General features: G+C 63.9%; 86 protein-coding genes and 1 riboswitch. Of the genes, 50 read left to right on the forward strand and 36 right to left on the reverse strand.

Annotation, left to right across the window (positions count from 1 at the left end):
* The 4 genes from gcvH to BLQ10_RS18895 form a co-directional block, all read right to left on the reverse strand.
* On the reverse strand, positions 1–347 hold a 347-nt coding region (gene gcvH / locus BLQ10_RS18880), incomplete at its 3' end, for a glycine cleavage system protein GcvH (RefSeq protein ID WP_091564552.1).
* Between the two features lie 124 nt (positions 348–471).
* Positions 472–1,620: a glycine cleavage system aminomethyltransferase GcvT gene (gcvT, locus tag BLQ10_RS18885; protein WP_091564553.1), complete on the reverse strand. Its 1,149-nt coding sequence runs from the start codon at positions 1,618–1,620 to the stop codon at positions 472–474.
* Positions 1,621–1,631: 11 nt separating this feature from the next.
* Positions 1,632–4,502 (reverse strand): aminomethyl-transferring glycine dehydrogenase, encoded by a 2,871-nt coding sequence (gene gcvP, locus BLQ10_RS18890; protein ID WP_091564626.1) that lies wholly within the window; start codon positions 4,500–4,502, stop codon positions 1,632–1,634.
* 148 nt (positions 4,503–4,650) lie between these two features.
* A riboswitch (glycine riboswitch) is annotated at positions 4,651–4,749 on the reverse strand.
* Positions 4,750–4,883: 134 nt separating this feature from the next.
* Entirely contained in the window at positions 4,884–6,377 is a 1,494-nt protein-coding gene (locus tag BLQ10_RS18895; protein WP_091564554.1) for a PucR family transcriptional regulator, read from the reverse strand.
* Positions 6,378–6,600: 223 nt separating this feature from the next.
* On the opposite strand from BLQ10_RS18895, the gene speB reads away from it, so the two are divergent.
* The 6 genes from speB to BLQ10_RS18925 all read left to right on the forward strand — a co-directional run bounded on the left by speB (position 6,601) and on the right by BLQ10_RS18925 (position 13,352).
* Complete coding sequence (speB, locus tag BLQ10_RS18900) at positions 6,601–7,605, forward strand: agmatinase (RefSeq protein WP_091564555.1); 1,005 nt, start codon at positions 6,601–6,603, stop codon at positions 7,603–7,605.
* The gene (locus BLQ10_RS18905; RefSeq protein ID WP_091564556.1) at positions 7,602–9,074 is read left to right on the forward strand and encodes a purine-cytosine permease family protein; all 1,473 of its coding nucleotides are present in this window, start codon (positions 7,602–7,604) and stop codon (positions 9,072–9,074) included. Before speB ends, BLQ10_RS18905 begins: the two co-directional genes overlap by 4 nt.
* A gap of 59 nt (positions 9,075–9,133) precedes the next feature.
* A complete protein-coding gene (locus tag BLQ10_RS18910; protein WP_254785664.1) occupies positions 9,134–10,648 on the forward strand; it encodes an aldehyde dehydrogenase family protein in 1,515 nt (504 codons plus the stop codon).
* A 28-nt stretch (positions 10,649–10,676) separates the two neighbouring features.
* Positions 10,677–11,972: a D-arabinono-1,4-lactone oxidase gene (locus BLQ10_RS18915; protein ID WP_091564558.1), complete on the forward strand. Its 1,296-nt coding sequence runs from the start codon at positions 10,677–10,679 to the stop codon at positions 11,970–11,972.
* A gap of 101 nt (positions 11,973–12,073) precedes the next feature.
* Entirely contained in the window at positions 12,074–12,832 is a 759-nt protein-coding gene (locus BLQ10_RS18920; protein WP_091564559.1) for an SDR family NAD(P)-dependent oxidoreductase, read from the forward strand.
* A 139-nt stretch (positions 12,833–12,971) separates the two neighbouring features.
* Positions 12,972–13,352: a VOC family protein gene (locus BLQ10_RS18925; RefSeq protein WP_175558696.1), complete on the forward strand. Its 381-nt coding sequence runs from the start codon at positions 12,972–12,974 to the stop codon at positions 13,350–13,352.
* Between the two features lie 173 nt (positions 13,353–13,525).
* On the opposite strand, the gene BLQ10_RS18930 is transcribed toward BLQ10_RS18925, so the two are convergent.
* Positions 13,526–13,873, reverse strand: coding sequence for a nuclear transport factor 2 family protein (locus BLQ10_RS18930; RefSeq protein WP_091564561.1), 348 nt, complete (start codon positions 13,871–13,873; stop codon positions 13,526–13,528).
* A gap of 326 nt (positions 13,874–14,199) precedes the next feature.
* Between BLQ10_RS18930 and BLQ10_RS18935 the strand changes: the two genes are divergently transcribed.
* Both BLQ10_RS18935 and BLQ10_RS18940 read left to right on the forward strand, forming a co-directional pair.
* Positions 14,200–14,742: a PadR family transcriptional regulator gene (locus tag BLQ10_RS18935; protein WP_091564562.1), complete on the forward strand. Its 543-nt coding sequence runs from the start codon at positions 14,200–14,202 to the stop codon at positions 14,740–14,742.
* A 5-nt stretch (positions 14,743–14,747) separates the two neighbouring features.
* Positions 14,748–16,460 carry an ABC1 kinase family protein gene (locus tag BLQ10_RS18940; RefSeq protein ID WP_091564563.1) on the forward strand — a complete coding sequence of 571 codons (1,713 nt, stop codon included), beginning with the start codon at positions 14,748–14,750 and terminating at the stop codon, positions 16,458–16,460.
* A gap of 221 nt (positions 16,461–16,681) precedes the next feature.
* Here the strand turns inward: BLQ10_RS18940 and BLQ10_RS22860 are convergent, their stop codons facing one another.
* Positions 16,682–17,476 (reverse strand): phospholipase D-like domain-containing protein, encoded by a 795-nt coding sequence (locus BLQ10_RS22860; RefSeq protein ID WP_254785673.1) that lies wholly within the window; start codon positions 17,474–17,476, stop codon positions 16,682–16,684.
* Between the two features lie 141 nt (positions 17,477–17,617).
* On the opposite strand from BLQ10_RS22860, the gene BLQ10_RS23160 reads away from it, so the two are divergent.
* A complete protein-coding gene (locus BLQ10_RS23160; RefSeq protein WP_368086528.1) occupies positions 17,618–17,932 on the forward strand; it encodes a hypothetical protein in 315 nt (104 codons plus the stop codon).
* A gap of 694 nt (positions 17,933–18,626) precedes the next feature.
* Positions 18,627–19,412 carry an isocitrate lyase/PEP mutase family protein gene (locus BLQ10_RS18950; RefSeq protein WP_217635838.1) on the forward strand — a complete coding sequence of 262 codons (786 nt, stop codon included), beginning with the start codon at positions 18,627–18,629 and terminating at the stop codon, positions 19,410–19,412.
* Between the two features lie 128 nt (positions 19,413–19,540).
* Here the strand turns inward: BLQ10_RS18950 and BLQ10_RS18955 are convergent, their stop codons facing one another.
* The 3 genes from BLQ10_RS18955 to BLQ10_RS18965 form a co-directional block, all read right to left on the reverse strand.
* On the reverse strand, positions 19,541–21,154 hold the full coding sequence (locus BLQ10_RS18955; protein WP_091564566.1) for a S53 family peptidase: 1,614 nt from the start codon (positions 21,152–21,154) through the stop codon (positions 19,541–19,543).
* Between the two features lie 248 nt (positions 21,155–21,402).
* Positions 21,403–22,410 (reverse strand): DUF2278 family protein, encoded by a 1,008-nt coding sequence (locus BLQ10_RS18960; protein WP_091564567.1) that lies wholly within the window; start codon positions 22,408–22,410, stop codon positions 21,403–21,405.
* 790 nt (positions 22,411–23,200) lie between these two features.
* A complete protein-coding gene (locus tag BLQ10_RS18965; protein ID WP_091564568.1) occupies positions 23,201–24,529 on the reverse strand; it encodes a glycosyltransferase family 2 protein in 1,329 nt (442 codons plus the stop codon).
* A gap of 267 nt (positions 24,530–24,796) precedes the next feature.
* Here BLQ10_RS18965 and BLQ10_RS18970 point away from each other — a divergent pair, with 267 nt between their 5' ends.
* The gene (locus BLQ10_RS18970) at positions 24,797–25,642 is read left to right on the forward strand and encodes an amidohydrolase family protein (protein WP_254785665.1); all 846 of its coding nucleotides are present in this window, start codon (positions 24,797–24,799) and stop codon (positions 25,640–25,642) included.
* Between the two features lie 95 nt (positions 25,643–25,737).
* On the opposite strand, the gene BLQ10_RS18975 is transcribed toward BLQ10_RS18970, so the two are convergent.
* Together BLQ10_RS18975 and BLQ10_RS18980 are read right to left on the reverse strand one after the other, a co-directional pair.
* On the reverse strand, positions 25,738–26,421 hold the full coding sequence (locus tag BLQ10_RS18975) for a hypothetical protein (RefSeq protein WP_091564569.1): 684 nt from the start codon (positions 26,419–26,421) through the stop codon (positions 25,738–25,740).
* Positions 26,422–26,591: 170 nt separating this feature from the next.
* Positions 26,592–27,647: a DNA polymerase IV gene (locus BLQ10_RS18980; protein WP_091564570.1), complete on the reverse strand. Its 1,056-nt coding sequence runs from the start codon at positions 27,645–27,647 to the stop codon at positions 26,592–26,594.
* 567 nt (positions 27,648–28,214) lie between these two features.
* Between BLQ10_RS18980 and BLQ10_RS18985 the strand changes: the two genes are divergently transcribed.
* Positions 28,215–28,685, forward strand: a complete 471-nt coding sequence (locus tag BLQ10_RS18985; protein WP_091564571.1) for a DUF6325 family protein — start codon at positions 28,215–28,217, stop codon at positions 28,683–28,685.
* A 1-nt stretch (position 28,686) separates the two neighbouring features.
* The gene (locus tag BLQ10_RS22490; RefSeq protein WP_175558697.1) at positions 28,687–28,845 is read left to right on the forward strand and encodes a hypothetical protein; all 159 of its coding nucleotides are present in this window, start codon (positions 28,687–28,689) and stop codon (positions 28,843–28,845) included.
* Between the two features lie 259 nt (positions 28,846–29,104).
* Here the strand turns inward: BLQ10_RS22490 and BLQ10_RS18990 are convergent, their stop codons facing one another.
* Positions 29,105–29,314: a hypothetical protein gene (locus tag BLQ10_RS18990; protein WP_091564572.1), complete on the reverse strand. Its 210-nt coding sequence runs from the start codon at positions 29,312–29,314 to the stop codon at positions 29,105–29,107.
* Positions 29,315–30,160: 846 nt separating this feature from the next.
* Positions 30,161–31,045 (reverse strand): NmrA/HSCARG family protein, encoded by an 885-nt coding sequence (locus BLQ10_RS18995; protein ID WP_091564573.1) that lies wholly within the window; start codon positions 31,043–31,045, stop codon positions 30,161–30,163.
* A 158-nt stretch (positions 31,046–31,203) separates the two neighbouring features.
* Here BLQ10_RS18995 and BLQ10_RS19000 point away from each other — a divergent pair, with 158 nt between their 5' ends.
* Positions 31,204–31,590, forward strand: coding sequence for a MarR family winged helix-turn-helix transcriptional regulator (locus BLQ10_RS19000; RefSeq protein WP_175558698.1), 387 nt, complete (start codon positions 31,204–31,206; stop codon positions 31,588–31,590).
* Positions 31,591–32,068: 478 nt separating this feature from the next.
* Here the strand turns inward: BLQ10_RS19000 and BLQ10_RS19005 are convergent, their stop codons facing one another.
* The gene (locus BLQ10_RS19005; RefSeq protein WP_254785666.1) at positions 32,069–34,000 is read right to left on the reverse strand and encodes a glycoside hydrolase family 15 protein; all 1,932 of its coding nucleotides are present in this window, start codon (positions 33,998–34,000) and stop codon (positions 32,069–32,071) included.
* Positions 34,001–34,303: 303 nt separating this feature from the next.
* Between BLQ10_RS19005 and BLQ10_RS19010 the strand changes: the two genes are divergently transcribed.
* Entirely contained in the window at positions 34,304–35,152 is an 849-nt protein-coding gene (locus BLQ10_RS19010; RefSeq protein WP_091564576.1) for an alpha/beta fold hydrolase, read from the forward strand.
* A 70-nt stretch (positions 35,153–35,222) separates the two neighbouring features.
* Here BLQ10_RS19010 and BLQ10_RS19015 read toward each other — a convergent pair whose 3' ends face one another.
* A complete protein-coding gene (locus tag BLQ10_RS19015) occupies positions 35,223–35,864 on the reverse strand; it encodes a lactate utilization protein (protein ID WP_091564577.1) in 642 nt (213 codons plus the stop codon).
* Between the two features lie 67 nt (positions 35,865–35,931).
* On the opposite strand from BLQ10_RS19015, the gene BLQ10_RS19020 reads away from it, so the two are divergent.
* On the forward strand, positions 35,932–36,435 hold the full coding sequence (locus tag BLQ10_RS19020; RefSeq protein WP_091564627.1) for a MarR family winged helix-turn-helix transcriptional regulator: 504 nt from the start codon (positions 35,932–35,934) through the stop codon (positions 36,433–36,435).
* On the opposite strand, the gene BLQ10_RS19025 is transcribed toward BLQ10_RS19020, so the two are convergent.
* Entirely contained in the window at positions 36,372–37,493 is a 1,122-nt protein-coding gene (locus tag BLQ10_RS19025) for a low temperature requirement protein A (RefSeq protein ID WP_091564578.1), read from the reverse strand. The genes BLQ10_RS19020 and BLQ10_RS19025 overlap by 64 nt on opposite strands.
* Before the next feature lie 42 nt (positions 37,494–37,535).
* On the opposite strand from BLQ10_RS19025, the gene BLQ10_RS19030 reads away from it, so the two are divergent.
* Entirely contained in the window at positions 37,536–37,775 is a 240-nt protein-coding gene (locus tag BLQ10_RS19030) for a hypothetical protein (protein ID WP_091564579.1), read from the forward strand.
* Positions 37,776–37,883: 108 nt separating this feature from the next.
* On the opposite strand, the gene BLQ10_RS19035 is transcribed toward BLQ10_RS19030, so the two are convergent.
* From BLQ10_RS19035 to BLQ10_RS19045, 3 genes are all read right to left on the reverse strand, one after another.
* Entirely contained in the window at positions 37,884–38,231 is a 348-nt protein-coding gene (locus BLQ10_RS19035) for a UBP-type zinc finger domain-containing protein (RefSeq protein WP_091564628.1), read from the reverse strand.
* Between the two features lie 224 nt (positions 38,232–38,455).
* Entirely contained in the window at positions 38,456–40,060 is a 1,605-nt protein-coding gene (locus BLQ10_RS19040; protein ID WP_254785674.1) for an FAD-dependent oxidoreductase, read from the reverse strand.
* Positions 40,061–40,921: 861 nt separating this feature from the next.
* Positions 40,922–41,953, reverse strand: coding sequence for an NADPH:quinone reductase (locus BLQ10_RS19045; protein ID WP_091564581.1), 1,032 nt, complete (start codon positions 41,951–41,953; stop codon positions 40,922–40,924).
* 670 nt (positions 41,954–42,623) lie between these two features.
* Between BLQ10_RS19045 and BLQ10_RS19050 the strand changes: the two genes are divergently transcribed.
* Positions 42,624–43,322, forward strand: a complete 699-nt coding sequence (locus BLQ10_RS19050) for an alpha/beta hydrolase (protein ID WP_091564582.1) — start codon at positions 42,624–42,626, stop codon at positions 43,320–43,322.
* Between the two features lie 56 nt (positions 43,323–43,378).
* Positions 43,379–43,882 (forward strand): MFS transporter, encoded by a 504-nt coding sequence (locus tag BLQ10_RS19055; protein WP_091564583.1) that lies wholly within the window; start codon positions 43,379–43,381, stop codon positions 43,880–43,882.
* Here the strand turns inward: BLQ10_RS19055 and BLQ10_RS19060 are convergent.
* Positions 43,851–44,240, reverse strand: a complete 390-nt coding sequence (locus tag BLQ10_RS19060) for a MerR family transcriptional regulator (protein WP_091564584.1) — start codon at positions 44,238–44,240, stop codon at positions 43,851–43,853. The two genes, BLQ10_RS19055 and BLQ10_RS19060, sit on opposite strands and share 32 nt — an antisense overlap.
* Before the next feature lie 75 nt (positions 44,241–44,315).
* On the opposite strand from BLQ10_RS19060, the gene BLQ10_RS19065 reads away from it, so the two are divergent.
* Complete coding sequence (locus tag BLQ10_RS19065) at positions 44,316–45,506, forward strand: MFS transporter (RefSeq protein ID WP_091564585.1); 1,191 nt, start codon at positions 44,316–44,318, stop codon at positions 45,504–45,506.
* A gap of 265 nt (positions 45,507–45,771) precedes the next feature.
* Here BLQ10_RS19065 and BLQ10_RS19070 read toward each other — a convergent pair whose 3' ends face one another.
* The 3 genes from BLQ10_RS19070 to BLQ10_RS19075 form a co-directional block, all read right to left on the reverse strand.
* Positions 45,772–46,554, reverse strand: a complete 783-nt coding sequence (locus tag BLQ10_RS19070; protein ID WP_254785668.1) for an ATP-binding protein — start codon at positions 46,552–46,554, stop codon at positions 45,772–45,774.
* Complete coding sequence (locus tag BLQ10_RS22870) at positions 46,470–46,931, reverse strand: ATP-binding protein (protein ID WP_254785669.1); 462 nt, start codon at positions 46,929–46,931, stop codon at positions 46,470–46,472. Before BLQ10_RS22870 ends, BLQ10_RS19070 begins: the two co-directional genes overlap by 85 nt.
* 174 nt (positions 46,932–47,105) lie before the next feature.
* Complete coding sequence (locus BLQ10_RS19075) at positions 47,106–47,318, reverse strand: SRPBCC family protein (protein WP_139164292.1); 213 nt, start codon at positions 47,316–47,318, stop codon at positions 47,106–47,108.
* Positions 47,319–47,412: 94 nt separating this feature from the next.
* On the opposite strand from BLQ10_RS19075, the gene BLQ10_RS19080 reads away from it, so the two are divergent.
* The gene (locus BLQ10_RS19080; protein ID WP_091564587.1) at positions 47,413–48,060 is read left to right on the forward strand and encodes a hypothetical protein; all 648 of its coding nucleotides are present in this window, start codon (positions 47,413–47,415) and stop codon (positions 48,058–48,060) included.
* A gap of 419 nt (positions 48,061–48,479) precedes the next feature.
* Here the strand turns inward: BLQ10_RS19080 and BLQ10_RS19085 are convergent, their stop codons facing one another.
* Complete coding sequence (locus tag BLQ10_RS19085; protein ID WP_091564588.1) at positions 48,480–49,214, reverse strand: GAF and ANTAR domain-containing protein; 735 nt, start codon at positions 49,212–49,214, stop codon at positions 48,480–48,482.
* A 175-nt stretch (positions 49,215–49,389) separates the two neighbouring features.
* On the opposite strand from BLQ10_RS19085, the gene BLQ10_RS19090 reads away from it, so the two are divergent.
* From BLQ10_RS19090 to BLQ10_RS19130, 9 genes are all read left to right on the forward strand, one after another.
* Positions 49,390–50,367 (forward strand): helix-turn-helix transcriptional regulator, encoded by a 978-nt coding sequence (locus BLQ10_RS19090; RefSeq protein ID WP_368086529.1) that lies wholly within the window; start codon positions 49,390–49,392, stop codon positions 50,365–50,367.
* Complete coding sequence (locus BLQ10_RS19095; protein WP_091564590.1) at positions 50,360–51,241, forward strand: SDR family oxidoreductase; 882 nt, start codon at positions 50,360–50,362, stop codon at positions 51,239–51,241. The genes BLQ10_RS19090 and BLQ10_RS19095 overlap by 8 nt, the downstream gene beginning before the upstream one ends.
* A gap of 143 nt (positions 51,242–51,384) precedes the next feature.
* A complete protein-coding gene (locus BLQ10_RS19100) occupies positions 51,385–52,146 on the forward strand; it encodes an SDR family NAD(P)-dependent oxidoreductase (RefSeq protein ID WP_091564591.1) in 762 nt (253 codons plus the stop codon).
* Between the two features lie 25 nt (positions 52,147–52,171).
* Positions 52,172–53,152, forward strand: coding sequence for an aldo/keto reductase (locus BLQ10_RS19105; protein ID WP_091564592.1), 981 nt, complete (start codon positions 52,172–52,174; stop codon positions 53,150–53,152).
* Positions 53,153–53,168: 16 nt separating this feature from the next.
* The gene (locus tag BLQ10_RS19110; RefSeq protein ID WP_091564593.1) at positions 53,169–53,390 is read left to right on the forward strand and encodes an aldo/keto reductase; all 222 of its coding nucleotides are present in this window, start codon (positions 53,169–53,171) and stop codon (positions 53,388–53,390) included.
* A 157-nt stretch (positions 53,391–53,547) separates the two neighbouring features.
* Positions 53,548–54,429 carry a helix-turn-helix transcriptional regulator gene (locus tag BLQ10_RS19115; RefSeq protein ID WP_091564594.1) on the forward strand — a complete coding sequence of 294 codons (882 nt, stop codon included), beginning with the start codon at positions 53,548–53,550 and terminating at the stop codon, positions 54,427–54,429.
* A 1-nt stretch (position 54,430) separates the two neighbouring features.
* Entirely contained in the window at positions 54,431–54,892 is a 462-nt protein-coding gene (locus tag BLQ10_RS19120; RefSeq protein ID WP_091564595.1) for a (R)-mandelonitrile lyase, read from the forward strand.
* A complete protein-coding gene (locus BLQ10_RS19125) occupies positions 54,889–55,719 on the forward strand; it encodes an oxidoreductase (protein WP_091564596.1) in 831 nt (276 codons plus the stop codon). The genes BLQ10_RS19120 and BLQ10_RS19125 overlap by 4 nt, the downstream gene beginning before the upstream one ends.
* Before the next feature lie 17 nt (positions 55,720–55,736).
* Positions 55,737–55,925 carry a carboxymuconolactone decarboxylase family protein gene (locus BLQ10_RS19130; RefSeq protein ID WP_368086530.1) on the forward strand — a complete coding sequence of 63 codons (189 nt, stop codon included), beginning with the start codon at positions 55,737–55,739 and terminating at the stop codon, positions 55,923–55,925.
* Between the two features lie 238 nt (positions 55,926–56,163).
* On the opposite strand, the gene BLQ10_RS19135 is transcribed toward BLQ10_RS19130, so the two are convergent.
* Entirely contained in the window at positions 56,164–56,646 is a 483-nt protein-coding gene (locus BLQ10_RS19135; RefSeq protein WP_091564597.1) for a winged helix-turn-helix transcriptional regulator, read from the reverse strand.
* Between the two features lie 127 nt (positions 56,647–56,773).
* On the opposite strand from BLQ10_RS19135, the gene BLQ10_RS19140 reads away from it, so the two are divergent.
* The 3 genes from BLQ10_RS19140 (at position 56,774) to BLQ10_RS19150 (ending at position 59,097) form a co-directional block, all read left to right on the forward strand.
* Positions 56,774–57,490: an SDR family oxidoreductase gene (locus BLQ10_RS19140; protein ID WP_091564598.1), complete on the forward strand. Its 717-nt coding sequence runs from the start codon at positions 56,774–56,776 to the stop codon at positions 57,488–57,490.
* Positions 57,491–57,538: 48 nt separating this feature from the next.
* Positions 57,539–58,063, forward strand: a complete 525-nt coding sequence (locus BLQ10_RS19145) for a PaaI family thioesterase (protein WP_091564599.1) — start codon at positions 57,539–57,541, stop codon at positions 58,061–58,063.
* Positions 58,064–58,137: 74 nt separating this feature from the next.
* Positions 58,138–59,097 carry an SLAC1 family transporter gene (locus BLQ10_RS19150; protein WP_254785675.1) on the forward strand — a complete coding sequence of 320 codons (960 nt, stop codon included), beginning with the start codon at positions 58,138–58,140 and terminating at the stop codon, positions 59,095–59,097.
* Between the two features lie 390 nt (positions 59,098–59,487).
* Here the strand turns inward: BLQ10_RS19150 and BLQ10_RS19155 are convergent, their stop codons facing one another.
* The 5 genes from BLQ10_RS19155 to BLQ10_RS19175 all read right to left on the reverse strand — a co-directional run bounded on the left by BLQ10_RS19155 (position 59,488) and on the right by BLQ10_RS19175 (position 65,304).
* Positions 59,488–59,637: a hypothetical protein gene (locus BLQ10_RS19155; protein ID WP_368086531.1), complete on the reverse strand. Its 150-nt coding sequence runs from the start codon at positions 59,635–59,637 to the stop codon at positions 59,488–59,490.
* 485 nt (positions 59,638–60,122) lie between these two features.
* The gene (locus BLQ10_RS19160) at positions 60,123–60,884 is read right to left on the reverse strand and encodes an SDR family oxidoreductase (RefSeq protein ID WP_091564601.1); all 762 of its coding nucleotides are present in this window, start codon (positions 60,882–60,884) and stop codon (positions 60,123–60,125) included.
* Positions 60,885–61,008: 124 nt separating this feature from the next.
* Positions 61,009–61,923 carry an amidohydrolase family protein gene (locus BLQ10_RS19165; protein WP_302847341.1) on the reverse strand — a complete coding sequence of 305 codons (915 nt, stop codon included), beginning with the start codon at positions 61,921–61,923 and terminating at the stop codon, positions 61,009–61,011.
* Positions 61,920–63,908, reverse strand: coding sequence for an acetoacetate--CoA ligase (locus BLQ10_RS19170; RefSeq protein WP_091564603.1), 1,989 nt, complete (start codon positions 63,906–63,908; stop codon positions 61,920–61,922). The genes BLQ10_RS19165 and BLQ10_RS19170 overlap by 4 nt, the downstream gene beginning before the upstream one ends.
* A gap of 43 nt (positions 63,909–63,951) precedes the next feature.
* The gene (locus BLQ10_RS19175; protein WP_091564604.1) at positions 63,952–65,304 is read right to left on the reverse strand and encodes an MFS transporter; all 1,353 of its coding nucleotides are present in this window, start codon (positions 65,302–65,304) and stop codon (positions 63,952–63,954) included.
* A 208-nt stretch (positions 65,305–65,512) separates the two neighbouring features.
* Here BLQ10_RS19175 and BLQ10_RS19180 point away from each other — a divergent pair, with 208 nt between their 5' ends.
* The 10 genes from BLQ10_RS19180 to BLQ10_RS19235 all read left to right on the forward strand — a co-directional run bounded on the left by BLQ10_RS19180 (position 65,513) and on the right by BLQ10_RS19235 (position 78,380).
* Complete coding sequence (locus BLQ10_RS19180; protein ID WP_091564605.1) at positions 65,513–66,292, forward strand: IclR family transcriptional regulator; 780 nt, start codon at positions 65,513–65,515, stop codon at positions 66,290–66,292.
* A 131-nt stretch (positions 66,293–66,423) separates the two neighbouring features.
* Positions 66,424–66,969: an acetyl-CoA carboxylase biotin carboxyl carrier protein gene (gene accB, locus BLQ10_RS19185; protein ID WP_091564606.1), complete on the forward strand. Its 546-nt coding sequence runs from the start codon at positions 66,424–66,426 to the stop codon at positions 66,967–66,969.
* Complete coding sequence (locus tag BLQ10_RS19190) at positions 66,966–68,318, forward strand: acetyl-CoA carboxylase biotin carboxylase subunit (protein WP_091564607.1); 1,353 nt, start codon at positions 66,966–66,968, stop codon at positions 68,316–68,318. The genes accB and BLQ10_RS19190 overlap by 4 nt, the downstream gene beginning before the upstream one ends.
* Positions 68,315–69,805: a pyruvate/oxaloacetate carboxyltransferase gene (locus tag BLQ10_RS19195; protein ID WP_091564608.1), complete on the forward strand. Its 1,491-nt coding sequence runs from the start codon at positions 68,315–68,317 to the stop codon at positions 69,803–69,805. Before BLQ10_RS19190 ends, BLQ10_RS19195 begins: the two co-directional genes overlap by 4 nt.
* On the forward strand, positions 69,802–70,659 hold the full coding sequence (locus tag BLQ10_RS19200; protein WP_091564609.1) for an HAD-IIA family hydrolase: 858 nt from the start codon (positions 69,802–69,804) through the stop codon (positions 70,657–70,659). Before BLQ10_RS19195 ends, BLQ10_RS19200 begins: the two co-directional genes overlap by 4 nt.
* The gene (locus BLQ10_RS19205) at positions 70,656–72,536 is read left to right on the forward strand and encodes a PEP-utilizing enzyme (protein WP_091564610.1); all 1,881 of its coding nucleotides are present in this window, start codon (positions 70,656–70,658) and stop codon (positions 72,534–72,536) included. Before BLQ10_RS19200 ends, BLQ10_RS19205 begins: the two co-directional genes overlap by 4 nt.
* A 10-nt stretch (positions 72,537–72,546) precedes the next feature.
* The gene (locus BLQ10_RS19210; protein ID WP_091564611.1) at positions 72,547–73,632 is read left to right on the forward strand and encodes a PEP/pyruvate-binding domain-containing protein; all 1,086 of its coding nucleotides are present in this window, start codon (positions 72,547–72,549) and stop codon (positions 73,630–73,632) included.
* Between the two features lie 476 nt (positions 73,633–74,108).
* Complete coding sequence (locus BLQ10_RS19215) at positions 74,109–74,495, forward strand: VOC family protein (RefSeq protein WP_091564612.1); 387 nt, start codon at positions 74,109–74,111, stop codon at positions 74,493–74,495.
* 1,929 nt (positions 74,496–76,424) lie between these two features.
* Positions 76,425–76,862 (forward strand): hypothetical protein, encoded by a 438-nt coding sequence (locus tag BLQ10_RS19230; protein WP_091564615.1) that lies wholly within the window; start codon positions 76,425–76,427, stop codon positions 76,860–76,862.
* A gap of 774 nt (positions 76,863–77,636) precedes the next feature.
* Complete coding sequence (locus tag BLQ10_RS19235) at positions 77,637–78,380, forward strand: GAF and ANTAR domain-containing protein (RefSeq protein ID WP_091564616.1); 744 nt, start codon at positions 77,637–77,639, stop codon at positions 78,378–78,380.
* Positions 78,381–78,685: 305 nt separating this feature from the next.
* Here the strand turns inward: BLQ10_RS19235 and BLQ10_RS19240 are convergent, their stop codons facing one another.
* The 4 genes from BLQ10_RS19240 to BLQ10_RS19260 form a co-directional block, all read right to left on the reverse strand.
* Entirely contained in the window at positions 78,686–78,877 is a 192-nt protein-coding gene (locus tag BLQ10_RS19240) for a hypothetical protein (protein ID WP_091564617.1), read from the reverse strand.
* 114 nt (positions 78,878–78,991) lie between these two features.
* Positions 78,992–80,029: a DUF2795 domain-containing protein gene (locus tag BLQ10_RS19250; RefSeq protein ID WP_254785670.1), complete on the reverse strand. Its 1,038-nt coding sequence runs from the start codon at positions 80,027–80,029 to the stop codon at positions 78,992–78,994.
* 1,050 nt (positions 80,030–81,079) lie between these two features.
* On the reverse strand, positions 81,080–81,319 hold the full coding sequence (locus BLQ10_RS22995; protein WP_091564618.1) for a ParA family protein: 240 nt from the start codon (positions 81,317–81,319) through the stop codon (positions 81,080–81,082).
* 65 nt (positions 81,320–81,384) lie between these two features.
* Entirely contained in the window at positions 81,385–81,687 is a 303-nt protein-coding gene (locus BLQ10_RS19260) for a helix-turn-helix domain-containing protein (RefSeq protein ID WP_091564619.1), read from the reverse strand.
* Between the two features lie 43 nt (positions 81,688–81,730).
* On the opposite strand from BLQ10_RS19260, the gene map reads away from it, so the two are divergent.
* Positions 81,731–82,513, forward strand: coding sequence for a type I methionyl aminopeptidase (map, locus tag BLQ10_RS19265; protein ID WP_091564620.1), 783 nt, complete (start codon positions 81,731–81,733; stop codon positions 82,511–82,513).
* A gap of 716 nt (positions 82,514–83,229) precedes the next feature.
* Here map and BLQ10_RS19270 read toward each other — a convergent pair.
* Positions 83,230–83,523: a putative quinol monooxygenase gene (locus BLQ10_RS19270; protein WP_091564621.1), complete on the reverse strand. Its 294-nt coding sequence runs from the start codon at positions 83,521–83,523 to the stop codon at positions 83,230–83,232.
* A gap of 55 nt (positions 83,524–83,578) precedes the next feature.
* Positions 83,579–84,577 (reverse strand): LacI family DNA-binding transcriptional regulator, encoded by a 999-nt coding sequence (locus BLQ10_RS19275; protein ID WP_091564630.1) that lies wholly within the window; start codon positions 84,575–84,577, stop codon positions 83,579–83,581.
* Positions 84,578–84,742: 165 nt separating this feature from the next.
* Between BLQ10_RS19275 and BLQ10_RS19280 the strand changes: the two genes are divergently transcribed.
* The 6 genes from BLQ10_RS19280 to BLQ10_RS19305 all read left to right on the forward strand — a co-directional run.
* Positions 84,743–85,861 carry a substrate-binding domain-containing protein gene (locus BLQ10_RS19280; RefSeq protein WP_091564622.1) on the forward strand — a complete coding sequence of 373 codons (1,119 nt, stop codon included), beginning with the start codon at positions 84,743–84,745 and terminating at the stop codon, positions 85,859–85,861.
* Between the two features lie 112 nt (positions 85,862–85,973).
* The gene (locus BLQ10_RS19285) at positions 85,974–87,020 is read left to right on the forward strand and encodes an ABC transporter permease (RefSeq protein ID WP_090583040.1); all 1,047 of its coding nucleotides are present in this window, start codon (positions 85,974–85,976) and stop codon (positions 87,018–87,020) included.
* Complete coding sequence (locus BLQ10_RS19290; protein ID WP_091564623.1) at positions 87,017–87,811, forward strand: ATP-binding cassette domain-containing protein; 795 nt, start codon at positions 87,017–87,019, stop codon at positions 87,809–87,811. The genes BLQ10_RS19285 and BLQ10_RS19290 overlap by 4 nt, the downstream gene beginning before the upstream one ends.
* A gap of 101 nt (positions 87,812–87,912) precedes the next feature.
* Positions 87,913–88,872, forward strand: a complete 960-nt coding sequence (locus tag BLQ10_RS19295) for a carbohydrate kinase family protein (RefSeq protein ID WP_091564624.1) — start codon at positions 87,913–87,915, stop codon at positions 88,870–88,872.
* A gap of 470 nt (positions 88,873–89,342) precedes the next feature.
* Positions 89,343–90,071: a FadR/GntR family transcriptional regulator gene (locus tag BLQ10_RS19300; RefSeq protein ID WP_091564625.1), complete on the forward strand. Its 729-nt coding sequence runs from the start codon at positions 89,343–89,345 to the stop codon at positions 90,069–90,071.
* A gap of 167 nt (positions 90,072–90,238) precedes the next feature.
* Positions 90,239–90,939 (forward strand): lyase family protein (locus tag BLQ10_RS19305; protein ID WP_254785672.1); only part of this gene is annotated, 701 nt, incomplete at its 3' end.

Raw genomic sequence — 90,939 nt, forward strand, 5'->3', positions numbered from 1 at the left:
GCCGAGAGCAGCGGGCCCTCGGACTCCGCGGCGACCTTGAACAGCCAGCCGGCCCCGTACGGGTCGGAGTTGATCAGCGCGGGATCGGAGACAACAGCGTCGTTGATCTCGGTCACCTCACCCGTGACCGGCGAGTACAGATCAGAGACCGACTTGGTCGACTCAACCTCACCGCACGTCTCCCCCGCGGTCACCCTCGAGCCAACCTCGGGCAGATCCACGTAGACGATATCGCCCAGGGCGTCCGCAGCAACCGCGGAAATCCCGATTCCCACGGGCCCAGCCCCATCCGAGGCAACCCATTCGTGCTCGGCCGAATACTTCAGTTCAGCAACTACTTTGCTCATGTTTCGCAATCCTTAGACTTTTGTGTTTGGTTTCGAAAGGCTCAATCACCGACAGTGAGCTCCCGAGAGGGGCCCGCCGGGACCGGAGCCGGGTACGCCGAGGCACCCGTTCTACAAGCGGGACTTACTTGTCCCGCTTGTAGAACGGAAGGGCGACAACTTCGAAGGGCTCCGGCTTGCCGCGGAGGTCGACGTCGACGAGGGTGCCGGGTTCGGCGTGCTCGACGTCGACATAGGCCAGCGCGACGGGATAGCCCAGGGTGGGGCTTGGCTGGCCCGAGGTCACTTCGCCGATGAGCCTGCCGCTCTTCAGGACGGAGTAGTGGGCTCGGGCGGCCCGGCGTCCCAGCCCCTTGAGGCCCACGAGTTTTTGGCCGACGGTGGTTCCGACCCCGGCAGCCTTGATCGCCGCCAGTGCGTCCTTGCCCACGAGGTCGCTTTCCTTGGCGAGCGAGACAACCGGGCCCAGGCCGGCGGCGTAGGCGTTGACGTAACGGGAGAGCTCGTTTCCGTAGAGCGGCATTCCGGCTTCGAGGCGCAGGGAATCCCGGGCAGCGAGGCCGGCGGGGATGAGGCCGTGGCCGGCACCGGTTTCCAGCAATGCCTCCCACAGTCCTGCCGCATCCACGTTCGGGATGTAGATCTCGAAGCCGTCCTCACCGGTATAGCCGGTGCGGGCAATCAGCAGGTCCTGGGCAGTGCCGTTGACGGTGAGCCCTACCTCGAGAGCGGCGTAGTACTTCAGTTCGGTGACCAGCGCGTGCTGCTCGGCCGGGACGAGGGTCAGCAGTATGGCCTCTGCGTGGGGGCCCTGAACGGCGATCAGCGAGGTCTCGGCGGAGGCGTCCTCCACGACGACGTCGAACCCGCCTTCTTGGGCAGAACCAGCCCGTTCGACCAGAGCCGCGGCTACCACCCTGGCGTTGCCCGCGTTGGGGACCACCAGGTACTTGTCCTCAGCGCGGCGGTACGAAATGAGGTCGTCGATGATGCCGCCGTCGGTGTTGCAGATCAGCGAGTACTTCGCCCTGCCGACGGCGACCGCCGACAGTTTCCCCACAAGTGCGTAGTCCAGGAAAGCGGCCGCGTCCGGGCCACTGACCCAGACCTCGCCCATGTGGGACAGGTCGAACAGGCCGGCGGCGTTACGTACCGCGTGGTGCTCAGCGAGTTCGGAGTCGTACTTAAGGGGCATCTGCCAGCCGCCGAAGTCCGTGAAGGAAGCGCCGGCCTTTTTGTGCTGCTCGTAGAGAGCGGTGTACTTTTCGGTCATTGGGTCAGTCCTTAGTCCTCGAACGTTTCGAGGGGTGGGCAGGAGCACACGAGGTTGCGGTCTCCGGCTGCGCCGTCGATCCGTCCGACCGGCGGGAAGTACTTGTCCTGCTTCAGCGAGGACACCGGGAAGACGGCCTGCTCTCGCGGATACTCACGGTGCCATTCAGAACTCACGACGGCGGCAGCCGTGTGCGGCGCGTTGCGCAGCGGCGAGTTCTCCACTGTGAAATCACCGTTGGCGACCTGTTCGATCTCTGCCCGGATGGTGATCATCGCTTCGATGAAGCGGTCGATTTCCACGAGGTCCTCGGACTCCGTCGGTTCCACCATCAAGGTGCCCGCCACCGGGAACGCCAGCGTGGGGGCATGGAAACCGAAGTCGATCAGGCGCTTGGCCACATCCTCTGCGGTGATACCGGTCTTGGCCGTCAGTTCGCGCAGGTCCAGGATGCACTCGTGGGCCACGAGCCCACCCACCCCGGTGTAGAGGACGGGAAAGTGCTCATCCAGGCGGGAGGCGATGTAGTTCGCAGCCAGCAGCGCGGACTTGGTTGCTTCGGTCAGGCCCTGGCCACCCATGAGCTTCACGTACGCCCAGGAAATCGGCAGGACGCCGGCCGAGCCGTAGCGCGACGCGGAGATTGCAACACCGGTCCCCGACGAAGAATCGTGAGCGGCCGTGTTGGCATCGCCGGGCATGAACGGTGCCAGGTGGGCCTTGGCCGCGACCGGGCCGACGCCAGGTCCGCCGCCGCCATGCGGGATGCAGAAGGTCTTGTGCAGGTTCAGGTGGGACACATCCCCGCCGAACTTGCCCGGTTGGGCCAGGCCCACGAGCGCATTCAGGTTGGCGCCATCGACATATACCTGGCCGCCGGCCTCGTGGATGGCATCGCAAACCTCGCGGACATCGGCGTCATACACGCCGTGCGTGGACGGATACGTGATCATGATCGCCGAGAGGACGTCCTTGTTGGCCTCGATCTTGGCCTTGAGGTCATTGTCATCGATCGTGCCGTCCGCAGCCGTGGCCACAACCACAACCTTCATGCCGGCCAGCACAGCCGACGCAGCGTTCGTACCGTGGGCCGAAGCCGGAATGAGGCACACGTTGCGATGGAAGTCGCCGCGGGAACGGTGGTAGCCGCGGATCGCCAGCAGGCCTGCCAGCTCACCCTGGGAACCGGCGTTGGGCTGAATGGACACCTGGTCATAACCCGTGATCTCGGTAAGGTCAGCTTCCAGCCCTTCAATCAATTCGCGCCAGCCTGCCGTTTGGGAGTCCGGAGCGAACGGGTGGATCGAGGCGAACTCGGGCCAGGAAATGGCTTCCATCTCGGCGGTGGCGTTCAGCTTCATGGTGCACGAACCCAGCGGGATCATCGTCCGGTCAAGCGCGAGGTCACGGTCGGACAGCTTGCGGATATAGCGCAGCAGCTGCGTCTCGGAACGATGCGTGTTGAACACGGGGTGCTGGAGGAAATCGGACGTCCGGACAACCGCGGCGGGCAGTTCGAACCCGGCCACGGCGCCCACCGGGCCGGCACCAAAGGCGACGGCCACCGCCGAGAGGACCTCCGGCGTCGTCGTCTCATCGACGGAGACTCCGACGGTGTCGGCGTCGATGACGCGCAGGTTTATGCCGCGTGCCTCGGCGGCGGCGATGACATTGCGGGCCTTGCCGGGGACGCGGACGGTGAGGGTGTCGAAGAAGGACTCGGAAACGAGCTCGCGGCCGGCCGTCTTGAGCGCGGTGGCAAGGGTACGGGCGCAGCCATGGACCGTTTCGGCTATCGCCTTGAGGCCCTCGGGGCCGTGGTAGACCGCGTACATCGAGGAGACGATGGCCAGCAGTGCCTGGGCCGTGCAGATGTTGGAGGTCGCCTTTTCGCGGCGGATGTGCTGCTCGCGGGTCTGCAGGGCCAGCCGGTAGGCCTGGCGGCCGGTCGTGTCTTTCGAGACGCCGACGATGCGGCCGGGAAGCGTGCGCTCCATGCCTTCGCGCACGGCCATGTAGGCCGCGTGGGGGCCGCCGAAGAACAGCGGCACGCCCAAGCGCTGGGCGGATCCGACGGCGATGTCGGCGCCCTGCTCGCCCGGAGGCGTGATGAGGGTCAGCGCCAACAGGTCGGCGGCCACGGTGACGAGCGCACCGCGTTCCTTGGCTTCGGCGATGACGGCGGAGTGGTCGAACACGCGGCCGGAGACGCCGGGCTGCTGCAGGACGACGCCGTTGATGACGCCGCCGGGCAGGCCCGTGGACAGGTCCGCGATCTCGACCTCGAAGCCAAGTGCCTCGGCGCGGCCCTTCACGATGGCAATAGTCTGCGGCAGGCAATCGGCGTCCAGCACAGTCTTCCCCGCAGCGGCGCCTGCTTTCTGTCCTGCGGACTTGTTGGCGCGGCGCATCAGCAGCACGGCCTCGGCAACTGCGGTGGCTTCGTCAAGCAGGGAGGCGTTAGCCACGGGGAGTGCGGTGAGGTCCTGGACCATGGTCTGGAAGTTCAGGAGTGCTTCGAGGCGGCCCTGGGAGATTTCGGGCTGGTACGGGGTGTACGCGGTGTACCAGGCCGGGGCTTCGAGGATGTTGCGGCGGATCACGGCCGGCGTGTGGGTGCCGTAGTAGCCCTGGCCGATCATCTGGACGGCAGTCTTGTTTTTGGAGGCGAGCCGGCGAAGCTCGGCCAGGACCTCGACCTCGCTAAGCGCGTTGCCCAGGCTGAGCGCAGTCTCCTGGCGGATGGATTCGGGGACGGCGACATCCACCAGTCCATCGACAGAGTCGTAGCCGATAGCCTTGAGCATGGTGTCAACATCGGCCTGGCGCCGGGCGCCGATATGCCGGTCCGCGAAGGCGGTGGGGGTTGATTGAACAGTCAAGAGGAACTCCATGATTCAGGCGCCCTGTGAGCGCCGCGATGATGTGGGTTCCTCCCCGCTCTGTATTGGACCTGAGAGATTCCGCAGACGTGGTTGCCCGCTTGCACCGTCGGTGAGCCCGGTTATCCGGGCTGCTTTCCAGAGTTGCCTCGCCGCGGCGGTACATGGGCCTGAGAGATTCCTGGGGAGGATTTGCTCCTACGGCGCCTGACTGGATGTACCGGCAGGACTCTCCCGCCGCAGATCAAAAGCGTTTGCGCCACTCGGAAGTGACGCGATTCACACAGTAGCCGGTTCCCCTGCCCCACGCAAGAGGACGACGTCTGCCCCTTCATGGAGCGAACCGGGCGGCCGCGGCGCCCGGTTCGCCGGATTCGCGGCCTACTTATGCATCGCCTCATGGATTTGAAGCGCAAACCAAAGCTGAGCCAAAGTGGACGTTTCGGTCATGTCCAGACCCGTCAATTCGCTGATTTTTCGGATTCTGTAGATGACGGTTTGCCGGTGGGCGAAGAGCGCCGCCGCGGTCTTTTGCCACGATCTCTGCGTATCGAGATAGGTCCTTAACGTCACGAGGAGATCGCCTTCCTGGCTCTGTTCGTAAGCGAAGATCGGACCCAGCAGCCGCTCTACCAACGCGGTCCCTTCCTCGAAGCTCGTGAGCCCCAGCCACGAGGCGCCCTCGGCGTAGCGGGCCAGATTCAGGGCGTTGCCCTTGGCCGAGCCGAGTGCCCACAGCGACTCCTGCAACGCACGCTGGATCCCGGGCGCAGACGTCGGCGAGCTGATGCCGATCCGGACGTCGGGACCCGCGCAGTGGATCAAAATATCGTCCGTTACCGCAGCGGACACCGCCACATGAAGTGTGTTGAAGCGCCGCAGGCAAGCGGCCGGAAAACCGTGGCGCCACAGTTCGACGTGGACGTTCCCCAGCCGCTCGCCGTGGTCGGCCGATATCGACACCACCAAGAAATCCTCGGCCGGAACATCAAAAGCCGTGAGCCGACTCTCCAGTTCCGCCGTTCCCAGGCGACCGTCGACCGCTTGCAGCAGGAATTCGCTCGCCAGACGGTGCTCGCTTTCCAGGGACAGGACCTTTCGTGAAAGTTCCAGCCCCAGCACCGTTGCCGCATGCAGGAGCACGACGGCGTCCGGGACGGGGTCGTTGTTGGGCAGCACCACCAGGAGCGCATTGGCGTGCGTGGGGATATCCATCATCAACACGTGCCTGCCGTGAAGCCGATGCCACTGGAACTTCTTCCCGGCCAAGGAGATTCGCCCCGTCAGCTGGGCCAATTCCGCCTGCAGGAAATCCGGCAGCGGCTGGCCGTCCGGATGCCACGGATGAAGGCAACGCCGGTCCACGACGAACAGATCTGCATCGAGCTCAGCCCCGAGGCCCAGAAGAAGGCCTTGCAAGGGGTCCTCGGAAGTTCCAGCAGTGCGGAGCAGGTCGTAAATGCGGGCGGTCTGGCGCAGGCGCCGCGATTCCTCCAACAGGGAAGATTCAGCCACAGTTCTGGCGATGGCGATGAAGGGCAGCGGGTAGGGCACGTTGATCAGCGGCAGCGGCAGCCGTTCACAAGCAGCCAGGAACTCCGGCATCAGCTCCGGCGCGTGCATCTGCGCTCCGATGGCCAGCGCACCGGCGCCCGCATCCACCAGCGCCTCGGCGAGCGCAACCTGCCCAGCAGCTTCGGCCGGGATGGACAGGCCATTGGTCATCATCAGCTCGCCGCCGGTGACCCATTCCCACAGTCTCGGCAAATCAGAGGTGTGGGCCCACGTGATCCGGTTGTGGTTACCTGCGGATCCGGCCAGAAGGGTGAGTCCCAGCTGGGGTTCCGCCAAGAGCTCGGCCACTGTAATTGCCATGGAATTGCGCTCCCAGCTCCTTGGTTTCCGACCATCTAGACACCCTTAGACATATGTATAAGAGCCTCGGCCATTTGTAGTCAATCTACCGCTATACGCCGTGATGCGCGTCACTAAGAATTGAATTACTTACTTCCCGCTCTACGGCGAGCGACCAGCGCCTCCCCCACCGAAACGCCGCCGGCGTCACCGCACGGCAGCCCAGCAATCGAAGGATCTCCGCATGACAACGCACAAGCCCATCGGCCCCGTCGACGCAACAAAAGTCCCCCGGTATGCAGGCCTCGGCACGTTCGCCAGGCTTCCCCAAATCGACCGCGTTCCGGACTACGACATTGCGATCGTCGGCGTACCGTTCGACGGCGGAACCTCCTTCCGGCCCGGCGCCCGATTCGGACCTGCCGCAGTCCGCGAAGCCTCCCGGCTTCTGCGTCCCGGATACCACCCCGAACTGGATGTTGAACCTGTCTATGAAGCGCAGGTTGTGGACGCCGGCGACATCGCCTGCACCCCTTACGACATCACGCGGGCAGTCCGCGAAATCGAAGAGCAGGCACTGCCCCTGATCAGTGAGGACAAGAGGCTCATCTCGATCGGCGGCGACCACACCATCGCCCTCCCGATGCTGCGGGCTTTGAACAAGGTCCACGGACCCGTGGCTTTGCTGCACTTCGACGCCCACCTGGACACGTGGGACACCTACTTCGATCAGCCGGTCACCCACGGAACCATCTTCCGTCGAGCATTCGAGGAAGGCCTCCTGGTCGAAGACAAGTCCATGCACGTCGGCATCCGCGGGCCTGTCTATGATCGCAACGACTTCCTCCGCGACCACGAATTCGGTTTCCAGATCATCCGCTGCTCGGACCTTGACGTCATCGGCGTCCCGGCAGCCATCGCGCAGGTCAAGGAGCGGCTCGGCGACACCCCGGTCTACGTCTCCATCGACATCGACGTCCTGGACCCGGCATACGCGCCCGGCACTGGTACCCCCGAAATGGGCGGGCTCCACTCCCGCGAACTCCTGGCACTGCTCCGCGGACTCAACGGCATCAACATTGTGGGCGCCGACGTCGTCGAGGTCGCCCCGGCCTACGACCACGCAGACATCACCACAGTCGCCGCGGCCACCCTCGTCTTCGACCTGCTCGCACTGATGGTCAACCGCAGCAAGGCCTCCACCAACCCCGTCCGTGAACTGCAAGCAGCCTCCTGGAGCGCATCATGAGCACTCGAACCACTCCCGTCGCCGCGGGCGAGGTGCCCCGGCTCGAAGACAAGACCATCCAACCCATCCCCGCCGACGAACGCCACGGCAAAGCCCGGGACCTTTTCACCATCTGGTTCGGTTCCAACATCATGATCATGACCATCGTGACCGGCGGACTCGCGACAACGGTGTTCGGGCTCAGCTTTGTGCCCGCCATCGTCGGAATCATCATTGGGAATCTTGTCGGTGGCATCTTCATGGCCCTGCATTCGGCCCAAGGTCCGCAGCTGGGCGTGGCGCAGATGATTCAGACCCGCGGCCAGTTCGGTTCGTACGGGGCGCTGCTGATCGTTGTGATCGTGGTGGTCATGTACGTCGGGTTTTTCGCTGCGAACCTCGTCTTTGGCGGCGAAGCGCTGGCCGCAGTCAACCCAGGCATCAGCGTTGACGCAGGCATCATTGTCATTGGCGTCGTGAGCGTCGTTGCCACCATCTTCGGCTACCGGCTCATCCACGCCTATGCACGCTTCTTGAGCGTCGTGGCCGGTCTGGCGCTGGTGCTGGCCTTCGTCTGGGTCCTGGCCGTCGACGGATTGCCGGCCAGCTTCCTAGACCAGGGAAACTTCAACTGGGTGGGCTTCATGGCCACCATCTCCGTCTCCGCCCTCTGGCAGCTCGCCTATGCTCCCTACGTCTCGGACTACTCCCGCTACATGCCTCAGGGCACCGGCTCGGCACCGGCGTTCTGGGCATCCTACTCAGGCTGCGTCTTGGGAACACTCTTCCCGATGGTCTTGGGTGCCTTGGTGGGAACGCTCGCCCTGTCACTGATCAACGATGGCAGCAACGTCGAAATAGTCGGGAGCCTGGGAGCACTGCTCCAGCCATGGACCATGGCAGTCATCGGAATCTTCTGCCTTGGCGTTGCAGCGTCGAACGCCATGAACCTCTACTGCGGAGTCCTGTGCACCCTCACCATTGGGCAGACGTTCAGGCCGACTTGGTTGCCCCATGCCAAGACCCGGACCATAGCGGCGATCCTCCTCTTCACCGTCGCCCTCCTGATCGCGCTGTTCGCCCGCGACAATTTCATCTTCTTCTACACGAACTTCCTGTCCTTCCTGATGTACGTCCTGGTTCCTTGGACAGCCATCAACCTGGTGGACTACTACCTCCTGCGGCACGGCGACTACAGGGTTGAAGACTTCTTCAAGCGCGACGGCGGGGTGTACGGAAGGTTCAACTGGGTGGCGATCGGAGCCTATGTTGCCGGCGCCCTGGTCCAGGTGCCGTTCTCGGCAACAGCGATGTTCACAGGTCCTATTGCCGCAGCGATGAATGGCGTGGACCTCTCCTGGATTGCTGGCCTGGTGGTCGTTGCACCCCTGTACTACTTTGCGGCGCGGATGTTCCGGAGGAAGTCTGAAGCGGCCGCCTTCCAGTCGCCCGCATTCGCAGCTGATCTGATTGAAGCCCCCCGGGCCTAACGCCCTCCCCTCACAAACTCCGTCGCCGAGACCGGCGCAGAAAGCAAAGGCTAACTATCATGGCACTCACACACCTCGAGCAGTTCACAGTCCGACGCTCCTCCGCGGAACAAAGCTGCGCCAGCGTTTTGCCTCCCGTTTTGCCTCCGACGGGGCACTTCATCGGCGGAACGTTTGTTCCCGGTTCCTCGACTCGCCTCATCGACGTCGTAGACCCCACCACGGAGCAGGTCATCGCGTCCGTGCAGGCCGGCACGGCCGCGGATGTGGACATTGCGGTTGAGGCGGCAGTGGCGGCCCAGAAGTCCTGGGGCGCCACCACACCGAAGGAACGGTCCGAGGTGCTCTCCCTGATCGCCAACATCATTGAAGCCAACCGTGAAGCTTTCGAAATCATCGAGTCCGCCAACACCGGCAAACCGCGAACCGTCGCGGAAGACGATGTCTCCAGCACCATAGACACGTTCCGATTCATGGCGGGCGCTTCCCGCACACTGACGTCCATGGCAGGTGGCGACTACGCCACCGGACACACCTCGGTCATCCTCAGGGAACCCGTCGGCGTCGTCGGCGTCATCACCCCGTGGAACTACCCGCTGCTGATGGCTGCTTGGAAAATCGCGCCCATCCTGGCTGCCGGAAACAGCATCGTCCTCAAGCCTTCGGAACAGACTCCGCTGTCGACGCTGAAGCTGGCAGAACTGGTAGCCGGACGCATCCCAGATGGAATTCTCAACGTCGTGACGGGGCAGGGCCGAACCGTTGGGCAGCGGCTCGCCGAACACCCTGATGTCGCCCTCGTTGCGTTGACGGGGAGCGTCGTCAGCGGACAGGCAGTGGCGGAGACGGCGGGCAGATCCGTCAAGCGCGTCCATCTCGAACTCGGCGGCAAGGCCCCTGTTGTTGTCTTCCCCGACGCCGACCTCCGCGCGGCCGCCGCCGGCGTGCGAAACGCCGGCTTCTGGAATGCCGGCCAGGACTGTGGCGCTGCCTGCCGCGTTCTCGTCCACGAATCCGTGGCTGAGGAGTTCACTGAGCACCTGGTACGTGAAGTCGGCACGCTCGTCGTCGGCGCTCCAGGCGCAGGAGACGACGTCGAAATCGGTCCCATGATTTCGCGCCCGCACTTCGAACGCGTGAAGGAATCGCTCGCGGAGGCCAAGGCTGCCGGTCTTCAGGTGGCCATCGGCGGCTCCGCTCTGGAAGGCCCCGGCTACTTCATCGAACCCACAGTGATCAGCAACGTACCGGCCGGGGCGCACATTGCCACCCACGAAATCTTTGGTCCCGTCGTCACCGTCGAGTCCTTCGGTTCCACGGAAGAGGCCATTACGCGGGCCAATGAGAGCCCTTACGGCCTTTCTGCCTCGGTATGGACGCGGGATTCGAGCCTCTCGCTCAGCGTTCCGAAACAACTCGACTTCGGCACCGTCTGGGTCAATTCACACCTGGTGTTGGCTTGCGAGGTTCCGTGGGGCGGATTCAAGGGATCCGGCTACGGCCGCGACCTCTCGCTGTATGCCCTGGACGATTACTCCCGGACCAAGCACGTCATGATCAACCACGGCGCATGAGCGTTAAGACCAGCATCGGAGCTCGGCAATGACCACCACGAATCATCCCCACACCGCATCGTCGGCGCGCGCCGCAACCCCGTCCGCACCCTTCGGGACAGACGTAACCTGGACCAATTGGGGCGGAAACCAGAGCGCCACGCCGGCCTTCACCGTCCGGCCGCGGACTGAACAGGACGCGCTCGACGCCGTCCGGTTCGCCATCCGCGAAGGCCTGCCCGTACGCGCAGTCGGCTCGGGGCATTCGTCCTCGCCGCTTGTCCAGACGGGCGGCGTCCTCATGGACATGTCCGCACTCTCGGCCATCACCGGAACCGACCTCTTGGGGCGCCGCGCGCGGGCCCTGGCCGGCACCACCATCAACGCCTTTGGCGATCCGCTGTGGGAGCAGGGGCTGGCACTGGCCAACCAGGGCGACATCGACAAGCAGCAGATCGCCGGGGCGCTCTCGACCAGCACCCACGGGTCCGGAAAGAACCTGGGCAGCTTCTCATCAGCCCTGCGTTGGGTCAGGCTGATCAACGGCTACGGCGAAATCGTCGAAATCGGTGAAGGGCAGCTCCGCGAACTCAAGGCTGCCCAGGTCGCTTTGGGGACGCTTGGAATTTTCCTGGAGGTCGAACTGGCGGTCGAGGACCGCTATTACCTGCAGGAGGAGATCACGTATCCCTCGTGGGCTGAGACCGCGGCAACGTGGCAGGCCGACGTCGACGCGAACAGGCACTACTCGTTCCTCTGGTGCCCGGACGACGATTCATGCGAGCTCCTGGACCTGCCCGGTTCGCCGGGCCAGAGCATGGCAAACCGCAGCTACACCAAGCGGTACAACATCGCCCAGATCCAGGACGAGCGTGAAATTTCCCGCACGGAGGGCGCCCGGCTGGACCGGGCGTACCGCATCTACCCGGGCGGATTCACCACACCGTTCCATGAACTCGAGTACTTTGTTCCCAGCGAGCACGGCCTGGAGGCCGTCGAGGCTGTCCAGGACCTGATCCGTACCAAGCATTCCGACCAGAAGTACCCCGTTGAGGTTCGCTGGGTGAAAGCCGACGAAGGGTACATGTCCCAGTTCCAAGGCCGCGACACCACCGTCATTACCCTGACCACCGAACCGGGAACCGACTACTGGCCCTTCTTCCGGGATGCAGATGCCGTACTGCAGGAATTCGCGCCACGTGCACACTGGGGCAAGATCCACTTCATGACGAGGAACCGCTTGGAGCGTCTCTACCCGGAGCTTGACACCTTCATCCAGGTACGCCGGGAATTCGACCCCCGCGGAATATTCCTGAACGACCACACTCGTGCGCTCGTTGGCTAAATCAGCCATCTAGGCTAAATCGGCAATTTCCGGCATGTGCCCCCGAGTCGTGACCGGGGGCATACTGCCCGCCCTGCCACAACCAATGGGGAAGAGAAGACATGAGCCATTTTCAGGACAAGGCCTACCTTGTCACCGGCGCCAGCTCCGGCATCGGTCTCGCGACCGCCCGGGCCCTTCTGGCGCAAGGGGCAAAGGTTGCGGCAGTCGGGCTCCCGGACCGTCTGCTTGATGACGCAAAACGCCAACTGTCGGGCGCTGTGGTCTTCCTCGAAGCCGACGTGTCTGAGTCCAAGCAGGTCGATAGCGCCTTCGCCCGGGCGGAAGCCGAACTCGGCCCCCTGAGCGGGGCCTTCAACGCCGCCGGAATCTCCAGTGTTGCGCCTATCGCCGAAACGTCCGACGAGCTTTGGCAGAGACTGATCCGGGTGAATCTGTCCGGCACTTTCCACTTCGCCAGGGCCGCGGCGCGAACGCTCTCATCCAACGGCGGCGGATCGCTCGTCTGCACTGCCAGCGAACTATCCCTCGTCGGCCAGGCCGGCTACACCGCATACACCGCGACCAAGGGCGGCGTCCTGTCGATGGTGCGATCCTTGGCCGCCGAGCTCGCCCCGGCCAGTGTCCGGGTCAACGCACTATCGCCAGGCACGACAGATACTCCCATGCTTGCGGCCGAGTTCGCGAACGAAGAAGAACGCGCCCGAGACGAAGCGTCCGTACCGCTTGGCCGGTTCGCCCTGGCTGAGGAGATTGCGGCCGCGGCGCTGTGGCTACTGGGCCCTGAATCCTCATATGTCACGGGAACAAACCTTGTTGTCGACGGTGGTCGAACGGCGACCTTCCCGCTTAGCCATTGAACCTCCCATCCAACACGCGTACTGAAAGGCAACATCCCGGCCGCCTCATTGATCGGCGGCTCCCGCCGGCACGACAATGAGTGAGCGGAACGAGGCTGCGGGGAGCGGTTTGGGCCGGGATCGGCGCTATAGTGCCCACATGATAAAGGGCGGAAACGCGACGATCTACGTGAGCGATATGGACCGCTCGGTGCAGTTCTATACCGAGATCCTGGGCCTGCGCCTGGCCTTCCGTGCGGGCAATCATTGGGCCGGCATCGACGCGGGCGGCGGGCTGCAGCTCGGATTGCACCCCGCTGGCCCGCGCAGCCCCGTTCCGGGCACTCCCGGCGCAATCACCGTGGGATTCGGCGTCGACGAGCCGATCGAAAAGGTGGTCTCTACGCTGGAGAGTCACGGAGTGCTCTTCCACGGGTCCATAATCGATGACGGCCCCGTCAAGCTGGCCTTCTTCACAGACCCGGACGGCAACGAGCTCTACCTGGCTGAGGAACGCGCAGAAGCCCGAAACGATTTGTAGCGTTCCTGCTGGGCGAAAGCTCGAGGATCGCGACAGAGACGCTGTAGAAACGCTCACCGCCCGGGAACAATACACTTAGGCTGCCCCGCGCAGGTCCGGTCGTCATGATCGAAGGCGACCCGGCGGCTTGGCTTGCACGCCGCTGGGTCCCCTGTCGCTCACTCATACGGCGGTCATGCCCAGATGTATTCCTCGGCGATCGCTCCGTCCTTCCACTTGGCGACGGTCACCATGCGGCCGCCGCCTTCGAACTCGCCGATCACGCAGGTCCACTCGCCGGAGCCGAAGGCGATCGGGTGGGAGGTGATCTGCGGCGGTGTGCCACCGGCAGATTCGACGTAGGCCTTCATGGCGTCGATGTGTTCCTGGACGCCATGGGTGGGTTCCTGGCCCTTCCAGTCCACCAGGACGTCGTCGGTGTGGTGATGGGCGAAGACCCCGTTCCAGTCGGCGTTATTCCAACCGGTGAAGTCGAGATCATCCATGCCTTTGAGATTCGCTGCCACCTGGTCATCAGTCATGAGCTGCTTCTTTCCTAGAGCTGCTGGAGATGGTTGGTTGTGTGCTGCCCGTCCGCGACTGCCTGTTGATAAGGGGCTGTAGTCCCCGCGTCCGGATGCCCCGAGATTATCCGCGGGACGCGAAAAGCAAAAGGCTTCCGAGCCGCGGTATCCCAGGCCGCCACAAACCCAGGCATGACACATCAGGTGGTGTCGGATTCTCCGTGGACGGCATTGCCGGGAACTTCGTGCGTGGCCCCCACTCCGTCGGCTTCTCGCACTGCTGGTTTTGGCGTATATCGGGATGTATCGTTGACCATCGTTCGCGATTCACCAAGGAGAGCAGCATGCGTAATTCATACCCGGCGGCCGGATTTGGCGGCCCCAGCTTCGACGGCATGTGGCAGGCCGTTGAAGAGTTGCGTTCAAGGTTTGAGAAGCGCTCGGGCACCCGCGCGGGGCGAGGCGAGGTGCGGTCGGCGGTGCTGGCCCTGCTCGCCGAGCGGCCGATGCACGGCTATCAGATCATCCGTGAAATCGAGGAGCGCAGCAAGGGCAGCTGGAAGCCGAGTGCCGGCTCCGTCTATCCCACGCTGCAACTGCTGGCCGATGAGGGATTCATCCGTGCCGAGGAGTCCAACGGCCGCAAGATCTACTCGCTGACCGAAGCAGGCCGAGAGGATGTAGCGCGCGCCGATGCGTCAGCGCCATGGGAGTCAACCGGCCCGGCATCCGGCACCGGATTTGCGGCACTGCCCAAAGCCGGCGTCGAGCTCGCGCAGGCCGCGTCCCAGGTGGGTCGCACCGGCTCGCCGGAGCAGGTGCAGCAGGCCGTGGCGGTGCTCGACGAGGCACGTCGTCGGCTGTATTCGATCCTCGCCCAGGACTGACGGCGGTGACGTCGGTTCGTCGGGACCGAGCAGATCCGGTACCCGGCGCCGGGGACACCCGTGTCCGTTACCGTCGTATCCTGCGCTTCGCCGCGTGGCATCTCGCGGTGACGTGGTGGTTTGAGCTGCTCCTCCCCCGCGTCGGGCTAGGCAGAATTGCCGATCGCACTCGGGCGAAGAGGATGCGGAGCTTCGCGCAGCACTTCCACGCGCTAGCGGTGGACCTGGGCGGTCTGATGATCAAGGTTGGTCAGTTCCTTTCGTCCAGGCTCGACGTACTTCCGCCCGAGATCACCAGGGAGCTTGAGGGACTGCAGGACGAGGTGCCCCCCGTCCCGTTCCCCGCAATCCGTGCACTTGCCGAGGCGGAGCTGGGCGCCCCGCTGGACCAGGTTTTCGCCTCGGTCGAGGAGACCCCAATTGCCGCCGCCTCCCTCGGGCAGGCGCACCGGGCACAACTCCTTCACACCGATGCCGCCGACACCGGGCTCGATAACGTGATCGTGAAGGTGCAGCGCCCGGGCATCCACGCGATTGTCGACGTCGACCTGGCTGCGCTACGCAAAGTGGGCGGCTGGCTAAGCCACGTGCGCCTCGTGTCCGATCGTGCCGACGTGCCCGCACTGGTTGAGGAGTTTGCGCAAACCAGTCTCGAGGAGATCGACTACCTGCATGAGGCAGCGAATGCAGAGCGCTTTGCCGCTGACTTCGCCGACGACGACAGGATGACTGTGCCCGACGTCGCATGGGAGCGGACCAGCCGCCGCGTGCTCACCCTCGAAGATGTCACGGCGATCAAGATCACGGATTCCGAGGCGCTTCTTGCGGCGGGCATCGATCCGGCGCAGGTTGCCACGGTTTTCGCGTCGGTCATGTTCGACCAGTTGTTCACGAACGGCTTTTTCCACGCCGATCCGCATCCCGGCAATATCTTTGTCACTCCGGTTACCGATTCGTCCGCAGAGCGCCCATGGAAGCTGACGTTCATCGACTTCGGCATGATGGGCGAGGTTCCGCCAACCACTCGCAACGGCCTGCGGAAGCTGCTGATCGCGGCCGCCTCGCGTGACGGTAAGGGCTTGGTGAGCGCGATCAGCGACGTGGGCGTGCTGGTACCGTCGGCCGAGACGGCCGAGCTTGAACGGGCGATGACTCACCTCTTCGCCCGGTTTGGCGGGATGGGCTTCGCCGAGCTTCGGGAGGTGGACCCGCGGGAGTTCCGTGATTTCGCGGCAGAGTTCGGCGACCTAGTTCGCTCTTTGCCATTCCAGCTCCCGGAGAACTTCCTGCTCATCATCCGTGCGATGTCACTGACCTCGGGTGTGTGCAGCTCGCTGAACGCCCGGTTCAACCTGTGGGACTCGGTCGAACCCTATGCAGGGCAGCTGCTGCGCGACGAGCGCGGCAACATCGTGCAGGACGTGGCTCAGCAGGCGCTCGACGCCGCCGGGGTCGCCCTGCGCCTACCGAAACGCCTGGATGGGCTTGTCACTCGAATCGAGGACGGGTCACTGGCCGTGACCAACCCGCGCCTCGAACGGCAGATAGCACGGCTTAACCGCACGGCAAAGCGATCGGCCTCGGCACTGATATTCGGCGCCCTGCTCATCGCAGGTTCCGTCGTCCGAGCGGACGACACGGTGCTCGGCACCGTGCTGATGATCGCCTCAGGGGTACCGCTGCTGCACGGGCTGTGGGTGGGGCGCCGCCGCCCCTGAATGAACTGGTGAGCCGAGACTCAGCTGTCGGCCCAGCGCCCATAGCCCGTTCCAGTTGCAGGACTAAGGTTCGTTGTCCGGTCAGTCCGGGCATGGTTCCTGCCCCAGTCTTCAGTGATCCGAAGCGCGGTCTCCGGCATATTTATGGAAGCGTGCCTGGCGCTATCTATCGCGACGCACGCAAAGGAAAGTGCGGCCCTCTCTACACCACCGTTGCCTGCCTAGAACTGGGTGGTGCCGCGCAGCCTGTGTGGGCGGCCGTCTGGGTCCACGACGAGGCGGCTGATCGGAACCGCCCAGCGGCGCTGGAGGACCGACACGGGTTCTGGACTGTGGTGGCGAACATGTCCGGTGGGTCGGGGCGAGCGGCGGCCAGTTTCGTGCCAGCGGTCGAGAGCGTCGGCGGTGGTGTTCCAAAGTTCGAGCCCGGTCGCCGGGTCGTGGAGTCGGGAATCGTTCTGGTCCAGGCCCAGGTGTTCGGCCCAGAGTTGGAGGCGGAGCCCGCGTGCCAACAGTCGGGGAGCGTCGTAGCCGGTGTCTGTGCCGGGAGGCTCCCGGTCGGCGGCCGTCATGTCGAGTACGGCGCAGGTGAGCTCGCTGTCGGTGGTCCATGATCGGCGGTTGAAGTTGTCTGAGCCGCAGGTGAACCAGGTGTCGTCGATGATGCAGATTTTGGCGTGGACGTAGATCGGTGTTCCGGTGCTGTTTTCCAGGTCGAACACGCCGACCCTGTCGGGCGCGACCCGGCGCAGCATTCTGATGGCGCGCAGTTGCCCGATCCGGCTAGGCGGCCCTGCGAGGGGGCCATCGGAGTCGGGGTAGCGGGGCACGACGGCGATCACGTTCAATTCGGGGTTCCGTTCGAGAGCCTCCGCGATTCCGGCTGCGACCTCTGTCGACCACAAGTACTGGTCCTCGATGTAGATCAGGGAGCGGGCGCGAGCGAAGGCTTTCGCGTAGGCGCGGGCAACGCTGCGCTCTCCGGCAGGTGCGTACGGGAACGGGGGACGTTTCACACCGTAAGTGCAGAGCAGCTGCACGGCGTGAGGTCCCGCCGGTGGTGGTGGCGGTGCAGTGGCCGGGAGCGGCTTGGGGTGCCGGGGCATACGGGCGAGACGCTGCAGCAGCATCCGGTAAGGGGTGCGTCGGTCCAGGGGATGTGGGTCATTCCACCGTTCAGCGAACACTGCGAGCACATCTCCCACCACGGGGCCACGCAGTTCGAGGGCTGCATCGTGCCACGGGGGTCGTTTCCCGTACCGGGAATCCATGGTCACCGCTTGCGGGTCTCCGGCGTGATCGGCATCGTCTCGACGGCTGTGGCAAAGGTCGATCCCGCCAACGAACGCGACGTCCCGCGAGGGGTTGTCACGATGGCGGATGACGAAGAATTTTTGGTGATGGGAGCCGAACAAGCGTACTCGCTGATCCAGCAGCACCTCTCCGCCGGCTTCGTTGATCTGACGACCTAGGAGCTCGTTGGATCGGCCGCTCATCGGGGCTGACACGCGCTCGCCGTGGGATCTCCAAACAAGGCCCCGCACGTCCACTCCCGCGCGAGCCAACCCCGCGAGCAGATCGCCGATCGACGGTCCGTCCGCCAGCAGCCGCTCGTCGGCATCGCCACGCCAGTCGGTGAACCACACACTGTCTCCCGCATGCAGAGACATAAGCTCCTCATGCAGTCGGGCGAAGTAGGTGGCTCCATGAATCAGGGGCCGCACGAGGTTGCCCTCCGACCAGGACGGCGACCCGGCACTACCCGCTTGCTCACCTGTGGCCAGATTCCCCCGCTCAGCGCGACTCAGGAACCACGTACCAGCATCACTGTCCACTCGACGCACTCTACGGGGCGCCGTGAAGAAGTAGCAATGCAAGAAGCACCGTCCGACAACGGAAATCAAGAGACACTGCAGAAACGCACCACGGCACCGGCTTCTCCAGATTGCACGGAAGTCATGTCGCTCCCGCCCGGACCCACAAAGAAGAGGTAACACGGCCACCAAAAGCCTAAGAAGGAGGGGCCCGATGCACGAACGACCAACGGAAAAGGAAACTCCCCCGGCTCGGCTCCTTCGGTCCCCCATACCTCCCTTGCGGTACCCGGCCGCGTTTGTAGACTGATCGGGGATCTATCTATTCGGTTGGCAGGGGATGGGCACGAGAATGGCGACTTTTCGGGAACTCCACCACACTATCGAGCCACTCCTGTTGCCCAATGCGTGGGACATCGGATCCGCCTTGGCATTTGCGGCAGCGGGATTCCCGGCCGTCGGCACCACCAGCTTTGGCATTGCGGCAAGTGCCGGGCTGCCGGACGGGGTTCGGTACAGCAAGACGGTAACCGCCGCACTCGTGGCGCAGCTGTGCCGCCTGCCTGTCCACATCACCGCGGACGTCGAGGACGGTTACTCCGATGACCCCGCCGAGGTTGCAGAACATGTGGCGCAACTAGCTAACCTCGGCGTGGCCGGGGTCAACTTGGAGGACAGCACGGCCGGGCACCTGGTCGATCCATCCGCCTTTGCCGACAAGGTTGCCGCCGTCAAGCGACGCAGCCCGGCTGTGTTCATCAACGCGCGGGTAGACAACATATGGCTCGGCGAACAGGCCACTGTGGATGCCGTCCTGCTCCGTGCCGGTGTCTACGCCGACGCCGGGGCGGACGGGATCTTTGTCCCCGGACTTGTGGTTCCGGACGACATCCAGACCATCACCGCTGGCATTGGGCTGCCGATCAACGTGCTGGCACATCCCTCGCTGACTGTTGCCGAGCTGGGTGAGCTGGGGGTCCGGCGGGTGAGTTCCGGTTCCTTGCCGTACCGCGCAGCAGTTGACGCGGCGGTGAACGTGGCGAGCGCCCTGCGTGACGGCAAGCAAGTGCCCGCCGCCACCCCGTACCGGGAGATGCAGTCGCGTCTCGTGTCATTCAGCCAACGTTCCTCGGGTTGACCGCCGGTGCGAACCCCGCTAGGAGACGGGCTGTATGCCGGTCTCGGCTCAGCTGCTCAGCTGCTCAGCCGTCAGCGGACACCAGGCCGACCAACTGCTGATTATTTCCGGATAGCCGTCACGGTGCTTTAATGGCTAACCCCCTTGAGCTGATTCAGCAGGATTCTGCCATTCGGGGTGCCCAATCCTGTGCAGGGATCCCAACCTGGACCTGCAAAGAAGGTTCCGTTATCGCCGCTCCTTATGTCCCTGAACCCGGGCGCGGGTTTTCCGCCAGATGTTGAATTGTAAATCTGAGGCTGCAGGAGCCCGAACCGGCGGTTTGCTGCCTGCGCCAGCCTGACTACCAAGGCGGCCCAGAGGGGGGCGACGGCGCTGGTGCCTCCGAATACCGAGTCGGTGCCGTCTACGCGGACCTTGTATCCTGTTTGCGGGTCAGCCACGCCGCTGACATCCGGCACGCCTCTGCCGTTGCGAGGAGCATGCTTTTTGTCTCCTTTGACGTGTGAGAGCGCCGTCCGTTGCCAAGGCGGAATTGAGAATTTGTCGCTGTAGCCACCGCCAGTGGCCGAATGGGGATTTTCATTCCACACGGTTTCCGATTTGATAATTCCGGTGGCGGTGTCAGCCTCAAGCCGTGTTCCACCGCAGGCCAGCGCGTGTGGACTTGAAGCGGGAAAATCGGCGTGGTCTCTGCCGTCGGTGACGCCGTCCTTGCTGCCGTTGTCGCCGGCGGCTGCGGTGACGGTTGCGCCTAAGGCGGCGGCATCAGCCAACGCTTGGTCGAGGGCTTTGCGGGCCTGCGCGGTCCAGTTGTCCTCACTCTGCCCCCAGCTGATGCTGATCGCAGTGGGTGTCGGATCGGCATGGGCCGCGCTGCTGAGGGCGTCCACGAATCCGGCGTCGCTGTTGGGTGCGAAGTAGACGACGATATTCGCCTTCGGGGCTAGGGCCCCAGCGACCTCGACATCCAGCAGCACTTCACCGTCATCGCCGGTCGGATCGTGCTCTGGCTGATTGGATCCGCCATCGACTCCCACGGCAGTTACTGACGGGGAGTCAATGCCGAGTCCTTGGAAGTATGTGTCCAAATCTTCGCTTTCATAACCGCCGCCGAGTTCAAGGATCGCAAGGGTATGCCCTGTGCCGTCCGTCTCCGCAGGGAAGTCGTAGATTTTTCCAAGCTCCAGGGGCGTGTAGCTGATAGGGCCGGTTGCGGCCGGTCTGAAATGAGCACGGGCCTGGGGGCGGTCGTCTAGGCCCAGGACTGCGGTGACAACCCCGTCCAAGGTTTGGGGAATACTCAGTCCACCCGTCCGGTGACGGTGGACCACCATTTTGCCGTTGGGCGCTTCGCTGGTCACCTGATCAAGGGATGTTCCAAAGATCCTGCTTAACAGACGCACCGTACCGGAGACCCGCACGCGCCGTGAGGCAGCGTCGGATTCGACGACCCGTGCTCCCAATTCCGTCAGAGTTTGAGTCACGAGATCGATATCGTTCTGGGATGCCCCGTGCCGTGCGACGAACTGCTTTCGAGCCATCGGCTTGCTCAGTGAGGCCGCCGGGATCTGTTCCTGTCGGCGCAGAATAAGTGTTATCTCGATGACCTGATCTGGGTCGAGGGCTGCCCGGGTCCCTTCAACGTTCGGAGCTGGTGCCCGCTCGCTTCCGAGCAACGGTGTCAGGTGCAGGGAATCTACCTTGCGCGTCCGGTCCGAACTCCTGCTGGCATCAGCCATTTTTGTCTCCGTTTCCTTGAACAGCGGGGCAGGTCAGCTAAGGGATCTGACGAGCTGGAACAACTCTGGTTCATTGGTGTCTGCAGGCCCGCCTACGGCCGTCCCGCTTTGCGGTTGTGTGAATCAAATGTTCGCCATGGCGTGCTATCGACAGTGAACAGCTCGTGACGTTACTCCAGCGTTACTGGGTGAGTTCGCTGATTCCGCGAACCAGCATCTAGCCGGAGCCCGGGCTACGTCGGCCCCGGTCAGAAGACGACGGTCCACCCCTCCCGCCCCGCTTGCTCCCCGGTATATGAAACGCCGTCGACCTTCAGCCCCTGCGCATCCAGCAGCGTGATGGCGCCCCCGTTGTTGCCCAACTGGACGCCGCCGCCCAGCGGCACGCGAAGCGTCCCACCCGCGCCCAGGGATGTGGAAGGTACCGGGCAAGTGTTGATCAGCCGGTCCGCAAGCCGCCATCCGGCCAAGTCGATAGGATCCGGGGAGGCGTTGATCAGCAGCACGGATTCGGCCTCCGGTGCCGGGCCTGCGGGGTTGACCAGTGCGGCCAGGATTCGCATTGCCGCTGCACCGGGTTGGGGCCGTGGCGGGGTGTTGGGAATGGTGTGGCCGGTGGCGTCGTCGGTGTGCCACGCCTGGCTTTGGAAGGCGAGGAAGATGCCGACCCAGCGGGATTCTGCCGGGAAGTGCATCAGCATCCCGCCGTCCTGCCACACGCCGTCATCCCTGGTGAAGGCGCCGCTGTTGCCTTGGTTCATGTGGATGTCGTGGACGCCGTTGCCGGGGACGAAGCCGAAGACCTTGTCCGGGATGCCTGGCTCCGGTCCAAAGCGCTGACCGAAAACGTAGAGCAAAGCCTGGTCGTTGGCAATTGCCCGTTGGACGTAGTGGTCCAGCAGGTCCGCCAGATCGTTGTCCGGACCTATTACGTCCGGCGGAAGGAGGCGCAGTGCCGCCGGGTCGAAGAGGTTGCCCCGGATGAAGTCAAGGTTGGGGCCGCCCGGGCCGACGGGCAGCGGGGTCCAGCCGGCAGCGGCGCCGGGCAGCAGCCCCAGGATATGGTGGGCAAAGTCGTCATTCGCCAGGTAGAGCAGCTCGGACGGTGCCTGCTGGGACTTCACGTTCACCGCCGCCCGGTAGTCGGTGCCCCGGGCGTCGCGGAGGTGGATCTGGTAGTGCGGTGTATCGGCCGCTCCCTCGCGCCGGCTGCCGACCGCACGGGCGGCGAGGACACCGTATTGCTGCAATGGCATTGCTTCCTCCAAACGCTCCAGACAGCCATAGCGGCGCGGCGGGCCGCGGTATGCCGGTTCGAGTCAACCGTGTCCGGCGTTACTGCGCCGTTACGGCTCGTAGGCGCACTACCGCGCCGACGAAGAACGCGAGGCTAGGAACGCCGGCCATGTTCGTGGAAAACGGGAGCAGTACGGCCAGTGTCCCTTGGCCAAAATTGCAGCCGACGTTAGACATCCCCATAAGGGCTCCTTGGTCACGCTGGAAGCACACAACGTCCGCCACCACTACTCCCGGGCGCCTGACCCGCTCAACCACTGTGCCCGAGGTGGGACTCGAACGGGATTCCGGGCCTTGAAAGTCCGTCACTCCCCCAAAAACACAGGGAATCCGTCTCAGTCCGGCACCTGTACGAACCGATCCGACGGCCAGGGTGTGCACATTGTGCACACCCTCATGCTTGACCACGTTGATGCACCGTCCAGACGCTCGCCGCAGCCTTCGGACCCGGCAACCCCTACCTGCTGCGCCCCCAGGTGCGGGAGAACTTCGGGTGCACCCTTGAAAAACTCCAGGACATGGTCCCCGTGCCGCTCACAGCAGCCCCGGCCTCTTAGACCGAACAACGCCTCACCGGGCTTGATCGATCAGGCAGGGTTACGAACCAGCCGCCTTCAAGGTGTACTTGTGCGAAGACTGACCGTGGGATCGAAAGCCGTGTGATGACAATCATGAGCCCCTTAAGTTCAGCCACAGGCCAGCGATCCCAACCACCCAAGCCCCGCACCCAGGGGTGAAAGTCCTTTTGTACTAATTAACGCTAAACCTCTCCCAATCCTTTGCAACTTCCTTAGAGAACGCAACTGCACCCGATCTATTTGCAGTGAGAAATTGAGGATTCCTTTTTTCATCGTGCTTAAAATCGAACTTAATAGATACAAGTCCGTTCTTGTCTTTGTTTAATCCGAAGATCTGAGCAACATTCCCTTTGGATTTCCGCGGAACGCCGTCTCTATCCGAGCAGACAAAACTCGCCTTTCCACTTTGAATGAATGATATGAAACATTCAGAGCTATCATAATTAGCAGTAATCCTGATGGGGATAAAGCTAGCGTTATCCAGCACCGCTTCATCTACGGCTCTAACCATATCCTCACGAACTGAATAGGCCATGATGTCGCCATGAGAGTTGGTGACATTTTTATTTATGAACTCTCGGTCATCAATGTTAACTACAAATCCAGCCTCTAAACATTTTGACATTTTATTTTCATCAAAAACATGCATCTTTAAATATGCATCGTGAAGTGATTCTTCACCGCTCTTTGCATAACGATCCGTGAGGTACTTGATTCTAATCTTAGACGCCTCATCCAGGAACGGGGTGTTGTAAACCTTACCTGCGCGGTTAATCATCTTTTGCACAAACAGTGGTCTTGTCATTGCCTCAAAATGCAATACGAACATTGAGTTCATCACGAATCCGTGAGAGAAATTTTCATTCATGGGGACCGGCAAATGACATGACGGTCTAAAAATATCCTCGGATGTTCTGATAAAACTTTTTCCGGTGACATGGCCAAAGAACCCAGACTTATGCTTCAAACCTTCATCTGGATAAATCTCATTCCAGAAATCATAATCGATCTTTCTTCTTGATTTGAAGTATCTGGTGTCGAATGTATTAATTAGCGACTCTGGTTCTTTGTTTAGATAAACAGCCTCTAGAGGCCGAATTAAAGCAGAAAATACGTTGCCTGGAATGTATGACAGCTCTTCTTCAATGTTACTCATCGGGAAAAGCAACTCATCAATATCAACGTTCAACAACCATTCTGTTTCGCAGATGGATGATGCGTGAAGCAAATTATGATACTGCCTATATTCGACATAATCAGGACGCTCACCCTTTTTATATCTTAGTGGATGGAAATGCTCTCTGAATTTCCAGAAATTATCATCGCATAAGAGAAAAACAACTCTATCATCATTTACTTTGTTATATATATCTTGATCATCTGGGGAGTCTAGAAATATATACATCTTCGAAACGCCAAGATTGATGTAATGGTGAATGAATCTTTCTATTAATTCATCAGGCGCTTTTACTGTGGTAACCAATGACCACGTAGAGGACATAATTCTTCCTAAACTATTCTGTGAAAATATAACTGATTGTGTTTATAGGCATTTTGTGCCATAAGTCTATAGCGAAAACCTGCCCCGCGGGGACGTCAAGGTCATTGACGGCCGCGGCCAGACCCTGATGTCGGGCCTTTGCGACGCCCACACCCACTTCACCTTGAACAACGGGGACCTCAACGGCCTGAAAACCACGCAGGTGGAAGAACACCTGCTTCACACCGTGCAGTCCGCCAAAACGTACATCGACTACGGCTACACCATGTGCTTCGGCGCCGCCAGCGCCAAGAAGCGCCTCGACGTCGTGGTCCGCAACGCCATCAACGCCGGCGACATCCCCGGCCCCCGTATCTGGCCAACGCCCAGGAAACCGCCACCACCGCCGGCGCACTCGTCCGCGGCATCGCCCAGATCGCCGACGGCGTCCAGGAAATGCGCAAGGTCGACCGCGAAACCATCGGACTCGGCGTGGACCAGATCAAACTCCGCATCTCCGGGGAGGAAATCACCGGCTCCAAGGCAGCCACCGACACCTACATCACGGAAGAAGAACTTCAGGTCGCCGTCGACGAGGCCCATCGCCGCCACGTCCGCGTCTGCACCCGCGCCCACAGCCGCGACTCCGTCATCATCTCCCTGAAGACCGGAGTGGACATGATCTACCACGCCTCCTACATCGCCGACGAAAGCATGGACATGCTCGAAGCCGCTGAAAAGGCTGGCTACGCCCGTGAACACGAAATCGCCTGCAAAGCCATCCAGGAGATGCGCCGCCGCGGCATCGCGAACCTTCCCGGCGGAGACTACGGCTTCGCCTGGACACCCCGCGGCACCTACGCCCGCGACCTGGACCACTTCGTCAGGCTCTTCGGCTACACCGGAATGGAAGCCATCATCGCCGCCACCGCCCTCGGCGGGGAACTCTTCGAAAAGCCCAACGAACCCGGCAAGGTCCTGCCCGGCTTCTACGCCGACTTCATCATGGTCGACGGCAACCCGCTCGAAGACATGACCGTCCTGCAGGACATCACCAAGATCACCGCCGTGATGACTGCGTCAATGATGAATCGAGCCAGGTTCATGTTCATAGTTGACGCCTTGAGTTTGTGAGCGATTTACAGCAATTCAGGGGGGACCGTTTTAGTAGTTGTTTCGCACTGACGGTTCCCCAGATGGATCGGCTTGCGGGCACCGGGGCGTGGTCGCTATCCCCGGGTTGTGAACTGGACCTGGACGCGCTTGAGCTCGGCGCGTGGAAGCACGGCGGCCACGACGCCACCGCCTGCTAGTTCCGCGCCGATGCCGTATACGAACGGGTCCGTATTGACCTCCGCGCCGGGCACTTCGACTCCATTGACGAGGACAGTGACCTGACCATTGACCATCACGTCGGTCACTGTGGTTGCGGGTTGGTCCCAGGGGTTGCCGCTCAGTCCGAGCTCGTGCCGGTACTGGTTCAGGATGTAGTTGACGTGGTCGACCAGCACGCTGCGGACCGAATAACGCTCGGATGAGTCACGGTGCCAGGTGGTTCGCACGGCCTCCCACAGCTGCGGGTAGCGCATTCGCTCCACCTGCTCGACCAGCCACGCAGGTCGCGGCCATGGCGGAACATCCTCGATCGCCCTCCGCGACTGCTCGTCGAGGTCCGCAAGGTTCATCGGGTCGGAGCGGTCAGTCGGGTTTCGCCAGAGTGTATAGGTGACGCTCGCCGTCATTTCACTGTATCCACGAGCGTCCTGACCGTATCCCAGACCGACGGTATCCGTGTCCTCCAGCGAGGGCTGGGGCACGAGTCCCATCACCGGGATGGGCATGAGTTTCAGGCGCTCAACCTGCTCGACACGGGGATCTGGCGCGTCCTCGGGGAGAATTCCAGTCATCCTCATGCCTCGATTATGAGCCAAATACGTGATCGGGAGCCTATATCTGTAGAAGAGACGGCCGAACGCCACCGGTCCGGTAGCGGTTGGCTGACCGGTCGGAGCGTTCTCGTCGCCCAGACCGGTCTCGAAGTCGTACCCGCCCGGTCGCGCTGGTAACGAAGGCAGCGACGCCGTCACCAGCCGCCGCGCGTTGGCGTATGTCCCTTTCGGGCATCGTCGGGCATTGCCATTTCGGCCCGCAGGCCCAGGAGTCGGATGGGACGGCCCGCTTCGATTCCGGCTGCGAGGTCCAAGGCCCGCGCGAGGATTTCGTTCCGGTCGAATGTCTCGGGAATCTTCCTCGCGTGGGTCTTGGTGAAGAACGGAGCGTACCGGACCTTGAGGGTCAGCCCAACCACGGGCCGTCCTTCGGCCACAACATCTTCAAGGACACGCGCTGTCAGCTCCCTCACGGCGTCGTCCACCTGGGCAGGTTCGGCCAGGTCGCGCTGGAAGGTGGTCTCCCGGCTATGCCCGCGGGCAACCCACGGGGTGTCGTCCACAACGCTGGCGCCGTCCCCGCGTCCGAGCTCCGCGTACCAAGGACCCATCCTGGGGCCGAACTCCGGGACCAGGTCTTGGGGGTCGGATGCGGCGAGCTCGGCGACTGTGTTGATGCCGAGTTTGGCCAGCCGGCCCGACACTTTGGTTCCGACGCCCCACAGGTCCTTGGTGGGCCGACTGCCCATGACGTCGAGCCAGTTCCCGGAAGTGAGACGGAAGACGCCGGCCGGCTTGCCGAAACCGGTGGCGACCTTGGCTCGGACCAGGGTGTCGCCGATGCCCACGCTGCAATGCAGCTGTGTTCGCTCCAGGACAGCGGCCTGCACCTGCCGGGCGTAGGCTTCCGGATCCTCTGTCTCAATGCCTACAAAGGCTTCATCCCAACCCAGCACCTGCACGGTGGCGCCGGGCTGCGCCCGAAGGATAGCCATCACCGTCTCAGACGCCGCGAGGTAAGCCTCCTGATCGACGGGCAGGATCACAGCGTCGGGCACTTTCCGGGCCGCAATGCGCAAGGGCATTCCGGAACCCACTCCGAACGCCCTGGCTTCGTAGGATGCGGTCGCCACCACAGCTCGTTCCGTGGGGTCGCCCCGACCGCCCACAATGATCGGCTTGCCCGCAAGCTCCGGGCGCCGGAGCACTTCGACCGCCGCGATGAACTGGTCGAGATCGACGTGCAGCACCCACCGGATTCCGCTCACGCCACCAGTCTGCCCTAAACATCCCCGGCAAGCATCGGCACTCCACCGAGCTTGGCGGCGCAGCCTGCGGCCTCCTGACCTTGCCGGGGCCAAAATCGTTCCGCTCAGGGTTCCTCAAGCGGAACGCCGGGCAATGGCCTCGCTGTCTTGGAGCGCTAAGGAATTTGGTGAGCGATGGTGTGGGCGAGTCGGTGGACTTGCTCTTAGGATCCGTCAGTTCGGCCTGCGTTGCACAAAAACGGAACCCTCTACCAGGCAAAGACTCCCCAGGCCGGTTGACGAAAAGCATAGGGACACCCCCCGCACATCTTCTTCGATGAGGACGAAGATAACTACCAGCGCGTCGACAACGCGTGGGCCGTTGACTGCGGCCGGGCAACACCGTGTTCGCAGCAGCACCAACCGCAAGACTTAGTGCACGACACTCGTGTGGCCGGTGCGTTAGGTCATCCTGCGCGGGTGAGGCGCCACGCCGCACCGGGGGCACAGGATGGGACTGCGGCGGTCCGTCGGATTGCCTGTACCCAATGAGAAGCGGAGGTCATCAGTATGGCTGAGACACTGGATGAACTAGGGCCGGTGGACTGGCTCGTCGTGGAGTTCCCCGGGCCCGACTTCGGTAAGGGCCAAATCGCCCCGTTCCTGGAAGACCTGGTCAAGCGTGACCTCATCAGGGTGCTCGACATGGTCTTCCTGAGGAAGACCGAGGATGGCACGCTCGAGACGGCCGAAATCTCCGACCTCGACCCGAGCGAGCTCGGCGAGGTGCGCATGGCCGAGGCCGACCTGGCCATGGTGCTCTCCGAGCAGGACGTCTTTGACCTGGCCGAGACGATCAAGCCCGGCCACTCCGCAGCGGTGCTCGTCTGGGAGAACCAGTGGGCGGCCCCGTTCGGCGCGGCCGTCCGCAAGGCCGGCGGCCAGCTCGTGGCCAGCGGCCGGATCCCGACCCAGGCCGTCATCGCCGCCTTCGAGGCCGACGCCGAAGCCCAGCCCGAAGAAGCAAAGGAAGGAGCCTGACATGCCACTGGCAGCACGACGCAGGCGCAGAACCGCCGCCGCCGTCGGCGGGGCCGTTGTCGTCGCCCACGGGATAAACCGACGCGGCGACCGGCGTGATGACCGGCGGGACGACCGCGGCGACGACCGCGACGACCGCCGCGACGACCGCCGCGACTAACACAGCCGGCTCCCGGTTCCTCAGGGGTGCGCATGACCCTTCTGGGTAGTCATGCGCACCCCTGAGCATGACAACCTGATTCAAGACGATGACGGCTGGCCCGGGCCCGCTTGTAGCGTGAACGTTCGTGGCGGCAAATAGTCCGCGGACACGGGCCATAGAACACAACAAGCCGGGACTGCCCCGCCGGTTGCTGGACTGGGTTCGTCGTGCACAGCGACCCATACACGTGGGGGCAGCTAGGCTGGTTCGTTCGGTCTTACTGCTGCGCCATCAGTCGGGCTATATCGGCGTCGTTGTGGCGGATCAGCTCGCCCGACACCTCGACTGTGACGGAGTGGATCGTGCCCGTGAACTTGAACGGCGGCTGATAGCTGTTGGTTGCCGGCGCGCCAAAGTCGTAACCGCAGCTGGGGCCCTCGAGCTCGAAGAGTAGCGGCGTGGTGTACGGGAAGTCTGCGTTTCCCACGAGTCTGCCGTCGATGTAGAGCTGGGCACGACCGGGTGTTCCTTTGCCCGCCTTGAGGTCAGGCTGACCAGTGGGCTCGAACTCGTAGCGAACGGCATGCCGTCCCGGAAGCAGCGGTTCGGAACTGCCATGGTCCGGTCGTGGCTGTCCGCTTCGGCGGTCGCGAACGCCTCAAGTCCACTGTCGACGCCGGCCACGGCAGGGAAGACGTCGCTGCAGTATATGAGACCGGGCGGTAGGCACCGGAGAAGGATTCCGACCTTGTTCTGACGCCCGGTCGGGGCACACCCAACCGGACGATCAATAACACTCCCCCACACCTCGGCCATGGGAGTCCTCATCTCAAATTGGGCAAGAGAAGAGTGTAAGCACGCAAAGAAGGATCGGGAAAGGCCCGGAAGACGGCCGGTGTTGAGAGTCGTCTGCGGCAGTCTTTCCCCTGAGGTTGGATAGTTTCGTACCGTGCCTGGTCCGGGTCGCTGGTTGCGGGCGTTCTAATCATGTCGTTTTCCTCCGGTTCATCCGGTATGCAAGGGCACGGCCCCGCGCATCGATCGACCGGCGGACAAGACAGTGAAGAGCACCTTTGGCGCAGGCTCTCCTTAGGTCACTCCGGCGGCAAGGCGAAGCGCCTCACCGGGTACTCCCTGGGGACTGACAGATCCGGGGAAAGACAACAGTCGTCGATCGAAGTGAGAGTCAACAACCCGGCACCCGGCGCCAGCATCCTGTCGCGTCCATCACTGTGCGAGTCAAGGACCCCCGGGAATACCGGTATGGACAGTCTCACTGTCCGAATGCACCACCGTCCCCGACGGTGGACGTCCCGTCTTTCCCTGTAGCTGGTCACGCGCCCGGGTGCCAGTTTGAGGAGGCCAGCCAGGCGTGGAGGTCGAGGGCGTCGGGTACGAGTGCGCGGGTCGCCTCGAAGTCGGCCTGGTAGGCGGGCGTTTCGGCGAACCAGCGGAACATTTCGGCCATGTCGCCGAAAGAGGCGATTGCCTCGAGCGGCAGGGCCTCGTACCGCGCGGGAAGGCCCGCGTGCGCGCCGATGGCCTTCGCGATCTGCGAGCCGGTGAGCGTGTCACCGGCGATCTCCACACTGCTGCCCTCGACCGCGGTTCCGCCGAGCAGGATGGCCGCAGCGGCCCGGCCGATGTCGCGCACGGCGACCATCTGCAGCGGGATGTTGTCGGGAAGCGCCATCCGGACGACCACCTGGCCGTTCTCGACGCTCGTCATGAATCCGGACAGGTTATCCATGAAGAGAACGGGACGGAGGAAGGTGTGATGGATGCCCAGAGTTTCGATGTGCTCTTCGACGCGGCGTTTGCTCTCGAAGTGCGGAACGCCCGATTTGCGCTCGGCGCCACCGACGGAGCTGAACACGAGGTGCGGGACACCCGCGCGAGCCGCGGCGTCGGCGCTCGCGATCCCGGTCGCCGCCTCCTGCTCGGTGCCGCCCGGGAACGGGGTGGTCATCGCGAACGCGGCATCCACCCCGTCAAACAGAACGCCGAGCGACGCCGGGTCGGTAAGGTCGCCGACCGTCAGCTCGACTCCCCGATCCGCCAGCGCCCGCGCGGCCGGTTTGTCTGGATCACGAACGAGGGCACGCACCCGCGCACCCTGCGTCAGGAGCGCGTCGATGACGGAGCCGCCCTGATTACCCGTCCCGCCGACGACTGCGATCAAAGGTGCGCCAGTGGATGGTGTAAAACTTGTCGACATGATGTTTTCCTCTGGACTCGTCGGACAACAATGAGAACGGAAGCCGGCTAATGAATATTCCGAAGGCGCCCACAAACGGAAGGCCCGCCGACTTCACTGCGGAGGTCGACGGGGTTATTGGCCCACTGATTCCGACCCTCGCGCGTGCGCATCGGGCGATGTCGCAGGAACTGCTCCGGGGCACGGGCCTTAGCGCCGGCCAGGAGTTGCTGGTCATGCGTCTCTTTGATCGGCCTGCGCAGTCGCAGGCCAGCCTCACCCGATGGTTGGGTGTAGAGCCGCCGACGACGGCGAAGATGCTCGCCCGCATGGAGAAAGCAGGCTTCGTGGAGCGAGCACGGTCCGTAACTGATCGCCGTCTCATCCTGGTCACACTGACCTCGGCGGGACGGGCCCTTCATCGACGCGTCTCAACGATCTGGGAAGACCCCGAACGGGTCACGACGGCTGACCTCACGGATGCCGAGATACAGGAACTGGAGCGCCTCCTGCGCCGGCTGATTGCGAACCTCCTCACCGACCACGAGGCACCCACTGGCCGCTAGCCATCCGACCGAAGACGAGTGCCCCAATTCCTGAATGCGAGATGAAGCCCTGAGCTAGGGCAGAGGGCGGTATCCACGAATCTGACGGCAGTTCGTCGCGATGCACTTTGACGCGGATCAAGTTAGACGCCCGACTCGAGGTGCTGCGGACACGGATCGCACGTTGTGCGCCGAGAGCGGACTGCCCGCGCGAGTCGACCCTTCCGGGCCCATTGAGCTGCTCAGGCTTCGGGGGCTGAATCGATGGTGCTGGTGGTTGATAGTGACCATGTTCGTTCCGCAATCAGGCTTAGAGCCATCACTGAATGCTTCGTGGACGGGGCCGGAGTGAGCCGCGGCCACACGGGCACCCGCTGAGTAGGACTATTCGCTACGGCTGCAGGGAGATCGTGCGCGCCGCCGGGGAGCAGTGCGGACGCCTCTGCCAAGATGACGTCCCACGTTATGTGGTTCCCGGTCGGCGCAATGCCCAGAGCTATCAGGTGTGGCGGTGTGCCGGGGCGAACTGCGCCGTGCGGTTGGTTTCTTCGGCGCGGATGAGGTGCACGAGCGCGTTGATGAGGGCCAGGTGGGTGAACGCCTGTGGGAAGTTGCCGAGGTGACGGCCGCTCACCGGATCGAGCTCCTCAGCGTAGAGGCCCAAGGGACTGGCGAGGGACAGCAGACGTTCGCACAGTGCCTTGGCGCGGACCAGTTCTCCGATCTCGACAAGGGCTGAGACGAGCCAGAACGAGCAGGTCGTGAAGGTCCCCTCCTCGCCGGTGAGTCCGTCCTCGGTCTGCTCGGGGCGGTAGCGCAAGACGAGCCCGTCCCGGGTGAGTTCATCGGCGATGGCCAGTACGGTGGCGCGCACGCGTGGGTCATTGGCGGGCAGGAACCGGACGAGTGGGACAAGGAGAAGCGAGGCATCGAGGTTCGTCGTGCCGTACGACTGGACGAACACAGCGCGGTCGTCAACACCGTTGCGGCAGATGTCCTCATGGATCTCCTCGGCGATGGTTTCCCACTTCCGGGCGTAATCAGCCTGACCGTGCAGGCGGGCCAGCCTGGCGCCCCGGTCCAGGGCGACCCAGCACATGAGCTTTGAGGAGGTGAAGTGCTTCGGTTCGCCTCGGACCTCCCAGATGCCGTGGTCGGGGTCCCGCCAGTGGGCGGCGGCCTGCTCGACCTGGCGGAGCAGGACGGGCCAGAGCGGTTCGGGGAGCTGGTCACGGGATTTGGCGTGGAGGTAGACGGAGTCCAGCATGGTGCCCCAGACGTCGAGCTGCCGCTGGTGGGCGGCAGCGTTGCCGATCCGGACGGGGCGGGCGCCGTCGTAGCCGTCGAGCCCATCGACTGTAACCTCGGGAAGGTCCCTTTCGCCGTCGATGCCGTACATGATCTGCAGGTCGTCCTCGGCTGCGACGTCGCGGATGAAGGCAAAGAAGTCGTCGGCTTCCCGGTCCAGGCCGAGGGTGTAGAGGGCCCATAGCGCGAACGTCGAATCGCGCACCCACGTATACCGGTAGTCCCAGTTCCGCTCTCCCCCGGGCGTCTCGGGCAGCGACGTGGTGGGCGCCGCGAGCAGAGCTCCGGTCGGCGCGTAGGTGAGGCCCTTCAACGTCAGCGCGCTGCGCTGCAGCGCCTCCCGCCACGGGTGGTCGGGGAACTCGCCCCCGGTGATCCATTGCCTCCAGAACTCGGTGGTCTGCCACTGCTTGCGCGTGGCTTCCTCCCAAGTCCGCGGTGGAGGCAGCGATCCCCAGGAGAACGCGATGAAAGCCTGCTCGCCCTCGGTCATCCGGCTGCGGATGACCACGATGGAGTCCTCGATGCCCAGACGGCGGTCGGTAGTCAGACGCAGCACCGGATCCCCTTCCTCGCCGCTGACGGTCACCACCTCACCGTATCCGGGACCGGAGAACTCCCACCGCGCCCGGCGCCGGCCGTAACCGAAGACGGGCTCGCACAGCACGGACAGCTCAACTGCACCGTTGACGCACCGGACGGTGCGCAGCAGGCAATGCTCAGCCTCGTAGTTCATCGGCGGGCGCCGGTATCGGCCGGCCCGCTCTTCCGTGTGGTGCCACGGACCCATCACGAGGGCATCTCTCACGATCAGCCATCCCGTCCTGGTCTGCCAGGTGGTCTCCAGGATCAAGCTGCCGGGGAGATAGCGGCGCGCGGTGGGCTCCCGGACGCCGTATGGCGCCACCTTGAAGCCACCCGCGGCGCGGTCGAGCATTGTGGAGAACACGCTCGGTGAGTCAGGACGCGGCAGGCACATCCACTCCACCTGCCCGCTCGACGCGATCAAGCAGTTGGCCTCACAGTCGGACAAAAACCCATAGTCGGCTATCGGCGGGTACGGGCTCGTGCCTGCCCCAGGCCGCCGCCTCCCCTGAGCCCCTGATCCGGCGTCGATCCTCACTACCCCAGTATGCTCGCCCAGACTGGAAGCGGGAACGGGCTCCCCTGCCCACAGCAACTGCTGCCCTGCGCTGGTTCACCGTCAGTCCCGTCCCTCAAGGATGTCCGCGGCCACCTCTTCCCGGACCTTTCCCGTGAGGCAGCGTGTCCGGCCACGCGGACCCTTCGGCATGAGTCAACTCGAAGCCTTGACACTACTGGAGCGATGGGTCTAGAACTACTGGAGCGGTCGCTCCAGACAGCGTGGCGGGACAGAACAGGTGGGCGATCCGGCCGATAGCGGTTCAACGAAGAGAGTCCTCAGATGGGTGCCGGGGCGGTGTCGACGATCAGCACGTACTTCCGGGTCTGTGACGGGGTGCGGGTGAGGTTCGCGGACAACAAGGCAGACTCGGACATCACCATGCTGCTGCTGGCGCCGTGGCCGGAAAGCCTTTGGGCCTTCCGCCGCATCTGGAACCGCGTCACGGCAGTCGGGCGGGTGGTCGCCATCGATATGCCGGGATTCGGCCACTCAGACGGGCGCCCGGACTTGATCGCCCCGGACGGCTCCGGAGCGTTCCTGGCCCGTCTGATCGATGAATGGGGCCTGGGAGTTGCGCACGTCGTGGGCCCGGACGTTGGCACGGCCGCGGCACTTTTCCTTGCCGCGGAGGCTCCGGAACGGGTCACGAGCCTGACCATCGGCGGCGGCGCGGTCCGCTTTCCGATCGACGCGGGCGGCGCGCTCAAGGAGATCATCGAAGCGCCGACTCTGGATGACGTGCGCGCTCTCGACGCCAGAACGAATATCGGCTACGCGGTCGAGCCGGTCGCCCCGCGCGTCAGCGAGCCGGAGGTCCACGAGGACTACGTCAGCGCCTACGACCTCGGGCGCTTCGCAGAGTCGGCGCGGTTTGTGCGGACCTACCCCGAGCAGAACCCGGTGCTGCACGATCTGCTGCCGTCGATCACCACGCCGACCCAGATCGTGGCGGGCCGCCGCGATGACCTCGTGCCGTGGTCGAACAGCGAGTACCTAGACGATCTGCTCCCCAACAGCGAGATGCGTCCTCTCGACGCCGGCCACTTCGCGTGGGAAGAAGCAGCGGAGGAATACGGCCGACTGGTCGCTGACTGGGTCAGCGGCGGGTATCGACGCGTCGCGGACTAGGCGGCCGACCGCACCGCAGTTCCTCACCCTGACCGTTACCGATCATTACCCAGCGTCTGCTCTGGCACGACTAGAACCCCAGGGCCTCATCGCAGAGGACGACGGTGATGCGGCCGGGGACCCACTCACGATTGATGATGAGAACTTTGTTCACGCCGCTGTGCACGCCGTACGCCGCCTGGGCCCGCGCGTCCTCCAGCGGGAAGGCGTATTCATCGACGCGGCGCAGTGCGTCCTCAAGGCCGGGAACGATTTTCTGCGTCCCAACCACGAGGATGACCTTCCCGGCGCCCGATGCATACGGGCCGATTTGGCTGCCGCTCGCGGACGCTACAACCAGCGACCCGGTCTCGGTGATGGCGTGGACACTGCCGAGCATGACCTCGGGCGACGCGCTGAGGCGGCGGATCTCGTCGGCCTGCGTCGCGCGGTCCATGCTGTGGAGCCGGGGCCGGAGCGGCTCGTATCGGCCGGACCTCTCTATCGCCTCGGTGATGCCCGCCGCCTCGAGCGAGGCCGATGCGCCTTGATGTACTTGCGACCCCGCCGGGATGAGATCCAGGACCACGCGTTTGGCTTCTGCGCCGTTAGGGGCCCGAAGGACGGTGATCCCGTTCGCTTCCAGCGCGGCTGCAGTTCGCGCCACGCGGTCCTCCTCGGCCGGGGCTGAAAATTCACGACTCAGTGTCCTGTTGGGCTGTTCTTCACTCATGAGACGGTCCTCATCGCCGCTCTGATGTACTTGCGATCGCAAATACCTGTGGAGTTAACTGGTGAACATGGACGAAAATTCCCCATCGATCGCCGTGGCTGCTCTCTTCGACCGGCTTGTCGAAGAGTCGCTTCCCGGGCAGCGCGGAGAGAAGGCATGGCGCACGTTGTTGCATGCCCACGCCACGCTCATGCGCCGGCTCGACACCGACCTCAGGGAGGACACCGGCCTGCGCCTCGGCGACTTCGACGTCCTGGCTCAGCTGGCCGGGGCAGGCGGCGAGCTACGGATGACTGACCTCGCTGCCCGCACGCTCATCTCGCGCTCGGGATTGACGCGCCGCGTCGCGAGACTGGTTGATGAGGGCCTGGTACGCCGGGCGAACGTCGCCGGGGACGGGCGCGGCGTGGTTGTCGCGTTGACCGACGCCGGTATCGCGGCTCTGGCGGAAACGGTACCGGTCCATCTTCGCGGTGTGTCCAAACTGTTTGTCGAGCGGCTCGACGATCAGGAACTCGCCGTTCTCGAGACCGCCCTTGGAAAAGTCATCGTCGACTGCACGTTCGGCTGAGGATACGGCCCGGGGTCAGCAGTGCGTAGCAGGAACGAGTAAATGGTCACGAGGATCAGCTCGAAAACGAACACCGGGAGGGCGACGGTGGACACCGTCGCGGTGGCGTCGATGTGGCTCTCACCGGAGATGTAGACCGCCGCGACGTGCAGGCCGGCGCCGGTGCCGACCACGGCGGCGAACACGACGATATGCCCGTAGCTCCAGCCGAACGCGCGACGGCGATGATGTACCAGCACCCGTCCGGCCGGAATAGTGAAGTACAGCCACCACATCGCGAAGGCGAGTGCAGTGCCGCCGAAGGCGACGAGCACGACCTCGACCGACCAACCCGACCGGTCGACGACAGCCGAGATCGCGAGAACAGCGCCGAAGATCACCTCACCGAGTGTGATGGTCACGAGCAGCGAATACCGTTCGGCGATGTGGTGCGGATGCCACGGGGTGCCGCCGTCCTTGCGCTCGGCGAGGAGCGGGCCCGCCAACTCGACCCCGCTGAGAGCTGCGATGACCCACGACGTCGTCCCGATCGGGAGCGAGGCGAAGATCAGTACCACCCACCCGACCTGCGCCACCGAGACAAAGGCCGCGTAGGTCAGGCAGGCCCGTCGATGCTCAGGATCATGCCGCGCCGCGCGCAACCAGAGCGCGACCGCTGCAACCCGCATGATCACGTACCCGCTCACCATGATCGCGTTGTCGACATGACGGCCCTCGTCAATTGAGCGGAAGAAGGGAGGCATCCCGAGAGCGATCACGAGCACCCCGATCATCTCGATCAATGTCGCGATACGGAAGAACACGTCATCGTTGTCGTATGCGGAGGCCAGCCACGCGTAGTTCACCCACGCCCAGCTGATCGCGAAAACCCCAAGGCCGAACCCAGTGGCCGCCGCCGACCAGCGCCCTTGCTCGAGGAGCAGCGCCGTCTGCGTCGAGACCGCGCTGAATCCCACCACGAAGGTGAGGTCGAAGAGCAGCTCAAGAGGAGTCGAGGACCGGTGTTGCTCGGCCGGATCGCGGCCCGACATGCGTGCGAGCCGATGGGCAGGACTCATGCACGAACGCTACTCCGACGATGCACTGCCGGGGAGATTCTCGTGCCGATTGCGGCCCGCCGGTCAGGCTTCACGATCACCTTGCGGCAGCCACGCACGGTACTGCTGGACTTGTTGGGGGTGGCACTGTATTACAGACAATCATCGGGCTGGTTAGCGAAGAAGACTGTCCCTCTGGTCGGGGATGCCGAGCTGAAGGTCTATCCCGGCGCACATCACGGGATCGCCGGACCGTACCAGCAAGCGTTCGATAGGGACCTGCTCGACTTCATCAGCAGCTGAACCGGTCAGCCGGAATGTCTCTCGTGCCAGCAGGGGTGGCTCGATATTAATGGTGGCCCCCGCCCCGGAATCCACCCGGACCCGGACGCCGGGCGGCCCGGTCCGGTGTCAGCGCAACTGTTCCTCCCAGTCGCTGGGCACCCGCGAGGCCGGTCCAGGGACCGTCTGGTCGTCCGGATGATGTGCCGGGGGCGCGAGTTCCGGACCGTCAAAATAGGTGGAGCTGCGGTAGTCCCAGAACCAATTCTCGCCCGGCTCGAAGCTGCGGATGACCCGGTGCCCCGTCGAGCGGGCATGGGCGGTAGCGTGCTGGGAGGGCGAATTGTCGCAGCAGCCGATGTGACCGCACTGGGCACACCGCCGCAGGTGAAGCCACCAGCCGCCGCCGGCTTCACATTCAACGCAGCCGGTCCCGCTGGGCGGCACCGAAACATCTATACCGGGACTATCGCCCATGGCCGCCTCCTCGCTCGGGTCCGCGTGGAACAAGGCCAACTTTACGCCGGCCGGCCCGCCCCTGGGAGGGCGGCGGTCCTACGGGTCATGGGCCGGCGGACGCCGCAACCTGTCGGGATTCGTCTCGAGCGCGGCGCGGTCCAAGCGGTCGCTGGCGACAGCCGAAGTCTGGACGGGTTGACTTGCCACGGGTCCGTCTGCCGATTCTCGGTTTGGTTCATGAGCTAAACGTGGAATCCGATTGAGGCATGGACTGATTGGACGGCGCTCGCTCCCTCTCCGACCGCTGCGGCGACGCGCTTCATGGAGCCCTTGCGGACGTCGCCCGCGGCGAACACCCCAGGGATGCTGGTTTCGAAGGGGAGTGGCCGTCGCCCGAGAGAGGACCAGCTTCCACCGAGTTCCGACGGGTCCAGGTCCGAGTCGGTAAGGATAAAACCTTCACTGTCGAGCGCGAGGCCGTTCAGCCACGTGGTTGCCGGAACTGCGCCAATGAAGCAGAAGAGTCCTGCGCACTCGATAAGAGTGCGGATTCCCGATTCCCGTTCCGTTATCTCAACCGCAGCGAGATGGGTTTGGCCCTGGAGGCCCGACACTTCAGTCGCGGTGTGGATGGCGACCAGCGGTTCTGCGGCCAGCCGGTCTACGAGGTAGCGGGACATGTCAGCTGCGAGATCAGCACCGCGGACGACGAGGTTGACGGCGTTTCCGCGCGACGCGAGATACAGCGCAGCCTGACCGGCCGAATTCGCGCCGCCGACAACTGTGACCGGCTTACCGGCGCACCATTTGGCTTCGAGCTCAGTTGCAGCGTAGTAGATTCCGGCGCCTTGGAACTTCTCCCAGTGCGGCAGGGGAAGAGACCTGTACCGGGCGCCCGTGCAGATGATCACGGCGCGGCTTTCGAGGCTGGTGCCGTCGGTCAGCGCGAGACGGATTACCCCGGTGTCGACGTCGAGTTCTGTGACCCCGCACGGTGCCGATAGCTGAGCGCCGAACTTGAGTGCCTGCACGATCGCTTTCCCTGTCAGGTCCGTCCCGCTTATGCCGGTGGGGAAACCGAGATAGTTCTCGATTCGCGAACTTGCCGCAGCTTGTCCGCCAGGACCGACCATGTCGAACAACACAGTTGCGAGCCCCTCAGAGGCGCCGTAGACCGCAGCGGCAAGTCCCGCCGGGCCCGCCCCAATCACTGCCAGATCCACCTTTTGGTTGGCCGCTCGACGGTATGAGAGTCCGAGTTCACGGGCCATGATCTCTGCAGTCGCGCGGCGCATCACCTTGCCGGGAGTAATGACGACCGGGAGGTCCCCGGTCTCGACCTGCACGGCCAGCATGAGCGCCTGCCCGGCAATGGAATCAGCCTCAATATAGAGATGGGTAAGTCGTAATCGCGCAGCGAATGTCCGCAGTTCCAGTGAAGCTGCGGAGAGACGGCTCCCCACGATCTCGACGACTCGGGCAGCTGAGTTGTTGCGAAGGAGTTCTCTCCGAGCGAGAAAGGCGCGCAACAGAATGTCGGAAAGCTCGGCGTCCTCAGCCATCAGCCGGCGAAACTGCGCCGGTGGAATCCTATGAATTCTTCCCGCTTGCACCACCAGCCCCGTCAGGTACACGGCTTGACCGGTGAGCAAGCTCAACTCACCGATGAAACGGCCCGGCCCATGCCTGACCACGACCTCCTCGGGTGCATCGTGGGTGGCGGCCCGGATCAGATCTACCGCTCCCCGCTCAATGACGATGAGATCGTATGTTTCGTCGCCTGCCCGGAACACGATGTCGCCGACGGCAACGTCTTGCACGACGGCGTAACTCCGGAGGCGTCTGATCTGCTCGGCGGAAAGGACCGGGAAGGCGACACCTGAGTTCGCGTCGAAGGGGTTTTCTTTGGGCATCGGAATCCATTCTCAGTGATGGGACTCGGCCGATTCCCGCGGACCGGAGAGCGACCGCTAACGCTGGTGGCGGAGGCTCGACGTCGAGAACGGTTAGCAGGTCGCCGAGCTTGATGCCGAGAGATGCTCCGACTTTCGTAATATCAGAGTTGTCAAAGCTTGCCAACGCCGGACAGGCCGGTCGATCGAAAAGGCTGCTTTGCCGCTCTCGATCTCATAGATCTCCACGCGAAACGGCACATATTGCAACCGTCAAAGACATGGCGGAGGTTGGTGCCTCCGCCAGCCCGTCGACTATGAGAACCATCGCCGGCTACGCGGTCCAGGGGGGCATGACCTGACAGCCCAGCCTCAATTGCTTTTGTCTGGCTACTCCTCCAACACCCTGCATATGGACAAGGGACTCACCAAACGCGCGAGCCGGCGAAGCCCTGGGATGTCCAGAAGAGCCAATTTGGTTGGTGGACATGTTCGGATCCAGGCGCCGGTTCTCCTTCGTGACCACGATCAAGGAGCTCCGGGCCGTGCTTTCCGGCGCTCTGGGGCCCATCCTAGCCGCGACCGTCATCGTGGCGACAGGTCCAGGGTGGGTTCCGGTGGCTGGCATCCTGATGAGCTATGCCGCGCTGGGCTGGGCCGCCGGTTCTTCGCTTCGGAAATCTGGGCCGGGACCTCAACTCGGAGGCCGAGGCCTTCTGTACCGGGCTACCGGTGCGGAGTCCGGACTACTCGACCCGTTCAGTCCTGCGGCTGCACGGCGCGATGATCCCCGCGAGGCTCCCGAAGCCTTATGGGCTAGCCCGCTGACACATCGATCAGCACCTTGCCGACGATGCTCTCTTCCACCGCCGCGTGGGCCGCAGCCGTGTCAGCCAGGTCAAAGCGATGCAGCGGCAGGCCTGCGGCCTCTCCCACCGGAAGGGCGCCGTCGGCTATGGCCGCATTGATGTCCTCGGCGGCGGCTTGCACCGCCGCCATGCCAACGGTGTAGAGCAGCACGAACTGGTAGCGGACGTTGAGGTTGAAATGCCTGCGCACGTCCAGGCTCACCTGATCGCCGCCGTTGTTGGCGTAGACCGCGACGGAGCCGCGGTTGCGGATCACTGCCAGGTCGAGTTCCGCGTTCTGCGCTGGTGCCACCTCCACGATCTGGTCGACGCCGTTGGGAGCGATCCGGCGGATCTCCGCGACCGCGTGGGTTTCCCGGTAATTGATGACGTGATCGGCGCCGGCGGCCGTGACCAGCGCAGCCTTCGCCGGTCCGCTCACGGTCGTGATCACAACGGCGCCGGCCCACTTTGCGAGCTGGATCGCCGCATGGCCCACGGCGCCGGCCCCTCCAGCGACGAGAACTACTTTGCCGTCCAAGGTTCCCGGGTGCAGCCGCCGCGGGCCGTCCTCGGCGATGGTCAGGGCCCTGTGAGCGGTGATCGCGGGAACGCCCAGGCTTGCGCCGAGGTCGAACGCGGCGTTCTCCGGCAGCGGAAAGACCCGCTCGGCCGGCAAGACGGCGAACTCCTGCGCTGTCCCGCCGTCGGCGCGCTGGTAGGCGGCCAAGGCCAGCCAGACCCTGTCACCGACGTGGAGATGCTCGACACCGGGTCCGACGGCGTCCACGACTCCGGCACCGTCTTGGTTCGGCACGACCTCCACGAAGGGCAAGGGCTCGCCCGGCTTGGCGCCGCGGCGCGACTTCCAGTCGGTGGGGTTCACCGCGGAAACGATGATCCGCACGCGCGCCTCCCCGCGCCCCGGGTCGCGGAGCTCGCGGTCGACGAGCTCGAGAACAGACGGATCGCCGGTGGCACGGTACACGATTGCTTTCATACTCAGACCTAACGCCGGCCCGGACCGAAAATTCCCGCCGGGTGCCGGACCAGATGCGGGCAACGGTCCTTCCAGGTCATGTCGTCAGCAGGACCGCGCAGCATGAATAGGGTACAAGACCACCACGGCCGCCAGCACAAGCTAGAAAGGAGGCCAATGAACGAACATCCCAGCAGGCGGAGGGCCCATTAGCCAGGGCACCTGACCCCGCCTCCCACTCAACTTCACAGGCCATCGCGGCGCCCAGGCACCAGCCACGGAGCGAAGTCAGAGGGACCCACCCGGGGTCAATGTACACACGTTCAAGCAAAACCCCCTCTGACGAGGGGGGATGCTGTGCCGAGGTGGGACTCGAACCGGGCTCCAGCCCTCGCGAATCCGCCGCTCCCCCGAAAACATACCGAATCCGGCCCGATCCGGCCCACCTACGACCCGGTCCAAAGCCGGAAGTGTGGACAATGTACACACGCCAAATTGGCCAGCTCAAGGCATTTCAGCCACCAGCTGCACCCACGTTGTGAACTGCTCCCCCGAAAGTCAGAACTGAATTCTCAGTCCAACTTTCGGGGAGCAGTTCACTTCGGGTGTTGCCCGGCCCTTGGACCCTAGCGACCCCGCCCGGGCCGGGCTAGCATCCGGTTGTTACTCCCTTTCGAATCAGGAGAATCTCATGTCCGAAGAATCAATAAAGAACGTCGTGCTTGTGCACGGCGGCTTCGTCGACGGATCAGGCTGGCAGGGCGTGTACGACCTGCTGAACGCGGAGGGCTTCAGCGTCAAGGTCGTTCAGAACCCGACCGTCTCCCTTGCAGACGACGTCGCCGCCACGAGAATGTCGATCGCCGGCTGCGAGGGCTCCGTCGTGCTTGTCGGCCACTCCTATGGCGGCGTCGTCGTCACGGAAGCCGGCACTGACGAGAAAGTCGCTGCCCTCGTCTATATCGCCGGGTTCGTACCCGATACGGGTGAATCCGTGAATACCCTCATCGCCGATCCGCCGCCGGGCGCGCCGGTCCCGCCGATCCTTCCGCCCCAGGACGGCTTCCTCTTCCTGGACCGCGAAAAGTTCGCCGCCTCATTCGCAGCGGACGTGCCGCCGGGGCAGGCGGCCTTCATGGCCGACTCGCAGGTCCCCTGGGGCGTCGACGCCCTCCAGGGCGCAGTCACCAAGCCGGCCTGGCGGGACTTGCCCAGCTGGTACCTGCTCACCACAGAGGACCGGATGATCCCCCCTGCAGCGCAGCAGGCAATGTCGACACGAGCGGGCTCGTCAGTCACCGAGGTTGCCGCAAGCCACTCCGTGTACGTCTCCCAGCCGCAAGCCGTGGCCTCACTGATCAAGGAAGCAGCGGCGGGAACGCGCGGCTAGTACTCCCCGAGTACCGCCTTCCTCGCCCGTGCCTACCATCAGGTGGTTGCGAGCGTTTGGTCCACTCGCCGTGCCTCCACAGACTGCCCACGTGCCTCTTGAGCGGCCGCATCTGGCTTCTGGTGCTGGCCACGGCAGCCTTCACGGGCGGGGTGATGGCGGCGTTCAGCTACATCTCGCCCCTGCTCACCGAGCGCACCGGCCTGCCCTCATGGGCGGTCCCGGTCGTACTGGTCGGCTTCGGTATCGGATCGTTGATCGGCACGAACCTCGGTGGACGCCTCGGCGACCGCCACCCGGTGCGCACCTTCATCGGAGCCGCGCTAGTCGGAACGATCGTTCTCGCCCTGCTCATCCCCCTGTCCGGAAACGCCGCTGCCACCGTCGTTCTCGTCGTGGTTCTCGGAGTCGCCGGCATGGGCGTCCCACCCGTGGCAACGTCACTGGCGATGCGATTCGCGAGCAATGCCCCCACCCTGGCCGCCGCCTCGTCCCTCAGTCGAGCGGAACCCCGAGGCCCGACTGTGCTTAAGCAGCGCTGGCACCGGTTGACGTCGTGATCGTGGTGCTGACGACGTCGATGTAGCTGTTGATGGCGTCGCGGTTGCGGGTGAGGCAGTCGATGCGTTGATTCATCCGGTCGCGCTGCTCTTCCAGGACGGCCAGCAGTTCCGGGGTGGCGTCGCCGGGGTGGATCGTGGGCGTCTTGTCCACGCAGGGCAGGATCTGCTTGATGATCTTGGTCGGAAGCCCGCTGTTGATCAATCCCCGGATCTGATTCACACGGTTGATCAGGTACTCGTCGTATTCGCGGTAACCGTTGGGCAGACGGCGGGGAATGATCAGTTCCTGTTCTTCGTAGTAGCGCAATGACCGCGCGGGCGTGTCTGTCAGCTTCGCGAGCTCTCCGATACGCACGGGTCACGCCTTTCTTCACGGGATCTGAACTTGGATTTGACCTTCACACTAGTGTCAACCATTCACAGTAAGGTTATGACACAAACACAACACTACGCTCCGGGCAGAGCTAAACGCTCCGGCAGCCTTCCCCTGGCTGGCCTCCTCGCCCTCGCAGCCGCCGGCTTCATCACCATCATGCTCGAGACGCTGCCTGCCGGGATCCTTCCGGCCATGAGTGGTGACCTGCTGGTGTCGGAATCGGCCACCGGCCAGACCGTAACCGTCTTTGCCATCGGATCGATTGCAGGAGCCATACCCCTGATCAGCGCAACTATGGGGTGGCAACGCCGGAAACTGCTGCTCCTGGCCATCACCGGGTACGCGGTGACCAGCATCGTCACCGCAAGCTCAGACAACTTCACGCTGACGCTCGTCATACGATTCATCGCCGGCGTATTCGCCGGCGTCTTGTGGGGCATCCTGGCCTCATACGCCCGCCGCATGGTCACGCCCCAGCATCACGGCAAGGCCATCACCATCGCCCTGGCCGGCACCCCGGTCGCACTCGCCATCGGCACACCTGCCGGAACGCTTCTCGCTGGTCTGATCGGTTGGCGGTTCACGTTCGGCGTCATGGCACTTGCCGCGGTCCTTTTGATTGTCTGGATACTGGTGGCCGTGCCGGACTTCGCCGGACAGGCCAAAGGCGAACGCACTTCCGTCGGCAGGGTCTTCTCAGTGCCCGGTGTTCTGCCCGTCGTGCTCGTCACGCTCCTGTACGTGATGGCACACAACGTCCTCTACACCTACATTGCGTCCTTCCTGGCACCCGTGGGCCTTGCCAACAGCGTCAGCGCCGTGCTGCTCGCCTTCGGCGTCGCCTCCCTCATCAGCATCTGGATCACCGGCATCCTCATCGACCGGCACCTGCGCCTCCTCATGATCGCCAGCGCCGCGCTCTTCGCACTGGCAGTACTCGCCCTGGGACTCCTGGCAGCCCTGCCCGTCGCAGTCTTCATCAGCGCCTGGCTGTGGGGCCTCGCCTTCGGCGGAGCAGCCAGCGTGCTCCAGACCGCCGCCGCGGACGCTGCCGGACCCGCCGTCGACCTCGTTCAGTCCGTCATGGTCACCGGCTGGAACATCGGCATCGCCGGCGGCGGAATCATCGGTGGGCTCCTGCTCACCGGCCTCGGGGCCTCTTCGCTGGCCTGGGCAACTGTCGCACTCCTCATAGCAGCACTCATCCTCGTCGTCACCGCGCGCAAGCACGCCTTCCCCGCCTAAGCGCAGTTGTCCGCCAGCAAGACCCGGAACAGCGCCCCAGGGTCGCCCGGGCGTAGGTAAAACGACCGTCTTACTCCAGGATCGCGCAGTCGGCGACATGCACTTCTGGTGGCCATCAGCCAGAACAGCGGACTGAAAGGGAAGGAACTGCCGGGGTCGGCCCAGTGTCACAGCTTCTGCTGTGCGCCACTTCGCACCTTCTTACAAACGAAGGATCCCGAGGGCTCTTTGAATCGAGAACCGGCGCGTGCGACAGCCCGTCTGGTTACTCTTCGAACTGGCGGCTGATGAATCCTGACATGCCAGGCACTGTAAATCGGACGGCGCCATGATCCGGGGCGTAGATGAGGCCTTTAGAGATGAGGCTGGATCGGGCGACCGTCAGCTGACTCGCTGCCCGGTTCAGCCGCGAGGCCACCCGGGCAGTGGATGACGCTTCGTCGTGGCCGTCGGCCATCGCGCGGAGATACTGGCGTTCCGCGGGTGTCGCCCGCTGCCAACGGGCCCTGAAGAAGCCTGCGTCGAGTTGTTCCGTGCCTATTTCGATGGCCAGTCGGGCGTCGTCTAGGTTGACTGTTTTGCTGGAGGCTACGTCCCAAACGGCCTTGCCGTAGGCCTGTAGGAAGAAGGGACACCCATCTGCTGCCGTCACGAGCGCCCGAAGGGCATCTGTGTCCACGTGCGCGCCCCGCTGGTTCATCGGGAGGCTGATGGCGTCAGCTGCCGACCCGTGGTCCAGGGCACCGATGGTGCGGTAGTCAAAGAGGCGTTCTGAGTATGACCTCGTGGCGCTCAGCTTTCCCGGGAGGTTGGGCAAGCCCGCCCCGATGATGAAGAACGGCCAGCCTTTCTGGCCGGCCATGTGCTGGACCGAAATCCGTGCATCCAGCAACTCGTCGTCCAGGTCCTGCATTTCGTCGATGAAGATCCCGAAACCACTGCGGGATTTGGCCATGGCCGTTGCTATGTCTTCAACGAGCTCTTCGAGGTCGATATCGAGGTTCCCGGAGTCCGCCCGGCCCTCCGTGGTACCGAGTGTGGCTGACACTCGGTACCACGGAGGGTCACATTGAAGGAACCGATACTGCCCAGAACACCCTTGACGTAATCCCAGCCGGACCTGGTCCGCAACCTCCGTGCGCCCGCTTCGATCGCCCGGGCCAGTTTTTGCCGTGTTGCCTTCCGGCCGTCCGGAGAGGGCTGGGCTTCTATCTGCACAACGAACCAGTCATGCCGCTCAGCCTGGGCAGCGAAGTTATTCAGCAGAACGGTCTTTCCCACGCCTCGGAGCCCGGACAGGAGCATTCCCCGTTCGGCGGCCTGGCGTTTGCTCCTGACAATCAGGCGGTCAAACGCTTCTATCTCTGCTTCGCGTCCCTCCAGCGCGGGAGGCTTGAGTCCTGATCCGGGGGCGAAGGGGTTCATGTCGGACCAGAGAAGTCTATAGAAGAATATGAGGCGATATAAGAATTGCTTTATATCAGGGGATATTTTTTTATGGCCTCAAAAAGGCAGACAATCGGCATAGACACGCGGGGCCCCGGTCCCGGGAAGGCGGGCGCTGATTCCGGCCACGCTGATCATCCCGGGTTGAGCGTGTCAGCCGAGGATTTCGGCGCGTTTCTTGACGGCATTGACGTAATCGATGAGGTCCTGCCGGGTGTCGGGTGTGGCCTTCCAGAGCAGTCCGCGCAATGGGCCTCTGACCTCTTCTTTCACGCGCAGGTGCGTCATACCGCCCTGGTGGTCGAGCGTGAATGTGCCGACGCCGGTGAACAGACCCAGCGGCAGTCCCCCGGTCAAGATCATCACCTCGCTGACCTACTCAGCCGCCACGCCGGCTTTGACTCTGCAGACGTCCGGCCTCGATTGCTGGCGAGGCCGGAGATGGCGTTGAATGTTGCCTATGGTCGACTGGGTTCTACTCGCCAACCTCGGCACCGCTCTCGGTACGACGGTGCTGGCCGTCGCGACGTTCATCTCCACTAGGTCAGCCAACCGGTCGGCGCGGCTGGCCGAGCGCGCACTGCTGAACGGTTTGCGCCCCATCCTGCTGCCTTCCAACTGGTCGGATGCCCCGCAGAAGGTGCGGTTTATGGAAGGCAAGTGGATGGTCGTGCAGGGTGGCCACGCCGCCCTCGAGATCGCCGACAACACCGTGTACCTGGTGATGTCTGTGCGCAACGCCGGCACAGGGGTGGCGATCCTGCACGGCTGGCATCTGCCACCGGACGCCAGGGCTCCGCTGGTACCAGTCGAGGAGTTCCACCGGCTGACACGCGACATCTACGTGCCGTCCAACGACGCCGGTTTCTGCCAGGTCGCCATCCGGGACCCGAAATCGGCCGACTACCGTAATGCCACGGAGGGAGCCGCCGGCGAAGGCTTCGCCGTCGACGTGCTCTATGGAGACGCCGAAGGCTCGCAGCGCGTCGTCTCGCGGTTCTACATCACACCAGGACCCGCAGGCCTTGGCCACGACGAGGACGACACCGGCTGGCTGCTGATGGTCTCGCGCCACTGGAACCTCGATTTGCCGGCGCCGCGCGGCTGAGCCCGGGTGGAGTCGCCGGGCGCGGGCTTTGTCATGCCTGCATCAGACCACATCTGAATCGTGGCTCTCACAAACGAAGGATTTCAAGAATGCATCGAATCGAGAACCCCGTGACCGGTCGCTCTCTAATGCGATGGGCGTGTGCCGCCGCAGAAAATCGGCTCAACAAAATTGTCACTTTCAGAAGTCGTCTGCACCAGTCCATGCGGAAGAGAGGGGCGAGTGCAGACGGGTACTGACATTGGAATGTCAGAAGTGCCGTGCACTGTCGTGCGCGGTCATGAGACAGGACAGGCCGGGCTCAGTTCAAACATCTCCATCCGTGCCAGAAACGGTCATCTGCACGAGGGGACAGCCGAAGACCCACGGGACTAGGAAGCCGATACAGCGCTTCGCGGCGTGTTGTCGGCCGACTGTCCTTACGCGTCGAAGTGGGTTCGGATGTTGCCAGCGGACAACTGTTCTACCAGTTCGGTGGCCACGTCACGCAGTTTGCGGTTGCGGTTACTGGAGACCTTGGTGAGGATCTCCATCGCTTCAGCCTGCGAGCACCTGTTCTGCGCCATGATTACCCCGCACGCCAGGTTGATGGCAGTCCGGCTCTCCATGGCTGCCTCCAGATCCTCCGCCCGGTTCTGTGCGGTGTCGATGCGGACTGAGAGATGCAGTGTGTTGTGGGCAGCGGCGGCAAAGCCTACGGCCTTGTCGTAGACGTTTGGGGTGAAGGCGCCGGGCTTTGATGCAAAGAAGTTCAATGCGGCGCTGGCTGCGCCGCTGATTTCCAGGGGCACCCCTAACGAGCTGTATACGCCCGATTCTGCGAATTTCCGGTTCAACTCCGGCCACCGCACATCCGACGAGACGTCGTCGATCACCACCGGGGACATCTGCCGGAGCGCTGCAATGCAGGGGCCGTCACCGATGGCCTGCTCCATCTGATCGAGCTCCACGGCGCGTTGACTGCTGCCTGCGGCAGTAGTGGGCCTACGCCTCACTTTGATGGTGACCGCACATTCGACGTTGTCGTCGGCGGCTTCAGAAACCGCGGCCGCGGCGAGCTTCGAGAGCCCGGAAAGAAACTCAGATGCATTTTCTGCGCCCACCAGAATGCTCTGGAGCTGGTCTACAGGTTCGTTTTCCGATGTACGCGACATCGACCCATCTTACTTTCCTACCTGTCCTAACAGCACGACCAAGCGGAGGGTCACTCCTGAATTCAAGGCCCTCTTTGAATCCTTCGTTTATGAGGAACCACTCCTGCACCCATCTCAGGTGGGGGTGTTTGATAGACACTGCCGGCGCGGGCACAGCCTGCGTAGCGTGGTGGATGTGGAAAGAAAAGAAGAAATCCGTGACTTCCTGATCTCGCGACGGGCGAAGATCGCCCCGGAGCAGGCCGGCCTTCCTAACTATGGCGAGCTGCGGCGTGTGCCGGGCCTGCGCCGTGAGGAAGTGGCCCAGCTCGCCGGGGTAAGCACGGACTACTACACGCGGCTGGAACGCGGCAGCATCCGCGGCGTCTCGGACTCAGTGCTCGACGCTGTGGCTTCGGCCCTTCAGCTGGATGAGGCGGAGCGGACGCATTTAATGGACTTGGCGAGGACGGCCAACACGCCGTCCCGACGCGCAGTGCGCCGGCCACCACAGCAGCGGGTCCGTCCCGGAGTATTGCGTTTGCTGGACGGGATGACCGGAGCGGTCGCCATGGTGCAGAACGGACGTTCGGACGTGTTGGCCGCCAACCTCTTGGGCCGTGCGCTGTATGGTCCAGTATTCGAGTCCGCAGCAGTTCCTGGTCCGGAGGCTCCGGGCCGGCTGCCTAACCAGGCACGCTACCTTTTCCTCAGTCCGGGTGCCGGGGACTTCTACCCCGAGTGGCCCGCGATCGCCGCCACCACGGTCGCCATGCTGCGCTTGGAATCCGGCCGGAATTCCCACGACCGGGCACTGAACGAGCTGATCGGTGAACTCACCACCCGCAGCAGTTTGTTCGCCGGATTGTGGGCCGGGCACGACGTACGGATCCACACCACCGGGACCAAACGTTTCCATCATCCGGTCGCCGGGGACTTGTCCCTGCAGTTCGAAACGCTGGATCTCCCCGGCGACGAAGGACAGACCCTGTTCACCTTCACCGCGGAGCCCGGCTCCGCATCCGAAAACGCGCTGGCATTCCTCGCCAGCTGGGCGGCACCGCCTCCTGACATAACCACTGCCGGCGGTCCCGCCGGCGGATCCATAACCCCCGTGCGCTCCCACGCGCAGCCAGAGCGCAAACCAGGAAAGACAGGACAAACAAATGACTGAACAGCAAACCACCACCGAACAGAATGAAACCCCGGCCGGCAAGAAGGTCTGGTTCATCACCGGAGCGGGCCGCGGCATGGGAACCGACATCGCCAAGGCAGCCCTCGCCGCCGGCCACGCGGTGGTCGCTACCGGCCGGAACCCGGAAAGAGTCTCACAGGCCATCGGCCCGTCCAAGGACCTGCTGGCCGTGAAACTCGACGTCACCGACCCCGCCGACGCTACGGCCGCGATCGTCGCCGCCGTTGAGCGGTTCGGCCGGATCGACGTCCTGGTGAACAACGCCGGTAACTTCTACGCCGGGTTCTTCGAGGAAATCTCACCGGAGGACTTCCGGACACAGATCGAAACCACCATGTTCGGTCCCATGAACGTCACCCGCGCCGCCCTGCCGGTCCTGCGCGCACAGCGCTCCGGCCTGCTCGTCACGATCTCCTCCACCGCCGGGATCGCCGGCGGAGAATTCCTGACCGCCTACGCCGCCTCGAAGTTCGGCGTGGAGGGCTGGGCGGAGTCCCTGGCCCCCGAGGTCGCCCCATTCGGCATCCGCACCATGATCGTGGAACCGGGATTCTTCCGCACCGAACTGCTCACCCCGGAATCCACCCAGTACGCCGAATCCACCATCGAGGACTACGCCGAAAGGAACGAACAGACCGTCGCCGCCTGGCAAAGCATGAACGGCCTGCAGGGCGGAGACCCGGCCAGACTCGCCAACGCCCTGATCGAACTGGCCGAGCTGGACGAACCGCCGCTGCGCTTCGCTGCCGGAGCCGACGCCGTCGGACTCTTCGACACCCGGGCCAAGGCACTCCAGGCCCAGGCCGACGCGCACCGCGAACTCTCCAGCAACCTCGCCCACGACGACGCCTAACCCTCCCTGGCGACGCCGGCCGCGTCCCTAAACCCAGGGCGCCGGCCGGCCGACCAATTCAAGCAACCCCCACAAAATTCCGTTGGACGCACGTGGCCAGCGCCTGCCCAAAACCGTCCCCACCACTTCAAGGAGAACAACCCATGACAGCTAAACTGACCGGCACCGTCGCCCTAGTTACCGGCGCGAGCAGCGGCATCGGCGACGCCACTGCCCGCCGCCTCGCCGAGCAGGGGGCATCCGTCGCCGTCGTCGCCCGCCGCCGGGAACGCCTCGACAAACTCGTTGCCGAGATCGAGGCCGCCGGCGCCACCGCCCACGCCGTCGTGGCCGACATCACCGACCGCGCCCAAGCCGAACAGGCCGTAGCGGAGGTCGTCGACCGTTTCGGCCGCCTGGACATCCTGGTCAACAACGCCGGCCTCATGCTCCTCGGCCCGATTGTTGGCGCCGATGTTGAGGAATGGGAGCGGATGATCGCCGTCAACCAGAACGGCCTGCTCTACATGACCAACGCGGCACTGCCGCACCTGCTCAAGGCCGCGAAGGACGGACCGCGGGAAGTGGCCGACATCGTGAACATCTCCTCAATCGCCGGACGGCAGGCGTGGGCCAACTACGGCGTCTACAACATGACCAAGTTCGGGGTGAACGGATTCACCGAGGCCCTGCGCCAGGAGGTCACCAAGAAGCACGTCCGTGTCGGCGTGCTCGAGCCCGGCGCGGTCGACACTGAGCTCGTCTCGCACAACAACGAAACGATCCGGGACGAGCTCGCCGCCTCGGACGCCATCCCCGAGCCGCTGCAGCCCGGAGACATCGCCGACAGCATCGCCTTCATGGTGACCCGTCCCCGCCGATCCTCCATCGCCGAGCTGTGGGCCATGCCCACATCCCAGGCCTGAGAACCACCCCGAAAGGAAGCACAGCATGAAGAACGCATGCCTCGGAGACCTGGAAGTCTCCCGCATCGGACTCGGTGCCATGACCATGGCCGGCACCTACACCAGCGAGGGCGCCCTGGATAACGCGGAGTCGATCCGCACGATCCACCGTGCGCTCGAGCTCGGGGTCACCCATATCGACACCGCGGAGATCTACGGGCCGTTCCTGAGCGAGGAGATCGTCGGCCAGGCCATCAAGGGCCGCCGCGACCAGGTCAAGATCGCCACGAAGTTCGGCCTGGTCTCCCATTCCGGCGGCGGCCCCGGGGTGGTCGACAGCAGCGCGGCGAACGTGAGGTCCGCCGTCGAGGGCTCCCTCAAGCGCCTCGGCACCGACCACATCGACCTGTACTACCAGCACCGGATTGACCGGGACACCCCGATCGAGGAGACCGCCGGTGCGGTCGCGGATCTGATCGCCGAGGGCAAGGTGCTGCACTTCGGGCTGTCCGAGGCCTCCCCGGAGACCATCCGCCGGGCACACGCCGTGCAGCCGGTCTCGGCACTGCAGACCGAGTACTCGCTGTGGACCCGCGACGTGGAGGCGGAGATCCTGCCGCTGCTGCGCGAACTCGGCATCGGCTTCGTCCCGTACTCACCGCTCGGACACGGCCTGCTGACCGGCCAGATCCGCTCCGTCGACGACTTCGCCGACGACGACTGGCGCAAGACCAACCCGCGGTTCACGGGCGAGAACTTCCGCCGCAACCTCGCGATCGTCGACGAGGTGAAGGCCATCGGCGCCGAGATCGGCGCGACCCCCGCACAGACTGCCCTCGCGTGGCTGCTGACCCAAGGGAACGACATCGCCCCGATTCCCGGCACCCGCCGGGTCGCCCGGGTCGAGGAGAACACCGCGGGCGACGGCGTCACCCTCACCGGCGACCAGCTCGAGCGGCTGAACACGCTCCGGGCCGCCGCAGGGGAACGCCACGACGAGGCCAACATGGCCTCGATCGACCGCTGATCAGAAGGAACAGGACATGGAATACACAAGACTCGGGTCGTCGGGCCTGAAGGTCAGCCGCATTGCCCTCGGCACGATGGGCTTCGGAGACGGGACAGTGCCGTTCTGGAGCTGGGCTCTGCCGTGGGAGGACGCGAAGGGTTTCTTCGCGCAGGCGCTCGACCTGGGAATCAACTTCTGGGTCCCGGCCGCAGTTGACGTGAGCGATTTCCTCCCTTGCGAGCTGAAGGCTGCCTAATTGGCCTGCCCGTCCTCCGCGGCTGGAGAATTCTGCGCGGCGGCGCGTCAGGTTCTGGTTCAGTTCATCGGGCATTGCGCGAGGCAGCCACCAACGGGCTTAGCCACTAACTGATGGTTCCTGTTTCTTCGGCAGGGCGAGCTTTTAGAGTGGGGGCATGGGTATACGGGAAGAAGCGGGTGAGTTCCTTCGCACCCGGCGGGCGCGTCTGACGCCGGAACAGCTGGGCATCATTAGCGGAGGCCGCCGCCGCGTGCCGGGCCTGCGTCGTGAGGAAGTCGCGATGCTTGCGGGCACGAGCAGCGAATACTACGCGCGGATGGAACGCGGCGATCTCGCGGGCGTTTCGGCCGAGGTCCTTGATGCGGTTGGTCGCGTTCTGCGGTTGGACGAGGCGGAGATGCAGCATCTGCATGATCTGGCGCGGATAACAGGTCCGGCGCCGGTCCGCCGCCGGGCACTTCCGGCACCGAGCCAGGTGCGGCCCTCGCTGCAGGCATTCCTGGATGCGATGACGGGCGCGCCTGCGTGGGTGATGAACGCGCAACGGGACATCCTGGCAACGAACACGCTCGGCCGCGCGTTGATGGCGCCGCTGCTGGATGACCCGGCGAACGGGGGCAACAACGCGCGGTTCATTTTCCTCAGCCCGGCCTCGCGCACCTTCTATCCGGATTGGGAAAGCGCGGCCGACAGCACCGTGGCCTCCCTGCGCACCGCGGCGGGCCGGAACCCGCACGATAAGGGGCTCACGAATCTGATCGGTGAGCTTGTCACGCGCAGCGACACCTTTCGGATCCGCTGGTCCGCCCACAATGTTCGCCTGCACCGGACCGGGGTGAAGCGGATCGTGCACCCCGACGTGGGTGAACTCGACTTCGTTTACGAGGGGGTCGAAATCCCGGATCACCCCGGCTGGATGATTTTCGCCTACACGGCCTCGACCGGCTCGCCGACCGAGGAACGGCTCCGCCTCCTGGGCAGCCTCGCCGCCGGCAGCACACCCACCCCGACGCCGACGTCGACCCGCGAAAGCTGACATGGAGATTGAACCCCGGGCAGCGACCACGAAAGGGCCTTCGGATCGCTTCACCGGCGACGTATGGGTGGACCCGGTCGCCGGACCGCGCCCGGAGCCTTCCCGGCTGACGGCTGGAATCGTGCGGTTCGCGCCCGGAGCGCGGAGCGCCTGGCATGTGCACGCGCGCGGACAGACGCTGCGCGTCACCGACGGCGTCGCGATCGTGCAGACACGCGGCGGAGACACGGTCGCCGTGCATCCCGGGCAGACCGTCTACACACCCCCGGGCGAGTGGCACTGGCACGGCGCAACCGTCGAGAACTTTATGTCCCACCTTGCCCTCTCCGAACTGCTCCCCGAGAAGGACGGCGCGACCGTCACCTGGGGTGAACACGTCACGGACGAAGAATACCGGCGCGCGCAGATGCTCACGCTCCAGCAGAATGACGAAACGATCGATCAGGAAGAGGAAGCCCTATGACCACCTGGCTCATTACCGGATGCTCCACCGGCCTCGGCCGCGCCCTCGCGACCGCGGTGCTCGAGCACGGCCATAACGCCGTCGTCACCGCCCGCGACACGGCGAAAGTGCAGGACCTCGCGGACCGCTACCCGGACACCGCCCTCGCCCTCGCGCTAGACGTCACCGACGACGCACAGGTCACCGCTGCCGTCGCCGCAGCGGAACGGCGTTTTGGCGCCGTCGACGTGCTTGTCAACAACGCCGGCTACGGCTACCGTGCCGCCGTCGAGGAGGGCGAGGACGACGCCGTGCGCCGGCTGTTCGACACGCACGTATTCGGCACCGTCCGCACCATCAAAGCCGTGCTGCCAGGAATGCGCGCCCGTCGCTCCGGCACAGTCATCAACCTCTCCTCAATCGGCGCGCGCATCTCCCCGGAAGGCTCCGGCTACTACTCCGCCGTGAAGGCCGCGATCGAAGCACTCACACTCTCGCTGCGCAAAGAGATCGCACCCCTGGGCATCCGTGCGATCACCGTCGAACCCGGCGCGTTCCGCACCGACTTCGCCGGCCGCTCGCTCACCCAGGCCGCCGAACCGATCGCCGACTACGCCGACACCGCCGGTAAGCGCCGCAAGGAACACGACACCGTGCACGGCACCCAGAACGGCGACCCCGCGAAGGCCGCGGCCGCGCTCATCAAAGTCGTCGAATCCGAGGACACCCCCTACCTGTTGCTGCTCGGAAACGACGCCTCGAACGGATTCCGTGCTGCGCTCGACGCGCTGCGCGCGGACGCTGACAAATGGGAGCCGGTCAGCCGCAGCACCGACTTCGACGCCTGAACCGAAAGGAAAACACCATGACCGAACAGAGCCCCGCCCAGCGGGCCATCGGCGACTTCGCCCCGAAACTCGTCGACCTCACCGAGGACGTGCTCTTCGGCGACGTCTGGGAACGACCCGAACTCTCCAAACGCGACCGCAGCCTCGTCACCGTCACGAGCCTGATCACGTCCTCAAGCTTCGAGCAACTCCCCAGGACGGACTGACTTCCAGCCAGATCAACGCCGAATTTGTCCAACCGGAAGCAGAAGACCTGTACGGGAAGATCGGCTACAGACAAATACCGGCCGATCCGCCCTACGACACCGCGATACCGTCGTCAGTCTGCTTCAAGAAGGACCTTGAGGGTGGAGTCCAGGGAATCAGGCCTGCGAAAGCCGTCCGCAACGGTGGCCAGAGGACGACGGCGGATGTACCGCCGTCGTCCTCTGCCCGGCTTTGTCGTTACTGGTCGGACGCCGGGTCCGTACCGGCCGTGGACACAAGCGGTCCCAGCATCAAACTTCCTGGCGTGAACTCCTCACCGCATTCCGCACACGACACCACCGGGTTCAGGTCGGCCCCGCAACTGTGACGGTAAGAGGCACGGGGTGTCTCGTCGCGCATCCATGTGCTGCTCCACGCTGCGAGCGAAATGAGAATGGGCGCGACTTCGGCCCCGGAAGTTGTGAGGTGGTACTCGTAGCGCGGGGGACGCTCGGAGTACTGGACGCGCTCGATCACGCCACGGCTTTCGAGCGTGCGCAGTCGGCCCGTCAGGATGTCGCGGGACGCGCCAGTATTACGGGCGATCTGATCGAACCGGTGAACGCCCAAGGACATCTCGCGAAGCGCCAGCAGCGCCCACCGCTCCCCCAACACGTCGAGCCCCGCCGCGATGAAACACGCCCTCGGCGCGCTAACTGACGTCTCGGTCGGCTGATTCATCGTTCACCTGCTTTCGCTACTCTCCCTAAGTATACAGGTTAGTTGGAAAATCCAACCGACTCGGCTAACCTGAGACTCTGAGACCGCGACAACCGCGTCACGGCCCTATCCGACATCAGGAGAATCCATGCCACAGCTATCTGGCGCCGTCGTCCTCGTTACCGGCGCGAACGGAGGCCTGGGCCGCGAGTTCGTGGAACAGGCCCTCGCCCGGGGTGCTGAGAAGGTGTATGCGACAGCCCGCCGCCCGCAAGAGTGGAACGACTCCCGGATCGTCCCCCTCGCCCTCGACATCACCAACCCTGACTCGATCCGGGCCGCTGTTACCCAGGCCCAGGACGTCACGGTCCTGATCAACAACGCCGGCATGAGCGTCGAATCGGACACTTTCTTGGCGCTCTCCGACGAGGAGATCCGCGACGTTATGGAGACCAACTTCTTCGGACCGGTCGCCCTGACCAGGGCATTCGCGCCGGTGCTCGCCGCCAGCGAAACGTCAGCGGTCCTCAACATCCACTCGGTGCTCAGCTGGATCGCACTCACCGGCGCCTACAGCGCATCAAAGGCCGCGCTGTGGTCAGCGACCAACTCCTTCCGCGTGGAACTGGCCCCCCAAGGCACGCAGGTCACGGGTGTTCACGTCGGCTACATAGACACAGCCATGGCTAAGGGCGTGAATGCCCCGAAGACCTCCCCCGAGGAAGTCGCACGGAAGTCGTTCGCCGGCCTCGAGCAGGGTGAGTACGAGGTCATCGTGGACGACATCAGCGCCGGCGTGAAGCTCGGACTGTCTGGTTCGATCTCGGATCTGTACCCTGCCCTGGCAGCCAACGCCCCGTCATGACGCCGCCAAACCCTGAAGACCTGCAGAGAACCTGAACAGGAAATCCCCATGTCAACCAACACCTCGGCGGAACGCTCGGAAACCTTCACGTGGATGGATCCGGCAATCGCGCTCGAACAGCTGCGACGACTGTCGGGTCTGGACTACTTTTCCGGCCTCCGCGAAGGCAGCATTTCGCCGCCCCCGATCGCTTCCCTGATGAATTTCGATCTCGTCGATGCGAAATACGGGCACGTCGAGTTCCAGTGCGAGCCGACAGAAGCCCACTACAACCCGCTCGGAATGGTGCACGGCGGTCTGGCCTGCACACTCCTGGACACGGTGCTCGGCTGCGCAGCACACACCACCTTGGAAGCAGGGATCGGCTACACCTCCATCGATCTGGCGGTCAAGTACTTGCGGCCCATCACGCTCCAGAAGGGCCCACTTCGCGCAGAGGGGTCAGTCGTGAAATCCGGCTCCCGGGTGATATTCACCGAAGGCCGCCTCAGCACCGCCAGCGGAGAACTCCTTGCCACCGCCACGAGCACGCTGCTCATCTTCACCCACCAACCAAACGGACTGACGAGATGACTGATACCGGCACCATAGCGGCGCCGACGCCGACCGCTCAGGATCGCGCCTTGTCTCCGGCCGCCCCTTCGGGAATGCCGGCTTTGAGCCGCTTCGGCATTCCCCTGGGGCTTGCCGGTCTCGGGGGCGGCTGGTCTGCCGCGAGGAGCTCACTAGGATCCCCGATGTGGCCGGAGGAAATCCTCTACGGAGCAGCCAGCTCACTGTGGCTGGTCCTGACCGCCCTCTACGTGTTCCGGGGCCTTCGCCGAAAAGGAGCATTCCGGGCCGACCTGCGACACGACGTGGCAGGGCCCTTCGCGTCCTTCATCCCGTTAGTGGGGATCCTGCTCTCGTCCCACTACAGCCAGTACCTGCCGCCATGGGGCGCCTGGCTGTGCATGGCTTTCATTGCCGCCCTTGCCATCGTCGCTGCCCAGCTCCTCGCCCACTGGGTCACCGGCGGGATATCCATGCGATCCATCCATCCCGGCTACCTGCTGCCCGTCGTGGCCGGATCCTTCGTTGCCAGCATCGGATTCTCAAGCATCCATGCCCATGACGCGGCCATGGCCGCGTTTGGCATCGGCGCGTTCTTCTGGCTGGTCATAGGAACCGTCGTCACCATCCGGCTGATGACCGGCGGCGAACTGCCACCGGCCGCCAAAACCGGACTGTCCGCATACCTGGCTGCACCCGCAACCGCCAACATCGCCTGGATGATGTCACATCCAGGCCCCGTGGGGACAGTCCAACTCTGCCTAACAGGCGTGCTGCTGATCATGGTCCTCATGCAAGTCATGCTCCTCCCCGAGTACCGCAAGCTTCCCTTCACGCAAATGTTCTGGGTATTCACCTTTCCTGTCGGTGCAACCACGAACTATGCCATCCGCTGGCTTGCAACAACCGACCTCCCCGGCCGGGAAATCTACGCCTGGACGACTCTCGGCCTCGCAACAGCCTTCACCCTGGCCATTGCCGCCCGCACCGCCCCAACAGCCATCGCCCCAAGAGTAGCGAGACTCACCGCACCACAGAGCACAGAAGTGCGCTGAAGCTGCCGCCGCCTGCAACAAGCTCCTTTTGAAGCAGGGAATGTGGTGCCAGCCGGCCGCGCCAGCGGACGCCCTTGACCGCCGTCGTTTTCTGCCACCCAATCCACGAAAGCTGGATCGCGTCCAGCACATCATCGCGATCTACACGCTCGTTGAGCAGACCGCGACCATAGTCACCGCCCCAGTCCGTCCAGGGCACCAGTGAAGCGGGACGGACCGCGGTACCTCTGGGGTGGACAGATCGGCCAACATCCAGGGTGCCCTGTCGACCGCGGCGCCAGGGAGGCCGCTTACTGACGGGGTGACATTGCGGTCTGGCGACAAACGGCCGGCCGCGCACGTGGGAGCGAAGCCGTGGCTCGGGACGCGCTTCTGGCGCGCTTTGGCCTGTCACGGCGTCGGCCTGATAGCGGTGTCCGGGCTGTACGAAGTGACTTGCGAGCCGGCACCGCTGTCGAGCACTTTGGAGTGGGTGGTCGACGCGTCGAGAACGACGTGCTGGGAAGCGACGTCGCTGACCACGTGGTTGAGCGCGACCACGTTGGCGTCCCGCCGGCGGTCAGGATCTGGGTCGGCTGGGCGCCGGCGGGGGCGATATTGGCGGGGTGCCAAACCAATTGGGCAGCGGGAGATGACACTAGGAGCACGGCGCAGTGGGTGTCAACGCCAAAATTCGGAACTGAAGTGTTTGGCAGTGCCGACGCGCCTCACCTCTGCCCGGATCACCGGGCTTCCGTCCCCGAGCGGTCCCGACGCCGGGCCGCAAAGCTCCGGGCCAGGGACTCCTCGCCCGCATGAGTCTCCGCGCTTGTGACCCTTGACACCCTCCAGACCCATTTCTCCCCGGACCTCCGGCAGCAGCGGGGACAGGCCGGTGACGGCGTGCCGCAGGGTGATGGCCAGGAGCACGTGCCCACGATGAGCACGACGCGGCCGCGCCAGAGGCTGCCCGCCGGCGGAGTGACTTTAACGGGGAATGCGTTTCCCGGCGGCTGGGGCCTGTGCGGCAATGTATCGGGTGATCATCAGACTGCGGCCTTGGAGTCGGCATCGATGGGGAACATCTGGCCAGAGATGGTTCGGGCGTGCGGGCCGGCGAGGAACAGGATCAAGGCTGCGATGTCGTCCGGGTTGATGAATTTCTTCACGGACTGGTTGGCCATCGCGGAGTCGATTTCCTCCTGCACGGTGCGGCCGGACACGGACGCGCGGCCCTCGAAGACGCTCATGATGCGGGGGCCGTCCACGGCGCCCGGGTGGATGGTGTTCGAGGTGATGCCAAAGGGACCCAGTTCCATTGCGAGCGTCTTGGCGAAGCCGACCAGGCCCCACTTGGTGGTGGAGTAAGCAACACGGTTCGGGTAGCCGAACCGGCCGGCCAGGGAAGACATGGTCACGATGGATGCGGCGTCGGATTCCTTAAGCAGCGGGATAGCCCTCTGCGTGACGTTGAAGGTCCCCAGAAGGTTCACGCCGACGACGGCGGCGAAAGCGCCGGCGTCGTATTCTTCCACCGGGGCGGTGGGGCCGGCGATGCCGGCGTTGTTGACCAGCACATCCAGACCGCCAAGCTCCTTCTTGACGTCCTCGAACAGGGGGGCGACGGCGTCGGGGTTGCTGACGTCCGTCACTGATCCGGTGATGTCCGGATTACCGGCGCTGGCTGCGGCCACCGCCTCGGCGTTGATGTCGGCGATGTGAACCCTGGCGCCGGCGGCTACAAAGGCCTTGGCGGTGGCCAGTCCGATCCCGCTGGCTCCGGCCGTGATGAGTACGCGTTGTGACATTGTCTTCTCCATGTGTTCAGGCGGAGGGACAGAGGCGGTGGGCTGTTGCCCGCTCGTCGGTGTTCCCAAATTTAGGCATTTTTCACTCGAGCCATGAGCATGTGCTGTGCGCTCAGGCCCGTCATCATTCCGTGGCGGTCCCTGTGGCGTTCTGCAGCCCGAGGAGCCGGAGCGCGTTTTCGCGCATGATCAGCGGACGGACTTCCGGTTTGATGGCCAGTTTCTCAAAGTCGGCGATCCAGCGGTCCGGCGGAATCATGGGGTAGTCGGAGCCGAAAAGGACCTTGGTCCGCAGGAGTGAGTTCGCGTACTGCACTAGCTGCGGCGGGAAGTACTTCGGGGACCAGCCGGAGAGGTCGATGTAGACGTTGGTGTGGCGCGCCGCGACCGCCAGTGCCTCCTCCTGCCAGGGAAACGACGGGTGGGCCATGATGATCTTCAAATCCGGGAAGTCCACCGCCACGTCATCGAGCACGATCGGGTTGGAGTATTTCAGCCTGATCCCGCCCGAGCCCGGCATGCCCGAACCGATTCCGCTCTGCCCCGTATGGAAGAGCGCTGGAACGCCCAGTTTCTGAATCGCCTCGTATAGGGGGTAAGCCATGGGATCGTTCGGGAAGAATCCCTGCAGGTTGGGGTGGAACTTGAACCCCTTGACACCAAATTCCTCCACTAGGATTTTCGCTTCCCGCACGCCCTCCTCGCCGCGGGCAGGGTTGATGCTGGCAAAGGGAATGAGCACATCCGAATGCCCTGCGGCTTGGCGGGCAATCTCGCGGTTGGAGAGGGGCGGATGCCCGGTCTGGGATTCATGGTCCACCGTGAAGACGACGGCGGCCATGTTGCGTTCGCGGTAGTGCGCGGCCACGCTGTCGACGTTCAACGGTTCGTGCGAGGTTCCGAAGTGCTTGCGGGCAGCTTCGCGAAAGTCCTCCGGCATGTCGGTGTGGCCGTGGCCGTCGGCTTCAATATGGACGTGCATGTCGATGGCTACGATGTCGGCAATATTCATGGTGTTCACGTTTCTGGTAGTAGTCATGCGGCGAACGCCTGCTTGATGAGCCGCACTGTCTCGCCAACATCTTCCGGTTTGACGAGAACACCCGGGTCCATGGCCTCGCCCAGCACGGCGCCCTGGATGACCCGTTTGAGCGGGATTTCCAATCGCTTTCCTGAGGGGTTGCGGGGAATGCTGGGAACGAAGACGACGTCGTCGGGGACGTGGCGGGGTGACAGTTCCGTGCGGAGCGCCCGGCGGACCGCCGCCTCCAGCTGTGCAGTATCTGCACCTTCCTGGGCTTCAACAAGCAGCGCCAGGCGGCCCATTCCCCCTGTCGGGTCCTCAAAATGCAGCACCATGCTGTCGTTGACCTGTGGCAGGCCATCGAGAACGGCGTAGAACTCGGCCGTGCCCAGGCGTACGCCGCCCCGGTTCAGGGTGGCGTCCGACCGGCCCGAAATGACCCAGGTCCCGCGTTCGGTCTCGATGAGCCAGTCACCGTGCCGCCAGACACCCGGATACGCGCTGAAGTAGCTGTCGGTGTAACGCTTGTTGTCCGTGTCGCCCCAGAAGAAGACAGGCATGGAGGGCATGGGCTTCGTGGCTACGAGCTCGCCGGCTATGCCGTGCAGCGGGTGTCCGTCCCGGTCCCAGGACTCCACCGACACGCCCAGGGGCCGGCAGGACATTTCGCCTGCATAGACTCCGGTCAGCGGGCTGGCGCCTAGGAATGCGGCACAGATATCTGTGCCCCCGGAGGTGGGGGCAAGCACCAAGTCCGGGCTGACGTCGTCGTACACCCAGGCCGCGACGTCGGCCGCGAGCGGCGAGCCGGAGCACTGGATCTCGCGGAGCCGGCTGAGGTCCCAGGTGGCACCCGGCGTAAGTCCGGCGTGGGCGCAGGCGGCGAGGTAGGCAGAACCCGTGCCCAGGTAGGTGGCTTCGGTCTCGGCCAGTACCGCCCATTGGGACCATTCGCCGTCGAGCGTTGGCCAGTTGGGGTCCCCGTCCATGAGGACGACGGCGGCGCCGGTCAGTAGAGTGGAGATGCCCAGGGTCCATACCATCCAGCCGGTGGTGGTGAACCAGAACGCGGTGTCCTTCGGGCCCATGTCGAAGTGCAGCCCCATGGCCTTGAAGTGTTCCAGCAGCAGGCCGCCGTGCGAGTGGACGATCGCCTTGGGTTTGCCCGTGGTTCCGGAGGAGAACAGGACGGTCAGCGGGTGAGAGAACGGCACGGCCTCGAAGCGGATGTTGGCGCTCTCAGCGGTGAAGTCGCGGTAGGCAATGGTGTTGGCCGGCACCTGGCAGTCCTGGTCAAGATACGGGAGCAGCACCACCTGGGTGTCCGGCAGTTCCATCCGGATCCGCACCAGGTCATCCGCCCGGGACAGGTCCTTCTTTCCCCACCTGTAGCCGTCGACGGCGATGATCAGTTTGGGTTCGAGCTGGCTGATCCGGTCGACCACGGATTTGGGGCCCATTTCGGGCGGCACGGAGCACCAGATGGCGCCCAGGGCCGTCGTGGCCAGGTAGGCCGCGAGGGTCTGCGGAATGTTCGGCAGATAGCCGGCCACGCGGTCCCCCGCCATGATGCCCTGGCGGACCAGGCCCTGCTGGATGCGCCCGATCTCCTCCAGCAACCGGCCGCCGGTCCATTCGGAACGGCCGGCGGTCTGGCTCCGGGACTTAACCATGATGTCGTCCTGGCGGCTGCGGACTGCGCGCACTATGTGTTCTGTGTAGTTGATCGTGGAACCCGGGAACCACTCCGCCCCCGGCATCTTGCGGTCTCCCAGGACTGCCTCGTAGGGGGTGTGGGAGATGATCTCGAAGTGGTCCCAGACCTCGGCCCAGAACTCTTCGAGGTTGTCCACGGACCACTGCCACGCGTCCTCGTAACCGGCGAAGGTCCGGCCGGTCTTCTGCTCGACGGCGGCCAGGAAGCGGCCCATCCGGGAGCCGGACCATTCTTCACGCTTGGGGGCGGCTCGCAGCAGGGCGCCGGTTTCAACTGAACGCATGGATTTTCCTTCGATGTCTTGACGGGGAGAGTATGGGTTCCGCTTACGCAGCAGGCGAGGTGGGAGCCAGGGCGGTGTCCGCCAGGGCCGGCGGCTGTGTGCGCTTGAGCGACATGCCGAGCGAAACGATGCACAGGGCGGAGGTCGCCAGCGGGATGGCGAACAGGAAGAAGATGCGCTCCGGCTGCCAGCCGCCGGAGATCAGGTAACCCACCAGGATGGGGGCCACGATGGAGACCAAGCGGCCCAGCCCGATCATCCAGCCGATACCGGTGGCCCGTGCCCTCGCGGTGTAAACATCGGGTGCCACAGCGTAGAAGCCGGCAATCGCGGCGGTGGTGAGGATCCCGAGGAACAGTGCGACGACGAGGGCGACGTTGACCTGGGTGAAGACCACGCCGAAGAGCAGGTAGGCGACGGCGGCCAGAACCAGGGCCCAGACGAGCAGGGGCCGGCTGCGGCATTTGATGGCGAGTGCGCTGAAGATGAAGCAGCCGAGGATGCCGCCCGCGTTGGCGATCACACCGATGGTCACCCCGAGGGAGTCATTGCCGGAGGCTGCCGCAACGATCTTCGGAGTCCAGGTGTTCGCGAAGTAGTAGGCCGCGACGAGGCAGGCGTAGCCGATCCACAAAGCCAGCGTCCGGAAACGGGTGGGCCGGCTCAGGATCTCGCCCACCGCGCTCTGGTGGCGGACGGCAACGGGAAGTGCCGGCAGTTTGGCCAAAGCCGGCCGGCCGATCTTCGCAAGGATTCCGTTGACCTTGGGCAGGGCACCTGACGGGCGACGGGTCAGCAGGTAGTCGAGGGACTCCGGGAGGAAGCGCCAGGAGATCGCCAGCATCAGGACCGTCAGTGCCGCCCCCACGATGAACACTGAATGCCAGCCGTAGACCGGAATCAACGGGGCAGCAACCAGTCCGCCTACAGTGGCACCGATCGGATAACCGGCGGCGTAGATGCCGATGATGGTCCCCCGACGCTTGTCCGAGGAGTATTCCGACACCAGGACGTTCAGGTTGGCCATCATGCCGCCCACACCGAGTCCGGTGATGACCCGGAAAGCCATCAGCTGCATGGCATCACCGGCGAAAACGGAGAGCACCATACCAATGCTGATGATGACCAGCGAGATCAGGGCCAGCTTCCGGCGGCCGATCTTGTCCGCGAGCGGAGTCAGGAAGATCGAACCCGCGGCCATCCCGAACAGACTGGCGCTGAGGAGGAAGCCGAGGGTGACCGGGTCCAGCCCCCAAGCCCTGGAGAGGCTGGGCGCCGCATAGGCCATCACGGCCACGTCGAATCCGTCAATGAGGATCAGTGTCAGAGCGATCACTACGGCCATTACCTGGAATCGTGTCATCGGTGACTGGCGGATCTGGGTCAAGACGTCCATGTCTTCTTTCTTGCTGCCTGAATATGTGGGAGAGGTATGAAGTGAGCCTAGTCACAGCTCATTTGAGGCGTCTACCATTATGTTAGAGATTTCGCTTAGCGAAATTACGCGGGTGCCGTTTGATGTCCCGCGCTGGCAGCATTAGGGGCGCTGATTCGCGGGGATTGGTGGGCTAGTCAGGGCCGCCTGAGCGTGTCACCATTCTGCTATGCAAAATACAGAAAGTCCTTCCAAGCTCGAATCAGTTGACCGGGCGCTCCAGCTGCTGATCATCCTGCGCGGCGGCGAATCCATCAGCGTCAAGGCAGCCGGGGAGCGCCTCGGTGTGGCACCGTCCACGGCCCACCGGCTCCTTGGCGCCCTGGTCGCAAGGGACTTTGCCATCCAGGACCGGGAGCGGCGCTACCGGGCAGGCCCACAGCTGACTCCCCACGGCGAGGCCAATTTCTCCGTGAACCAGCTGCGTCAGGTAGGCCGCCCGGCCTTGCAGAAGCTCTATAGCGACATCAACGACACCGTCCAGCTCATGATTCTGACCGGGCCCCACATCCGCTTCATTGATGGCATCGAGTCAGAAGAGGCACTCCACGTCAAAGCCAGGATGGGCGACCTCATGCCGGCCTACTGCTCCGCCGGGGGCAAGGCCATCCTCGCCGAACTCGGCAACTTGGAGCTGGAGAAAATCTACCGCAGCGGCCTGACGCCGTGGCCCACAGCCCGGATCCATGCCATGCCTGCTCTCAAGCGGCAGCTCGCGACAGTCCGCAAGGCAGGCTATGCAACGAATTTCGAGGAAACGGAGCAGGGGGTCAGCGGCCTTGGCGTGTGCATCAGGGACCCCTCCGGAAAGCCCATCGCCGCCTACACCACAGCCATCCCCACCGCACGGTTTCAGAAGTCGATGGTTGCCGACCATGTGCAGTCGCTCCACGAGGCCGCAGCGATGACAGAGAAGGGCCTGCTGGAAGGAGCCGCTATGCGGGGATAAATTGCGCACAGCGGAATCTCTTCAGATTCCGTTGCGCAGACCGGGGTGCCTTCCTACGCTGTGAATAAGTGGCACACACCACAATCGGGCCTGATCAACGAGGACAGGCGTTACAGAAGGACATTCCGCACATGGACATTGACCTGGAGGAACTGGCTGCGATTATCGAGCAGCTGGACAAGACCGAGTTCACAGATTTTTTGTATGAGAAGGGTGAACTGCGGCTGCACGTACGCAGGGGCCGCCACATTCCGGAGGGCGCAATCCAGTCCCCTGCTGCCGCCGTCGCGGCCGCGGCCCCCGCTGCAGCGCCGCCGGTGGCCGTGCAGCCAGCAGAGCCGGCAGCCGCACCTGCGCCTGCGGCGCCAGCTCCCGCCGTCGTCATATCAAACGGCCACTCCCCCGCCATGAGCCCTGACGCGCTTCCGGCCGGACACATCCTGGTCACCGCGCCGATGCTCGGGACGTACTACGGCGCACCCAAGCCGGGCGAGCCCGCTTTCGTCCAGGTAGGCGATGCAGTGTCCGCCGATGCCGTGCTGTGCATTGTCGAAGTCATGAAGCTCATGAACTCCGTGACCGCCGGTGCCGCCGGCGAAGTTGCGGCCGTATTCGTTAAGGACGGCGACCTGGTGGAATTCGAGCAGCCGCTGTTCGCCATCCGGGCCGCCGCATGAAGCACCGCATCTTTGTGGCAAACCGCGGAGAGATAGCTGTCCGCATCATTGAGGCCTGCGACCGGCTCGGCTACGACACCGTCCTCGGCGTCTCCTCCGCGGATAAGGACACCCTGGGTGCCCGGCGGGCGGGACGCGTGGTAACCCTCGGCGGGCCGCGGCCCGCAGACAGCTACCTCAACATGAACGCCGTCGTCCAGGCCGCCATCTCGACCGGGTGCACTGCGGTGCACCCTGGCTACGGCTTCCTCTCCGAACGTCCGGCCTTCGCCGAACTATGTGCCGAGAACGGGCTGACCTTCGTGGGGCCTTCACCCGAGGCCCTGCGAGCGCTGGGAGACAAGCTGACGGCCCGGCGGCTGGCCGAATCCGTGGACGTCCCCGTCTCTGCAGGCGGCACCGCGCAAACGGCCGAGGAAGTCCAGCAGCTGGCCGAACGCATCGGCTACCCGGTACTCATCAAGGCAGCCCACGGCGGCGGCGGCCGCGGCATGAAACTCGTGGAAAGCACAACGGAACTGGCCGAGGCCTGGCAGCTGGCATCCTCCGAGGCGGAAGCCTCCTTCGGGGACGGCACAGTGTTCCTTGAACGGTTCGTCCAGGACGCCAAGCACGTGGAGGTCCAGATCCTCGGAGACCGCCACGGCCACCGCGTCCACCTCGGCGAGCGGGAATGTTCGGTGCAATACCGCTACCAGAAGGTCGTGGAGGAAGCACCCTGCACCGCCCTCCCCGAGGCCACCCGCGCACTCCTCTACCAGAGTGCCCTCCGGATCGCCGAGGCCCTGGATTATGTTGGCCTGGGAACCGTGGAGTTCCTCTACGACGTACAGCGTGATTCGCTGGCCTTCCTGGAAGTAAATCCGCGCGTGCAGGTGGAGCACCCTGTCACCGAGGCGATCACCGGCGTCGACCTGGTCCGTGAACAGCTGCTTGCGGCCCTGGGTGAGCCACTGTCCTTCACCCAGTCAGACATCACTCTGACCGGAAATGCCATCGAATGCCGCATCACCGCCCAGGACCCGGAAAACGACTTGCGGCCCTCACCGGGAACCGTCACGCGCTGGCGCCCTTCTGCCGCCGGCGGACTCAGGCTCGACACGCATATCTATGAGGGCTACCGCTTCCCGCCGTTCTACGACGCGCTGATGGCCAAGCAGATCGCCTGGGCACCGGACCGCGCCGCCGCCATCGAACGGATGGAACAGGCCCTGGCAGCCTTCGAGATCGAAGGCGTCACCACCTCCCTGCCGCTGCTGTCCCGGATTCTGGCCCATCCAGTCTTCCAGGACAACACGGTCACCACCCACTGGCTCAATGAACTGCTGACGGAAAAGGTGAACTCATGACCGACGTCAAACTCGTCGACGTCTCCCTGCGGGACGGCAACCAAAGCATCTGGGGTGCCACCGGAGTCACCACACGCATGGTTCAGGGCGTTGCTCCCCTGCTGGACCAGGTGGGCTACCACGCCATCGAACTGGTCTCCAGCACCCTCATGGCCACCGCCGTGCGGTACCACCAGGAGGATCCCTGGGAACGGTTGCGGGCCGCCCGCGACCTGATGCCCAACACGCAGCTAGGCTTCCTCACAACGGGCAAACGGTTCATCTCGTTCCACCGCACCCCGGACGCCGTGTTCGAACTTGCCTTCCGGCTGCTGGTCCGCAACGGCGTCAAGCGGCTCTGGGTGATCGATCCCATGCATGACATGGACGGTGCCAAGCGTACTGCCGAGATGGCCAAGCGCGTCGGCTTCGAAGAAGTCATCGGCGGGATCTGCTACACCACGAGCCCCGTCCACACGGACGAATACTTCGCCACCAAGGCCAAGGAACTCGACAACTGCGACGCCATCGACAGCGTCTACCTGAAGGACCCGGCCGGGCTGCTGACGCCGGACCGGGTGAAGAGCCTGGTCCCGCTGCTGCAGTCCAGCCTGACTTCCACCCGGTTGAATGAGATCCACTCGCACAGCACCACGGGCCTGTCCCCCATCACCGTCCTGGACGCTGCGGACCTGGGCATCGAGACAATCCACTGCGCCCTGCCCCCGCTCGCCAACGGAAGTTCGCACCCGGAAGCCCAGCGCCTGGTCCATAACCTTCGGGCCCGCGGCCACAACGTCAACGTGGACCTGGACGCCATGGCCAAAGCGTCGGCCTACCTGCAGCGCCAGGGGCGGATCAAGAACCTGCCCGCCGGCAGCCCCAATGAGTACGACGAGGCCTATTACCGGCACACCATTCCCGGCGGGGTGCAGTCCACCACCCGGCGGCAGCTCGGTGAAATCCGGCGCGCTGACCTGTTCGACCAGGTGATCGAGGAATCCGTCCAGGTCCGCGAGGACCTTGGCTGGCCGATCGTGATGACACCTTTTGCCCAATACATCGTCACCCAGGCCACCCTGAACGTCATCACCGGTGAACGGTACAAGCAGCTTTCCGATGAGGTCATCGACCTGCTGCGCGGCGACTTCGGCCCGTTGCCCGGGGCCGTGAACCCCGAACTGATGGACCGGGCCATGGCCACCAAGCGCGGACAACAGCCAGTCAACGACGGCGGCGGCGACGTCACCATCGCGGATCTGCGGCGGCGCTTCGGGGCCACAATCAGCGATGAGGAACTCCTCCTGCGCGCGGTGATGCCTGCCGAGCAGGTGGACACCATGTATGCGGCGAAGAAGGACTCCACCACGTCAACGCTGCAGCGGTTGCTGGCAGGAGTGAATGACCGGCCCTCCACCTCGGTGTCCATCAGCGACGGCACCACGAAATTTTCCATTCAACGCGGGACGTCCAACGAAGCGGCGGCAGCACAAGGAGTCACAGCATGAACGACCGAATAAGCAACTCCCGGGCTTGGGTGCTGGATGTTGATGGCTGCCTGATGCGCACCGCCCGCGCGGGCGGCGCCGGCGGCTCCGCGATGCCCGGCGCCGGCGAACTGGTTGACGCGTTGCGGCGTGCGGGCCACTCCATCGTCATCTGCACCAACGCATCCCAGAAGCCGCCGCGGGAGTACGCGGCCCACCTGCGCTCGGCAGGCATCAACGTGGCGGATGACGAGTTCGTGACCGCAGGCAGCGCTGCCGCGGACTACATCGCGGCACACCATCCGGGAGCCCGGGTGCTGGTGGTCGGTGATGAAGGTGTTGCCGACCCCGTACGAAGCGCGGGACTCGAGCTGGTCTCCCCCGCCTCCGCAACACTGGCCGACGTCGTGGTGGTCGGGGCAGCAAACAACTACAGCCAGGAGCTCCTCAACGCCGCGTGCCTCGCCGTCGACGCCGGGGCACCGCTCTACACCACCGTTAACGTGCCGTGGTTCCACGGCGGGCTGGGCAAATCCATTGCCGTCTCGGCAACCATCGCGGCGGCGATCGGCTGGACCACCGGCACCGTGGCCCAGGTCCTGGGCAAACCCTCCGCAGCCTTGGGCGAAACGCTGCTGCACCGGCTGGGTACCCCTGCCGGACTGGTCACGGTGGTGGGTGATGCCACCGCTGAAATCGACCTGGCCAGGTCCATGGGTGCCAACAGCGCGCTGGTCCTCTCCGGCGCAACCTCTCCCGAACTGCTCGCCACGCTCGAAGGCGCCGCCAGACCGGATCTCGCCCTGGCCGACGTCGCCGAACTGCTTGAATTCCTCACCCCCTCCCTTTCACTGTCGCAAGGAGCCACATCATGACCGAAACCACCCCGGACAGCGCAGCACGCTTCCCGTTCTTCAACGAATCCACCACCCCTGCCGGCGGTGCGGGCTGGGAGTCGATGTACCCGTACTACCTGGTCCCCTCCGAGGAAACCACGGAGCACGAGAACGCCCAGTTTTGGTTCGCTGACACCATGCACTGGTCCCGCGGCTGCCACCCCTTCGACAGCATCGGCGCTGAGGCCGTGTACCTGGGCGTCGGAACGTTCAGCACCCGCATCTTCGCCCTGCCGGTGTCGCTGGGCCTGGACGTCCGCGTGGTCAACGGGTATGTCTACATCTCGCCGCTGGGCGTTGAGGACCCCGCGCGGATCCAGGAGCGCGTGGCCATCTTCCAGGAACGCGCCGGATATTACTACGCCAACTGGGACGAGCTGTACGGCAAGTGGAAGAACAAGATGGAAGGCGCCATCGATTCCCTGCGCACCATCGAGTTCCCCCGCCTGACCGAATACGACCCCGCCGAAGTGGTCACCGAAGCGCGCGGCCGGTCCTCGGCCATGGCGGTCATCGAGAACTACCACCGGCTGATCGATGAATTCTTCTCCATCTGGCAGTACCACTTCGAATTCCTGAACTTGGGCTACGGCGGCTACATCACCTTCTTCCAGTTCTGTAAGCAGGCCTTCCCGCTCATCAGCGAGCAGTCCATCTCCCGCATGGTGGCCGGCGTCGATGTCCTCGCCTTCCGCCCGGACGACGAACTGCGCAAGCTCGCCGCGCTCTCCCACGAACTCGACTTGAACAGCATCATCACCGGCGACAGCGGCCCGGAAGCCATCCTGGCCGCTCTGGCGGAAACAACCAACGGCCGGACCTGGCTGGCCGCGTTCGAAGAGGCCAAGGACCCCTGGTTCAACTACTTTGCGGAGTACGGTTTCACCCACGACCAGGAAACCTGGGCAAGCGACCTCTCCATCCCCCTGCAAGGCATCTCCCGGTATGCGGTCAAGATCGCCGCGGGCGAAGACATCTCCCGGCCCATCGAGCGGCTCCGCGACGAACGGGACGAGATCGTGGACGAATACCGCGCCCTCCTCACCGGCGATGAGGCACGCCAGTTCGACGAACTGCTCGGCCTCGCCCGGAAGGTCTTCCCCTACATCGAAGAGCACAACATCTACGTGGAGCACTGGTCCCACAAGGTTTTCTGGGAAAAGGCGTGGGACCTGGCCCGTTTCCTGGTGGATGCCGGCTTCCTCGACACCGCCGAGGACATGTTCTACCTGAACCGCTTTGAGCTGGACACCGCACTCTTCGATGTCGTGGACTCCTGGGCGATCGGCGTCCCGGCACGTGGCAAGAAGCGCTGGCAGGCCGAAATCGCCCGCCGCCGCCCGATTGTTGCGGCGCTCCAGGCAGCCAGTGCCCCGCCCGCCTACGGTATCCCGCCGCAGCAGGTCACGGACCCGTTCGCCGTGATGAACTACGGCGTGACCACCGAACGCGTGCAGGACTGGCTCGGGGCCTCCGACGGCGCCACTGACAAGCTCAACGGCATCCCGGGCTCCCTCGGAATCGTCGAGGGCCCCGTCCGGGTGCTGCGTTCCGAAAAGGACCTGCCGCTCCTGCTGCCGGGTGAAATCCTGGTGGCTCCGATTACCGCTCCGTCCTGGGCGGCGGCCTTCGCAGTGGCCACCGGAGTCATTACCGACATCGGCGGCATGATGTGCCACGCCGCCATCGTCTGCCGCGAATACGGCATTCCCGCCGTGGTGGGAACCGGCTTTGCCACCGCCCGCCTGACCACCGGCCAAAGGGTCCGGATCGACGGCAAGGCGGGCACCGTCGTCGTCCTCGAACCGGCCCCCGACACCACCCGCGCAAGTGACACCGCCGCAGCGGTCCGCTAGGAGTTTGACCGTGTTTACCCGAGAATTCAACGACCCCACCTGCCAGGACGTCCGGGAAGTGGGCGGCAAGTCCGCGGGCCTGGCCCAAATGACCGCCGCCGGGCTGCCCGTTGCCCCCGGCTTTGCCGTGACCGCGGCCGCCTACCGGGCCTACCTCCAGACAGGGGGCCTGCAGGAATTCACCCGTGGGGTGCTCGACGGCCTGGGTACCGGCAGGGAGCAGTCAGCGTTCGACGACGCCGACCGCGACATTAGCGAACGGTTCACCCGGATGCCCCTACCCGATTCGGTAGCGAACGCGATACGTGCAGCGTACGCCAAGCTCTGCGAGGACACCGGCGTGGACAACATCGCCGTGGCCGTGCGGTCCAGTGCCACCGCGGAAGACTCGGTGGGCGCAAGCTTCGCCGGCGAGTTCGAAACGTGGGTAGACATCGTCGGCGCGGATGCCGTCCTCGAATACGTGCACAAATGCTATGTAAGCGTCTTCGCAGGCCGCGTCCTCTCCTACCTCGCCGAGAAAGAGATCGATCCGCACGCCATCGAGATGGCCGTGGTGATCCAGAAAACCGTGCGCGCCCGCGCCGCGGGCGTGATGTTCACACTTAGCCCCACCAGCGGTGACCGGTCCAAGATCGTGATGGAAGCCAGCTGGGGCCTGGGCCTGTCAGTGGTGGGCGGTGAAGTGACACCGGACCGCTTTGTGGTGGACAAGGTGGGCCTCGGCATCGCGGACCGGGTGGTGGGCAACAAAATCATCGAGTACCGCCGCGGTGACGCGCCGGTGGACGTCCCTGCCGAACGCCGCGATGTGTTGTGCCTGCAGGATGACGAGGTGGTGGCGCTGGCTACGCTCGGCAAGAAGCTGGAGCGAATCCATCAGGCACCTCAGGACATTGAATTCGCGGTGGACGAAGAGCTCCCCGAGGGCAGCAACCTGATCCTGCTCCAGTGCCGTCCGGAGACCGTCTGGTCCAATGCCGACCGCAAACCGGCGTTCGACGCAACGGCGGGCATGATGTCCTGGATCACCGGCAGCATCTCCGGTGCTACCGCTCCGCCTGCCCACGCGCACGACACCTCACACCAGCACTGAGCCTGACGGTACGGGCTTCGGTATCAAATGCCAGGAGCTGGCCGCGCAGCAGCGCGGCCAGCTCCATATGCGGCGGTGCTGCGGATGGGAACAGCTCTGAGATAATCGCCCATACCGATATATCGGGACGCGGCCGTGTCGGAATCTCTCTCTGACGAGGGGACACGCTGCGCCCAACGTGGGGACTCGCAGCGTATTCCAGCCCTGCATACACTGGACTCCCTATCGGTGCCTTGCTACCTAAGCCTCTCAGGAAGGCCTGACAACTACCGGGAATCCCGTTTTGCGCCATATATATGGCTCGTCTATCGGACTTGTGGTTTCAGCGTGGCGAGCCAGTTTGTGCCCTGATTTCTGTTGTTCCCCGTTGCTGAGGCTGGCCCAACGAAGGTTCCAAGGATGTAGCGCGCGCTCTTGAAATCTGAAGAGTGCTGGATGTCAGATGGTCTCAGACAACCGCACCGGAGGAGGTCGCCATGACGGTCACTTTCAACCACACCATCGTCTACGCAACGGACAAGCGCCGTTCGGCGGAGTTCCTGGCCAACGTACTCGGGCTGCCGGAACCCCAACCTATGTGGTCTTTCATGACCGTACCCCTTGACCATGGAGTGGCCCTCGATTTCGCCACGGCGGACCGGCCCATCTCCCCGCAGCACTACGCCTTCCTGGTCAGCGAGGAGGACTTCGACGGAATCTTCGCAAGGATCCAGGCCGAGGGCATCCCCTACTGGGCGGACCCGGGACGGTCCCGCCCACAGCAGATCAACCACAACGACGGCGGACGCGGCGTCTACTTCGCGGATCCTGACGGGCATTTCCTCGAGGCAATCACGCGTCCGTACGGATCGGGTGCTGCATGATTCCCAGTTGCCGGGTTCGATGCGGTTGGCCCACCACACGCGCCAACGCTTTCCCTTCAGATTTGCCGACAACGTCGCGACCGTGGCGTGGTCATCCAGTCGGGATAGGGCACCTAACGAGTAACGGTCCAGTAACGTCCGACGAGAATACTTGAAAGCCCGGTGGGAAGCTTCGATGATTCGCATCTGCCATTGGGGCAATGACCGAATAAGATTGCGACGCGTTAATTTCAGGAGGCCTAATCGCCATGGCTGAATTCATTCTTGTAGTGCCTGGCTACGCCGCCATTGCCTCACGGGGTGGCCCTGACGTGTTTGTGAATGTGGACGATCTAGGCTGGACCGATCAAGCCGGGCTTCGCAGCGGCACCGACGTTCAATTCCGGGGACAGCAAGGCACGTCCATGGAGTTTCATTTTCCTTTCACGACGCCACTCTCCTTCGGCACCGGGCCGGGAGGTAGTGGCAGCCGGATGAGTATTGGCGGAGCTTTCGTCACTTTCTATGTCCGCAGAACGGTCCCAGTCTCCACGGTGCGGGTGAATCGCATTAGAATTTTTGATCGGTTGACCACGTTGTTTGACACCATACCCACACTGGGGCAGTTGAACATGCCGGAACTTGCGGGTGCGCCCCCCGGCTCAGCAGGGCGATTGGAGGGCCCAGCTCGGTTCATAAATAGCACTGTAAGCGGTCGAAACCTTCACCTCTTTGAGCCCCCAAAGTTCATCAATAAGAGTATAGGGCTGACGATAACTGTGGACTTTCCCGACGGGGGCGTCATAGGTTTCACTGGTGCCGGCATCCAGCTCGTGAGCTAAATCAAAGTGAAAGAGACAGGAGGGCCAAGATTGTGACGGACACGAATAGTGGCGCAACGGACCAAACGGTGAGGACGTTCGGTGATTCTCTTATGCGCTCCTTCCGGATCTCCACCCGCGTGGAGTTGCGAGACGACGCCGTCGGTGGTTCGCTCCAGCGATTCGGGGAAGCTCTGGTGGCGTATCTGGACTCCCAGACGACGGAGGCTTCTGGTTCTCGACTGCCATTGGACGACAACCGCAACATTGAACTAGCCGAGGTATCAGAGCCCGTATCTACGGGAGCCTACATGGACTTTTTGGCTGCGCTGGTGGACTTCTATCGGGGGAGCCGCTCCGTGAACGACTTTCGGGGCTGATGTTCGCAGCCGAAGTCGAATCCCAACCCCTCCCCCAGTTGGCCATTGCGAACTGGCGGGCGAGCGCGGCCAACGTTGCCCCACGCCGCCGACCATGGCAGGCGCCTTGGAGGACAACCGATTTCACATTTTGGTTGCCCGCCTCATTCATCTACTCAACCTGTAGTAGCGACACTAGGAGTGTGTCTAAAATGCGCGGAGCCATGCAATACGGCGGAGTAAATAACGCTGATCCGGAACTCACCGAGCTTAGATCGACCGGAGCTGTTTCGCCGGGTGGTGCGACCCCGAATGCCGGAAACACCACACTGCTGGTGACGAACCCCGGGGTCGGGATAGGTGTTCAAGTGGGCGAATGGCCTGCCATTGGGAGTGCTGGGATTGGCGTGATAAGTTCCGGGAATGCCAAGGGTTTATGGGCCCGAGCGTCCCAAAATCAATTCTGCACAGGCATTGACGCGGAAGGAAGAAATGGGGTCCGCGGCGTTTCGCTCCAAGGGGATGCAAGTGACGCTGGAGTAGAGGGGACGGCAACAGGCTTCAACAGCAACGGTCTCATCGGCGAAGCAAATAACGGTCCAAGCTCCTATGGTGTCTGGGGGAAAAGTACGACAGGACTTGCGGGTGCGTTCTACGGACGGGTCCACGTTTTTGGAACGTTGACCAAGTCCGGGGGCGGGTTCCAAATTGACTGCCCCGGAAGGGAAACGGAAAGGTATTTGAATCATTCATATGTAGAGTCTGACGACATGAAGAATCTCTACGATGGGATGGCTACCCTGGACGAAAACGGCAGCGCCCAGGTAGTTCTTCCCGAGTGGTTTAGTGGCTTGAATCAGGACTATCGCTATCAGCTCACTAGTGTTGGCCAGCCTGCACCCAACCTTCACATTGCCGAGGAAATTTCAAAAGACGGCTTTCTGATCGCAGGAGGCCTCCCCGGGTCAAAGGTTTCTTGGCAAGTGACGGGCAATAGGAAGGATGCCTGGGCGGAGCGGAATCGGATCCCGGTGGAAGAGCCTAAGCCCCATGAGATGCTCGGGCGATACCTTCATCCGGAGGTTTTCGGCAAGCCGGATACGGAGGGTGAACAGTACCTTCGGGAGGAAATGCTGAACGCGCGCCGGAAGGGTATTAACGGGGTGCAGCCAGGAGACCTTGAGCCAGACGCGGAGCTTCCCCGCTAGCCTTGGTAGGGTGATGTTCGGCTGGTAGCTAGCGAAACGGGTGTCGCGATGGTTCGCATGGTGCTACGAAGCGAATGCGGGGATGGCGCGACAACGGCAGCATTGACCTCGCCCTACCCTGCGCCCCGGACGGGAATTAGACGCCGGATGGCGTGCGGTCATTCTGAACGGCCCAACGATAGCTGGGCGGGCCCTCCGCGCAACCAGGGCGCTGCCGCGCCGGCCCCGGGAACCGCAAACTTCCCCGCGGCGTGACTGCTCCTGCAGCTGGACGAAGTTTCCGAACCCCGACGCCGGTTCCCCAAGTTGCACTGCAGCGCCTCGACCCAGCAGCCGGTCCCCTACCAGAACGACGCCCCCAGCCCCACGACACGAGCGTAATCACGACTCGAAGGCTGCTACGCCGCGCACAACCACGCCATAACCGAGCTGACTCACCAGGCTATTTTGACTCGAACAGCCCCGGATGCACCACTGGTGAGACGAGATACGGTGAGACGCGTTTCCGAGACATAGGTAGGCCGGCTCTTCCGCCAGCTCGGGCGGCTCCTCCAAGCTGCGAGGGTTGTCTTGAAAAGCTGTTGTTTACCGAGACGGAATCTGGCCCGCTAGCCGTACGGGTTCCCATGATCCTGGGCCGTGGAAACGGGACCTGCTGGTTATTGCAGAGGAAGCGGAGCATACTCGAAGGACAGCCGCACTTGCTGCTACGTCGTCCTCCGGTGCCCCCCGTCAAGGGTTGTTGTCAGGGCCCAATGAGGAATGAGGCCAGTCATGGCCGACGACACACGTCTACTATTCCCGGATCTCCTCGTCGACCACTTGCAGGATCTTGTCCTGAAAACCGAGGACGTAAAGGAGATGCTGGACGAACTCGCCGAGTTCTCCGCCGTCACTTTGGCCGACCCAGCCATCGCCTTCTGCAGCATCACGCTGATTCAGCGAAAGAAACCAGTGACCGTGGCCAGCAACGAAGACAGCGCGCTCCGTCTGGACGAAACGCAATATAGTGCTGGCGATGGGCCCTGCCTGTCAGCGATCCGCCAGCAGCTCGTCGTGCATGTACCTGACTTGACTAACGAGGACCGCTGGCCCGCGTACACTGCCGCGGCGCTGGAGGCGGGAGTAGGATCCAGCCTCTCCGTGCCGCTGGTCCTTGAGGGGGAAGCGGAGGCGGGCCTTAACTTTTACTCCACCCGGTCCCATGGCTTCACCGGTGAAGACATCAGCATGGTCGAAACGTATTCATATCATGCGTCTAAGGCACTTCGCCTGGCCGTACGAATCAGCCAACTGGCCGAGGCGAAAGCCCACCTCATTGCTGCTATGGAATCCCGGACCACCATCGACCTGGCGACTGGCGCCATCATGGCGCAGAACCGCTGCAGCCAGGAGGCGGCCATTAGGATCCTGAGAATCGCTTCCAACACCCGGAACGTCAAACTCCGGGACATCGCCGCGTCGGTGGTCGCGTCAATATCGCACGACCCGAGAGTCCGGACGCACTTCGACGCGTAAGGACGTTCTTAGGGGGTCCGTGATGCCGAGCAGCTTCCAGCCCCAAGAGTACAGAGAGGTAGAAGACGCGCAGCCGGCGGGGTGAGCGGGGCTGGCACGCAACCGTCAGCGGGCCCGGTATTAAATCCCACGGCGCAGCAGGTCGGCTTGCCCCGAGCGATGACAGCGTAAGCGGCCGCCCGTCCTCCCCCACCAGCCGCAGCCATGCGACACTGATCGCCCTGGCACTGGAAGGGACCTCGTCGTGCGGCAGCGCAGTTACAGGGTGGGGGACCAAGCACGCGGCGTGATGAGCGCCGGCTCGGTTACGTTTCGGCGTGGGCGTGTCCAATGAGGGTTGCCCTGTCGCCGTCGGAGCTTTCGAGTTCGAGGATCACCAGCTTCCGCTGACGGCGCCGGCTGAGAACCCGAAATTCGATATTTTGGATGCGCAGCGCGTCCCCTGCCCGGACGCGTTTCAGTGCCACCCTGCGCGGCTCCTGCATGCGGGAAGTCATGCTTATCGTCGTCCTCTCCTGACTGGCACAACCAGTGGATTCCTGGGGGCAGCATCCGGCCATTGCTTATGGAAGGTTCCACGGGCCTAGCGCAGTTTCCGGGTTGCCCGGTTCTTAGCCGTCCGAGACGGCGGAACTGACGGCCGTGGGTCCGTCGTACTCCTTTTCGGGAATGTGGTTCAGCGCGTCCAGTACGTCGCTGCCCGCTCCGGCGTCTTTGGCGTGCGCAAGCAGGGAGTCCTTGGTCGCGGGGTAATCGACACCTCGGAGGAACTTTTGAATGCGGATGGGATCTGGTGGGTTGGCCATGTCAGTACCTTTCGATTGACGGTTGTTCTTTTCCTTCACCCCCTGGTCACCCAGCACGACATCGAAGGCTTCGATTCGGCGGTCCGTAATGGTGGTGGGTGACTCCAGGTGGACGGCCCCGCTGGGAAGTATCCCCGCCCCGCCGTACTTTTCCATGACTTTCCACTGGGCCACGACGTCTTCACCACAGTGTTCGGACGGCAGTTCCGTCCAAAAACCGAACCCTCCGACGTCTTCCAGAGCTATGCGCCTAAACATGGTGCACCCGCCCAGCCACGCCACCTTATAGGCAAGCCATTCCCCAGGTTCCAGGCCGAGCTCGACACTGAGATGGCTCAGGTTTGCTGCACTGTGCAGAGGCCAACGCTCAAATGCCGGCTCGTCCGGCCTGACTCGTTCCGGCGCAACCGATCCGTCCCAGGCTGCGAAACTTTCAGTCTGCTCCGGTCTCCGGTCCTTGAGGTAGGAGAAACCTTGTGGAGCCATGCCTACGAACCCGCAGCGCAGCTCATTCAACGCGTGGGCCATCCTGCCGAGAGCTCCGGGTTCCAGCCAGACGTCATCGTCCAGGAAGAGCATCTTTTCCCCGGAAGCTTGCTCCAGAAGGAATTGCCGGTGTTCAGCCAGTCCCCGACGAGGCAGATGGCGGAGCAAATCAACCCGGGTGCCCTGCGCTTCAAGCACCCGAAGAACGGCGGCAACCGGCGCCTGCACCCACGCCGGAGGCCCATCCGATTGGTCGCTGACAACGATGCGGAATATCGGACCGTCCTGGGCGGCCAGTCCCGCCAATGTGACGGCCAATTCCGCAGCCCTGTTCCGGGTCGGTATCAGGACATCCACTTCCGCATCCTTGAACGGGCGCGGATCTGCCGCCCACCGTACTGACGTCTCGCGATTCAACGCTCTCCGCCTTTCGGTTAGAGGTTGCATGAGTAGGTATGCGCATCTTCAGGTACCCCAAGAGGCCCAGCAATAAACCCGGCACGCCGGTCCGGATCGGGAAGCACCGTTGGCCGCTTATCGATCCGGGAACCTACAGGCGGGGCACCCCGTCCTGTTCTTGCCTGAGGCGGATTCGAAACTACCCGAAACCTGAAGACACCGCCGGTAACAGGTCCGAAATTGCCGTAGTGTGCCCGTCCGCGGCACTAGCCCTCTGTATCCGGCACTGACCAACTGTCGGCTCTCTGGGAGCTTTGACGGAACGAAAGGGAGCGGCCTCAAGCCCGCCTCCCCCACTTCTCAGCCAGCGCTGGCCGCGAGGCCCCCCGAGACGGCCCGTCAACAGCTTCGGAGGGGATGCCCTGTTGTCCTCGCCGCCCCAGTTCCGCCGCCACTAGATCCAGCAGCAACTCCCGGGCACCCTCTGATGGACGATTAAACGGCCGCCGGGCGGCCGGGCGAAGCAAAATCTGACGAATGAGAATCAATTCACCCGACGGAACGAGTGGCCACTGGTAAAAGATGACGCCTTCCAGCGGGGTGCAGTTCCATAACAGGACGATCCCTACCTGACCCCGAGCGTGGGATCGGCTGATGTGATGACAGTGCCATGCCGGAACCTCCCCGACGCACAGATCAGCCAACTGCATGACTCCATCCAGCATATGAGCCTCAGCCAGATCATGCCAGACGATCCGCAAAGCCGGTTCCTCCCTGACCACACCACCGGGACCGTGCTCAAGCCGCTCCCTCGTAGTGCGGCGTTCGCACCCGTCCCGGGCATCCATCGGGCACCGGGGCGGCAGGCCTCTCCCCTTGGCTCGGGATGCGGGCAGCAACCGGCCGCCGGGCATCCTACGGCATACGCGTGTTCTTCCGGGCAGTCTAAGCTGGATACAGTGCATCGGCCCGCGAAGCTTTCTACTCGGTGAGCGTTCCCCGAGTCGTCTATGTACGCGATGTAAGTCTGCCGCCGTCACCCTGGTCGGCATAGCCGAGGTCCTCGGCGAGGATTCCTTGAGGGTCAAGATCCACGAGGAGCACACGCGATCCGCCCTCAGCGAGGAGTCCACCTACGTTGGCCACGAGGCTGGTCTTGAAGACCCCGCCTTTGCCGTTGATTACCGCGATAACGCGGCTTAGGGCAGCGCGGCTTCGGTGACGCCTGGTTTTATTACCCTGGGACATTGGTTGAGAGCCGCGCCCACGCTTCTCTCTCCCGGCCGCCTCCAGCGCAGCAGCGGGGTTGAAACTTACGAGGCTAACCGCTCACGTGCCTTGCGATCAGAGCTGGCCGGTTCAACGCCACGTTCGGGCTGGTTGATCTCGGCCCACACCACATCGAGGGAGAGCCCGAGGACATCGGCGATCGCAGCGATGGTCGGGAAGGCAGGGGTCGCTACGCGGCCCGTCTCGATCTTCCGGAGGGTCTCCGGTGAGACACGCGCATCGAGCGCGATGTCGAGCATCGAGCGCTCTCCCCTGGCACGACGCAACAGGGCACCGAGCCGCTGTCCGCGCTCGACCTCTTCGAATGTGAGGGGCAATCTGACCATGGCTTCGATTATACCGGGATAATATGACCGGTATAGTTATTGGATGATTGAGATTTTGAATGCCACCGAACTGGCCCGAGCAAGAGAGACAGGCGCCCTGGTCGCAAACATCTTGCATACGCTGAAGAGCCGGGCCACGGTCGGCACGAACCTCCTGGATGTCGACCGGTGGGCCCAGACCATGATCGTCGAGGCTGGAGCGCTGTCCTGTTACGTGGACTACGAGCCGTCCTTCGGACGCGGGCCGTTCGGACACTACATCTGCACGGCCGTCAACGACGCCGTGCTCCACGGACTGCCATACGACTACACGCTTGCCGACGGCGACCTGCTGACACTCGACCTCGCCGTCTCCAAGCGAGGAGTCGCAGCAGACTCTGCCATCAGCTTCATCGTGGGCGACTCAAAGCCCCCGGGCAGTGTCGCGATGATTAGCGCGACCGAGCGCGCATTGAGCGCAGGGATAGCCGTTGCCGGACCCGGGGCCCGCATCGGCGACATCTCCCATGCCATCGGCTCAGTCCTCAGCGAGGCGGGGTACCCGATCAACACCGAATTCGGGGGTCATGGCATCGGATCGACGATGCACCAGGACCCGCACGTTCCAAACACCGGACGGCCAGGACGAGGATACAAACTGCGCCCCGGGCTGCTGCTGGCGCTGGAACCATGGGTCATGGCCGACACCGCTGAACTCATCACCGACGCCGACGGGTGGACGCTCCGAAGTGCGACAGGCAGCAGGACAGCACACAGTGAGCACACCATCGCCATCACCAACGGCGGAGCCGAAATCCTCACCTTACCGACGCAGGCACACTCGTGAGAGATCGGAGCTACGTGAACGCTCTTGCGAAATTCCCCTAGGTGATGCCCGCGAGGCACCCTTCGACGTTTCATAGCGCCGTCGAGGTACTGCCGGCGGGGTCGCCGGCGGGCGAGAGCCCTTAGATCCTCGTCGCAAGGTGTCACACAACAGCCTGACACACAGGGAATCCAGCCCGATCCGGCACCAGTACGACCCGATCCGAAGCCCGAAGTGTGCACAATGTACACACCCCAAATTCGCCGTTTCGGAGCATTCCGGCCACCAGCCACATCCCAGACCGCAGGGGGCGCGGCCCTACTTTGCCCGCCTCGGGAACTGCGCAACTCCCCGTCCGGGGTGTCCGAAAGCCGGTCCCCAAGCGCGGCACGTTCCGCCCGCTCCCCGCCGCGAGAAATTCCGTAGGTGTGAATCTGTGACTCTGGGTTGAGAATGGCGGGTAAATACGCAGTTGGGATGGAGGTTTCGGTGCCAACGTTGTCAGTGCGAAGGACACTAAGTCATGTCCATCAGACAAGTCAACGGTTCCTATCGGCTCAAGCATGAGAGAGCCGTCGCTCTGTCGGCGCAGGCGAAGCGACATGGACGGGCAGAACTAAGTTCCCCACCAACAGACTGTCTGGAAGGGTCTTTCCCGGGACGGGGCTACGTTCACCCCCTTCAAGGGAGCCCGGGCGCGTCCCGTCAACGGGGCCTTGGCGCGCCTTGGTTGAAGGCTATTCCACTGGCAGGAGCCAGGTCAGCGCTGACCCGTCGCCTTCGATGTGGCGGACCAGTTCTTCGTTGAATTTGGCGCCGTAGTCGGCGCCGATGTGTTTCTGGAATGCCGCTTCGTCGCTGTAGACCTCGAAGACAAAGTACTCGCGGGGATTCTCTTCCCTCCTATAGGGAAGGAACAGCTCGTTGCCCGGTTCACTGCGGACATGCTCGGTCAGTTCGAGCATCATTTCCGCGACGCGGGCTTCGCTGCCGGGCTTGACGGTGAACTCGGCGTACAGGGTTTTGGTCATCGTGATCCCTTTCAGGTCAATATGTTCGGCGGACGGTTCAGGAAGTTCCCCGGCGTCAGGCCGGAGGGCGGAGTTCCCCGGAGCCCCTTTGCACCAGCTCAGACGGGACAACATAGGTATGCGGAGGCTGCTGGTCGCCGTCAATCCTGGCCAGCAGTCGCTCCGCTGCCAGCTTCCCGATCCGCTCGGGGTGCTGGGCGATGACTGTCACGCCGGGATCCATCATGTCGGCAAGCGTGAAGTCATCGAACCCTATCAACGCCACGCGTTTGCTTAGCCCGAGCTCTCTCAGAGCACGCATGGCGCCGAAAGTGATGAGGTTCTGACTGGAGAAGATCGCAGTCGGCGGTTCGCCGGCAGTGAGAAGCTCCAACGCGGCCAACCTCGCCGATTCCTCGTCGTGAAGGTTTTCACGGACAGGAACCGTTGAGGTGGGAATGCCCTGCCGGCCGATCTCTTCCAGGAACCCCCGACGGCGTTCCCGCGCGGTCTGGATGTCGGTGCGGTCCCCCAGGTAGGCGAGCCTGGTGTGGCCGCGGCTGATCAGGTGGGCGGCCGCCCTCGCGGAGCCTGCCGCGTTGTCGGTTACGACGGCGTCTGCTTCCACTCCTACAGGTTCCCGGTCAATGAAGACCACAGGCAGGTCACGGGAATGCTCCGGGATCACATACGCTTGGCTCCTGGCGATCGGCGTGAGGATGAGCCCATCGACGCGCCGGCCAAGAAACGCCGCAACAATGGCCTGCTCCCGTTCGGGGTCGTCATCGAGGCTGGCCGCAAAAACCGCGATTCCCCTGGCTCCCAGCGCATCTTCTATTGCCCGGTTGATCTCGCCGCTGAATGGGTTGGAGACACTCGGCAGCAACAGCCCGACGGAGAGCGTTCGCCTGCCCGCGCGGCGCAGGCTGCCGGCGGCCATGTCCAGCTGGTAGTTGAGTTGTCGTGAAGCGCTGAGCACCTTTTCCCGGGTGGCGTCCGACACGCCAGGTTCGTCGTTGATCACCCGGGACACGGTCTTAATTCCGACGCCGGCAAGGGCAGCCACGTGGCGCATTGTCGGACGACTGGCGGAAAGGGCCGGCTGGCTACGATCGGACATCGTTGTCAAATATATCGCTCCTTCTAAGTTGCATCTATTGACTCTCTGGTGTGATGCTGATTACATCGTACATGACATCGTTGTCGAGGCCCGTGAGGGCCTCAAACACCAGGAGATTCAATGTTGAGTTCCAAAGCACCCCGTTCAACGGCCACCCGCCTGTTCGCTGCGGGAGCAGTGCTGACCCTGGGAGCGCTCAGTCTTTCAGCCTGTGGTGGAAGTTCCCCGTCCGCCTCATCAACGGGAACCGCGTCCGGCGAAAAGGTCGGCGTCTCGCTGATCGTTAAGACCACGACCAACCCGTTCTTCGTCGCCATGGAAGACGGGGCGAAGAAGGCCGCCGCAGCCGAGGGGGTGGACCTGAAGCTGGCTGCCGGCAAGGCTGACGGCGACGAGGACACCCAGATCCAGGCCATCGAGAACGCGATCTCCAAGGGCGACAAGGGCATCCTGATCACCCCCAACGGCCCGTCTGTAGTGGATGCCCTAAAGAAGGCCAAGGATGCCGGCCTGTTCGTCATCGCCCTGGACACGCCGCCGGACCCGGCCGATGCCGCCGACATCACGTTCGCGACCGACAACTTCGCCGCGGGTGAGCTGATCGGCAAGTGGACCGCGGCCCAGCTGGAGGGGAAGAAAGCGACCATTGCCCTCGTCGATCTTTTTGACGACAAGGTTGTCTCGGTTGACTACAACCGGGACCAGGGCTTCCTCACGGGACTCGGCATCGACACCGTGGACAAGAAGAAGAACGGTGACGAGGCCAAGACCGGAAAGTACACCGGCGGCAAGGGCGGCGACTACGAGATCGTCGGCAGCCAGGCCTCGCAGGGCGCCGAGGACGGCGGCCGCACCGCCATGGAAACCCTCCTGTCCAAGAACCCGAACATCAACGTCGTCTACACCATCAACGAACCCGCCGCGGCCGGCGCCTTTGAGGCACTGAAGGCCGCCGGAAAGGAAAAGGACGTCCTGGTCGTTTCGGTGGACGGCGGCTGCCCGGGCGTCAACAACGTCAAGTCCGGAGTCATCGGTGCCACGGCCCAGCAGTACCCGGTCAAGATGGCCGAACTGGGGGTGAAGGCCATCGTTGACCTCGCCAAGACGGGCCAGAAGCCGGCCAACTCACCGGGGCTTGACTTCTACAACACAGGCGTCGAGCTCGTCACGGACAAGCCGGTCGACGGCGTCAAGAGCATCACCACCACCGAGGCCTCCGACATCTGCTGGGGAAAGTAACCCACCAGGCTTCAGTGCGGGCGGGGAGGCCGGAGTTCGCTATCGGCCTCCCCGCATTTCATCTACCGAGCTAGCTCGCCCTAGCAACCATCACCGAAGATCAGGACCAATCGTGACCCAGCAACAGACCGCCGGACCGCCCAGCGCCGGGCAGGCCGACCTGGCCGAGGAATTCCTCGACCGCCAGACACCGCTTAGCCGGATACGCAATATCCTCCATCGTTACCCCGCCGTCAGCCCCGCGCTCGTGCTTCTCATCGCAGTGGTGGTGTTCAGCCTCCTCAATGAAAGGTTCCTGCGGGTTGAAAATCTCTCCCTGATCACCCAGCAGGTCTCCGTCGTCGGCACCCTGGCCATCGCCCAGACCCTCATCATCCTTACGGCAGGCATCGATCTTTCCGTCGGGGCCGTGATGATCCTGTCCTCCATGGTCATGGCCCAGCTCGCCGTCAACAACGGAGTGCCCGCCCCTCTCGCCCTGCTCGCCGGCCTGGTCGTCGGACTCGCCGCCGGAGCCCTGAACGGATTCCTGGTCACCAGATTCCGGCTCCCACCGTTCATCGTCACCCTGGGCACGCTGAACATCTTCATCGCCCTGACACTGCTCTACTCCAACGGAGCGACAGTGCGCGGCTCGGCCATGCCGCCCCTGCTGACCTGGACAGGAACCACCTTCCCGGTGGGCCCGGTCAGGATCTCCACGGGCGTCGTCATGATGCTCCTGCTCTACATCGCGGTCGCCTTCATCCTGGGCAAGACGGCCTGGGGCCGGCACGTCTACGCCGTCGGAGATGACAAGGAAGCCGCCCGCCTGGCCGGCATCCCGGTAAACCGTGTCCTCATGAGCGTCTACCTCGCAGCCGGCGCCGTTCTGGCCGTCGGCGCCTGGATCCAAATCGGACGCACCAACGCAGCCAGCCCCAACGGCGGCGTGGACCTGAACCTGGACTCCATCACCGCCGTCGTCATCGGCGGAACCAGCCTCTTCGGCGGCCGCGGCTCCGTCTGGGGAACCCTCCTCGGCGCCCTGATCGTCGGCGTCTTCCGCAACGGCCTCTCGCTCGCCGGGCTGGACGTGCTCTACCAGACGCTCGCCGTGGGCGTCCTGATCATTGTTGCTGTGTCCGTCGATCAGTGGATCCGAAAGGTCAAGTCATGACCATGACTGAATTTGAAGCCCCCCACGTCGCCACGCGCGAGCCCATCCTGCAGGCCCGGAACCTCGTCAAGACTTTCGGCCGTGTCGTGGGACTGGACGGCGTCAGCCTGGACCTGTACCCGGGCGAAGTCCTGGCGATCATTGGCGACAACGGTGCAGGCAAATCAACCCTGATCAAGTGCCTCACCGGCGCCGAAGTTCCTGACACAGGAGAACTCTTTGTATCGGGACAGCAGGTGCACTTCAAGCGGCCGCAGGACGCCAGGGTCCACGGCATCGAAACCGTGTATCAGAACCTGGCGGTCTCACCGGCGCTGGACGTCGCCTCCAACCTGTTTCTGGGCCGTGAAGAAAGGCGCGCGGGACTCCTCGGAAGCGTGTTCCGGATGCTCGACACCAAAGGCATGCGCACCAAGGCCAAGGATGAGCTGACCCGGCTGGGCATCTCCACCCTGCAGGACGTGACAGTGCCGGTGGAGAATCTCTCCGGCGGCCAGCGCCAGGCCGTCGCCGTGGCCCGTGCCGCAGCGTTCGGATCCAAGGTAGTCGTGCTGGACGAGCCGACGGCGGCACTCGGCGTCCGGGAATCGAACCAGGTTTTGCAGCTGGTCCGGGACCTCCGGGACCGCGGCCTGCCAGTCATCCTGATCAGCCACAACATGCCGCACGTCTTTGACGTGGCGGACAGGATCCACATCCAGCGGCTCGGCAAGTGCGCCGCCACCATCACCCCGCAATCACACAGCATGACCGACGCGGTGGCGATCATGACCGGTGCAGCCACCGCCTGAACACCTGTTGCCCCTGCGTCAGTCCGCGGACCGGGTTACCGGTCCGCGGACTGATGTAGCTCGGACAGGCCCCGCCATCAGCTTCCCACGAGAGACAGACCATGGATTACCTCACAACAGCCCGGTACGACGCTCACCAGCCGCTCGACGTCATGGTCGTAGGCGAAGCGCTGATCGATGTGGTCACAACGTCACACGACACAGTGGAACACCCGGGAGGTTCGCCGGCCAATGTCGCCTACGGACTCGGCCGCCTCGGCGTAACCACAGGTCTGCTCACTGCCATCGCCCCGGACGCGCGGGGGATCTTGATCGAAAACCATCTCCGCAGCGCAGGGGTCAGACTTCTGCCGGGATCAAAATCACTCACCCGGACGGCGTCAGCAACAGCAACCCTTGAACCGGATGGCTCCGCCAAGTACGACTTCGACATCTCCTGGGACCTTGCTCCAACAGCACCCGCCTACTTCCCGAAAATACTTCACACCGGATCCATCGCCACTTTCCTGAGCCCCGGTGCCGGCGCCGTGAAATCCCTGTTGGAACAGGCGCACGGACACTGCATGATCACCTATGACCCGAATATCCGTCCAGCCCTGCTCAGCGGCCATGCAGAAGCGAAGGCCACCTTCGAAGAGCTCGTGCCCTTAACCGACGTCGTCAAACTCAGCGACGAGGACGCGCGGTGGCTGTACCCGCAAAATAGCCTGGACGAAACCGCAGCCCACATCCTCCGTTTGGGCACCGGACTTACCGTCATCACCAAGGGCGCCGAAGGCTCACAATTCAGCACCCCCGCCGTCAGCATCAGCATCGCGGCCGTCAAATCGAAAGTTGCCGACACGATCGGTGCCGGGGACTCCTACATGTCCGCCCTGATCCTGGGCTTCCTCACCCGGGGAACTGAAGGCTTCGCCCCGGCCGTCCTGGAGCAGCTTGGCCACACCGCAGCTGCAGCCGCGGCCATTACCGTGCAACGCCCGGGAGCCAACCCTCCGACGCTGGAAGAACTCGTCGTAGCAATCGAGACACATTCCGCCGCCCAATACGCGGGTTCCTGAAGCAGCTAATCAAATGAAGGGTTGTCACACAAGACCGTCCACAAAACGAGAAGATTGCCGCCTGTCTCAGGCGGCGCGCCGCGTTTCGTGATCCGTGTCCGCGAACTACGTAAAGGACGCGGCGTTTGCGCTGCAGACCCAAGATCCAACGCGTCCCGGATACCGCTCCTTCAGCGCCACCTCGCCCGGCCCCCTCGCCCGGAAAATCCTATACTGACGCCGGGATTCCGAATTCGCTTATGCCCCGCCGGCAAGACTGTTCCGCTTAGGCAGCTCAACCGAAACGCAAAAACGGATACTTCGTGAATGGCAGGCCCACCAGGTCGGCTCCCTCGGGGCGCATGCCACGACAGATCTCTAGCATCAGGGGCGTCTTCCGCAACCCTGGGCGAGAGCACCTGAGGCCCTTCCCCTCACGACATATTCGGAACTTCCTTGACGGTCTGTGTGACAGGTGCCATAGTCTTCATATGGACCTGTTGGACAGCTGGACAGCTGCACAAGATCGAGTGGTACGCGTCGGCGCGGCCGAAGCGGTCTTCGCATCCCTCCGCAGCGCAATCGAAGGCGGCAAGATCCCTGTCGGCACCCGCCTGGACTCGGAGGCATCGCTGGCCAAACAGTACGGCGTGAGCCGCACGATGGTCAGGGAGGCGCTGCGTTCCTGCACCGCATTGGGACTCACGGCCACCCACACGGGTAAAGGCACCTTCGTCATCGCTGACAAGGTGGCCCAGGACCTCAAACTCGGCAAATATTCGGCCAGCGCCCTCGTGGAAGCCCGCCCCCACGTGGAAGTGCCGGCCGCGGGCCTCGCTGCCCAGCGTCGCAGCAGCGAAGACCTGGAGGCCCTTCGGGAAATCCTCCGGGAAATGTCCGAGGAAGACGATCTCCAGCAGTGGGTGCTTTTGAACACCGAGTTCCACGTGACCATCGCCCGGTGCAGCGGCAATGGCGTGTTCGAATCATTCCTGTCCGACATCTGTGACGCCATGGCCAACCAATCGAACACGCTTAACCTCGTGGCTGACCGGCGCAAGGAATCGGGTCAGGAGCACGCCCGCATTTTCGCTGCCATCGAGAGTGGATCAGCCGAGGAAGCATCCCAGGCCATGAGGATGCATTTGCACGGGGTCGAATGCGCCTTGGGCACCATCGTCCCCGGAAGCGGAGACTCCAGGGCCGGCCATACGCGCTAGATCCTAAACCTCGGATTTCACCAACCCTCCCCTGCTGCAATCGCCGCAAGCCCGTCGCGGCCTCTTTGCCCTGGAACAACCATGCCCACCGTGCTGGCAGCGGTGTCACTCAGGCCTGCCCCAGATTTTTCCGTCCAAACCCGTCAACGAAGCCCTGTGAGGACCCAATGACCAACGCCCATACCGCCCTGGACACCCGCTCCGAACACGACCTCCTGGGCGACCGGGACGTTCCCGCCGGCGCCTACTGGGGCGTCCACACCCTCCGGGCCGTGGAGAACTTCCCCATTACCGGCCAGCCGCTCTCCTCCAACATGTACCTGGTCCGCGGGCTGGCCGCTGTGAAACTCGCCGCCGCACGCACCAACCACGAGCTCGGGCTCCTCGACGCCGAGCGGGCCGCGGCCATCGAGGAAGCCTGCGCCGACGTCATGAACGGCAAGCTTAGCGAGCAGTTCGTGGTGGACGTCATCCAGGGCGGTGCCGGAACGTCGTCGAACATGAACGCCAATGAGGTAATCGCCAACCGGGCCCTGGAAATCCTCGGTCACCCGAGGGGCGACTACGCCCGGCTGCACCCCAACGACCACGTCAACCTCAGCCAGTCCACCAACGACGTCTACCCCACGGCGGTCAAGCTCGGCACGATCTTCGCGGCCCGGGAACTGCTGCAAGCCCTCACCGAGCTCGAGGACGCCTTCGCCGCCAAAGCCCTCGAGTTCCGCACTGTGGTCAAGATGGGCCGCACCCAGCTCCAGGACGCCGTCCCCATGACGCTCGGCCAGGAATTCGGCACCTACGCCGTCACGATCGGCGAGGACCGGCTCCGCCTGGCCGAAGCCGACCTGCTGATCCACGAAATCAACCT

It is taken from the genome of Arthrobacter sp. ok362 (assembly GCF_900102785.1).
Classification (GTDB): domain Bacteria; phylum Actinomycetota; class Actinomycetes; order Actinomycetales; family Micrococcaceae; genus Arthrobacter.

Bases quoted from the DNA above. Each gene is read 5' to 3' on its own strand.
- BLQ10_RS19100 (WP_091564591.1), top strand. From the start codon at position 51,385: ATGACAGCTAAACTGACCGGCACCGTCGCCCTAGTTACCGGCGCGAGC.
- BLQ10_RS19140 (WP_091564598.1), top strand. From the start codon at position 56,774: ATGCCACAGCTATCTGGCGCCGTCGTCCTCGTTACCGGCGCGAACGGA.
- BLQ10_RS19095 (WP_091564590.1), top strand. From the start codon at position 50,360: ATGACTGAACAGCAAACCACCACCGAACAGAATGAAACCCCGGCCGGC.
- gcvT (WP_091564553.1), bottom strand. From the start codon at position 1,620: ATGACCGAAAAGTACACCGCTCTCTACGAGCAGCACAAAAAGGCCGGC.
- BLQ10_RS19295 (WP_091564624.1), top strand. From the start codon at position 87,913: ATGGATTACCTCACAACAGCCCGGTACGACGCTCACCAGCCGCTCGAC.
- BLQ10_RS18950 (WP_217635838.1), top strand. From the start codon at position 18,627: ATGGCGACTTTTCGGGAACTCCACCACACTATCGAGCCACTCCTGTTG.
- BLQ10_RS19275 (WP_091564630.1), bottom strand. From the start codon at position 84,577: ATGCGCCACGTGGCTGCCCTTGCCGGCGTCGGAATTAAGACCGTGTCC.
- BLQ10_RS18985 (WP_091564571.1), top strand. From the start codon at position 28,215: ATGGCTGAGACACTGGATGAACTAGGGCCGGTGGACTGGCTCGTCGTG.
- BLQ10_RS19165 (WP_302847341.1), bottom strand. From the start codon at position 61,923: ATGACTACTACCAGAAACGTGAACACCATGAATATTGCCGACATCGTA.
- BLQ10_RS19120 (WP_091564595.1), top strand. From the start codon at position 54,431: ATGGAGATTGAACCCCGGGCAGCGACCACGAAAGGGCCTTCGGATCGC.
- BLQ10_RS22490 (WP_175558697.1), top strand. From the start codon at position 28,687: ATGCCACTGGCAGCACGACGCAGGCGCAGAACCGCCGCCGCCGTCGGC.
- BLQ10_RS19260 (WP_091564619.1), bottom strand. From the start codon at position 81,687: ATGGTCAGATTGCCCCTCACATTCGAAGAGGTCGAGCGCGGACAGCGG.
- BLQ10_RS19200 (WP_091564609.1), top strand. From the start codon at position 69,802: ATGAACGACCGAATAAGCAACTCCCGGGCTTGGGTGCTGGATGTTGAT.
- BLQ10_RS19035 (WP_091564628.1), bottom strand. From the start codon at position 38,231: ATGGGCGATAGTCCCGGTATAGATGTTTCGGTGCCGCCCAGCGGGACC.
- accB (WP_091564606.1), top strand. From the start codon at position 66,424: ATGGACATTGACCTGGAGGAACTGGCTGCGATTATCGAGCAGCTGGAC.
- BLQ10_RS19280 (WP_091564622.1), top strand. From the start codon at position 84,743: ATGTTGAGTTCCAAAGCACCCCGTTCAACGGCCACCCGCCTGTTCGCT.
- BLQ10_RS19195 (WP_091564608.1), top strand. From the start codon at position 68,315: ATGACCGACGTCAAACTCGTCGACGTCTCCCTGCGGGACGGCAACCAA.
- BLQ10_RS19015 (WP_091564577.1), bottom strand. From the start codon at position 35,864: ATGAGTGAAGAACAGCCCAACAGGACACTGAGTCGTGAATTTTCAGCC.
- BLQ10_RS19150 (WP_254785675.1), top strand. From the start codon at position 58,138: ATGCCGGCTTTGAGCCGCTTCGGCATTCCCCTGGGGCTTGCCGGTCTC.
- BLQ10_RS19025 (WP_091564578.1), bottom strand. From the start codon at position 37,493: ATGAGTCCTGCCCATCGGCTCGCACGCATGTCGGGCCGCGATCCGGCC.
- BLQ10_RS19135 (WP_091564597.1), bottom strand. From the start codon at position 56,646: ATGAATCAGCCGACCGAGACGTCAGTTAGCGCGCCGAGGGCGTGTTTC.
- BLQ10_RS18965 (WP_091564568.1), bottom strand. From the start codon at position 24,529: ATGTCCTCTACGTGGTCATTGGTTACCACAGTAAAAGCGCCTGATGAA.
- BLQ10_RS19010 (WP_091564576.1), top strand. From the start codon at position 34,304: ATGGGTGCCGGGGCGGTGTCGACGATCAGCACGTACTTCCGGGTCTGT.
- BLQ10_RS18905 (WP_091564556.1), top strand. From the start codon at position 7,602: ATGAGCACTCGAACCACTCCCGTCGCCGCGGGCGAGGTGCCCCGGCTC.
- BLQ10_RS19170 (WP_091564603.1), bottom strand. From the start codon at position 63,908: ATGCGTTCAGTTGAAACCGGCGCCCTGCTGCGAGCCGCCCCCAAGCGT.
- BLQ10_RS19205 (WP_091564610.1), top strand. From the start codon at position 70,656: ATGACCGAAACCACCCCGGACAGCGCAGCACGCTTCCCGTTCTTCAAC.
- BLQ10_RS19230 (WP_091564615.1), top strand. From the start codon at position 76,425: ATGAAGAATCTCTACGATGGGATGGCTACCCTGGACGAAAACGGCAGC.
- BLQ10_RS19020 (WP_091564627.1), top strand. From the start codon at position 35,932: ATGGACGAAAATTCCCCATCGATCGCCGTGGCTGCTCTCTTCGACCGG.
- BLQ10_RS19180 (WP_091564605.1), top strand. From the start codon at position 65,513: ATGCAAAATACAGAAAGTCCTTCCAAGCTCGAATCAGTTGACCGGGCG.
- BLQ10_RS22995 (WP_091564618.1), bottom strand. From the start codon at position 81,319: ATGTCCCAGGGTAATAAAACCAGGCGTCACCGAAGCCGCGCTGCCCTA.
- BLQ10_RS19190 (WP_091564607.1), top strand. From the start codon at position 66,966: ATGAAGCACCGCATCTTTGTGGCAAACCGCGGAGAGATAGCTGTCCGC.
- BLQ10_RS18915 (WP_091564558.1), top strand. From the start codon at position 10,677: ATGACCACCACGAATCATCCCCACACCGCATCGTCGGCGCGCGCCGCA.
- BLQ10_RS22870 (WP_254785669.1), bottom strand. From the start codon at position 46,931: ATGAACCCCTTCGCCCCCGGATCAGGACTCAAGCCTCCCGCGCTGGAG.
- BLQ10_RS19045 (WP_091564581.1), bottom strand. From the start codon at position 41,953: ATGAAAGCAATCGTGTACCGTGCCACCGGCGATCCGTCTGTTCTCGAG.
- BLQ10_RS18920 (WP_091564559.1), top strand. From the start codon at position 12,074: ATGAGCCATTTTCAGGACAAGGCCTACCTTGTCACCGGCGCCAGCTCC.
- BLQ10_RS18895 (WP_091564554.1), bottom strand. From the start codon at position 6,377: ATGGCAATTACAGTGGCCGAGCTCTTGGCGGAACCCCAGCTGGGACTC.
- BLQ10_RS18975 (WP_091564569.1), bottom strand. From the start codon at position 26,421: ATGAGGATGACTGGAATTCTCCCCGAGGACGCGCCAGATCCCCGTGTC.
- BLQ10_RS19270 (WP_091564621.1), bottom strand. From the start codon at position 83,523: ATGACCAAAACCCTGTACGCCGAGTTCACCGTCAAGCCCGGCAGCGAA.
- BLQ10_RS19085 (WP_091564588.1), bottom strand. From the start codon at position 49,214: ATGTCGCGTACATCGGAAAACGAACCTGTAGACCAGCTCCAGAGCATT.
- BLQ10_RS18930 (WP_091564561.1), bottom strand. From the start codon at position 13,873: ATGACTGATGACCAGGTGGCAGCGAATCTCAAAGGCATGGATGATCTC.
- BLQ10_RS19300 (WP_091564625.1), top strand. From the start codon at position 89,343: ATGGACCTGTTGGACAGCTGGACAGCTGCACAAGATCGAGTGGTACGC.
- BLQ10_RS19115 (WP_091564594.1), top strand. From the start codon at position 53,548: ATGGGTATACGGGAAGAAGCGGGTGAGTTCCTTCGCACCCGGCGGGCG.
- BLQ10_RS19130 (WP_368086530.1), top strand. From the start codon at position 55,737: ATGACCGAACAGAGCCCCGCCCAGCGGGCCATCGGCGACTTCGCCCCG.
- map (WP_091564620.1), top strand. From the start codon at position 81,731: ATGATTGAGATTTTGAATGCCACCGAACTGGCCCGAGCAAGAGAGACA.
- BLQ10_RS19175 (WP_091564604.1), bottom strand. From the start codon at position 65,304: ATGGACGTCTTGACCCAGATCCGCCAGTCACCGATGACACGATTCCAG.
- BLQ10_RS19105 (WP_091564592.1), top strand. From the start codon at position 52,172: ATGAAGAACGCATGCCTCGGAGACCTGGAAGTCTCCCGCATCGGACTC.
- BLQ10_RS23160 (WP_368086528.1), top strand. From the start codon at position 17,618: ATGTGGGTCATTCCACCGTTCAGCGAACACTGCGAGCACATCTCCCAC.
- BLQ10_RS19290 (WP_091564623.1), top strand. From the start codon at position 87,017: ATGACCATGACTGAATTTGAAGCCCCCCACGTCGCCACGCGCGAGCCC.
- BLQ10_RS19235 (WP_091564616.1), top strand. From the start codon at position 77,637: ATGGCCGACGACACACGTCTACTATTCCCGGATCTCCTCGTCGACCAC.
- BLQ10_RS19080 (WP_091564587.1), top strand. From the start codon at position 47,413: ATGGTCGACTGGGTTCTACTCGCCAACCTCGGCACCGCTCTCGGTACG.
- BLQ10_RS19065 (WP_091564585.1), top strand. From the start codon at position 44,316: ATGACACAAACACAACACTACGCTCCGGGCAGAGCTAAACGCTCCGGC.
- BLQ10_RS18995 (WP_091564573.1), bottom strand. From the start codon at position 31,045: ATGTCGACAAGTTTTACACCATCCACTGGCGCACCTTTGATCGCAGTC.
- BLQ10_RS19125 (WP_091564596.1), top strand. From the start codon at position 54,889: ATGACCACCTGGCTCATTACCGGATGCTCCACCGGCCTCGGCCGCGCC.
- BLQ10_RS19110 (WP_091564593.1), top strand. From the start codon at position 53,169: ATGGAATACACAAGACTCGGGTCGTCGGGCCTGAAGGTCAGCCGCATT.
- speB (WP_091564555.1), top strand. From the start codon at position 6,601: ATGACAACGCACAAGCCCATCGGCCCCGTCGACGCAACAAAAGTCCCC.
- BLQ10_RS18960 (WP_091564567.1), bottom strand. From the start codon at position 22,410: ATGCCATTGCAGCAATACGGTGTCCTCGCCGCCCGTGCGGTCGGCAGC.
- BLQ10_RS19160 (WP_091564601.1), bottom strand. From the start codon at position 60,884: ATGTCACAACGCGTACTCATCACGGCCGGAGCCAGCGGGATCGGACTG.
- BLQ10_RS18935 (WP_091564562.1), top strand. From the start codon at position 14,200: ATGCGTAATTCATACCCGGCGGCCGGATTTGGCGGCCCCAGCTTCGAC.
- BLQ10_RS18910 (WP_254785664.1), top strand. From the start codon at position 9,134: ATGGCACTCACACACCTCGAGCAGTTCACAGTCCGACGCTCCTCCGCG.
- BLQ10_RS18925 (WP_175558696.1), top strand. From the start codon at position 12,972: ATGATAAAGGGCGGAAACGCGACGATCTACGTGAGCGATATGGACCGC.
- BLQ10_RS19050 (WP_091564582.1), top strand. From the start codon at position 42,624: ATGTCCGAAGAATCAATAAAGAACGTCGTGCTTGTGCACGGCGGCTTC.
- BLQ10_RS19000 (WP_175558698.1), top strand. From the start codon at position 31,204: ATGTCGCAGGAACTGCTCCGGGGCACGGGCCTTAGCGCCGGCCAGGAG.
- BLQ10_RS19215 (WP_091564612.1), top strand. From the start codon at position 74,109: ATGACGGTCACTTTCAACCACACCATCGTCTACGCAACGGACAAGCGC.
- BLQ10_RS19145 (WP_091564599.1), top strand. From the start codon at position 57,539: ATGTCAACCAACACCTCGGCGGAACGCTCGGAAACCTTCACGTGGATG.
- BLQ10_RS19240 (WP_091564617.1), bottom strand. From the start codon at position 78,877: ATGACTTCCCGCATGCAGGAGCCGCGCAGGGTGGCACTGAAACGCGTC.
- BLQ10_RS18955 (WP_091564566.1), bottom strand. From the start codon at position 21,154: ATGGCTGATGCCAGCAGGAGTTCGGACCGGACGCGCAAGGTAGATTCC.